Source organism: Mesorhizobium sp. Arg314 (assembly GCF_053714275.1).
Genome location: NZ_JBSKBP010000005.1, coordinates 1 through 113646 on the forward strand (window position 1 = coordinate 1; position 113646 = coordinate 113646).

At 63.3% G+C, this 113646-nt stretch carries 97 protein-coding genes, 1 other RNA gene and 1 pseudogene (1 of these 99 only partly in view); 38 read left to right on the forward strand and 61 right to left on the reverse strand.

Annotated features, from left to right (window positions below; all coding sequences use genetic code 11):
- Positions 1-171 precede the first annotated feature (171 nt).
- The gene (locus ACWGS9_RS06995; protein ID WP_454504547.1) at positions 172-1287 is read left to right on the forward strand and encodes a cystathionine gamma-lyase; all 1116 of its coding nucleotides are present in this window, start codon (positions 172-174) and stop codon (positions 1285-1287) included.
- A gap of 7 nt (positions 1288-1294) precedes the next feature.
- Here the strand turns inward: ACWGS9_RS06995 and ACWGS9_RS07000 are convergent, their stop codons facing one another.
- The 7 genes from ACWGS9_RS07000 to ACWGS9_RS07030 form a co-directional block, all read right to left on the reverse strand.
- On the reverse strand, positions 1295-1588 hold the full coding sequence (locus ACWGS9_RS07000; RefSeq protein ID WP_454504548.1) for a type II toxin-antitoxin system RelE/ParE family toxin: 294 nt from the start codon (positions 1586-1588) through the stop codon (positions 1295-1297).
- Positions 1585-1869, reverse strand: coding sequence for a type II toxin-antitoxin system ParD family antitoxin (locus tag ACWGS9_RS07005; RefSeq protein WP_454504549.1), 285 nt, complete (start codon positions 1867-1869; stop codon positions 1585-1587). The genes ACWGS9_RS07000 and ACWGS9_RS07005 overlap by 4 nt, the downstream gene beginning before the upstream one ends.
- Before the next feature lie 160 nt (positions 1870-2029).
- An RNA gene (gene rnpB, locus ACWGS9_RS07010) (RNase P RNA component class A) lies at positions 2030-2426 on the reverse strand.
- Positions 2427-2586: 160 nt separating this feature from the next.
- Complete coding sequence (locus tag ACWGS9_RS07015; RefSeq protein ID WP_454504550.1) at positions 2587-3294, reverse strand: lytic transglycosylase domain-containing protein; 708 nt, start codon at positions 3292-3294, stop codon at positions 2587-2589.
- A 185-nt stretch (positions 3295-3479) separates the two neighbouring features.
- Entirely contained in the window at positions 3480-4247 is a 768-nt protein-coding gene (locus tag ACWGS9_RS07020) for a peptidoglycan recognition protein family protein (RefSeq protein ID WP_454504551.1), read from the reverse strand.
- Positions 4244-4963 carry a TerB family tellurite resistance protein gene (locus tag ACWGS9_RS07025; RefSeq protein ID WP_454504552.1) on the reverse strand — a complete coding sequence of 240 codons (720 nt, stop codon included), beginning with the start codon at positions 4961-4963 and terminating at the stop codon, positions 4244-4246. The genes ACWGS9_RS07020 and ACWGS9_RS07025 overlap by 4 nt, the downstream gene beginning before the upstream one ends.
- Positions 4964-5096: 133 nt before the next feature.
- A complete protein-coding gene (locus ACWGS9_RS07030; protein WP_320212584.1) occupies positions 5097-5303 on the reverse strand; it encodes a hypothetical protein in 207 nt (68 codons plus the stop codon).
- A gap of 191 nt (positions 5304-5494) precedes the next feature.
- On the opposite strand from ACWGS9_RS07030, the gene ACWGS9_RS07035 reads away from it, so the two are divergent.
- Positions 5495-9112: a hydantoinase B/oxoprolinase family protein gene (locus ACWGS9_RS07035; RefSeq protein ID WP_454504750.1), complete on the forward strand. Its 3618-nt coding sequence runs from the start codon at positions 5495-5497 to the stop codon at positions 9110-9112.
- 62 nt (positions 9113-9174) lie between these two features.
- On the opposite strand, the gene ACWGS9_RS07040 is transcribed toward ACWGS9_RS07035, so the two are convergent.
- The gene (locus ACWGS9_RS07040; protein WP_454504553.1) at positions 9175-10179 is read right to left on the reverse strand and encodes an acyltransferase family protein; all 1005 of its coding nucleotides are present in this window, start codon (positions 10177-10179) and stop codon (positions 9175-9177) included.
- A 399-nt stretch (positions 10180-10578) separates the two neighbouring features.
- Between ACWGS9_RS07040 and ACWGS9_RS07045 the strand changes: the two genes are divergently transcribed.
- From ACWGS9_RS07045 to ACWGS9_RS07060, 4 genes are all read left to right on the forward strand, one after another.
- Positions 10579-11877: a BtaA family protein gene (locus tag ACWGS9_RS07045; protein WP_454504554.1), complete on the forward strand. Its 1299-nt coding sequence runs from the start codon at positions 10579-10581 to the stop codon at positions 11875-11877.
- A complete protein-coding gene (locus tag ACWGS9_RS07050; protein ID WP_454504555.1) occupies positions 11874-12539 on the forward strand; it encodes a class I SAM-dependent methyltransferase in 666 nt (221 codons plus the stop codon). The genes ACWGS9_RS07045 and ACWGS9_RS07050 overlap by 4 nt, the downstream gene beginning before the upstream one ends.
- Before the next feature lie 99 nt (positions 12540-12638).
- Positions 12639-12935 (forward strand): type II toxin-antitoxin system RelE/ParE family toxin, encoded by a 297-nt coding sequence (locus tag ACWGS9_RS07055; protein WP_454504556.1) that lies wholly within the window; start codon positions 12639-12641, stop codon positions 12933-12935.
- 8 nt (positions 12936-12943) lie between these two features.
- Positions 12944-13252 carry a HigA family addiction module antitoxin gene (locus ACWGS9_RS07060; protein WP_320309425.1) on the forward strand — a complete coding sequence of 103 codons (309 nt, stop codon included), beginning with the start codon at positions 12944-12946 and terminating at the stop codon, positions 13250-13252.
- A gap of 27 nt (positions 13253-13279) precedes the next feature.
- Here ACWGS9_RS07060 and ACWGS9_RS07065 read toward each other — a convergent pair whose 3' ends face one another.
- Positions 13280-14662, reverse strand: coding sequence for a serine hydrolase domain-containing protein (locus tag ACWGS9_RS07065; RefSeq protein WP_454504557.1), 1383 nt, complete (start codon positions 14660-14662; stop codon positions 13280-13282).
- Between the two features lie 233 nt (positions 14663-14895).
- Between ACWGS9_RS07065 and ACWGS9_RS07070 the strand changes: the two genes are divergently transcribed.
- Both ACWGS9_RS07070 and ACWGS9_RS07075 read left to right on the forward strand, forming a co-directional pair.
- A complete protein-coding gene (locus tag ACWGS9_RS07070; RefSeq protein WP_454504558.1) occupies positions 14896-15687 on the forward strand; it encodes a glycoside hydrolase family 25 protein in 792 nt (263 codons plus the stop codon).
- Between the two features lie 184 nt (positions 15688-15871).
- Positions 15872-17050, forward strand: a complete 1179-nt coding sequence (locus tag ACWGS9_RS07075; RefSeq protein ID WP_454504559.1) for a lytic murein transglycosylase — start codon at positions 15872-15874, stop codon at positions 17048-17050.
- 166 nt (positions 17051-17216) lie between these two features.
- Here ACWGS9_RS07075 and ACWGS9_RS07080 read toward each other — a convergent pair whose 3' ends face one another.
- Entirely contained in the window at positions 17217-18437 is a 1221-nt protein-coding gene (locus ACWGS9_RS07080; RefSeq protein ID WP_454504560.1) for an alanine racemase, read from the reverse strand.
- Between the two features lie 214 nt (positions 18438-18651).
- Here ACWGS9_RS07080 and ACWGS9_RS07085 point away from each other — a divergent pair, with 214 nt between their 5' ends.
- Complete coding sequence (locus tag ACWGS9_RS07085) at positions 18652-19572, forward strand: DMT family transporter (protein ID WP_454504561.1); 921 nt, start codon at positions 18652-18654, stop codon at positions 19570-19572.
- Between the two features lie 360 nt (positions 19573-19932).
- Here ACWGS9_RS07085 and metF read toward each other — a convergent pair whose 3' ends face one another.
- Both metF and ACWGS9_RS07095 read right to left on the reverse strand, forming a co-directional pair.
- The gene (metF, locus tag ACWGS9_RS07090) at positions 19933-20853 is read right to left on the reverse strand and encodes a methylenetetrahydrofolate reductase [NAD(P)H] (protein WP_454504562.1); all 921 of its coding nucleotides are present in this window, start codon (positions 20851-20853) and stop codon (positions 19933-19935) included.
- The gene (locus ACWGS9_RS07095) at positions 20853-21860 is read right to left on the reverse strand and encodes an ArsR/SmtB family transcription factor (RefSeq protein ID WP_454504563.1); all 1008 of its coding nucleotides are present in this window, start codon (positions 21858-21860) and stop codon (positions 20853-20855) included. The genes metF and ACWGS9_RS07095 overlap by 1 nt, the downstream gene beginning before the upstream one ends.
- Positions 21861-22000: 140 nt before the next feature.
- Here ACWGS9_RS07095 and tsaA point away from each other — a divergent pair, with 140 nt between their 5' ends.
- Both tsaA and ACWGS9_RS07105 read left to right on the forward strand, forming a co-directional pair.
- Positions 22001-22507 (forward strand): tRNA (N6-threonylcarbamoyladenosine(37)-N6)-methyltransferase TrmO, encoded by a 507-nt coding sequence (gene tsaA / locus ACWGS9_RS07100; protein WP_454504564.1) that lies wholly within the window; start codon positions 22001-22003, stop codon positions 22505-22507.
- Positions 22504-22818: a DUF2293 domain-containing protein gene (locus ACWGS9_RS07105; protein WP_454504565.1), complete on the forward strand. Its 315-nt coding sequence runs from the start codon at positions 22504-22506 to the stop codon at positions 22816-22818. Before tsaA ends, ACWGS9_RS07105 begins: the two co-directional genes overlap by 4 nt.
- Before the next feature lie 182 nt (positions 22819-23000).
- Here ACWGS9_RS07105 and ACWGS9_RS07110 read toward each other — a convergent pair whose 3' ends face one another.
- Entirely contained in the window at positions 23001-23627 is a 627-nt protein-coding gene (locus ACWGS9_RS07110) for an MOSC domain-containing protein (RefSeq protein ID WP_454504566.1), read from the reverse strand.
- A gap of 285 nt (positions 23628-23912) precedes the next feature.
- Here ACWGS9_RS07110 and ACWGS9_RS07115 point away from each other — a divergent pair, with 285 nt between their 5' ends.
- The gene (locus ACWGS9_RS07115) at positions 23913-24479 is read left to right on the forward strand and encodes a methyltransferase family protein (RefSeq protein WP_454504567.1); all 567 of its coding nucleotides are present in this window, start codon (positions 23913-23915) and stop codon (positions 24477-24479) included.
- 281 nt (positions 24480-24760) lie between these two features.
- On the opposite strand, the gene ACWGS9_RS07120 is transcribed toward ACWGS9_RS07115, so the two are convergent.
- The 4 genes from ACWGS9_RS07120 to ACWGS9_RS07135 form a co-directional block, all read right to left on the reverse strand.
- Positions 24761-25882, reverse strand: coding sequence for a beta-ketoacyl-ACP synthase III (locus ACWGS9_RS07120; RefSeq protein WP_454504568.1), 1122 nt, complete (start codon positions 25880-25882; stop codon positions 24761-24763).
- A gap of 633 nt (positions 25883-26515) precedes the next feature.
- A complete protein-coding gene (gene tam, locus ACWGS9_RS07125; RefSeq protein ID WP_454504569.1) occupies positions 26516-27283 on the reverse strand; it encodes a trans-aconitate 2-methyltransferase in 768 nt (255 codons plus the stop codon).
- Positions 27284-27324: 41 nt separating this feature from the next.
- Positions 27325-28974 (reverse strand): energy-dependent translational throttle protein EttA, encoded by a 1650-nt coding sequence (gene ettA, locus ACWGS9_RS07130; protein WP_454504570.1) that lies wholly within the window; start codon positions 28972-28974, stop codon positions 27325-27327.
- Between the two features lie 196 nt (positions 28975-29170).
- A complete protein-coding gene (locus tag ACWGS9_RS07135; RefSeq protein ID WP_454504571.1) occupies positions 29171-30181 on the reverse strand; it encodes a ribonuclease T2 family protein in 1011 nt (336 codons plus the stop codon).
- A gap of 242 nt (positions 30182-30423) precedes the next feature.
- On the opposite strand from ACWGS9_RS07135, the gene ACWGS9_RS07140 reads away from it, so the two are divergent.
- From ACWGS9_RS07140 to ACWGS9_RS07150, 3 genes are all read left to right on the forward strand, one after another.
- Positions 30424-31356, forward strand: a complete 933-nt coding sequence (locus ACWGS9_RS07140; RefSeq protein WP_454504572.1) for an alpha/beta fold hydrolase — start codon at positions 30424-30426, stop codon at positions 31354-31356.
- An 81-nt stretch (positions 31357-31437) separates the two neighbouring features.
- Positions 31438-32613, forward strand: coding sequence for a CaiB/BaiF CoA transferase family protein (locus tag ACWGS9_RS07145; protein ID WP_454504573.1), 1176 nt, complete (start codon positions 31438-31440; stop codon positions 32611-32613).
- Positions 32610-34259 carry a thiamine pyrophosphate-binding protein gene (locus ACWGS9_RS07150; protein ID WP_454504574.1) on the forward strand — a complete coding sequence of 550 codons (1650 nt, stop codon included), beginning with the start codon at positions 32610-32612 and terminating at the stop codon, positions 34257-34259. The genes ACWGS9_RS07145 and ACWGS9_RS07150 overlap by 4 nt, the downstream gene beginning before the upstream one ends.
- 152 nt (positions 34260-34411) lie before the next feature.
- Here ACWGS9_RS07150 and ACWGS9_RS07155 read toward each other — a convergent pair whose 3' ends face one another.
- The 6 genes from ACWGS9_RS07155 to ACWGS9_RS07180 form a co-directional block, all read right to left on the reverse strand.
- Positions 34412-34858 carry a CHRD domain-containing protein gene (locus tag ACWGS9_RS07155; RefSeq protein ID WP_454504575.1) on the reverse strand — a complete coding sequence of 149 codons (447 nt, stop codon included), beginning with the start codon at positions 34856-34858 and terminating at the stop codon, positions 34412-34414.
- Between the two features lie 168 nt (positions 34859-35026).
- Positions 35027-35998, reverse strand: coding sequence for an ABC transporter substrate-binding protein (locus ACWGS9_RS07160; RefSeq protein WP_454504576.1), 972 nt, complete (start codon positions 35996-35998; stop codon positions 35027-35029).
- A gap of 39 nt (positions 35999-36037) precedes the next feature.
- The gene (locus ACWGS9_RS07165; protein WP_454504577.1) at positions 36038-37192 is read right to left on the reverse strand and encodes an ABC transporter permease; all 1155 of its coding nucleotides are present in this window, start codon (positions 37190-37192) and stop codon (positions 36038-36040) included.
- A complete protein-coding gene (locus ACWGS9_RS07170; RefSeq protein ID WP_454504578.1) occupies positions 37189-38067 on the reverse strand; it encodes an ABC transporter permease in 879 nt (292 codons plus the stop codon). Before ACWGS9_RS07170 ends, ACWGS9_RS07165 begins: the two co-directional genes overlap by 4 nt.
- Positions 38067-38588, reverse strand: a complete 522-nt coding sequence (locus ACWGS9_RS07175) for an endonuclease domain-containing protein (protein WP_454504579.1) — start codon at positions 38586-38588, stop codon at positions 38067-38069. The genes ACWGS9_RS07170 and ACWGS9_RS07175 overlap by 1 nt, the downstream gene beginning before the upstream one ends.
- Positions 38578-39369 (reverse strand): ABC transporter ATP-binding protein, encoded by a 792-nt coding sequence (locus tag ACWGS9_RS07180; RefSeq protein ID WP_454504580.1) that lies wholly within the window; start codon positions 39367-39369, stop codon positions 38578-38580. The genes ACWGS9_RS07175 and ACWGS9_RS07180 overlap by 11 nt, the downstream gene beginning before the upstream one ends.
- A 119-nt stretch (positions 39370-39488) precedes the next feature.
- On the opposite strand from ACWGS9_RS07180, the gene ACWGS9_RS07185 reads away from it, so the two are divergent.
- Entirely contained in the window at positions 39489-39893 is a 405-nt protein-coding gene (locus ACWGS9_RS07185; protein WP_454504581.1) for a cupin domain-containing protein, read from the forward strand.
- A 26-nt stretch (positions 39894-39919) separates the two neighbouring features.
- Here ACWGS9_RS07185 and ACWGS9_RS07190 read toward each other — a convergent pair whose 3' ends face one another.
- The 5 genes from ACWGS9_RS07190 to aptA all read right to left on the reverse strand — a co-directional run bounded on the left by ACWGS9_RS07190 (position 39920) and on the right by aptA (position 45105).
- A complete protein-coding gene (locus ACWGS9_RS07190; RefSeq protein WP_454504582.1) occupies positions 39920-40261 on the reverse strand; it encodes a hypothetical protein in 342 nt (113 codons plus the stop codon).
- Positions 40262-40299: 38 nt separating this feature from the next.
- The gene (gene hydA, locus ACWGS9_RS07195; RefSeq protein ID WP_454504583.1) at positions 40300-41751 is read right to left on the reverse strand and encodes a dihydropyrimidinase; all 1452 of its coding nucleotides are present in this window, start codon (positions 41749-41751) and stop codon (positions 40300-40302) included.
- A gap of 80 nt (positions 41752-41831) precedes the next feature.
- Positions 41832-42212, reverse strand: a complete 381-nt coding sequence (locus ACWGS9_RS07200) for an endonuclease domain-containing protein (protein WP_454504584.1) — start codon at positions 42210-42212, stop codon at positions 41832-41834.
- 243 nt (positions 42213-42455) lie between these two features.
- Entirely contained in the window at positions 42456-43706 is a 1251-nt protein-coding gene (locus ACWGS9_RS07205; protein ID WP_454504585.1) for a Zn-dependent hydrolase, read from the reverse strand.
- 70 nt (positions 43707-43776) lie between these two features.
- On the reverse strand, positions 43777-45105 hold the full coding sequence (gene aptA, locus ACWGS9_RS07210) for an omega-aminotransferase AptA (protein ID WP_454504586.1): 1329 nt from the start codon (positions 45103-45105) through the stop codon (positions 43777-43779).
- Between the two features lie 227 nt (positions 45106-45332).
- On the opposite strand from aptA, the gene ACWGS9_RS07215 reads away from it, so the two are divergent.
- Positions 45333-45968 carry a TetR family transcriptional regulator C-terminal domain-containing protein gene (locus tag ACWGS9_RS07215; protein ID WP_454504587.1) on the forward strand — a complete coding sequence of 212 codons (636 nt, stop codon included), beginning with the start codon at positions 45333-45335 and terminating at the stop codon, positions 45966-45968.
- A 308-nt stretch (positions 45969-46276) separates the two neighbouring features.
- Here ACWGS9_RS07215 and ACWGS9_RS07220 read toward each other — a convergent pair whose 3' ends face one another.
- Positions 46277-47149, reverse strand: coding sequence for a helix-turn-helix transcriptional regulator (locus tag ACWGS9_RS07220; RefSeq protein WP_454504588.1), 873 nt, complete (start codon positions 47147-47149; stop codon positions 46277-46279).
- Between the two features lie 103 nt (positions 47150-47252).
- Between ACWGS9_RS07220 and ACWGS9_RS07225 the strand changes: the two genes are divergently transcribed.
- Entirely contained in the window at positions 47253-48098 is an 846-nt protein-coding gene (locus ACWGS9_RS07225; RefSeq protein WP_454504589.1) for an SDR family NAD(P)-dependent oxidoreductase, read from the forward strand.
- Positions 48095-48817, forward strand: coding sequence for an SDR family oxidoreductase (locus tag ACWGS9_RS07230; protein WP_454504590.1), 723 nt, complete (start codon positions 48095-48097; stop codon positions 48815-48817). The genes ACWGS9_RS07225 and ACWGS9_RS07230 overlap by 4 nt, the downstream gene beginning before the upstream one ends.
- A gap of 44 nt (positions 48818-48861) precedes the next feature.
- Here ACWGS9_RS07230 and ACWGS9_RS07235 read toward each other — a convergent pair whose 3' ends face one another.
- From ACWGS9_RS07235 to ACWGS9_RS07255, 5 genes are all read right to left on the reverse strand, one after another.
- Entirely contained in the window at positions 48862-49320 is a 459-nt protein-coding gene (locus ACWGS9_RS07235) for a carboxymuconolactone decarboxylase family protein (protein ID WP_454504591.1), read from the reverse strand.
- A 28-nt stretch (positions 49321-49348) separates the two neighbouring features.
- Positions 49349-49867, reverse strand: coding sequence for an RrF2 family transcriptional regulator (locus ACWGS9_RS07240; protein WP_454504592.1), 519 nt, complete (start codon positions 49865-49867; stop codon positions 49349-49351).
- Positions 49868-50395: 528 nt separating this feature from the next.
- Positions 50396-51709 carry an NAD-dependent dihydropyrimidine dehydrogenase subunit PreA gene (preA, locus tag ACWGS9_RS07245; protein ID WP_454504593.1) on the reverse strand — a complete coding sequence of 438 codons (1314 nt, stop codon included), beginning with the start codon at positions 51707-51709 and terminating at the stop codon, positions 50396-50398.
- 2 nt (positions 51710-51711) lie between these two features.
- The gene (locus ACWGS9_RS07250; protein WP_454504594.1) at positions 51712-53076 is read right to left on the reverse strand and encodes an NAD(P)-dependent oxidoreductase; all 1365 of its coding nucleotides are present in this window, start codon (positions 53074-53076) and stop codon (positions 51712-51714) included.
- 114 nt (positions 53077-53190) lie between these two features.
- A complete protein-coding gene (locus ACWGS9_RS07255; protein WP_454504595.1) occupies positions 53191-53919 on the reverse strand; it encodes a gamma-glutamylcyclotransferase in 729 nt (242 codons plus the stop codon).
- Between the two features lie 178 nt (positions 53920-54097).
- Here ACWGS9_RS07255 and ACWGS9_RS07260 point away from each other — a divergent pair, with 178 nt between their 5' ends.
- Positions 54098-54874, forward strand: coding sequence for a VOC family protein (locus ACWGS9_RS07260; RefSeq protein ID WP_454504596.1), 777 nt, complete (start codon positions 54098-54100; stop codon positions 54872-54874).
- Positions 54875-54958: 84 nt separating this feature from the next.
- Here the strand turns inward: ACWGS9_RS07260 and ACWGS9_RS07265 are convergent, their stop codons facing one another.
- On the reverse strand, positions 54959-55447 hold the full coding sequence (locus ACWGS9_RS07265) for a hypothetical protein (protein WP_454504597.1): 489 nt from the start codon (positions 55445-55447) through the stop codon (positions 54959-54961).
- A gap of 193 nt (positions 55448-55640) precedes the next feature.
- On the opposite strand from ACWGS9_RS07265, the gene ACWGS9_RS07270 reads away from it, so the two are divergent.
- Positions 55641-56039, forward strand: a complete 399-nt coding sequence (locus ACWGS9_RS07270) for a DoxX family protein (protein ID WP_454504598.1) — start codon at positions 55641-55643, stop codon at positions 56037-56039.
- Positions 56040-56056: 17 nt separating this feature from the next.
- Here the strand turns inward: ACWGS9_RS07270 and ACWGS9_RS07275 are convergent, their stop codons facing one another.
- Together ACWGS9_RS07275 and ACWGS9_RS07280 are read right to left on the reverse strand one after the other, a co-directional pair.
- A complete protein-coding gene (locus ACWGS9_RS07275) occupies positions 56057-58483 on the reverse strand; it encodes a GcvT family protein (RefSeq protein WP_454504599.1) in 2427 nt (808 codons plus the stop codon).
- Between the two features lie 253 nt (positions 58484-58736).
- Positions 58737-60275, reverse strand: a complete 1539-nt coding sequence (locus ACWGS9_RS07280; protein ID WP_454504600.1) for a trimethylamine methyltransferase family protein — start codon at positions 60273-60275, stop codon at positions 58737-58739.
- A 212-nt stretch (positions 60276-60487) separates the two neighbouring features.
- Here ACWGS9_RS07280 and ACWGS9_RS07285 point away from each other — a divergent pair, with 212 nt between their 5' ends.
- The gene (locus ACWGS9_RS07285; RefSeq protein ID WP_454504601.1) at positions 60488-61078 is read left to right on the forward strand and encodes a transglycosylase SLT domain-containing protein; all 591 of its coding nucleotides are present in this window, start codon (positions 60488-60490) and stop codon (positions 61076-61078) included.
- A gap of 113 nt (positions 61079-61191) precedes the next feature.
- Here the strand turns inward: ACWGS9_RS07285 and ACWGS9_RS07290 are convergent, their stop codons facing one another.
- From ACWGS9_RS07290 to ACWGS9_RS07315, 6 genes are all read right to left on the reverse strand, one after another.
- Complete coding sequence (locus ACWGS9_RS07290; RefSeq protein WP_454504602.1) at positions 61192-63525, reverse strand: dipeptide ABC transporter ATP-binding protein; 2334 nt, start codon at positions 63523-63525, stop codon at positions 61192-61194.
- Between the two features lie 105 nt (positions 63526-63630).
- A complete protein-coding gene (locus ACWGS9_RS07295) occupies positions 63631-64788 on the reverse strand; it encodes an ABC transporter permease (protein WP_454504603.1) in 1158 nt (385 codons plus the stop codon).
- Positions 64789-64799: 11 nt separating this feature from the next.
- Entirely contained in the window at positions 64800-65834 is a 1035-nt protein-coding gene (locus ACWGS9_RS07300) for an ABC transporter permease (protein ID WP_454504604.1), read from the reverse strand.
- A 221-nt stretch (positions 65835-66055) separates the two neighbouring features.
- Positions 66056-67711: an ABC transporter substrate-binding protein gene (locus ACWGS9_RS07305; RefSeq protein ID WP_454504605.1), complete on the reverse strand. Its 1656-nt coding sequence runs from the start codon at positions 67709-67711 to the stop codon at positions 66056-66058.
- Positions 67712-67987: 276 nt separating this feature from the next.
- The gene (locus ACWGS9_RS07310) at positions 67988-74038 is read right to left on the reverse strand and encodes a translocation/assembly module TamB domain-containing protein (RefSeq protein WP_454504606.1); all 6051 of its coding nucleotides are present in this window, start codon (positions 74036-74038) and stop codon (positions 67988-67990) included.
- Positions 74039-74040: 2 nt separating this feature from the next.
- On the reverse strand, positions 74041-75969 hold the full coding sequence (locus ACWGS9_RS07315) for an autotransporter assembly complex protein TamA (protein WP_454504607.1): 1929 nt from the start codon (positions 75967-75969) through the stop codon (positions 74041-74043).
- Positions 75970-76247: 278 nt separating this feature from the next.
- Between ACWGS9_RS07315 and ACWGS9_RS07320 the strand changes: the two genes are divergently transcribed.
- From ACWGS9_RS07320 to ACWGS9_RS07350, 7 genes are all read left to right on the forward strand, one after another.
- Positions 76248-81728, forward strand: a complete 5481-nt coding sequence (locus ACWGS9_RS07320) for an alpha-2-macroglobulin family protein (RefSeq protein ID WP_454504608.1) — start codon at positions 76248-76250, stop codon at positions 81726-81728.
- 113 nt (positions 81729-81841) lie between these two features.
- Positions 81842-83932: a penicillin-binding protein 1C gene (gene pbpC / locus ACWGS9_RS07325; RefSeq protein WP_454504609.1), complete on the forward strand. Its 2091-nt coding sequence runs from the start codon at positions 81842-81844 to the stop codon at positions 83930-83932.
- A gap of 40 nt (positions 83933-83972) precedes the next feature.
- Complete coding sequence (locus ACWGS9_RS07330) at positions 83973-84713, forward strand: M15 family metallopeptidase (RefSeq protein WP_454504610.1); 741 nt, start codon at positions 83973-83975, stop codon at positions 84711-84713.
- Positions 84714-85015: 302 nt separating this feature from the next.
- A complete protein-coding gene (locus ACWGS9_RS07335) occupies positions 85016-86044 on the forward strand; it encodes a sulfate ABC transporter substrate-binding protein (RefSeq protein ID WP_454504611.1) in 1029 nt (342 codons plus the stop codon).
- A 60-nt stretch (positions 86045-86104) separates the two neighbouring features.
- On the forward strand, positions 86105-86956 hold the full coding sequence (cysT, locus tag ACWGS9_RS07340) for a sulfate ABC transporter permease subunit CysT (protein ID WP_454504612.1): 852 nt from the start codon (positions 86105-86107) through the stop codon (positions 86954-86956).
- Positions 86949-87833 (forward strand): sulfate ABC transporter permease subunit CysW, encoded by an 885-nt coding sequence (cysW, locus tag ACWGS9_RS07345; protein ID WP_320217599.1) that lies wholly within the window; start codon positions 86949-86951, stop codon positions 87831-87833. Before cysT ends, cysW begins: the two co-directional genes overlap by 8 nt.
- Positions 87834-87901: 68 nt before the next feature.
- Positions 87902-88945 carry a sulfate/molybdate ABC transporter ATP-binding protein gene (locus tag ACWGS9_RS07350; protein WP_454504613.1) on the forward strand — a complete coding sequence of 348 codons (1044 nt, stop codon included), beginning with the start codon at positions 87902-87904 and terminating at the stop codon, positions 88943-88945.
- Positions 88946-88957: 12 nt separating this feature from the next.
- Here the strand turns inward: ACWGS9_RS07350 and ACWGS9_RS07355 are convergent, their stop codons facing one another.
- Entirely contained in the window at positions 88958-89356 is a 399-nt protein-coding gene (locus tag ACWGS9_RS07355) for a type II toxin-antitoxin system VapC family toxin (RefSeq protein ID WP_454504614.1), read from the reverse strand.
- On the reverse strand, positions 89356-89625 hold the full coding sequence (locus ACWGS9_RS07360) for an antitoxin (RefSeq protein WP_454504615.1): 270 nt from the start codon (positions 89623-89625) through the stop codon (positions 89356-89358). The genes ACWGS9_RS07355 and ACWGS9_RS07360 overlap by 1 nt, the downstream gene beginning before the upstream one ends.
- A gap of 232 nt (positions 89626-89857) precedes the next feature.
- On the opposite strand from ACWGS9_RS07360, the gene ACWGS9_RS07365 reads away from it, so the two are divergent.
- From ACWGS9_RS07365 to ACWGS9_RS07375, 3 genes are all read left to right on the forward strand, one after another.
- Positions 89858-90844 (forward strand): sulfate ABC transporter substrate-binding protein, encoded by a 987-nt coding sequence (locus tag ACWGS9_RS07365; protein WP_454504616.1) that lies wholly within the window; start codon positions 89858-89860, stop codon positions 90842-90844.
- A 252-nt stretch (positions 90845-91096) separates the two neighbouring features.
- Complete coding sequence (locus tag ACWGS9_RS07370; protein ID WP_027167615.1) at positions 91097-91546, forward strand: RrF2 family transcriptional regulator; 450 nt, start codon at positions 91097-91099, stop codon at positions 91544-91546.
- A gap of 269 nt (positions 91547-91815) precedes the next feature.
- Complete coding sequence (locus ACWGS9_RS07375; protein ID WP_454504617.1) at positions 91816-92961, forward strand: lysophospholipid acyltransferase family protein; 1146 nt, start codon at positions 91816-91818, stop codon at positions 92959-92961.
- Between the two features lie 17 nt (positions 92962-92978).
- On the opposite strand, the gene ACWGS9_RS07380 is transcribed toward ACWGS9_RS07375, so the two are convergent.
- Positions 92979-93482, reverse strand: a complete 504-nt coding sequence (locus ACWGS9_RS07380) for a gluconokinase (protein WP_454504618.1) — start codon at positions 93480-93482, stop codon at positions 92979-92981.
- A gap of 121 nt (positions 93483-93603) precedes the next feature.
- Positions 93604-94836, reverse strand: a complete 1233-nt coding sequence (locus tag ACWGS9_RS07385) for an MFS transporter (RefSeq protein ID WP_454504619.1) — start codon at positions 94834-94836, stop codon at positions 93604-93606.
- Positions 94837-94988: 152 nt separating this feature from the next.
- Between ACWGS9_RS07385 and ACWGS9_RS07390 the strand changes: the two genes are divergently transcribed.
- Positions 94989-95276, forward strand: coding sequence for a DUF3175 domain-containing protein (locus ACWGS9_RS07390; protein ID WP_454504620.1), 288 nt, complete (start codon positions 94989-94991; stop codon positions 95274-95276).
- A 34-nt stretch (positions 95277-95310) separates the two neighbouring features.
- On the opposite strand, the gene ACWGS9_RS07395 is transcribed toward ACWGS9_RS07390, so the two are convergent.
- Both ACWGS9_RS07395 and ACWGS9_RS07400 read right to left on the reverse strand, forming a co-directional pair.
- Entirely contained in the window at positions 95311-96087 is a 777-nt protein-coding gene (locus ACWGS9_RS07395) for a FadR/GntR family transcriptional regulator (RefSeq protein ID WP_320217605.1), read from the reverse strand.
- Between the two features lie 101 nt (positions 96088-96188).
- Positions 96189-97085 (reverse strand): NAD-dependent epimerase/dehydratase family protein, encoded by an 897-nt coding sequence (locus tag ACWGS9_RS07400; RefSeq protein ID WP_454504621.1) that lies wholly within the window; start codon positions 97083-97085, stop codon positions 96189-96191.
- A 146-nt stretch (positions 97086-97231) separates the two neighbouring features.
- On the opposite strand from ACWGS9_RS07400, the pseudogene ACWGS9_RS07405 reads away from it, so the two are divergent.
- Positions 97232-98173 (forward strand): annotated as a pseudogene (locus ACWGS9_RS07405) (NAD(P)-dependent oxidoreductase); the annotation flags it as partial.
- A gap of 205 nt (positions 98174-98378) precedes the next feature.
- Here ACWGS9_RS07405 and ACWGS9_RS07410 read toward each other — a convergent pair.
- Positions 98379-99368 carry a sugar-binding protein gene (locus ACWGS9_RS07410; protein WP_454504622.1) on the reverse strand — a complete coding sequence of 330 codons (990 nt, stop codon included), beginning with the start codon at positions 99366-99368 and terminating at the stop codon, positions 98379-98381.
- Between the two features lie 451 nt (positions 99369-99819).
- Between ACWGS9_RS07410 and ACWGS9_RS07415 the strand changes: the two genes are divergently transcribed.
- The gene (locus ACWGS9_RS07415; protein WP_320217613.1) at positions 99820-100563 is read left to right on the forward strand and encodes an ATP-binding cassette domain-containing protein; all 744 of its coding nucleotides are present in this window, start codon (positions 99820-99822) and stop codon (positions 100561-100563) included.
- Positions 100564-100605: 42 nt separating this feature from the next.
- The gene (locus ACWGS9_RS07420) at positions 100606-101604 is read left to right on the forward strand and encodes an ABC transporter permease (RefSeq protein WP_454504623.1); all 999 of its coding nucleotides are present in this window, start codon (positions 100606-100608) and stop codon (positions 101602-101604) included.
- Positions 101605-101652: 48 nt separating this feature from the next.
- Here ACWGS9_RS07420 and ACWGS9_RS07425 read toward each other — a convergent pair whose 3' ends face one another.
- Positions 101653-102060 carry a carboxymuconolactone decarboxylase family protein gene (locus tag ACWGS9_RS07425; protein ID WP_454504624.1) on the reverse strand — a complete coding sequence of 136 codons (408 nt, stop codon included), beginning with the start codon at positions 102058-102060 and terminating at the stop codon, positions 101653-101655.
- 489 nt (positions 102061-102549) lie between these two features.
- Here ACWGS9_RS07425 and ACWGS9_RS07430 point away from each other — a divergent pair, with 489 nt between their 5' ends.
- Both ACWGS9_RS07430 and ACWGS9_RS07435 read left to right on the forward strand, forming a co-directional pair.
- Complete coding sequence (locus tag ACWGS9_RS07430; RefSeq protein WP_454504625.1) at positions 102550-103551, forward strand: ornithine cyclodeaminase family protein; 1002 nt, start codon at positions 102550-102552, stop codon at positions 103549-103551.
- Positions 103548-105044 (forward strand): HAL/PAL/TAL family ammonia-lyase, encoded by a 1497-nt coding sequence (locus ACWGS9_RS07435; protein WP_454504626.1) that lies wholly within the window; start codon positions 103548-103550, stop codon positions 105042-105044. Before ACWGS9_RS07430 ends, ACWGS9_RS07435 begins: the two co-directional genes overlap by 4 nt.
- 18 nt (positions 105045-105062) lie before the next feature.
- Here the strand turns inward: ACWGS9_RS07435 and ACWGS9_RS07440 are convergent, their stop codons facing one another.
- The 10 genes from ACWGS9_RS07440 to ACWGS9_RS07485 form a co-directional block, all read right to left on the reverse strand.
- Positions 105063-105866, reverse strand: coding sequence for a 3-methyl-2-oxobutanoate hydroxymethyltransferase (locus tag ACWGS9_RS07440; RefSeq protein ID WP_454504627.1), 804 nt, complete (start codon positions 105864-105866; stop codon positions 105063-105065).
- 45 nt (positions 105867-105911) lie between these two features.
- Complete coding sequence (locus ACWGS9_RS07445; protein WP_454504628.1) at positions 105912-106226, reverse strand: MocE family 2Fe-2S type ferredoxin; 315 nt, start codon at positions 106224-106226, stop codon at positions 105912-105914.
- Between the two features lie 28 nt (positions 106227-106254).
- A complete protein-coding gene (locus ACWGS9_RS07450; protein ID WP_454504629.1) occupies positions 106255-107352 on the reverse strand; it encodes a fatty acid desaturase family protein in 1098 nt (365 codons plus the stop codon).
- A gap of 19 nt (positions 107353-107371) precedes the next feature.
- Positions 107372-108286: a sugar phosphate isomerase/epimerase family protein gene (locus ACWGS9_RS07455; protein ID WP_454504630.1), complete on the reverse strand. Its 915-nt coding sequence runs from the start codon at positions 108284-108286 to the stop codon at positions 107372-107374.
- Positions 108287-108336: 50 nt separating this feature from the next.
- The gene (locus ACWGS9_RS07460) at positions 108337-109425 is read right to left on the reverse strand and encodes a Gfo/Idh/MocA family protein (RefSeq protein WP_454504631.1); all 1089 of its coding nucleotides are present in this window, start codon (positions 109423-109425) and stop codon (positions 108337-108339) included.
- 92 nt (positions 109426-109517) lie between these two features.
- Complete coding sequence (locus ACWGS9_RS07465) at positions 109518-110582, reverse strand: ABC transporter ATP-binding protein (RefSeq protein ID WP_454504632.1); 1065 nt, start codon at positions 110580-110582, stop codon at positions 109518-109520.
- Entirely contained in the window at positions 110582-111370 is a 789-nt protein-coding gene (locus tag ACWGS9_RS07470; RefSeq protein ID WP_454504633.1) for an ABC transporter permease, read from the reverse strand. Before ACWGS9_RS07470 ends, ACWGS9_RS07465 begins: the two co-directional genes overlap by 1 nt.
- A complete protein-coding gene (locus tag ACWGS9_RS07475; protein ID WP_454504634.1) occupies positions 111370-112239 on the reverse strand; it encodes an ABC transporter permease in 870 nt (289 codons plus the stop codon). Before ACWGS9_RS07475 ends, ACWGS9_RS07470 begins: the two co-directional genes overlap by 1 nt.
- Positions 112240-112265: 26 nt before the next feature.
- Complete coding sequence (locus ACWGS9_RS07480) at positions 112266-113345, reverse strand: ABC transporter substrate-binding protein (RefSeq protein ID WP_454504635.1); 1080 nt, start codon at positions 113343-113345, stop codon at positions 112266-112268.
- 41 nt (positions 113346-113386) lie between these two features.
- Positions 113387-113646 carry the 3' end of a PfkB family carbohydrate kinase gene (locus ACWGS9_RS07485; RefSeq protein WP_454504636.1) on the reverse strand. The gene runs 715 nt beyond the window's last position, so only the last 260 of its 975 coding nucleotides appear in the window; its start codon lies off the right edge, out of view; its stop codon occupies positions 113387-113389.

Genomic DNA, 113646 nt, shown 5'->3' on the forward strand with positions numbered 1-113646 from the left:
CGAGAATCGAAAAGCGAACAAAACAGAATCAAAGCCACGAGTCGGCCGGACCAAAAACGTTTTTCAGCAGCCTGTTAGAGCCCTCTGGCCCAAAACGACGCAGCTTGCTGCGCACAGCCGGCGCGCATAGCGTCGCTTGACACCTTTCTGGCCACAACGAGGATCGAGCTGATGTCTGACAATGCGAAGTCACGCGCCGCGACACTTGCGCATCTGCGCAGCGCCGATTTCGCCAAGGGCGATCCTATCGCCTTGCCGCTGACCATGGCCTCGATCTTCCACGCGCCGGGCGACGCGACGGGCTTCGATCAATATGGCCGCTTCAGCAACCCGACCTGGCACGCGGTCGAGCACGCGCTTGGCCATCTGGAAGATGCGCAATGCGTTGCCTTCCCGTCGGGAATGGGCGCGATTTCAGCGGCTTTTTTCGCGCTTCTCAAATCGGGCGACCGCATCCTCTTGCCGTCGGACGGCTATCACACGACGCGCTCACTGGCCGAGCGTTTCCTGAAACCGCTCGGCGTCGCTTATGACGTGAGGCCAACCGCAAGCATGCTCGATGGCGGCTTCGCCGGCTATCGGGTGGTTTTCGTCGAAAGTCCGTCGAACCCCCAGCTGGACATCTGCGATATCACCGCCGTCGCCAAGGTCGTCCATGCGCAAGGGGGGACATTGATCGTCGACAACACGACGATGACGCCCTTCGGCCAGCGCCCGCTCGACCTTGGCGCGGACATCGTGGTCTCGGCCGACACCAAGGCGATCAATGGTCATTCGGACGTTCTTTTCGGCCATGTCGCCAGCCGCAACCCGGACATTGTCACCAGGGTGAAGGATTGGCGCGAGACGGCTGGCGGCATCCCCGGCCCGTTCGAGGCCTGGCTCGTGCATCGCGGCCTCGAAACGCTGGAAATGCGCTTCGACCGCATGTGCTCCTCGGCCGAAACGATCGCGCGGCGGCTGAAAAACCATCGCGCCGTCAGCGGCCTGCGCTTTCCCGGGCTCGAGGGCGATGCCTCGCACAATCTGGCGCGTGCCCAGATGGAACGCTTCGGCTTCCTGATTTCCTTCGAGCTCGCCTCCGAAGAACAGGCCGAGGCGTTCATCGACGGCTGTCCGCTTATTGAAGCGGCAACCTCCTTCGGCGGCGTGCACACATCGGCCGAGCGGCGCTCGAAACGCGGCGATGCCGTGCCGCCTGGCTTCGTTCGCCTGGCGATCGGCTGCGAGCCGGTCGAGGAGCTCTGGCAGGCGATCGAGACATCGCTGGACAAAGTCGCCAACTGAGTGGCACCTAGGATCCTAGATCCTCTGCTTCGATCCTGCGCCGGCCGTGTAATACGCGCAGAATTTCGATCGCGTTGTCGCCAATCCGATAAAACGTAAGATACTCCCCGACAACGAGGTGGCGAATGCCCGGCAAGATGTCGTCGCGCGGCGCGCCTGATCCGGGATGAAGGGTCAGCAAATCCCATCGCCGCTGAAGAGTTTCGACAAAACGGATTGCGGCATTTGGATTGTGGTCGGCGATGTAGTCGCCGATAGCTTCGAGGTCGATCAGTGCCTGTGGAAGCAGGCGGTACTTCACTCGCTAGCGCCTTTGGCTTCCGCCATCTTCGCATATTTAGCGCGCAATCGCTCCATCAAAGGAGGCCCCTCCAGCGCCGGCCCGCTGTCGATCCCCTCCTGCACCAGCTCCCGCAACTCCTCAACGGTGTAGCCGAGCAGGTCGCGCCGCTCCTTCCATAGCCTGAGCGCATCGCGGATGACTTCACTGGCCGAGGCGTATTCGCCGGCGGCGACGACATCGTCGACCGCAGCTGCCAGCTCCGGTGAAAGCGTGATGCTGCGTTTATCGACCTGGCCCATGACGCGCGCTCCTTATGCCCCTTCAAGGTACGATTTAATCGCACCGGCTTCAAGAATACGTTTGATCACATCGCGAAGGGTGTCTTGTAGAGCGTCTGAATCAGAACACCCGCACGTCGGCGTAACCCTCTGATTCCGCGCATCTATCGCAAATCAGAAAAATGCCAGCTGGCCTGTAAGCCGGGTTCTGTATGGCCCTCGCCTTGCGGCGAGAACGTGGCGGCCATTCATCTCGGGCGCATGTTGCCATGCGCCTCACGCAACCTACCCGGGCGGTGGGCCGGAAACAGCCCTCGAAGGTTTCCCCTCGCACCGCCCCTATTCGGTTTTGCTCCCGGTGGGGTTTGCCTTGCCGCTTCTGTTGCCAGTCGCGCGGTGGGCTCTTACCCCACCCTTTCACCCTTGCCGCAGCAGATGCAGCGGCGGTTTGCTTTCTGTGGCACTTTCCCTGGGGTCGCCCCCGCCGGCCGTTAGCCGGCACCGTGTCTCCATGGAGCCCGGACTTTCCTCACCCGCAGCCTTTCGGCTCTCGCGGGTGCGGCCGCCCGGCCAGCTGGCAAGCGCGTATAAAGGGATTCCCGCCCGAAAAGGCAAACGAAAAAGCTGATCCATGCCGCCCAAAGCTCTCGGGCTCAGCCGCAGGGTGCACGGCGGCTTCGGGACAACGACATGCATGAGGAAACACGCGTCGCCCAAATCCGCCTCCGTGGATGAGCCTTAGGCCGGTGAGCCCAGCGCCACCATCTGCACCTTCACCTTGCTGCAATAGGCGGCCGAAACCGGGTTCATCCGCGTCGCGCCATGACCCGCATTGTATTTGAGGATCGTGCCGCAGGTGGTGCCGCCACCGAGATCCCGCGCCATGGCGAGGTACTTCATGCCGTATTTGATGTTGGTGTCGGGATCGAACAATCCCTTGGCCGAGCCGGTGTAGCCCATCATGCGGGCCGTGGCCGGCTTGATCTGCATCAGGCCGATCTCGCCGGCGCCGCCGACCAGGGTTGGCCGGTAGTTGCTTTCGATCTTGATGACGGCCTTGGCGAGCGACACCGGCACGCCATAGCTCGCCGCGTAGCGGGCAATGATCGTCGAATACTGGCCGTCGCCGGCAGCGGTGGAAGTCGCCAGGGCGATCTTGCCGGTATGGATAGAGGCTGTCGTGGTGAGATCAATCGTCTTTCTGCCGCGCTTGGCGCGTTTGGCCGTCGATTTCGCGGCCCTGGTCGCGGCAACCTTCTCCACCTTGGCCGGAGCTCTTTTGATCTTTGGCGCCGCCTTGCTGCCTGGGGCCGCCTTGGTCGTCGTGGGGGCGACGGCAAGGCCATTGTCTGCCCGAAGGCTCAAAGGGGCACTGTTTGCCGGATTGAAGGCAAAGCTTATTACTCCGGCAGCAACAGCTGCCGCTACAACGGTCAATTTTTGCATGTAGTCCTGTTCTGTTAAAGCCGCGCGAAGAAATTCACGCAGTTGCGCCAATTCAACGTCGGAGCATCCGGGGGGATAGACGTCCGACGACTTGCGGGAGAGGCATTTGGCGGTGGAATTGGCGGCAATGAAGGCGGCGCAATTCACTTTAAGTGACAGATTGTAATTTAAGGAGTCCAGCGCGATTATTTGGCGGCGGCTACCTTTACGGAAGCTAACAGCCTCTCCAGCGTGCGGGTCGTCGAATTGTCCGCCACGCCATCAACCAACCGCCGCCGGAAATGCCGCTGGAACGCCGCCACCACGATTTCCGTCTGCCGGTCGTAAATACCCGATATCTCGACGCCATAACCATAGAGCGCCAGCATCGACTGCAGCGCCTCGACATCGGAGCCGGTGTCACCAGCCTTCAGCGCAGCGCCCGGTTTTATCGGCGCCGCCGTTACGAGGTGACCGACACCGGCCACGAACAGCGCCTTCCAGGGGAATCTTTCGCCCGGGTCGACCTTGCGGCCCGGAGCCACGTCCGAGTGCGCGAGCACCCTTGCGGAAGGAACGGAATAGCGGTCCACGATACCCGCGCATACGTCGATCACGGCGTCGATCTGCCGTCTTGGGAAGGCCTTGTAGCCCAGCGAATGCCCGGGGTTGACGATCTCGATACCAACCGAACAGGAGTTGATGTCGGTACTCCCAAGCCAGGAGCTCTTGCCGGCATGCCAGGCGCGATCGCTCTCGCGCACCATCTGAATGATGCGGCCGTCCTCATGAACAAGGTAATGCGAGGATACTTCGCTTGCCGGATCGCATAACCACGCCACGGCACCGGCGCCGCTTACCATCCCCGTATAATGCAGCACGATCATGTCGGGCCTCAGTGTCCCGAGGCGCGGACCGAAATTCGGCGACACCCGGACCTCCGCACCTGGCTGGTCGGGCAGAAAACCGCTCATACGTGCCTGAGGCCCCGCTCGATCATCTCATAGGCGGCATTGATCGCCGCGACCCTGGTCGTGGCGATCTTGATGAATTCCTGCGGCAGACCGCGCGCGATCAACCTGTCGGGGTGATTGTCCGAGATCAGCTTGCGATAGCGTTTCCTGATCTCCTCGAACGGCTTGCCGCGCTCGATGCCCAGAACGAGATAGGGATCGGCGGCGCCAAGATTGACGTGCCGCGACAGGATCACCTCGTAATGCGCCTCATCGATTCGGAAAATCTCGGCGATCCGGTGCAGGAACTGCCCTTCCCGCTCATGGATGAGGCCGTCCGCCTTGGCGATATGGAAAAGACCGTCGAGGATATCTTCCAGCATCATGCAGTTGGCATGGCCGGAACCGCAGAGTTGCGCCATGCGCTGGGCGTAGATCTCGAACCCGGCAACGTCCTGCTGAGCGATGTCGTAAAGCCGCGCCACATTGCGTGTCTCGCTTGGCGGCACTTCGAAGATTTCCTGGAAGGCGCGCACTTCGTCCTGGGTGACGATACCGTCGGCTTTAGCCATCTTGGCCGAGAGCGCGATCATCGCCACCGAGAAGGCGACGCGCCGGCGCAGGTCCGGATCGCCCGAAAACACGGTACGCACGGCTTCGACGACGTCCGCGACGCCCGAGGACGCCGACGACGATACACGAGCGATGAAGTCGCCGAGGCGGTCCCAAATCGACATGCCGGCTTCATAGTGCGAACCGGGCGGTCCTATCAAGCCGGGACGATGCCGCAGGTGTGATCGGCGACATCCGGATCGACGCAAAAAAAGAAGGCCGGCAATACCGGCCTTCCTCGATATTATCGGTCGGTTCCTACTTCGCAGGCGCGGCAGGAGCCGGATTTGTTGCCGGAGCCGGTTCGGCGGGCTTCGAAGCGTCAGGCGAAACTGGCTTCATCGGCTGCTCGTTGGCCGGGGGATTGGTGCTCTGGGTGGTGGTCTTGTCGGTACCATTGTCGCTACAAGCCGCGACCCCCAGCAGGGCGAGCGCCGAAACAGACGCCAGAATAATCTTCTTCATGGTATCTCTCCTTGCACAGACGCTCACGTTTCGGTGAGCGGTCGCAGAGGAAATGCATCAACAGGCGCATCGGTTTCGTAACGTTGCGTTTCCATGTGTAACATCAACTTGCGATTGCTGGCGCCGAAATCCCGAACTAACAGAACATACGCTCGAAGACACAATGGGTAAGCAGAATGCCGGCAGCCGAAATGACACAGAAATGGGACTTCTGGATCGACCGCGGAGGCACCTTCACCGACATCATCGGCCGTGATCCGCAAGGCCGGCTGCACCCTCGAAAACTGCTGTCCGAGAATCCCGAGGCCTATGCGGACGCCGCTATCCAGGGCATCCGTGACCTGTTGGGTTTGAAAGCCGGCGCGGTCATTTCCGCCGACGCGATCGGCGACGTCAAAATGGGCACCACCGTTGCCACCAATGCGCTGCTCGAGCGCAAGGGCGATCGTGTGCTCCTGCTCATCAGCAAAGGTTTTCGCGACGCTTTGCGTATCGCTTACCAGGCGCGGCCGGATATCTTCGCCAAGGAGATCATCCTGCCCGAGCAGCTCTATGAGCGGGTGATCGAGGTCAATGAGCGCGTGCGCGCCGATGGCTGCATCGAGCGATTGCTCGACATCGCCGCTTGCCGCCCGGCGATCGAACAGGCCAAGGCCGAGGGCATCGACGCGGTCGCCATCGTCTTCATGCATGCCTGGAAATACCCGGACCACGAAAAGGCCGTGGCAAAGGTCTGCCGCAAGATCGGCTTCAGCCAGATCTCGGTTTCTCACGAGGTCTCGCCGCTGATCAAGCTGGTCGGCCGCGGCGACACCACCGTGGTCGACGCCTATCTGTCGCCGATCCTGTCGCGCTACGTGCAACGGGTGGCCGGCGAACTGGGTGCCGGTCCGCGTCTGATGTTCATGATGTCGTCGGGCGGTCTCACCGCCGCCGACATGTTCCAGGGCAAGGATGCGCTGCTTTCGGGACCAGCGGGCGGGGTCGTCGGCATGGTCGAGACGGCGAAGCTCGCCGGCTTCGACAAGGTCATCGGCTTCGATATGGGCGGCACCTCGACCGACGTCGCCCATTATGACGGCGAATATGAGCGCGCCTTCGACACCGAGGTAGCCGGCGTGCGCATCCGGGCCCCGATGATGCGCATCCACACGGTCGCCGCCGGCGGCGGCTCGATCGTGCATTATGAAGCGGGCCGCTTCCGCGTCGGCCCGGATTCCGCCGGCGCCAATCCCGGCCCCGCCGCTTACCGGCGCGGCGGCCCGCTCGCCGTCACCGATGCCAATGTCATGCTCGGCAAATTGCAGCCCGATTTCTTCCCGGCGATTTTCGGCGCAGGCCAGGACCGGCCGCTCGACGTCGGGGTGGTTCGCGAAAAATTCACGGCACTTGCCGCCGCGATCGGCGATGGCCGGGCGCCCGAGGCCGTCGCCGAGGGTTTCATCACCATCGCCGTCGAGAACATGGCCAACGCCATCAAGAAGATCTCGGTGCAGCGCGGCTACGACGTCACGGAATATCTCTTGAACTGCTTCGGCGGCGCCGGCGGCCAGCATGCCTGCCTGGTTGCCGACGCGCTCGGCATGGAAGCCGTGCTGATCCACCCCTTCTCCGGCCTGCTTTCAGCTTACGGAATCGGCCTCTCGTCGGTCTTCGCTTCGCGCCAGCAGGGTCTGCTGCAGCCGCTTGCCGAGGAATCGCGTGCGGCGCTCGAGGCACTGATCGTGGCCTTGCGCAGCGAGGTTGTCGCCGAGCTTGGCGAGCAGGGCATTGCCGGGGACGCGGTTTCAACGAAGCCTGTTCTGCATATCCGCTATGACGGCACCGATACGGCGCTGCCGGTGAATTTCGAGCATGGTTCGATCTTCCGCGCCAGAAGCGATTTCGAGGCCGCGCATAAGGCACAGTTCGGATTCGTCTATGACGACAAGCCGATCGTCGTGGAGACCGTCGCCGTCGAAGGCATGGAAGCCGCTCGACAGGACAGGGCCGAAGCCTACGCGCCTGCCGGACCGGCGAGGACCGAGGCCAAGTCCTTGGAAAACCGGGGCTTCTACACCGAAGGCCGCTGGCACGAGGCCGGCGTCTACCGCCGCGAAGACCTGCGGCCATCCCACACGGTCGCTGGCCCCGCGCTGATCATCGAACCGAACCAGACCATCGTCGTCGAGCCGGGCTGGCGTGCCGAGATCACCAATCTCAACCACGTCGTGATACGCCGCACGGAAAGAAAGGCCCGTGCCGCCGCGCTTGGCACCGAGGCCGATCCGGTCATGCTGGAAGTCTTCAACAACCTCTTCATGTCGATCGCCGAGCAGATGGGCGTGACGCTGCAGAACACCGCCTATTCGGTCAACATCAAGGAACGGCTCGATTTTTCCTGCGCCGTCTTCGACCGCCACGGCGCGCTGGTCGCCAACGCGCCGCATATGCCGGTGCATCTGGGCTCCATGGACCGTTCGGTCGAAACCATCATCCGCCTGAATTCCGGCGACATCCATCCCGGCGACGTCTTCGCGCTCAATGCCCCCTATAATGGCGGCACGCATTTGCCTGACATCACGGTAGTGACGCCTGTCTTCGACGATGCGCACAGGGAAATCCTGTTCTGGGCGGCCTCGCGCGGCCATCATGCCGATGTCGGAGGCACCGCGCCCGGCTCGATGACGCCTTTGGCCACAACCGTCGACGAGGAAGGCGTGCTGTTCGACAATTTCCGCATCGTCGATCGCGGCCGCTTCCGCGAGAAGGAGTTGGAGACCCTCCTCACCGACCATCCTTATCCCGCGCGCAATCCCACCCAGAACATCGCCGACCTGAAGGCGCAGATCGCCGCCAACGAAAAGGGCGTGGCGGAACTGCGCAAGATGGTCGCGCATTTCGGCCTCGATGTCGTCGAAGCCTATATGGGCCATGTCCAGGACAACGCTGCCGAGAGCGTGCGCCGCGTCATCGAGCGGCTTCCCGACAGCGCGGCTTACGAATACCCCACCGACACCGGCCAGGTGATCAAAGTGAAGATCACCGTCGACCGACAAAAACGCGAGGCGACCGTCGATTTCACCGGCACGTCGCCGGTGATGAAGAACAATTTCAACGCGCCGGAGCCCGTCGCCCGCGCCGCCGTGCTTTATGCCTTCCGCGTCATGGTTGAGGACATGATCCCGATGAATGCCGGGTGTCTGAGGCCTATCAACATCATCATCCCCGATGGTTCGATGCTGAAGCCCGCCTACCCTGCCGCCGTCGTCGCCGGCAATGTCGAGACCTCGCAGCATGTCACAAATGCGCTGTTTGGCGCGATGGGCGCCATGGCCAACGCGCAAGGCACGATGAACAACCTCACCTTCGGCAACAAGAAGTACCAGTATTACGAGACGATCTGCTCCGGCTCGCCGGCCGGCCGGATGAATTCGGGACGCGGCTTCGCCGGCACCTCCGGCGTTCACACCCACATGACCAATTCGCGCCTCACCGACCCGGAGGTGCTGGAACTGCGCTTCCCCGTCGTGCTGGAAGACTTCCACATCCGCGAGGGCTCCGGCGGCAAGGGCAAGTGGAACGCCGGCGACGGAACCAGGCGCACCATCCGTTTTCTAGAAAAAATGGAATGCGCGATCCTGTCCTCCCACCGCAACCGGCCGCCCCAGGGCCTCGACGACGGCGGCGACGGCGAGGCGGGCTCGACCAGGGTCAGGCGCAATGACGGATCGATCGACGTCCTGAAAGCCTGCGACCAGACCACGCTCGATGCCGGCGAGGCCGTCATCGTCACCACGCCGACACCCGGAGCGTTCGGCAAGGCGTAGCTTGACAGCGGGCGGCACGGCCAAGCGACTGGCTTCCGCCTGAGGCCGGCAGCAACGATGGCTTATGCCGAGGCCTTCGCTGACGGGATTGCCCGCTTTACTTCGGCAATCATCGGCTTCTCTATCACTTCGTGAACACGCCACGCCCCTGCCAGCGAAACAACGATGGCGCTTACGATAATCACATTCGGGTCTGCTGGATACATCGCCCATATGATGGCGAGCCCGGAGATCAATATCGGGTGCACGAGGTAGAGCGAGTAGGAGGCTCCGCCGAGGTAGGTCCATACGCCCTGTCGCGCCTGGATGTGCATAGTGCCGTAAACGATAAGGACAGCGGGGATCCCGAGGACGGCTAGACGGTAGAGATTTTGTTCGCCCGTCAGAAAGAGCTCGGTATGGCCGTCTGGAACAACCATAAGCCAGGCCGCGGAAAAAAGAGCTGCAACGCCCAACGGCAACATGGCTAAGCCCCACCGGATCTTGCCGACCCTAACGATCGCCACGCCGGCCATGAATTCCAGAATGATCGGGTTGCCCAAGAACTGGAAGACAGGGCTGACCCGGCGAAGCAGAAACGCACCGACAAAAATGGCCAGAAGAGCATATCGCCATCGCCGATCGAACAGAACTAGCGCGACCGCGGCATAAAAGAGCATCTCGAAACATAGCGTCCACGCCACTCCGAGCGCGGGTGCTGTCATCTGGTCTGTTGCGGGCCACAAGAACATCGTGGCCAGGATATTGCGCCAGCCCATTCCGGGGCCATTGGCCATGATTGGTATCGCCGGAATGCTGCATAGCAGGTAGAGCGGGACAATCCTGAGCAGTCGCGCCCGGATGAACTCGGCGGCCGTTCTGCCAGGTGCTACCGTCGCGATGATCACGCCGGAGATGACGAAGAAGATGTCGACCCCGGCCGATCCGACAAGTGCATACTGGTAGGGAATTACTCCCAGGTAGGGAATTTCTCTGACGTTGCAAATCCGCATCGCGGATTGCACCGCATGTAGAAAAACGACCATCAATGCGGCTATAAACCGCAACGCCTGGAGAGACCAGATCATTTGTGTCTAACGATCGCTGCGATCGTTTCCACGTATTGTCTTCCTCGTTCCCAGTACATCTGCCTGTCCATATCCGGCCAATTCCTGTTCCACTCGGCAGCTTGCCGCTACAGGAAAACTTCTTATTTTCTTTAAACAAGTCAAAGAACAACGGTAAAATTTGATTGCGGCTCCGCTTGGCAAGCAGCAAGCGACGAGGGAATTGGCGGTGGCAAGCTGGAACAAACAGGAGTTCCCAAATATCTCGCCAACACGCCAGACCGGCCATCGGCCGTGAGGGGCTTCCAGCGGGAAGAATGAGCTTAGGCACATTGGCCAAATGAAATTGCGCGGGATGCCAAGCGACAGCGCACCGAACAAAGCGTAGGACTTGCGTCAACAGGCTGTCACCTGCCTGTCATGACGCTGCGCTACCCGCTTGCGCCAACGCAAACGGGGAATCACCTTGCGATGTCGGACGTATCCGGAGAACTCGTTTATCGCCGAGGCAAGGAAGTCGGAAAGGCCGTCTACCAGAACCGCGCATTGTCGAAGGACGGCATTTCCGAGCGGCTTTTCGCTTTCCTGTTCTCCGGCCTCGTCTATCCGCAGATATGGGAAGATCCGGATGTCGACATGGAGGCCATGCAGCTCGGCGCCGGCCACAGGGTCGTCACAATCGCCTCGGGCGGCTGCAACATTCTGGCTTACCTGACCCGCTCGCCGGCCAGGATCGACGCCGTCGATCTCAATGCCGCGCACGTCGCGCTGAACCGCATGAAGCTGGAGGCGGTGCGCCACCTGCCGTCGCAGGGCGACCTGTTCCGCTTCTTCGGCGCCGCCGACACCAGCCACAATTCGGATGCCTATGACCGCTTCATCGCGCCGCATCTCGATCCGGTCAGCCGCCATTACTGGGAGCGCCGCAGCTGGCGCGGCCGCCGTCGTATCTCGGTCTTCGACCGCAACTTCTACCAGACCGGCCTGCTCGGCCTCTTCATCGCCATGGGCCATCGCGTCGGCAAGCTGTTCGGTGTCGACCCGGCCGGCATCATGAAGGCTGAGAACATCGGCGAGCAACGCCGCTTCTTCAACGAGGAGCTGGCGCCGGTCTTCGACAGGAAGCTCTTACGCTGGGCGACCTCACGCAAGGCTTCGCTGTTCGGCCTCGGCATCCCGCCGGCCCAGTACGACTCGCTGATCACCTCCGGCGACGGCTCGATGGCGAGCGTGCTCAAGGCACGGCTGGAAAAGCTCGCCTGCGACTTCCCGCTGAAGAACAATTACTTCGCCTGGCAGGCCTTTGCGCGCCGCTATCCGCAACCTGGCGAGGCCGCGTTGCCTGCCTATCTGGAACAGCGCAACTACAAGACGATCCGCGACAACATCGACCGCGTCGCCATTCACCACGCCAATCTGATCAAATTCCTGGCCGCCAAGGATGCGGGTAGCGTCGACCGTTTCGTCCTGCTCGACGCCCAGGACTGGATGACCGACGATCTGCTCAACGATTTGTGGACCGAGATCACCCGCACCGCCTCGGTCGGCGCCCGCGTCATCTTCCGCACCGCGGCCGAACCCAGCCTGCTGCCCGGCCGCCTCTCCAACTCGCTGCTCGACCAGTGGACCTATGAGAACGAGGCTTCGCGCGAATTCTCCGCCAGGGATCGCTCGGCCATCTATGGCGGCTTCCACCTCTATGTGAAGCGCGCCGCATGAGCACGACCGAGCTGCCGGCCAGCCATGCCGAGCTTATGGACGGCGTCTACCGCTGGCAGCGCCACGTCTACGACCTGACCCGCAAATACTATCTGCTCGGCCGCGATCGGCTGATCGACGGGCTGGACGTGCCGCAAAATGGCACCGTGCTGGAGCTCGGCTGCGGCACCGGCCGCAACATCGCGCTTGCCGCCCGCCGTTACCCGAGCGCCCGCTTCTTCGGCCTCGATATCTCCGCCGAGATGCTGGAGACGGCGAATGCGGCCATCGCTCGCGAAGGTCTCTCCGAAAAGGTCAACCTGTCGCGTGGCGACGCGACCGATTTCGACGCCGAGGCTCTCTTCGGCGTCGAGCGATTCGACCGCGTTTTTGTGTCCTATTCGCTGTCGATGATCCCCGGCTGGGAAAAGACTGTTTCAGCCGCCCTCTCTTCGCTCGCGCCCGGCGGATCGCTGCATGTCGTCGATTTCGGCCAGCAGGAAGGCCTGCCGCGCTGGTTCAGGACTTTGCTGCGCGGCTGGCTGCGGAAGTTTCACGTCACGCCGCGCGCCTCGCTGCGCGACGTTCTTGAATCGGAATCGCAGCGCGCCGGCGCAACCTTCCGGTTCAGAACCCTTTATCGCGGCTATGCCTGGTTGGCCGTGATCAGGATCGCCATCTGATTTTGCCAAGGCCCGCTGCTCTGGTCTGCAGCAAAGGCGACCCACGCATTGCGCTATGCCCCAAGGAGTGGTACACTATCCCCATGTTGGAAGCATGTGATGATCGTCGGCTTTAGAGACGGGTGCCTGCGGGCCTTCTTCGTGGACGATACTCACTGCCGCAACATTCCGTCCGATCTCGAAAGCCGCCTGTTTCGCAAGCTCCAGATGATCGACGACGCTGCTACCGATCAGGATTTGCGCGTACCGCCCAGCAATCACTTCGAGAAGTTGCGCGGCAATCTCGAAGGCTTTCATTCCATCCGCGTCAACAAGCAAAGGCGGCTGGTTTTCCGCTGGGATGGTGGTCGGGGTGAGGCGTCGGACATCTACCTGGACGACCATAGCTATAAGTGAGGTGAGACATGTTGATGACCGCACGCAAGCCCGCAACGGTTGGCGAAATCCTCACGGAAGAGTTCATGCATCCGCTCGGCCTGACGCAAGCCGCTCTGGCCGAGGCGATGGGCGTCCAGCGCAAGCATGTGAACGAATTGTGCAACGACCGCCGCAATGTAACGGCGGCGACCGCGCTCATTTTGGCGCGGGTGTTCGGCAACAGCCCTGATTTCTGGCTCAACGTCCAACGCCGCAGCGATCTTTGGCAAGTCATGAACTCGCCTGACGAGCGCGCGCGTGTCGATCGCGCCAAGCCTTTGCCGACCGCCGCATAGGCAAGCGGCGACTGCCGATCACATGCCTCAGTGCAGCGCCTTCACCAGCGCCCCCACCATCGTCTGCGGCCGGTAGTTGAGCTTGGCCGGGGTCAGCCCAAGCCGCACCACCACCAGCTGCTCCGAGGGAACGATCGCAACCGTCTGGCCGTCATGGCCCTCCATCCAATAGGTGTCCTTGGGCAGGCCGGCGGCAACACCCGCGCCTGGATTTTCCTCGTCGCCCGGCCCCTCGATCCATAGCTGACCCTTGCCGTAGACCTTCGAGGCCGGCGCCGGCTGGCGCATCCAGTCGACAAAACCAGCCGGAAGCACCTGGTTTCCGTTCCAGACGCCGCCCTGCAGCAGGAACTGGCCGAAGCGCGCCCAGTCATGCGCGGTGGCGTAGAGATAGGAGGAGCCGACGAACGTGCCGTGTTCGTCGGTTTCAAGCACCGCGCTGCGCATGCCGAGCGGCTCGAACAACGCCGTACGCGGCAAGGTCAGCGCCTTTGCCTTGTCGCCGACCGCATCCTGCCACAGCCGCGACAGCATCACCGCCGTGCCGCTCGAATAGGAAAATGCCTTGCCGACCTCGCCGGTCAGTGGCTTGGCCTCGGCGAAACCCGCCATGTCGGGCTCGAGATAGAGCATGCGCGTCACATCGGCGACGTCGCCATAGTCCTCGTTGAACTCCAGTCCGCTCGACATCGCCATCATGTCGGCAAGGCTGATGGCGCCGCGCCCGTCGGCCTTCCACCGAGCGAACAGGCCCTTGTTGTCGACAGCCATCTTGCCGTCCTTGACCAGCGTGCCGACGATCGCGGCATTCACCGTCTTGGTCATCGACCAGCCGAGCAGCGGCGTCTTGGCCGAAAAGCCCTCACCGTAGCGCTCCGCGACGACACGGCCGTTCTTCACCACCACGATGGCGCGCATGCCTGAGCCGGCCATCGCTGCGTCTTCGACGATTTTCGCGACCTCGGGATTCTGCGAAGCATCCACCCGTTCGCCGTCGGGCCAGAACGCGTCCGGCTGCGCCGGCGTAGAGGCCGCTGCACGCAGCGACGTCTGCCGCGCCTTACCGGTATCGCCGTCGGGAACCGATGCGCAGCCGACGCCGTCGCGCTCAACCGCGACACTCTTGCCGAAAACCCACAGCAGGCCGGCTGAAACCAGTCCCCGCTCCTTGTCGACGGAGACTTTCATCAACCTGAGCAACGGATGGCCGGGCGCCTGCACGTCGACGGCCAGAACCTCGTTGGCATCGCGACCGGCGATGAAGACGTTCGAGCACACGATCTTGGCCGAATAGCCGGAGCCGACACGGATGAGCTCCGGCGGCGCGAAATAGAGCCAGGCGAACAGCGCGACCACCGCCAATATCACAAGGCCAAGCAGCCATTTGATGAACTTCACGACAGCCCGCATCTTTTCCGCCCTTGGATTCGTCGGCTCGATTTATGTCATCGATTTGCCGCCATTGCTTCCGCAAAATCACTGGTGTCGTCGAGCGCCGTCAATGGATTATCAACCATGTTCGGCGATCAACTGACTCGATCGAACGATCCTGTGGGGCGATCGTCCGAGGGGGGCCGGCGCAAGCCATGGCCATCTGGAAGGAGACCCATCAGCGGCCGGCTGGATCCGGCCCGGGGAACGCCATGCGCCGTCTTGCGGCCATCCTGATGTTGACGCTGCTGGGCGCCTGCTCGACGGTGGACGATATTTCACCCCTGTCGCCGTCCACGCAGGCCGTTGCCGTGCGCGCACCCAAGTTCGAGGACTCCAAGCCGCATGAATGGGACAGCGGCGCACCATGGACCTACGCCATCCATGGCACGGACGTTTCCAAATACCAGACCTCGGTCGACTGGCCGGCGGCCAGGGCAAGCGGCATCTCCTTCGCCTTCATCAAGGCGACGGAAGGCGGCGACCGCTTCGACGACTATTTCAACGAGCATTGGGCGCGCACCAGGGCTGCCGGAATTCCGCGCGCGGCCTATCATTTCTTCTATTTCTGCACGCCGGCGGAAGCCCAGGCGCGCTGGTTCATCGCCAATGTCCCCAGGGACCCGTCGGCAATGCCGCCGGTGCTCGACATGGAATGGAACCCGAAGTCGCCGACCTGCAGGCTGCGCCCCGATCCGGCCACCGTGCGCAGCGAAATGACCGTCTTCCTCCAAATGGTCGAGCGCCATTACGGCAAGAAGCCGATCATCTACACCTCGATCGACTTCTTCGACGACAACCAGCTGGCGACGTTCCGCGGCTATCCCTACTGGCTGCGCTCGGTTGCCGGCCATCCGCGCGAGAAATACGGCAGCCACCCGTTCACCTTCTGGCAGTACACCGGCACCGGCATCGTGCCCGGCATGACCGGCAAATCCGACATCAATGTTTTCAACGGTTCGGAAGCCGCCTGGCGGAAGTGGTTGCGGCAGAACACCCGTTGACATCGGCCTCCGCGCCTGCTTTTCGACACGGCGGGCGGCGAAACATGCAACCGCTGGTAATCTGGAGCAGCGCACTCGTGCGAGTGCCGAACGCAGCTCCTGAACTTTGAAATCCTCGCATGCGCCTGTCCGATTCCGGTCCGGGGTCACGACGGGGTCATGCGCCGGTCTCGAAAGGGAAGCTATGCGATTGCGCGTTGAAATCCTGGCGGCGCTGCTTTTCGGAGCCTTCGCCTTGCCAGCCGCGGCACAGGAATGCGGCGGCGATTTCGAAGCCTGGAAACAGGGTGTCGCAGCCGAAGCCAAGGCGGCCGGCGTCGGCGCTGTCGGCCTCGACGCGTTGGAAGACGCGACCATCGACGAGAAGGTGCTGGCGCGCGACCGCGCCCAGGGCGTGTTCACCCAAACCTTCACCGAATTCTCGAACCGCATGATCTCGGGCTACCGCCTGAAGCAGGGTGCGGCCAATCTGAAGAAATATGCCAACGTCTTCGACCGTGCCGACAAGGAATTCGGTGTCCAGCCGGCCATCATCGCCGCTTTCTGGGGGCTGGAAACCGACTTCGGCGCCGTGCAGGGCGACTTTCATACTCTGAATGCGCTGGTGACGCTTTCGCATGATTGCCGCCGCCCTCAGCTCTTCCGGCAGCAATTGGTGCCGCTTCTGACCCTGATCGACCGCGGTGTGCTGCCGGCCGACGTCAAGGGCGCCTGGGCCGGCGAGATCGGCCAGACGCAGATCCTGCCGACCGATTATCTGGCGCGCGGCGTCGACGGCGACGGCGACGGCAAGGTCGATCTGAGGAACAGCGTGCCGGACGTCATCATGACCACGGCCGGCAAGATCATGTCGCGCGGCTGGAAGCGCGACCAGCCCTGGGTCCAGGAAGTGCGCGTCCCCGACGAGATGCCATGGGACCAGACCGGCCGCACCAACAAATTGCCGTTGTCGCAATGGGCGCAGTGGGGTGTTACCGAACCCACCGGCAACCCGCTCGTCGACAATGGGTTGAAAGCCGGCCTGGCGCTGCCGATGGGCCGCAAGGGCCCCGCCTTCCTGACCTACGACAATTTTGATGTCTATCTGGAATGGAACCAGTCCTTCACCTATGCGCTGACCGCGGCCGTGCTTGCCACGCGCCTTGCCGGCGCGCCGCAATTCGACCCGCGCACGCCCGAGCAGGGCCTCGGCGGCGACCAGATGAAGGCGCTGCAGACCAAGCTCGAAGCCAGGGGCTACGACGTCGGCTCCGTCGACGGCATTCTTGGCACCAACACGCGCGAAGCGATCCGCAAGGAGCAGATGCGGCTTGGCCTTCCCGTGGATGGCTGGCCGACGCCTGAGCTGTTGGCAAAATTATAGGGTCTTTCCCTTCTCCCCTTGTGGGAGAAGGTGGATCGGCGCGTAGCGCCGAGACGGATGAGGGGTGCTCCAGCGGAGTGAGACGTTGGTATTCCCTGGAGCACCCCTCATCCGACCGAGCTTCGCTCGGCCACCTTCTCCCACAACAAGGGGAGAAGGGAAAGACTCAATCCGCCATCGTCTCCAAACTCGCAAACCCTTGCGGGGCGTCGCCTTCGTCGAAGGGCGTCGTCACCTCGACGAAAGTGTCGGGATAAAAGCCGTTGAAGCGCGTCCTCAGCGACAGCGAGTAGGCGCCAATATGGCCGATCTCGATCCAGTCGCCGGTGTCGACCGTTTCCGGCAGCCAGAACGGCCGCGACAGGATGTCGACGGAATCGCAGGTCGCGCCGCAGACCTTGAACGGCATTATGTTTTTCTCGGTACCATTGCGTGTGCGGATCGCGGGATCGGGGATGAAGCGCGCCGGCAGCGTGATCTTGCCGGTCCATGAATCCGAGAGTGACGCCCAGATGCCATCATTGATGTAGAGCCGCTTGCCCTTGCGCAGCAGCACGCGCACAATCAACGACAGGCAGCGCGCCACGATCACGCGCCCGGGTTCGGCCACCAGCGGCATCTGGTCGAACTGATATTCCTTCAGGTCGCCGGCGAGCCGCGACATCAGCTGGCCGAGCGACGGCATCTCAATATGCTTGCGGTTGGGGTCGTGGCCGTATTCGGCGGGGAAGCCGCCGCCGACATCGAGGCCGGCAATATCGAAAGTCAAACGGTTGCGCACCCAGTCGGCCGAGGCCAGCGCCCGCTCATAGGTGTCGGGGTCCTCGATCTGGCTGCCGACATGGAAGCAGAGGCCAACCTTGTAGCCGGTGCGGTTCAGCCGCTCGGCAAGCTCGACGGAATTGGCGGGCCCGGCACCGAATTTCTTCGACAGTTCGTAAGCCGCATGGCCCTTGGTCTGGATGCGCACGAAGACGGTGATGGCGCCCGGGTCGATATCGAGCGCCCGCACAACGCGCGTCAGCTTGGTGATCTCGTCCTCATGGTCGAGCGAGATCACCCGGATACCGTATTTCTCCAGCGCCAGCTTGATGTCCGACTGCGCCTTGACCGGGTGCATGTAAAGCATTTCGGCGTCGGGCGAGACGGCGCGCACGGCCGCGAACTCGCCGGGCGAGGCCACGTCGAAGGTGCCGACGCCCGCTTCCGCCAGTGTCTTCAAAACGATCTGCTCGCCGTTGGTCTTGACCGCGTAAGCGGTCTTGCCGGGAAACATGCCCATGAACTGCAGCGCATCGGCCTTCAGCACCTGCGGGCGGAAACAGTAGACCGGATCGTCCGGGCGTAGCGCCAGTGCCGCCTCACGGGCATTTTCGAATCGCTGCATGGACGAATCCTCGATCTGGAGCGCGCACAATTAATCCTAGCTAGCCGCCAAAGAAAACAGTTCTGTGTCCGGCATTCCCAGACGGCCCGCTGCACGTTTCTTGGGAACGCCAAACCACCAGTCAGGTTTCGGGTGGCCCTTGCCGTCGAACCCGATATCGGTTGTCGAGCTGTTTGACGGGCTGAGGTTGCGAGCAGCCTGGGAGGATGACGATATGACCATTGCGGCTGGCGCCGCGCCGACGCGTGGACCGATGACGCTCAAGGATTGGGCGCAGCTTCTCTTGCTCGGCGCGATCTGGGGCGGTTCGTTCTTCTTTGCCCGCGTCGCCGTTTCCGAAATCCATCCGCTGGCGCTGGTGCTGTTCCGCGTCGCCATCGCCGCGGCAGCGCTTCAGCTTTATCTGGCTGTTCGCGGCCCTTCGTTTCGCCTCGCCCTTCCGCATGCCGGTCTTTTCTTCCTGCTGGCGCTGGCCAACAATGTCATCCCCTTCTCGCTGATCTTCGCCGGCCAGACACAGCTCGGCGCGGGCGTCGCCTCGGTGCTCAACGCGACGACGCCGTTCTGGACGCTGATCCTGGCCAATGCGCTCACCACCGACGAAAAGCTGTCCTGGAACAAGCTGGCCGGCATCGCGCTCGGCGTCGCCGGAACGGCGGTGATGATCGGCCCGGGCCTGCTTGCCGGGCTGGGCGGACCGGCCTGGGCCAAGTTCGCGCTGATCGGCGCCTCGCTGTCCTACGCGGTCGCCCTGATGGTCGCCCGGCACTTCAAGGGGCTGCCGTCGCAGGTCATCGCCACCGGGCAACTGACCGCCTCGACCATCATCATGATACCCATCGTGCTCATTGCCTACGGCCCGGCGGGCCTTTTTTCGGCCTCGCCGCCGGTCTGGGCCGCGGTGCTGGGGCTGGCGCTGCTGTCCACCGCCTTCGCCTATATCCTCTATTTCAACCTCGTTGCCTCGGCCGGCGCCACCAATGCCTCGCTGGTCACATTGATCGTGCCGGTCAGCGCGGTGCTGCTCGGCTTCCTCTTCCTCGGCGAGCGGCTGGCACTGTTCGAGATCGGCGGCATGACGCTGATCGGACTCGGCCTGGTCACCATCGACGGGCGGTTGTTTGGCCGTTGGTAGCGGTGTCATGCCACGGCTCCGCCACAATTTATTCACAACTCTTGAAGCGGCTTTTGCCGAAGAGTTTCAACGGCTAACGGTAAATCGGAAGTCGCAAATCCCACAATCATGTCGCATTGCAGCACGTTTTCCGCTTGCCTGTGACCCAAATGACTCTAGATTCCGGCCGTAGCTCTGAAGAGGAGGCTATGACATGGGACTGACGAGGCCAATCAACGCATTGATGATTTGTGCTGCGTTTGCATTCATCTGCGCCCTTATCATAGGCGTTCTTCCCTGACCCGCCAAAGCCGGGAAGACCAGCACCAGGAATAGTCCAAACAGTTCGACAAGGCCGGGTTCTACCCGGCCTTTTCCGTTTCAGGCCGCGGCCGACCCGGCCGCCGCCTCCGCCTCATGCGAGCGGATGCCGATCATGTGGCAAACGGCAAAGACGAGGTCGGCGCGGTTCATCGTGTAGAAGTGGAAGTCGCCAACGCCGCGCTCGACAAGGTCGAGCACCTGCTCCGCCGCCACGGCCGAGGCCACCAGCGCATGCGTCTGCGGATCGTTTTCGAGCCCCTCGAAGCGTTCGGTCAGCCAGGCCGGCACCAGCGCCCCGCAACGTGACGAGAAATTTGCGACCTGCGTGAAATTATGCACCGGCAGGATGCCGGGCACGATCGGAATATAGATGCCGGCGCGGCGCGCCCGCTCGACATAGCGCTCGTAAAGATCGTTGTCGAAGAAGAACTGGGTGATCGCCCGCGTCGCGCCATTGTCGACCTTGCGCTTCAGCATGTCGATGTCAGTGGCGAAATCCGGGCTTTCCGGATGCTTTTCCGGATAGGCCGAAACCGAGATATCGAAATCGCCGGCGCTCTTCAGCGCCCCGACCAGCTCGGCGCCATTGGCGTAGCCGTCGGGATGCGGACGGTAGCTGGTGCCCACACCGGCCGCTGGATCGCCGCGCAGCGCGACGAAGCGCTTGACGCCCATGTCGGCGAATTCGCGGATGACCGTGTCGACCTGATCGCGGGCGGCATCGACGCAGGTCATGTGCGCCGCCGGTGTCAGCGACGTCTCGTTGAGGATGCGTCCGACGGTGCGCGCCGTGCGCTCGCGGGTCGAGCCGCCGGCGCCATAGGTCACCGAGACGAATTTCGGCTTGAGCGGCTCCAGGCGGGTGACGGTGTCCCAGAGCCTTGCTTCCATCTCGTCGGTCTTCGGCGGGAAGAATTCGAACGAGACCCTGACCTTGTCGCCAATGTCGGGGCGGCGGGAAAAGCGGAACTGGTTCATCAGGCTGTTTCCCTTACTGGCAGAGAATCGTTGGACGGATCGGCGATCAGCAGGCGGCGGTCACGGCCGAGCCAGAGCTTGACGGTGAGCCTTGCCTCGTTGCCGCCGCGCGGCTCGAATTCCTGGCTATCCTCGAGGTCGAGCCCGGCCTCCGCGAACCATTCCGAAATCTGGCGGTCGGAAAAACCCAGCCGCATATGCGCATGCTGATCGCGCAGGAATTCAAGCGTGTGCGGCGCGAAGTCGACGACGATCAGCCTGCCCGACGGGCGCAGCAGCCGCGCCGCTTCGGCGATGGCGCGGGCCGGATCGTCGAGATAGTGCAGCACCTGGTGGATGGTCACGAGATCGAAGGCGTTGCGCTCGACCGGCGGCGAGAAGATGTCGCCCTGGCGCACCTGCGCGTTGGCTATGCCAGCCTTGTCGAGATTGGCGCGCGCAACCGTCAGCATCTCGCGCGACATGTCGATGCCGACGCCGCGCCGGTAGAGCGGCGCGAAGATTTCGAGCAGCCTCCCGGTGCCGGTGCCGAGGTCGAGCATCGACTGGAACGGTCGCTTGCCGACGAGCTTCAGCAGTGCCGCTTCCACCGCGCGATCCGGCACATGCAGCGAGCGGATGTGATCCCAGCTCGCGGCATTCTCGGAGAAATATTCGGCCGCCCGGTCCTGTCGTTTGCGCTTGACCGATGCCAACCTTTCCAGATCGCGCACCACCTGCGGATCGGCCTCGCTTATGCCCGCGACCAGACGCTGCACGAAGTCGCGCGAATTATCCGTATCCGTCAGCCTGAAGAAGGCCCAGGATCCTTCCTGGTAGCGGCCGATCAGCCCGGCATCGAGCAGCAGCTTCAGATGGCGCGAGACGCGCGGCTGCGACTGGCCGAGGATTTCGGTGAGGTCGGAGACGGTCAGATCGCCGCGCGACAGCAGCACCAGGATGCGCAACCGGCTGGATTCGGCCGCCGCCTTCAATGTATCTACCATTGTGTCGAGCGAGATGTGCATGCGTGGGTTCTCGTTGAAAGATATAAAGATATGTTTATGTCGGATTTGAAACCCTGGCAAGCGCTATGTCGCTTCCGGACAAGAAAATGGCGCAGTCGTGATCCGCGCCGGGCAGACGGTTCTTCCACAGGGTGAATGGGATGTTTGAGACGCGCGAAGGTGAAAGGCTGCTTGAGGCCGATCCGGCGAAACTGCGGCCGGACGGCCATATCGTCTTTATCGGTCGCATTGTGTCGCCCTGGAAGCGTCGCGAAGATTGCCCCAAGAACATGCGCGCCGCCCGGGAATCCGGGCGCGCTGCAACCGTTCTGATCGACGAGGTCTATCGCCCGGGACTGCAAAACCTGGAACGCGCCAGCCATATCGTCATCCTGTCCTGGCTCCATCACGCGCCGCGGAATCTGATTGTCCAGAAACCGCGCCATGCGGCTGAACCGAAAGGCGTTTTTTCGCTGCGCTCCCCCGCCCGGCCGAACCCTGTCGGCCTGCATGTGGCCAAACTCGTCGCCATCGACATCGAGGCCGGCCGGATCGAGATCGACGCCGTCGATGCGCTCGACGACACGCCGGTCATCGACATCAAGCCTTACTACGCTTCGGTCGACGCCTTCCCCGAAGCGACTATTGCCGGGCGCGACGAAAAATGAGCGCCCCCACCGGCCGCCGGCGCGCGCTTGCCAAGGCGCTGACAGCGCTCTTGCCGCTCGCTCCTTACGCCGACATGGAAAAGATCCGCGCCGACGCCGGTTCTGTACATATGAAGAGCCTGCCGCCAACGATCGCGGTGTGGCTGGCCACCATCGCCCATGTCCGCCACGTCCATACCGATTACGAAAAGCTGCTCGCCGAAGGCTATGACCGGGACTCGGCGCGTTTCTTCGTCATCGGGCGGACCAACGAGGTGCTCACCCGCTGGCGGGCGACACGGCTGCTTGAGGAAGATGGCGAGGACGAGTGAGGTCGGCACAATCACCGAACGTCTGATGGTGCTCTATCGGCAAGTACAATGATCCGGCCCGGTCGAGCGTGGTGCGCTGTCCGTGACCGCCCGCCAAACAACTCCGGCGGCGCCTCTGGAAAAAAGCCGAAAGCTCAGTCCGAGACGCCAGCCATGCCGCCTCGTGCGGCATGGCCCTCCCCTCAGCGATAAATCCATTGTTCCGGCACGCGCACGGAAATCTCTTCGCCCGCTCTTATGACGCCTGGCTTCTCGACCCAGGCGACAAGGCCGCGCAGCCGTTTCGCCTCCTTTGGGAAGAGCAGCGCGGTGGCGTTGTGATCCCCGGCGCCGACATGCTCGGCGATCGACTGTCCGGCAACGCGGCACGGCTTGTTCTGACCGTCGACCTTGAGCGTCACGCCACCCTTGAAGAACATCAGCGAGCCGGCCGGCAGCATCGAAAGATGCGGCACGCCTTCGATCAGCAGATTGGCGCCAATCCATTCCGGCTTGATCTCCTTGAGGACCATGCGTTCGGCGACGATGGCAAGCTCATCCGCGGCGACAAGCGACAATTGCCTCTCGTCGCGCATCTCGGTGCCGCGCGGATACCACGGCTCTCGCCCGCCGGAACGCCGTGTCGTTCCGCCATGGAAGTCGCCGGCGATGCCGTCGAAGCCAAGATGCAGTTCCTCGACCGCCCTCGTCTCGAAATGATCGAACGGAGCAGCGTAGAGTGCCGCTGCCCTTGCCGTCAGCTTGCGGCCCGGCACGATATCGACCGCCGGTTCCGCTAGGGGAAAAAGCTCAAGGTTCGTTTCCTGCATGCCGCTGGTCTAAAGGCCGTGGAGAATGCGGTCCAGTCGAAAGCGCTGATGATCCGATCATGCCATTTGATGGCGATCACGATCTTCTTACCGCAAATCCCTTTCGCCGGCCGGCGCAAGCCGCAATGCGGCCGCGCCGGCGGCCTAATGCAGCTCGCGCAAAAGTGTGCAGCGGTTTTGCGGCAACGACATGCATAAAAACGAAGATCTAAAGCGCGTCGCTCGAATCCGTTTTCGGCGCGACGCGCTTTAGACGGTCGCGCGCGCAATCGGTAAGGTTCGGACATGCAGGTTGGACACGCAATCGCAGCACTCTGGCTGTTCTGGGTGGTATCGTGGATCCTCGCCGCGTCCTGGGCCGATCCCGCGCAAAAGCGCGCGGATTTCAGGGCGGAGGCCCGCTATCGGGTTCTCTGGCTGGCTGGCACCGTCCTGCTGTTCGTGCCGGCGCACCGCTATGTCGGCCGGCTGCGGCTCTGGATGCCCACGCTCACCGTCGCCTGGATCTGCGTCGCCCTGATCGCGATCGGCATCGCCTTCGCCTGGTGGGCCCGCCTGCATCTCGGCCGGCTATGGTCTGCCACAGTGACCGCCAAGGCTGATCATCGCGTGATAGATACCGGCCCCTACGGGCTGGTCCGCCACCCGATCTACACCGGCCTGCTGCTGTCGATCCTCGCCACCATGGTTGCCAAGGGCACTGTATGGGGCATCGCGGGCGCCGCCCTGCTGCTCGTCGGCGTCGTCGTCAAGGCGAGGTTGGAAGAGAGCTTCCTGCGCGGCGAGCTTGGCCCTGCCTATGACGACTACGCCAGGCGCGTGCCGATGCTGGTGCCCTTCGCTCCGGCTTAAAGGATGTGTTGAAATTCAGGTCAGGCCTAATGCATGTCAGCCACAAGTGTGCAGCGGTTCTGGGACAACGACATGCATCAAAACAAAGACTTAAAGCGCGTCGCCTGAACCCGGTTCAGCGACGCGCTTTAGTCGAAAACATCGGGTTTCGAGAACCGGCCTACGCCGGCCGTAGCCTTAATTAACTGCTACGCCACGAATGAATGGCTTCGGCCGGCGAAGGCCGGAAGCACAGGAACCCGCTGTTTGCAGGCCGGGCTCACCTGAATGTCAGCACATCCTCACAGCATCCTGAGCAGCGCGCCGCCTATCGAATAACCAGCGCCGAAAGCGCAGATCAGGCCGAAATCGCCGGCCTTCATGTCGGCATGGTTCTCCGACAGAGCCACGATGGCGCCGGCGCCAGCCGTGTTGCCGAGCCGCTCCAGCACCATCGGCGCGCGGTCATGGTCGACATCGTGGCCGAAGGAAAGCTTCAGGATCATCGCATTCATGCGCGCATTGGCCTGGTGCAGCCAGAAACGCCGGATCCCCTGCGGCGTCAGCCCATGCTCGGCCAGGAACTCGACGATGAATTTCTGACCGGCGACGGTGACTTCCTTGAACACCTTGTTGCCGACCTGCTTGATGAGATTGCCTTCCAGGTTGATCATGTAGGGATCGTCCTGGGCGGTGCGGGTGTGGTAGCCGAGATTGGTGCGGATGTTGTTCGACATCTGCGTCCATGTGCGCGTGTCGAGCACCTCGAAACGCCCCGGCCGCTTCTCGCCTTGCGCCAGCCCCTCGACGACCATGGCGACCGAAGCGTCGCCGAAGATGAAATGCGTCTGCCGGTCGCGGAAATTGAGATGGCAGGTGATGATTTCGGGCGTCGACACCAGGATGCGCTTGTGCGCCCCTGCCCTGACCAGATTGACGGCGACATGCAGCGCGGCAGCGGCGGAAGAGCAGCCGAGCCCCATGTCGAAGCCGGCGCCCTTGGTGCCGAGCGCCTCTTGCATCTCGATGGCGATCGCCGGATAGGGCCGCTGATGATGCGAGGCCGAGCAGATCACCAAATCGATGTCCGACCCGTCGACCCCGGCATGGTCGAGCGCTTTCCTGGCCGAGGCGATGCCGAACTCCGCCTCCAATGACAGCGCGTCGTCCGGCCGCGCCGGAATGCGCGGCGTCATGCGGGTCGGGTCGAGGATACCTTCGCGCTCGATGACATGGCGGCTCTTGACGCCCGAGGCATGCACGATGAAGTCGCTGTCCGATTTCTGCAGCAGCGTCTCGCCGGTCTTAGCGCGGCGCACGTTCTCGGCGTCGACCCAGCTGTTGAAGCTTGCGACCAGCTCTTCATTGGTGATGACGGGTTCAGGGATTTCGGCGCCGATGCCGCTGACGATAACGCGATGCATGTCCAATCCGTACCGGGCTCGGGAGCGAGCCCGGCGCTACCCATGTCGCATTTGGGCGGTTTATGCCAGCTTAAACTCCACCCTTGCGGCTCACCAGGCACACAGCTTTGTGTTGGTCTGCGGGTTGTTCCAGCAGGCGCCGTCGTCGCGCCTGCATCGCACCAGACCCAGGCGCCGGCCAATGCGACTTCAGGTTCCGTAGTTTAGCTGACGCCAATTTATGCTATAAACGAGTGTGAGGGATTCCCATGAAGCATTCGCAGAGGGGCTTTGCTTCGTTGATATGGCTTGTGCTGATCGTGGATGCCGACGCTCACGATTGGTACACGGGTAAGACTGATCCCGTTCTGCGCTGGAAATGTTGTGGCTATCGAGACTGCCATCCGCTCAATGCCGACGAAGTAAGGCCAGCCGAGGGAGGCGGCTTTTTCGTCAGGCAGCCCGAACCTTACTCCCGCAATGACCCGCCTACAGGAGAGTGGTTTATTCCGAAAGACCGCGTTCAAGCGTCAGAGGACAACGGCTACCATATCTGCGAAACTTTGGTGCCGACCAGGCGTGTCGGCAGACTCACGATGCGGTGGATGTGCTTCTTTGCGCCGATGAGCACGAGTTCTATCGAAAGCTGGGAGCCTAAGCCCGCTTGGCCACGATGAAGATACGCGGGAAGCGCAGCAGCACCTTGCCGTTGGCGGTCTTCGGATAGGCCTTGGCGATCTTTGCCGTGTAGATGTCGAGGAATACCTTCTTCTCATCCGCATCGAGCGGATCGAGGAACGGCTTCAGGCCCGTCGCCTTGACCCATTCGACGATCGCCTCGGCATCGGCCAGCGGATGATTGTAGACGGTGTGCCAGATGTCGAGCCGATCGGCGAGCGGCGACAAAAGATCGTAGTAGAAGGACACCGGCGGCAGCGGCTCGCGCGCGGCGCCCTCGAGCTTGCCTGCAAACGGCACTTCCGCCGCCGTCTCGCGCATCAGCTGGTGCGAGGCTTCGCCGAGATTGTCCGGCATCTGGACCGCCAAGGCGCCCCCCGGCGCCAGAAGTCCCATCAGCCGCTGGAACACCGCCGGGTGTTCCGGCAGCCACTGGAAGACGGCGTTGGCGAAGATGACGTCGACCGGATGCCCGGGCTGCCATTTGGCGGCGTCCGCCAGCTCGAAATTGACATTGGGCAGCCGCGCTCTCGCCTTCTCGATCATGTCGGGCGAGGTGTCGAAACCGCGGACCTCGGCATCCGGCCAGCGCTCGACCAGCAGCTCGGTCGAATTGCCCGGCCCGCAGCCTATGTCGACGACGCGGCGCGGGAAATCGACCGGCACCTGCGCCACGAGATCACGCGCGGGCCGCGTGCGCTCATCCTCGAACTTCAGATATTGGGCGGCGGACCAGTCAGCCATTCCGGAACCTCGCTGTTGTTCCCCGCCCCTTTGGACTGATGTTACCGCGTCAGGCGCTTGTGCGTCATGCGGTGCGGGGCCGCCGCTTCGGCGCCGAGGCGGCGCAGCTTGTCCTTCTCATATTCCTCGAAATTGCCTTCGAACCATTCGACATGCGCGTCGCCCTCGAAGGCGAGCATGTGGGTCGCCATGCGGTCGAGGAACATGCGGTCGTGGCTGATGATGACGGCGCAGCCGGCATAGGCTTCGAGCGCATCTTCGAGCGCGCTCAGCGTTTCGGTGTCGAGGTCGTTGGTCGGTTCGTCGAGCAAAAGCACATTGCCGCCGCCCTTCAGCATCTTGGCCAGATGCACGCGGTTGCGCTGGCCGCCCGAAAGGTTGCCGACCTTCTGCTGCTGGTCGCCGCCACGGAAGTTGAACGACGAGCAATAGGCGCGGCTGTTGACCTCGTGCTTGCCGAGCTTGATGATTTCGGCGCCGCCGGAGATTTCCTCCCACACCGTCTTGCTGGCATCGAGCGCGTCGCGGCTCTGGTCGACATAGCCGAGCTTGACCGTCTCGCCGATACGCACCGAGCCCGCATCCGGCTTCTCCTGGCCGGTGAACGTCTTGAACAGCGTCGTCTTGCCGGCGCCGTTCGGGCCGATGACGCCGACGATGCCGCCCGGCGGCAGCTTGAACGACAGGTTCTCGATCAGAAGCTCGTCGCCAAAACCCTTGTTGAGGCCTTCGACCTCGATGACGACATTGCCGAGGCGCTCGCTCGACGGGATGACGATCTGCGTGTCGGTCGGCTTGCGGTTCTGCGACTGCTCGACCAGTTCCTCATAGGCCTTGATGCGCGCCTTCGACTTGGTCTGGCGCGCCTTCGGCGAGGACTGGATCCACTCGCGTTCGCGCCAGATCGCCTTCTGGCGCGAGTCGTCCTCGCGGCCTTCCTGGATCAGGCGCTTGGCCTTGGCATCGAGATATTTGGTGTAGTTGCCCTCGTAAGGAATGCCGCGGCCGCGATCGAGCTCGAGGATCCAGCCGGTGACATTGTCGAGGAAGTAGCGGTCGTGGGTGATGATCAGCACCGAGCCCGGGTAGTCGCGCAAATGCTTTTCCAGCCATTGCGTGGTCTCGGCGTCGAGATGGTTGGTCGGCTCGTCGAGCAGCAGAAGGTCGGGCTGCTCCAAGAGCAGCCGGCACAGCGCCACGCGCCGACGCTCGCCGCCCGACAGATTGGTCACCTCGGAATCAGGCGGCGGGCACTGCAGCGCGTCCATCGCCATCTCGACCTGCTGCTCGAGGTCCCACAGGTTCAGCCGATCCATCTCGTCCTGGAGCTTGGCCGACTCGTCTGCCGTCTCGTCGGAATAGTTCATCATCAGCTCGTTGTAGCGCTCGATGATGGCGGTCTTCCTCGCGACGCCGTCCATGACGTTTTCACGCACGGTCTTCGTGTTGTCGAGTTGCGGCTCCTGCGCCAGGTAGCCGACGGTCGCGCCCTCGGCCAGCCACGCCTCGCCCTGGAACTCCTTGTCGAGCCCGGCCATGATGCGCAGGATCGTCGACTTACCCGAACCGTTGGGGCCTAGGATGCCGATCTTGGCGTCCGGATAAAAGGATAGGTGAACGTTGTCGAGCACCTTCTTGGTGCCGTAGGCCTTCGACAGGCCGGACATGTGATAGATGAACTGGCGAGCCACGCGCGCTTTCCCTGGAATTGAAGTGTCAAGGTGGATGGGGGTTGCGCGCTATGTAGGCGATGCAGCGCCGAACAGCAATCGCTTTCGGCGCAACGACGGCCAATCCGTGCGCATCCGCCGGTTTGCGCCCCAAAAGTCCGTACACAGCTTTTCGTCGCAGCCTAACCAAAGGACGGCTCGACCAACAACTGCCGCCTTACTGAAAACCGATCGCGTCGACCGTGCCCTTCGGGCAACCGGCCTTGCCGGTCGGCGCCGACGCCATCAAGAGATCGGCGAGCTTGCTGTCAGGGCCGATCGGGCCTGACAGGCCGAGCGTGATCTCGCCGATCAGGCGCCGGCCGCTCGACGGGTCGACCAGGCAGGAGACGCGCACGCGGTCGCCGGCGCCGGCGCCGAAAGCCGTGTTGAAGGCGCCGCGGATCTCATCCGAGGTCAGTTGCTTGCCGATGTTCTTGTTGAAGAGGTCGCGCACCGCGGAGGCGTTCACCGCCCGCATCAGGTTGAGCGCGTCGGAGAAATATTCCTGCTGGCTCTTGCCGTAGCAGGTGCCGTGCTTGATCCATTCGTGCCGCTCGAGCTTGGAGGCGGTGCCCGGCATCACCTGGTCGAGCTCGGCGCGCGTATTGGCATCGAGGTCGACTGGCGGCAGGTCTCCCCAATGCGCCGGGTTGTCATTGGCCTTGTCGCCCGCCGACACCTGGCAATAGAAATTGCCGTTCGGCTGCGGCCACAGCCCATGCAGCGTGAAGTGCGAGGCGTCGAACTCGCTGGGGCTCTGCGCCTTGCATTCGGGCTTGCTTGCCTTGGTCTCGCAGAAAGCCGGCTGCCAGCTCAGCGCAAAGACATATTCCGGTTTTCCGGAGGCTGACTGCGACGGTTTGGTCTGTCCCGAAGGCGCAGGCGTGGTCGCAGCACTGCCGCCGGCGACATGACCGCAGCTGATCTTCACCCAGCGGCGCTCGGGATCGGCGCCCGGCACCTGGATCAGATAATGGGTGGGCTCGTCCTTGTTGCCGGCAAGAAGCTGGTAGCTCTGCCCGGCTGCGGTCGAGATGTTGCCGGGATTCTTGCCGTTCTTGATGGCTTGCGTCGCGGGACAGGCGCTGTCGGCAACGAAAGTGCCGCTCATCTTCACGTCGGCATGCGCCGCGCCGGCGCCGGCCAGAGCCAGCACCATCGAACCCCACAATGCCCAAACCCGCATCCCGCTCTCCCGGCGATCATTGAACCGTATTGGATTCGTCACACTAGAACAGCCGACGTGTCAGAATTGCGATCTTTTTCGCCATGCGAAAAAACAATCCCCAGCTGAGCGCTTCCATCCGCGCATTCGCAAGCTGCCCTGAGCGCCCCTGCGACGCGCTGCCAGCGCGGCGATATCGACAGCGTGCTCATCCACTTGACGCGAGCAAAAACCTCGCCCAACAGTCGCCGAGGGAGCGAGACATGCCATTCGACACGCAGACCAGACTGGCCTCATCAACCGGGGCCGACCTCAACCTCTATGTGAAAGAAGCGGCGGGAAATCCGCGCGCCGTGGTCCAGATCAATCACGGCCTGGCCGAGCATGCGGCGCGCTACGCCCGTTTTGCCGATTTTCTGAGCGGGCGCGGGTTCCACGTCTATGCACATGACCATCGCGGCCATGGCGAGACGAAGGCAGCCGACGCGCCGCTCGGCAAATTCGCGGATAGTAACGGCATCGCCAAGGTGATCGCCGATGTCGGCTCCGTTCACGACCTGATCGCGACCGAACATCCGGGACTGCGGGTGATCGTGTTTGGACATTCGCTTGGCGCGTCGATCGCACTGAACTTCGTGCTTCGCCACTCGCAACGCATTCATGCCGCCGCGATCTGGAACGGCAATTTCTCAGCTGGCCTGCTCGGCCAGCTGGCGCTGGGTATTCTCGGCTGGGAGCGGATGCGGCTGGGCTCCGACGTGCCGTCGCGGCTTCTACCCAAACTCACCTTCCAGGCCTGGGGCAAGGCGGTGCCCAACCACCGGACATTGTTCGATTGGCTGTCGCGCGATCCGGTCGAGGTCGACAAATATGTCGCCGACCCGCTCTGCGGCTGGGATGCCTCGGTCTCGATGTGGCGCGATGTGGTCAACATGGCGCTTCACGGCGGCAAGGATTCCAGCTTTGCCGGCGTGCGGCGCGACCTCTGCGTCAACCTCGTTGGCGGCGAGAAGGACCCGGCGTCGGACTATGGCAAGGCGGTTCATCAGCTGGCAAAGCGCATGCGGGCAATGGGCTTTTCGAATCTGGTTTCAAAGGTTTACGCCGAGACCCGCCATGAAAGCCTGAACGAGATCAACCGCGACACCGTCATGAACGAGTTCGCCGCCTGGACCGATAGCGTGCTGAAACCCTGATCAGGCGTGGCCCAGCGTATGGGTCGTGACATGGCGGGTGCGGGTTGCTAGAGGCTGCGTTTCGTTAGAACACGGTGATCCATGACTGAGCCTCCGCTGAAAGGCATCCGCGTCATCGAACTTGCCCGCATCCTCGCCGGCCCCTGGGCGGGGCAGCTGCTGGCGGATCTCGGCGCCGATGTCATCAAGGTCGAGAGCCCCGATGGCGGCGACGACACCCGCAAATGGGGTCCGCCCTTCGTCATGAGCCATGACGGCGAGAACCTCTCGGCGGCCTACTACCATTCCTGCAATCGCGGCAAGCGCTCGATCGCCATCGACTTCTCAAGGCCGGAAGGCGCCGAGACGCTCCGCAAGCTGGTCGCCACCGCGGACGTGCTGATCGAGAACTTCAAGCTCGGCGGCCTGAAGAAATATGGGCTCGACTATGAGAGCCTGAAGGCGATCAATCCGCGCCTCATCTATTGCTCGATCACCGGCTTCGGCCAGGACGGTCCCTACGCGCCGCGCGCGGGTTACGATTTCATCATCCAGGCCATGGCCGGCATGATGTCGATCACCGGTGAGCCTGGCCGCGAGCCGCAGAAAGCCGGCGTCGCCATCTCGGATCTCTTCACCGGCCTCTATTCGGTGATCGCCATCCAGGCGGCACTTCGCCATGCCGAAAAGACCGGCGAAGGCCAGCACATCGATATGGCGCTTTACGACAGCCAGATCTCCGCGCTCGGCAACCAGAACCTCAACTATCTGGTCTCCGGCAAGTCGCCGGTGCAGATGGGCATTGCGCATATGAACATCGCGCCTTACGAGGTCTTGCCTGTCAGGGATGGCCACATCATCCTTGCGGTCGGCAATGACGGCCAGTTCGGCAAGTTCTGCGCTGCCGTCGGTCTCGACGACTTGCCGTCAAACCCCGACTTTGCCACCAATCCGGCGCGCGTCACCAACCGCGCGAGGCTGCGCGAACGGATTGTCGAGACGCTGGCGGCGCTCGACCGCGATCCGTTGCTGGCGCAGCTGGAAGCCGCAGGCGTGCCGGCAAGCCCGATCAACACGATCGGCCAGATGTTCGACGACCCGCAGACGATCGCGCGCGGCATGCGCCTCGACCTCGACGACGGCCATGGCAATCGCCTGCCTTCCGTGCGCGCGCCGATGGTGATGTCGGGCACGCCGCTCGTCTATGAGCGCCCCTCGCCACGTCTTGGCGAGCACACCGACGAAATCCTTGCCGAACTGGAGAGAGCAGCAAAATGAAGACCGGTGGACAACTGATCGTCGAGGCGCTCGAAGCGAACGGCACCGACCGCATCTTCTGCGTGCCGGGCGAATCCTATCTCGCGGTGCTCGACGCGCTGCATGATTCAGCGATCCGCACCATCGTCTGCCGCCAGGAAGGCGGTGCCGCGATGATGGCCGACTGCCAGGGACGGCTGACCGGCAAGCCCGGCATCTGCTTCGTCACGCGGGGCCCCGGCGCCACCAACGCCTCGGCCGGCGTTCATATCGCCATGCAGGATTCGGTGCCGATGATCCTGTTCATCGGCCAGGTCGCCAGCCACGCCAGGGAGCGCGAGGCTTTTCAGGAGGTCGACTACAAGCGCTTCTTTGGCGACATCGCCAAATGGGTGGTCGAGATCGACGATGCGGCGCGCATTCCGGAATTCGTCACCCGCGCCTTCGCGGTGGCGACATCCGGTCGGCCAGGCCCCGTAGTCATCTCGCTGCCGGAAGATATGCTGACCAGCGAGGTCGAGGCTCCGCAAGCGCTGCCGCACACGCCGGTCGAGACGTATCCCGGCGAAGCCGAGCTCGACGCGCTGGAGATGCTGCTTACCGGCGCGAAGCGACCGTTCGTCATCCTCGGCGGCACACGCTGGGATGAAGCGGCGGTGGCGCGGATGCGCTCGATCGCCGAAACATGGTCGCTGCCCGTCGGCTGCTCCTTCCGCCGTCAGATGCTGTTCGATCATCTGCATCCGAATTATGCCGGCGATGTCGGGATCGGCATCAACCCGAAGCTGGCGGCGGCGATCAAGCAGGCCGACGTCGTGCTGCTGATCGGTGGGCGCTTGGGCGAGATGCCGTCTTCCGACTACACGCTGCTGAAAAGCCCCTACCCCGACCAGGCGCTGGTGCATGTCCATGCCGATGCCGGCGAGCTTGGCCGCGTCTACCGGCCGACGCTGGCGATCAACGCCTCTCCCGCCGCCTTCGTCGAGGCTTTCGCCAGGCGCAAGCCCGCGGCCAAGCCTTCATGGGCGGCTGAGACGGAAAAGGCGCATGCCGCCTACCTCGAATGGTCCACGCCGCCGCAGACCGGTCCGGGCGCTGTCCAGATGGGCCCGATCTTGGACTATCTGGGAAAGGTTCTGCCGCAAGACGCGATCCTCACCAACGGCGCCGGCAATTACGCCACCTGGGTGCATCGCTTCTATCGCTCCCGCCGCTTCGGCACGCAAGCGGCGCCCACCTCCGGCTCGATGGGTTACGGCACGCCCGCGGCGGTTGCCGCCAAGGCGCTGTTCCCCGACCGCGAGGTCATCGCCTTTGCCGGCGATGGCTGCTTCCTGATGAACGGCCAGGAGTTCGCGACGGCTATCCAGTATGACCTGCCGATCGTCGTGATCGTCGTCAACAACGGCATCTATGGCACCATCCGAATGCATCAGGAGCGGGAATATCCGAGCCGTGTCGTCGCTACCGACCTCAAGAACCCGGATTTCGCCGCGCTTGCCCGCGCCTATGGCGGCCACGGCGAGACAGTGGAGAAGACCGCCGACTTCGCGCCGGCCTTCGAACGCGCGCGCGCCAGCGGCAAGCCGGCGATCGTCGAGATCAAGCTCGATCCCGAGGCGATCACGCCAACCCGCACGCTCACCCAGATTCGTGACAGGTCGTGACTCGGCAAGCAACGAGGCGCTTCCAGCCTCGTTCCTGCTTAGAGCAATTCCAGGAAAAGTGTGAGCGGTTTTCCGTCCGGAATTGCGTCAAAACAAAGAGATAGAGCGGTTCGCCGTTTCTGTGAAACGGTGAAACGCTCTAGAACCCGCCGCTACATCGCTCCGCCGGACTTCTCGATCTGCCCGCGGATCTCGCCGTCCTTGTTAGCGGCGGTGTGGACGTTGACGTAGTACTTCCCGGCTTCCAGGTCGGCCGCCTGCGCATCGGTCAGCGTCGCCGATCCCTTGATCGGGCTCTTCAGCTTCTTGAACGGGATGACCGGATCGGCATTTGCGCCCATATCCGCCGGGCCATGGATGTGGGCAGCCACGGCCGGCCCGCTGAGACCGGAATATTTCACATTCCAGCTGAGCTTCTTGCTGGTGGTGTCGAAGGTGAGCGTGGCGGTTCCCTTGCCCTTGGTGGTGACAGGCGGATTCTGCTGGCCGCCGTCGAGCGTCGCCTTGAACTTCATCGTCTCGGCCATGGCCGGTGATGCGACGAGGAAGGCGGTCGAAACGGCTAAAGCCGAGAGCATCGGCAAGGATAGGATGCGCATGAAGAACCTCCGTTGGTTGCAGCATCCCTCACGGCTCCCCGGCGCGCGGATGCGTCACCGAAACGGTTGGGCGGCGCTTTGTATCCCGGCACACGCATATTTTACTGCAGTGAAACGAAAAAGGGGCGGTCGCCCGCCCCTTTCAATATCAGCCGTCGAGGCTCGGCCTTATTTGATCGCCTTGTCGGTGATCGCGGTGGTGTAAGCACCGCTCGCCTCCTTGCTGATGATCTTCTGGTCGAGCAGAGCCTTGGCGGTGCGCTCGTACGCGGCCGGGATCAGCTTGCCGTCGGCATTGTCGACCAGCTTGGCCACTTCCTTCATCATGAACTTCTGATGGTTTTCGTCCTGGCCGCCGGCGTCCACGACGATCCCGGCCGCCTCGTCGGTGTTCTCGGTGGCGTATTTCCAGCCCTTCATCGAGGCGCGCACGAAGCGCACCATCTTGTCCTCGAAGGCCGGATCCTTGAGCTTGTCCTCAAGCGTGTAGAGCCCGTCCTCCAAAAGGTCGTTGCCCATGGCCGAGTAGTTGAACACGACAAGGTCTTCCGGCTTGTAGCCGGCATCCAGAACCTGACCGTATTCGTTGTAGGTCATGACCGAGATGCAGTCGGCCTGCTTCTGTATCAGCGGCTGCACGTCGAAGCTCTGCTTGAGCACGGTGACGCCGTCCGGGCCGCCATCGGTCTTGAGACCGATCTTGTTCATCCAGGCGTAGAACGGATATTCGTTGCCGAAGAACCAGACGCCGAGCGTATGGCCCTTGAAGTCGGCTTCCGTCTTGATCGGGCCAGCCTTGGGGCAAACCATTTCCATGCCCGCCTTCTTGAACGGCTGGGCGATGTTGACGAGCATCACGCCCTTGTCGCGGGCCGCGAGCGCCCCGCCCATCCAGTCGACGATGACGTCGGCGCCGCCGCCGGCGATCACCTGCTCGGGCGCGATGTCCGGGCCGCCCGGCTTGATGTCGACGTCGAGGCCTTCGGCATCATAGAAGCCTTTGGCCTTTGCGACATAGTAGCCGGCGAACTGGGCCTGCGTGACCCATTTCAATTGCAATGTCACCTTGTCGGCGGCCATCGCCTGGAAGGCAGCCAGCGACATGGCGCCGGCCAGAGCAGAAATCAGCAGTCTTTTCATGTTATTACCCTCTGAAGTTAACACCCAAACCCACCGCCCCTATCCACCTCGGACAGAGGGATGCCAAAACGTGACGGCTCTCTCGATAAGAGCGACCACGCCATAAAAGACCGAACCCGCCAGTGCTGCAACTGCGATTTCGGCCCACACCATGTCGATGTTCATCCGCCCGACTTCCGTGGAAATGCGGAATCCCATACCGACCACCGGCGTACCGAAGAACTCGGCGACGATGGCGCCGATCAGCGCCAGCGTCGAGTTGATCTTCAGCGCATTGAAGATGAACGGCATTGCCGCCGGCAGCCTGAGTTTCAGCAAGGTCGGCCAATAATCCGATGCATAAGTGCGCATCAGGTCGCGCTCCATATGCCCGGATGCAGCCAGACCGGCGACCGTGTTCACCAGCATCGGGAAGAAGGTCATGATGATGACGACCGCGGCCTTGGACGGCCAGTCGAAGCCGAACCACATGACCATGATGGGTGCTACGCCGATGATCGGCAGTGCCGAAACCATATTGCCGATCGGCAGCAGACCGCGCCGCAGGAACGGCACGCGGTCGGCGAGGATGGCGACGACGAAGCCGGCGAGATTGCCGACGATGTAGCCGATCAGCACCGCCTTGAAGATCGTCTGCCGCACATCCGACCCCAGGATCGGCAGCGAGTTGGCAATGCGCGCGCCGATGGCGCTGGGCGGCGGCAAAAGGATGAAGGGGATGCCCGCACCGCGCGTCACCGCTTCCCATATGATCAGGATCCAGGCGCCGAAGATTGCCGGGATGATCAGGCGCAGCGCCGCCTTCGCCCCAGCCTGCGCGGGGCGTAGCGACGAGAGCAAGGCGACGCAGCGCCAGGCAAGCAACCAGGCCGCGGCGAGCACCAGGAAATATGGCGCCAGCGCCGTGCCTTCGAAACCGGCTATGCCCTTGATCAAGAGCCAGGCTGCGGCATGGGCGCCCACGAACAGCAGGACGGCTTCAACGATCGGCGTGAGCTTCACCATCGAGATCACGGCTGCGATCAACAGCAATCCGATGATCAGGCCTTTTGCTCCCATATAGGGATAGGCAATGGTCGCAGTGGGCTCGGCCAAAGTCGCGGCTTCTGGTTTCGACATCGCACCCAGCCCGAAGGCTACCAGGCAAAGAAGGACGGCAAGAACCGCCTGCCAGGAGGGCTTTAACCAGTTCATGCCGGCCTCCCGCCCATGGCGCGATCGACAAGGCGTCCGGCAATGCCGACCACCATCACCAGCAGTGCCGCGACGATCGAGCCTGCAACCAGGGCCGACCAGATATCGATCGTCTGGCTGTAATAGGCGCCCGCGAGTAGCTTGGCGCCGATGCCGGCGACCGCGCCCGTCGGCAATTCACCCACGATGGCACCGACCAGGCTTGCCGCCACCGCCACCTTCATCGACGTGAACAGGAACGGCACCGAGGCCGGCACCCTGAGCTTCCAGAAAGTCTGCGAGGCACTGGCGTTATAGGTGTGCATCAGGTCGAGATGCATGAGTTCGGGCGACCGCAGGCCTTTCACCATGCCGACGGCGACCGGGAAGAACGACAGATAGGTCGATATCAGTGCCTTGGGGATCAGGCCGGTGATGCCGACAGCCGCCAGCACCACGATGATCATCGGCGCCACCGCCAGGATCGGAATGGTCTGCGAGGCGATGATCCACGGCATCAGGCTGCGCTCGAGCGTCGTCACATGCACGATGCCGACCGCAATGACGATGCCGAGCCCGGTGCCGAAGGCAAAGCCGAGCAGCGTCGAGGACAGCGTCACCCAGGCGTTGTAGACCAGGCTGCGGTTCGACGTGACGCCGCGCAGAAAGGTGTTTTCGAAGAAATTCAACGCCACCTGGTGCGGCGCCGGCAGCGTCGGCTTCGGCTGCGACAGCGTCTTGCCGATGAACTCGGCTGCGCCGGGGGTCTCATTGGCTCTGGCGTCGAGGTCGCGCTGGAACGGCGCGTTGAGGATAACGGCGAAGACGTACCAGAGCACGACCACGCCGGCGAGGATGCTGGTTACGGGGATGAGCTTGGAGCGGAAGGTATCCATCAGCGGCGCCCTTCTCCTCTCCCCACCGGGGAGAGGGTGGCCGGAGCGAAGCGAAGGCCGGGTGAGGGGGAGTGTATCTGCCCCTCGAGCACTGCCAGAATCGTATCCAAATCCGCCCGCCGCTCGGCCAGTACCTCTTGATTCCAGAACCGAAGAACAGAGTAGCCATGACCATTCAACCAGGCAGTTCTCGCCGCGTCAGTTGAAGAATCCGCGTGCTGGCTGCCGTCGATTTCTACGATCAACGCTTTTTCACGACAGACAAAATCTGCAAAGAAAGGCCCCAGCGGCACTTGCCTCACGAACTTATAGCCATTTAGGTGGCGCCCTCTCAATTCACCCCAAAGCCTGTATTCAGCTTCCGTCTCGCCAACCCGGAGTTCCCGGGCTCGGGCCGTTGCCCCGACCTTTCTTTTGGTCGGTTCCGTAGACGCTCCCTCACCCGACCTCCGCTTCGCTCCGGCCACCCTCTCCCCGTGGGGGAGAGGAGGAAACTCGTCCTCCCGCCCCTCAATCATCATAGCTATGCCCAGCCCTCAGCCCATCCCGCACGCGCGCTGCGATCGCCAGGAATTCCGGCGTCTCGCGGATGTCGAGCGGCCGCTCCTTGGGCAGCGTCGATTCAATGATGTCGGTGACGCGGCCGGGCCTCGGCGACATCACGATGATGCGCGTCGATAGATATACCGCCTCCGGAATGGAGTGGGTGACGAAGCAGATCGTCTTGTTGGTCCGTGCCCACAACTCCAGCAATTGTTCGTTCAAATGGTCGCGCACGATCTCGTCGAGCGCGCCGAACGGCTCGTCCATCAAAAGCAGGTCCGCATCGAAGGCGAGCGCGCGCGCGATCGATGCGCGCTGCTGCATGCCGCCGGAAAGCTGCCAGGGATATTTCTTCTCGAAGCCGGAGAGATTGACGAGTTCGAGCGTGCGCTTGATGCGCTCCGCCTGCTCCGCCGTGGACAGGCCCATGATCTCCAGCGGCAGCGCGACATTGCGCTCGATCGTTCGCCACGGGAACAAGGCCGCCGCCTGGAAGACATAGCCATAGGCGCGCTTCTCGCGCGCCTGCTCCGGTGTCATGCCGTTGACGGAGATCGCGCCCGAGGTCGGCTTTTCCAGATCGGCGATCACCCGCAGCAAAGTGGTCTTGCCGCAGCCGGACGGGCCGATGAAGGAAACGAATTCGCCCTTGCCGATGGTCAGATCGACATTGGAGAGCGCCTGCACCGGACCGTCATTGGTCTGGAAGGTGAGGCCAAGCTTGCTTGCCGAAACAACGGCTGGCGGCTGTTCGGTCATTGGCTGCAGCCTGCCCTTCGCAGCCGCTGCCGCGATGTCCGCAATCCGGTTGATTTTATGATAGCGTTGCTTTCCACTCGTCCTGTCCCACCCGATCGACGCCGCCCGGAGCCTTGCCGATGTCGCCTAAACCCACGTGTCGTCTTGTTCGCCCTGAAAGCACCTATGAAGGCAAGCAGGGGCTGAGCTATTTCGCGGGCATCGCCGCCGAAACCGTCGGCTCCTCCGGCATCTGCATGCATCTTCTCACCATGCCGCCCGGCGCCCGCGCCAAGGCGCATATGCATGAAAGCCACGAGACGGCCATCTACGTGCTCTCGGGCGAAGTCCACACCTGGTATGGCGACCGGCTCGAGCATCACATCGTCGTCAAGGCCGGCGACCTCTTCTACATTCCGGCCGGCGTGCCGCATTTGCCCGCCAACCTGAGCGGCGCGCCGTCCTCGGCGGTCATCGCCCGCACCGATCCCAACGAGCAGGAAAGCGTCGTCCTGCTGCCGGAACTGGATGGCCTCGTCGCCTGAGATCGTCGAACGAGGGTGGCTGGCCGTCATCGGCACCGGGACACTTCCCCGTAGACAGTACCGTCCTCGTCGGCAATCACCAGCTTCTTCGCGTTCTTTGCGCTGCGCTTGAGGGTGAACTTGGTCGGCGACTGCCCCTCTTCGCCTTCCGCCTCGCATTTTGCCGTCACCACGAGCGATCCGTCGGCCTGCGTTTGGCTGTCGCTGAAGGTGCAGGCGCTGGCCGCAGTGATCAATTCCTTGTCGGTCAAAAGCACCATCTTGTCGGCGGCCACCTCCTGGCCGTTCCGGTTGATGCAGCCATATTTGTCGCCGTAAGGCTTGCTGAGGTCTATGCCCGCGGCGGGGGCCTGGCCGGCGGCCAGCATTGCAGCCGCCGCGATCGCAAGATGAAGAACCCGCATGTTCAGACCCCCGTCGCCGGAATGCCTGTCCGCTCGACCTTGCGCGGGGCGGAAATCTCCTTCCAGGTCGACAGCGCCCGATTGACCGCGGCGTTCGGCTCGCGAGCGACGAACTCGCCATGACCGATCTTGGCCTTGACGTCCGCCTCCTGGATCGAAAGCTCGCCGCGCGAGAAGACGAAGCGCGGCAGGCCGGTCACCTCAACGCCTTCGAAGACGTTGTAGTCGATCACCGACTGCTGCTTCTTGGCCGAGATCGTCTTCTTGCGCTTCGGATCCCAGACCACGATGTCGGCGTCGGCGCCTTCGACGATGGCGCCCTTCTTCGGGTACATGTTGAGGATCTTGGCGATGTTGGTCGAGGTCACGGCGACAAACTCGTTCATCGTCAACCGGCCGGTGTTGACGCCTCTCGTCCACAGAACCGGCAAGCGGTCCTCGAGCCCGCCCGTGCCGTTCGGGATCTTGGTGAAGTCGCCGACACCGTTGCGCTTTTGGCTGGTGGTGAAGGAGCAGTGGTCGGTGGCCACCACCTGCAGCGAGCCGGCCTGCAGACCCGCCCACAGCGAATCCTGGTGCCACTTGCTGCGGAAGGGCGGGCTCATCACGCGGCGCGCCGCATGGTCCCAGTCTTTGTTGAAATATTCGGTCTCGTCGAGCGTCAGGTGCTGGATCAGCGGCTCGCCGAACACCCGCATGCCCTTCTGGCGGGCGCGGCGGATCGCTTCATGGCTCTGCTCGCAGGAGACATGCACGACATAGAGCGGCACGCCGGCCATGTCGGCGATCATGATGGCGCGATTTGTGGCCTCGCCTTCCACTTCCGGCGGACGCGAATAGGCGTGGCCTTCAGGGCCGTTGTTGCCGGCGGCGAGCAGCTTTTGCGAAAGTGCGGCGACCACGTCGCCATTCTCGGCATGGACCAGCGGCAGCGCGCCGAGATCGGCGCAGCGCTGGAACGACGAATACATCTCGTCGTCGTCGACCATCAGCGCGCCTTTGTAGGCCATGAAATGCTTGAACGAGGTGATGCCCCGGTCGACGACGCTTGCCATCTCGTCGAACACCTGCTTGCCCCACCAGGTGATGGCCATGTGGAAGGAATAGTCGCAGGCCGCCTTCGAGGTCTTGTTGTCCCACATTTGCAGCGCTTCGAGCAGCGACTGCTGCGGCGCCGGCAGGCAGAAATCGACCACCATCGTCGTGCCGCCGGAAAGTGCGGCGCGCGTGCCGGATTCGAAATCGTCGGCCGAATAAGTGCCCATGAACGGCATTTCGAGATGCGTGTGCGGATCGATGCCGCCCGGCATGACATAGCAGCCGGTGGCGTCGAACTCATGATCGCCATGCAGGTTCGAACCGATGGCCACGATCTTGCCGTGCTGCATCAGCACGTCGGCCTTCCACGTGCGGTCGGCGGTGACAATGGTGCCGTTTCGGATGACTTTGGTCATATCTGTTCCCTTTTTCTTGCTGCGCTTCTTAGTGAGCGTCTCGGCAGAATTTAGATCGATCGCAAGCCCGTATAGGACCCCTACATGACTCCGACTTCTCTCAATATCTCCTCGATGCAGCCATCGAAAGAATTTGCAAGGTCTCCGGTCGTCAACCGCAGCACACGATAGCCCTGTCGGCCAAGCCATGCATCGCGCTTCCGATCCTTCTCCATTTGTTCTGGCGTGAAATGATGCTCTCCGTCGACCTCGATGACGAGATTTTTCTCATGCAGAACGAAGTCCACGATGTAAGGCCCGATCGGCGCCTGCTTTCTCGCATGCAGACCATAGAGCCGACGGAATTCCTTCAACTCAGACCAGAGCTTGCGCTCGCCATCCGTCATGTTCCGCCGCAACGTCCTGGCACGTTTGATGGCGGCGGGTTCAATAGCGGTCGGCGCCAAGACGACTACCCCCACTGCTCAATCTCCCCCCGAGTGCAGAGAAATCGCATATGAATTTTTTGCGAAGAGGGACCCCCACCCTAACCCTCCCCACAAGGGGGAGGGAATGCTGCCGCGCACTCCGGCTTGCGACCTTGGCCTTCGAAACGTTGGTAATTTGCCGCAAGTTGGCGCTGACTGGAGTTCCCTCCCCCTTGTGGGGAGGGTTAGGGTGGGGGTCCCTCTTCGCAAGAATCCATCTGGCCGGACCCAAACCTCTCACTCCACAATCCCCGCCGTCTCCACCACCGCATGGAACAGCACGTCGGCGCCCGCCGCCGCCCATTCCCTGGTTATCTCTTCGGCCTCGTTGTGGCTGAGCCCGTCGACGCAGGGGCACATCACCATCGCGGTCGGCGCAACGCGGTTGATCCAGCAGGCGTCGTGGCCGGCGCCCGAGACGATGTTGCGGTGGGAATAGCCCAGTCGCTCGGCGGCGTCGCGGATCGCCTTGACGCAGTTCTTGTCGAAGGTGACCGGATCGAAATGCCCGACCTGTTCGACCTCATATTTGATGTCGAGCGCGTCGCAGATCGTGTCGATCCCTTCGCGGATGCGACCGTCCATGGCGTCGAGCACGTCCTTTTCCGGCGAGCGGATGTCGATGGTGAAGACCGTGCGCCCGGCGATGATGTTGCGCGAGTTCGGATAGGCCTGCATGTGGCCGACAGCCCCGACGGCGTCCGGCTGGTAATCCATGGCGATCTCATGCACCAACTCGATCACCCGTGCCATGCCGAGCCCGGCATTGCGGCGCTTCGGCATCGGCGTCGAGCCGGTATGCGCCTCCTTGCCGGTCAGCGTCACCTGCAGCCATTTCAGGCCCTGGCCATGGGTGACGACGCCGATGTCGATGCCTTCGTCCTCGAGGATCGGTCCCTGCTCGATATGCAACTCGAAGAAGGCGTGGATCTTGCGGTCGCCGACCTTTTCCGTGCCCTTCCAGCCGATACGCTCGAGCTCCTCGCCGAACTTTTTGCCGTCCTTGTCGACATGCTGGTAGACGTCGGACTGGTCGAGCACGCCGGCAAAGACGCCGGAGGCCATCATCGCCGGCGCGAAGCGCGCGCCTTCCTCGTTCGTCCAGTTGGTGACGACGATCGGGTGCTTGGTCTTGATGCCGAGATCGTTGAGCGAGCGCACGACTTCGAGCCCGCCCAGCACGCCGAGCACGCCGTCATACTTGCCGCCGGTCGGCTGCGTGTCGAGATGGCTGCCGACATAGACGGGCGGCAGGCTGGGATCGCTGCCTTCGCGGCGGGCAAACATCGTGCCCATCTCGTCGAGGCCCATTTCGAGCCCAGCCGCCTCGCACCAGCGCTTGAACACAAGGCGCCCTTCGCCGTCCTCGTCGGTCACGGTCTGGCGATTGTTGCCGCCGGCAATGCCCGGGCCGATCTTCGCCATCTCCATGATGGAATCCCACAAACGGTCTGAATTGATTCGCAGATTCTCGCCGGGTGCGGCCATTCAAAGTCCTTCCATTTCATGTTCTGGGCGGCTGGCGGTTCCCATCGCCACCTGCCCAGATAAAGCAAGTTTAGTCGATCGATCTCAGCACTTCACGAACATGGTCGATCAGCTCGTTGATCTGGCCCTTGGTGATGATCAGCGGCGGCGACAGCGCGATGATGTCGCCGGTGGTGCGGATCAGCGCGCCGCGCTCGAACGCTTTCACGAAAGCCGAGAAGGCCCGCTTGGTCGGACTGCCGGCGATCGGCGCCAGCTCGATCGCGCCGATCAGGCCGATGTTGCGGATGTCGATCACGTGCGGCTCGCCCTTCAGCGAGTGCAGCGCGTCTTCCCAGTAAGGCGCCAACTCCTCGCCGCGCGTCAGCAGGCCCTCTTCCTTGTAGGTGTCGAGCGTGCCCAATGCCGCGGCGCAGGCAATCGGATTGCCCGAATAGGTGTAGCCGTGGAAGAACTCGATCATGTGCTCGGGGCCCGTCATGAAGGCGTCATGGATTTCCTTCTTCACGAACACCGCGCCCATCGGGATGACGCCGTTGGAGACGCCCTTTGCAGTCGTCATGATATCCGGCGTGACGCCGAAATAGTCCGCCGCGAACGGCGCGCCGAGGCGGCCGAAACCGGTGATCACTTCATCGAAAATCAACAATATGCCGTGCTTGGTGCAGATTTCTCGAAGCTTCTGCAGATAGCCTTTCGGCGGCAGGATGACGCCGGTGGAGCCGGCAACCGGCTCGACGATGACGGCGGCGATGGTCGAGGCGTCATGCAGCGTGACAAGGCGCTCCAGCTCGTTGGCCAGTTCGGCGCCATGCTCCGGCACGCCCTTCGAGAAGGCGTTCTTCTCCGGCAAATGCGTGTGCGGCAGATGGTCGACGCCGCCCAGCAGCGTGCCGAACATCTTGCGGTTGCTGACGATGCCGCCGACCGAGATGCCGCCGAAATTGACGCCGTGATAGCCGCGCTCGCGGCCGATAAGCCGCGTGCGCGAGCCCTCGCCCTTCACGCGGTGATAGGCGATCGCCATCTTCAGCGCGGTGTCGACCGATTCCGAACCGGAATTGGTGAAGAAGACATGGTCCATGCCCCTGGGCGCGATGTCGACCAGGCGGTTCGCCAGCTCGAACACGATCGGGTGGCCCATCTGGAAGGCCGGCGCGTAGTCGAGCTCGGCGGCCTGGTTCTGGATCGCCTCGGTGATCTTCGGCCGGCAGTGGCCGGCGTTCACGCACCACAGGCCCGCAGTGCCGTCGAGCACCTTGCGACCGTCGCTGGTCGTGTAGTGCATGTCCTTGGCGGACACGAACATGCGCGGCGCCTGCTTGAACTGCCGGTTTGCCGTGAACGGCATCCAGAATGCGCTGAGATCGTTCGGCGTGACTTTCAGCCGGTTGGACATGACCAAGACTTCCCCTTGTAACCTGTTTCGGTGCGTCCAACGCTTGGTCTTTGCCGCGCTTTCATGCTACGCAAATTTTTGACCGATTGGACAAACGTTAGCACCGCCCTGTCGGCGGTCAAGGGATTACTAGCGGAAATGCGGCTCCTGAAGTGCGTTCCACAGGCTGGGGAAAAACTGGTCCAGAGAATTGGTCCAGATGACCGTCAATGCAGGGAGCCGCAACGGTGACGACGAGCACGGAAGCCCCTCGCCGGACCCGCATCCAGCAGGAAAAGCGGGAGCTCATCCTGGAGGCAGCACTCGAAGTGTTCTCCACCAATGGCTTCCGCGGGTCGACCATCGACCAGATCGCCGAAGCCGCCGGCATGTCGAAGCCGAACCTTCTCTATTACTTCCGCCGCAAGGAGGACATTCACGAGACGTTGATGCAGCGCCTTCTCGACACATGGCTGGCGCCGCTGCGCGAACTCGACGATATCGGTGATCCCCTGACCGAACTCAGGAGCTACATCAGGCGCAAGCTGGAAATGGCCCGCGATTTTCCGCGCGAGAGCCGGCTGTTCGCCAATGAGATCCTGCAGGGCGCGCCGCGCATCAAGCCGATGCTGGAGGGAGAACTGAAGACCCTGGTCGACGAGAAGGCCGCTGTCATCAAGGCCTGGATGCGTACCGGGAAGATCGCTCGCACCGATCCCTGGCACCTGATCTTCTCGATCTGGGCGACGACGCAGCACTATGCCGATTTCGACGTTCAGGTGCGCGCCGTGCTCGGCACCGACCGCGGCGGCGACGGCCGCTTCGAGGACGCGGCCCGGTTTCTCGAGCAACTGTTCCTCGATGGACTGAAGCCGAAGGGTTAGCGTCGACAAGATGGCTTAGCAGGTGGACCGTATGTGGGGCCAACTTGTCCGCCGTCTGGTTGTTGCCGACCTTGGAGACTGGCCGAGGCGCCCATTCCATCGTCATCCACGGGCGGAGCAAGGAGCGTAGCGACGCAGCGCAGACCCGAGGATCCATTCCGTGCCTTCGAAACGCCGCTACCGTCCAGAATTCTGCACCGCTGCACCCCACGGCAAAGGTAACGGAATGGATCCTCGGGTCTCCGCGTCCGCTTCGCTCCCGCTCCGCCCGTGGATGACGAAGTTGAGGGGCACGCTACCAACTAACCCTACGCGCTACGCTTCTGAACGGGCTGGCTATCCAGCAGTTTCCGCAGCTTCACAATCGAGTTCTGCTCGGCAAGCGGTGTGTAGACGATCAGCCTCATATCCGAGCCGTCATCGATCGACAGGCTCATATGCTCGAACGTCATCGCGCCGGCGATCGGATGCCGCAGATGCTTCAACCCGGAAAGCCGGTGCACCACATCCCGCTGCGGCCACCACTCGCGAAACTCGGGACTTGAGCGCATCATGAGGTCGATCAGCCGTTCGAAATCCGGATCGCCGGTATATTTCGCGCTCTCGGCGCGGAACGCGGCAAGGGTTGCGCGTGCCAGTTGCTCCCAATCCACCAAAAGGTGCCGCCGGTGCGGATCGGTGAACACGCCGTGGATGATGTTGCGGGCGTCGCCCTCCAACTGGCCGTAATCGCCGAAAATGGCGACGGCCGCCTCGTTCCATGCCAGCACGTCCCAGCGCGGGCCAACGACATAAGCGGGCTGCAGGACCAGGCTCTGCAACATGTGCAGCAAGGGTCCCTCGACCTTTCCCGCAACGATGCGCCGCCGCTCCGGCTGCTGGCGGCCGGCGAGCGTGAACAGGTGCCGCTGCTCGGCGCCGTCGAGCCGCAGCGCCTGGCAGAGCGCCGACAGCACCTCGACCGAAGGCCGCACGTCCCTGCCCTGCTCCAGCCACGTGTACCAGGTCGTGCCGACGCCGGCGATCATCGCCACTTCCTCGCGCCTCAGCCCGGGCGTGCGCCGCCGCTGCCCGGCCGCGATGCCGGTATCGGAAGGTGAAAGCCGCTCGCGGCGGGAACGCAGGAAGGCGCCGAGCTCGCGCCGGCGGTGATCTTCGGGGGAATGGGTGTTTGCATCCATCCGGGTATTATAGCAGTACCGATACCAGGATAAAGTTTGAACTGTTTGGGGCGCGCGCCGTGTCCCATCTTTCCGTCCAGAGCAGCGCAAGGAGGCTCTGGACATGGAACTCAAGGACAAAACAATTCTCATCACCGGTTCGACCGACGGCGTCGGCCGCGTGGTCGCCGAAAGGCTCGGCACCGGCGGAGCGCGCGTGCTGGTGCATGGCCGCGACGAAGGCCGCGGCAAGGCGACAGTTACCGCCATAGAGGCCAAGGGCGGCAAGGCGGAATTTCTCCTCGCCGACCTCGCTTCGCTTGCCGAGGTGCGCCGCCTCGCCGAAGCCGTGCGCGCAAGGACCGACCGGCTCGACATCTTGATCAACAATGCCGGCGTCGGCACCGGCGGCCAGGGCGCGAAGCGGCAGGCCAGCGCCGACGGCTATGAGCTGCGCTTTGCCGTCAACTATCTCGCAGGCTTCCTGCTGACCTCGGAACTCTTGCCGCTGCTCAAGGCAAGCGCACCGGCGCGCATCGTCAACGTCGCTTCGGCCGGCCAGCAGGCCATCGATTTCGACGATGTCATGCTGACCCGAGGCTATAGCGGCGTGCGCGCCTACTGCCAGAGCAAGCTGGCGCAGATCCTGTTCACCATCGATCTGGCGGAGCAGCTCGACGGCACCGGCATCACCGTCAATGCCCTGCACCCGGCAAGCTACATGGACACGACCATGGTCCGGCAGGCGGGCGTCACCCCGTGGAACTCGGTCGAGACCGGCGCCGACGCCATCCTCAACCTGGCAACGTCGCCGGCGCTCGAACGGCGCAGCGGCCTCTATTTCGACGGCCAGGGGGGATCGCGCGCCGACGCCCAGGCCTATGACGAGAAAGCCCGCCGCCAGTTGCGCGCGCTCAGCCTCCAATTGACCGGACAATCTTCTGCGACATCCAGGGAAAAGAGCTCATGAGCGAGAACATCGAACACTGCGTCATCATCGGCGGCTCATCCGGCATCGGCCTTGCCACGGCCAAACGGCTGGTCGGTCCCACAATGAAAGTCACGATCACCGGCCGCAATGAGGAGAAGCTGAAGAGCGCCTGGGCGAGCCTTGGCGGCACCGCTGACAAGGCCGCCTTCGACGCCACCAAGCCGGACGAGGTCCGCCGGTTCTTCGAGCGCCTCGGACCGTTCGATCACCTGGTTCTTGCCGCCAGCGGCGGCAAGGGGCTGGGGCCGTTCGCGACGCTCGACCTCGCCGACATCGGCAGCGGCGTCGACGAAAAGATCCGGCCGCAATTGTCCTGTCTGCAGGCGGCCCTGCCGACCTTGAACAGAGCCGGATCGGTGACTTTCATCTCGGCCGTGTCGGCGCAGATTGCAGCGCCCGGCATCGCCGGCATCGGCGCCATCAACGGCATGCTTTTGACCGTCGCGCCGATCCTGGCAGTCGAGCTGAAGCCGCTGCGGGTCAACGTCGTGGCGCCGGGCGTCATCGACACCCCCTGGTGGGATTTCTTGCCGCACGATCAGCGGCAAGCGGTGTTCGCCGAATATGCCGGCAAGACGCCGGTCGGCCGCATCGGCCGCGCCGAGGACGTCGCCGACGCAATCGCCTTCCTGGTCTCCAACGGCTTCATGACCGGCCAGGTGCTCACTTGCGACGGCGGCCTGCGCTACGCCGCGTGAACAATTAGGCGCGCGGTTCTTTCATCCGCGCGCAGCTCGTCCGATCACGCAGCCTTGGCGGCCGGCACCGGATGAATGGCCTGGAACGGAACGCACAGCCGGTTCCAGGTGTTGATCATGCCGAGCGCGACCGAGAGCTTGACCAGCTCGTCTTCCGAGAAGTGTTCGAGCGTGCGGGCGTAGAGTTCGTCCGACACGCCATTGTCGGCGATCAGCGTCACGGCCTCCGTCCAGGCGAAGGCGGCCCGTTCGCGCTCGGAAAACAGCGGCGATTCCTTCCAGGCGGCGACGAGGTAGAGCCGGGTTTCGGTCTCGCCGTCGCGCCTCGCCTCGCGGCTGTGCATCTCGACACAGAACGAGCAGCCATTGATCTGCGACGCCCTGAGCTTGATAAGGTGCAGCAGGCTCACTTCCAGTCCGCATTCGTCGACGGCCTTGTTGAGCGCCGACACCGCCTTCATGATCGCGGGCGCCTTGGCGAAAAATTGCAATCTCGGTTTCATCGTCTTTCCTTCAGGGTTTTGAGTGAGTCTAGATCTGCTTGGTTGAAGCGAATTTCTGCGGCCGCTGGTGGCGCTCGACGAAGGCGCAGCTTGCCGCAATCGAGCGGGGATCGCCCTCCGCGGCGTAGTCCGCCACGATGTCGGACACCTTCACTTCGGCAAGTGCGGCCCGGTAGGCACGCTCGGCCTTCAGCATCGCGGCGTTGATGCCGCAGGGTTTGACATAGGCCGAAGCATCGATCTTGACCGGACCGTTGCGGCGGATTTCGCCGCAGCGGAACGCCGGTTCGCGCCCCTCGACGGCCAGCACGATATCGAGCAGCGTGATACGCTCGGCCGGTCGCGCCAACCGATAGCCGCCCGCCGGCCCCGGCACCGATTCCAGGATGCGCGCCGCCGTCAGCTGGTTGAGATGTTTCAGCAGATAGCTTGGCGACAGCCCGAAGCACTCCGCGAGCGCAGCACCTGGCATGGTGCTGTTGCCGTCGACGCTGGCCAGCGTCGCCGCGCAGTGGATGGCCGCCTCAACGCCCTCGCCCAGCTTCATCGTGCCGATCTCCAATTCATGGATATCTCTTATCGTGGATATTTTTTATCTGCAATAGGGGAATCTGGATTTCGTGCAATCGCAGTCGTGATATCGGTTGTGCCAAAGGCCGTGCGGAAAGCTAAAGCTAATGCATGTCGCCCAGAAGTGTGCAGCGGTTCTGGACAACGACATGCATCAAAACAAAGGCTTAAAGCGCGTCGCCTGAATCCGGTTCAGCGCGACGCGCTTTAAGGACTTCGCTGCGCATTCCCTCGAAGGTTGGCGCTGCCCCTCATTGCCCTGCCGGGCATTTCTCCCCGTATAGTGACGGGGAGAAATGAGCCTTCATCGACGATTTCGCCAATTGTCAGCGTTGCAAAAAGGGCGCCAACGGCGCCTCACCTAGCCTTCTCCCCGTTCACGAGGAGAAGGTGCCCGAAGGGCGGATGAGGGGCGGCGCGGATCTCTGAAATCCAGGCGCCGCGCGTCACACAAAATCGCCCCATGCGAAGGCGCGGAGCGATTAGGCTAACCTTGGACGAACCCCTATTCCGCCGCCACCTTGGCCATCGGATTGTTCGGGTGCGTCGTCCAGTTGGCGTAGATCGGCGACACCGGCTTGCCGGTGCGCTGGTCCATCGCTCCGGCCGCCAGCGGCTCCATGGTGATGCAGCCCTCGACCGGGCAGACATTGACGCAGAGATTGCAGCCGACGCATTCGGCCTCTATCACCTCGAAATGCCTGGCACCGTCGACCATGTTGGTGATCGCCTGGTGCGAGGTGTCCTCGCAGGCGATGTGGCAGCGGCCGCATTTGATGCAGGCATCCTGGTCGATATGCGCCTTGGCGACATAGTTGAGGTTGAGATACTGCCAGTCGGTGACGTTGGGCGTGGCGCGGCCGATGACGTCGGAGAGCGAGGCGTGCCCCTTCTCGTCCATCCAGTTCTCCAGACCGGCGATCATCTCCTGCACGATCTTGAAGCCGTAGGTCATCGCCGCCGTGCAGACCTGCACATTGCCGGCGCCGAGCGCCATGAATTCGGCCGCATCCCGCCAGGTGGTGATGCCGCCGATGCCCGAGATCGGCAATTCATGCGTTTCCGGATCGCGCGCGATCTCGGCCACCATGTTCATGGCGATCGGCTTCACCGCCGGGCCGCAATAGCCGCCATGCGAACCCTTGCCGTCGATGGTCGGCTGTGGCGCGAAACTGTCGAGGTCGACGCCGGTGATCGAGTTGATCGTGTTGATCAGCGACACCGCGTCCGTACCGCCGGCCAGTGCCGCGCGCGCGGGCTTGCGCACATCGGTGATGTTGGGTGTCAGCTTGGTGATGACCGGCATGCGGGTATTCTGCTTGCACCAGCGCACCACCATTTCGATGTATTCGGGCACCTGACCGACGGCCGCGCCCATGCCGCGTTCCGACATGCCATGCGGGCAGCCGAAATTGAGCTCTATGCCGTCGGCTTCCGTGTCCTCGACCACCGGCAGGATCGCCTTCCAGGCATCCTCGACGCAAGGAACCATCAGCGAGACGACGATGGCGCGGTCCGGCCAGTCCTTCTTGACCTGCTTGATCTCGCGCAAATTGACCTGCAGGTCGCGGTCGGTGATGAGCTCGATGTTGTTCAAGCCGAGCAGCCGGCGATCGGCGCCCCAGATCGCGCCATAGCGCGGCCCATTGACGTTGACGACCGGTGGGCCCTCTTCGCCCAGCGTCTTCCACACCACGCCGCCCCAGCCGGCCTTGAAGGCGCGCTCCACATTGTAGGCCTTGTCGGTCGGCGGCGCCGAGGCCAGCCAGAATGGATTGGGCGACTTGATGCCGACGAAAGTGTTGCGGATGTCTGCCATGCTCATGCCCTCCCGTTAGAGGTCAGCGCCCGATGGATGCTCTCGGCGGCGTCACGCCCTTGCGCCACCGCCGAGACCGTCAAATCGTCACCGCCGAAGATGCAGTCGCCGCCGGCCCAGACCTTGGCCAGTGAAGTGCGGCCTTCTGCATCGACCTTGATGCGGCCGCCTTCGAGCTCGATCTGTTCGCCGCTGCCGTTGAGATGAGCCGGCACGAAGCTCTGGCCGATCGCCTTGAACACCTGATCGGCATTGAGCCGCAGCGTTTCGCCGGTGCCGGCGAGCTTGTCGCCGGTGATCGCGGTGTATTCGAGCTCGATCGCCGAGACCTTGCCGTTCTCGGTTATCACGCGCTTCGGCTGCAGCCAGTGGCGGATGGTGACGCCGTTGGCGGCGGCCAGATCCTGCTCGAAGCCGGAGGCGTTCATATGTTCCTGGCCGCGGCGGTAGCAGATCGTCACTTCCTCCGCGCCGAGCAGCTTCGACTGCACCGCGGCGTCGACCGCCGTCATGCCGCCGCCGATCACGACGACGCGCCGGCCGACCGGCAGGCTGGAAAGGTCGCTCGCCTGGCGCAGGTCGGCGATGAATTCGACTGCATTGGCGACACCGTCCGCGTCCTCGCCGTCGGCGCGCAGCGCGTTGATGCCGCCGAGGCCAAGGCCAAGGAACACCGCGTCGTAGTTGCGCATCAAATCGGAGAGCTGGAAGTCGCGGCCGAGCGCCTTGCCGTTCTGGATGTCGATGCCGCCGATCGCGGTGACATAGTCGACTTCGGCCTGGGCGAAGTCGTCGACGCTCTTATAGGCGGCGATGCCATATTCGTTGAGGCCGCCGGCCTTCGGCCGCGCCTCCAGGATCGTCACGTCATGGCCATGGCGGGCAAGGCGATGCGCCGCCGCCAGCCCCGAAGGCCCGGCGCCGACCACCGCGACCGTCTTTCCGGTCGGCTCGGAGCGCTTGTAGAACTGCTTGTCCTCGCGCATCGCGACATCGGTGGCGTAGCGCTGCAGCCGGCCGATCTGCACCGGCTTGCCTTCTGCCACCTCGCGCACGCAGACTTCTTCGCACAGCGTCTCGGTCGGGCAGACGCGGGCGCACATGCCGCCGAGGATGTTCTGGTCGAAGATCGTCTTGGCCGAGCCCAGCGGATTGCCGGTCGCGATCTGCCGGATGAACAGCGGGATGTCGATCGACGTCGGGCATGCGTTCATGCACGGCGCGTCGTAGCAGAAATAGCAGCGGTCGGCCTCGACCAGCGCCTCATGATGATCGAGCGGCGGGTGCAGGTCGGAAAAATTGTCGGCATATTGCTCGGAAGACAGCCGGCCGCCGGCAATGCCTTCGATGAAATGACCAGTCGCCATTCCAGTTCCCCTTGTTGTCGTTTTGGGGAAGGCTAGCACGTTTTATTTTTTTATCAATTGGTCAATTTTCGGCCAAGCCACTGTATTGCCTGCATAAAAACATGATAACCATACTCATGTTATAGAAACTTCCATCACCGACGGCTCGCCGTTGATCCTGTTGCGATGGATCAACCCGATCTCGCCCGCGACCAGTTCCTGCAGGCGCCACAGATTGCGGTCATGGATGCCGAATGTCTCGAGGTGGCTGACGGTGTTGTAGAGGTATTCGGCGCCGGAGCCGACATGGCCGCAGGCGCGCGCCAGCACCCATGCCACCTGCTCCAGCGGCTGCCTGAGCGACGTGCCCTTGCCGGTCACGCCCACCCAGAAGCCCAGCGCCCGCAACCGGCCTTGTCTCGTGCGCACCGGAACCCATCGCACCGAACTGACGCTTTCATGGTCATCTATCTCGCGTCGCAACAGTCGTTCGATCTGTGCGGGCTTTTCGCCATCCGGCAGGCGGTAGATGACGCCGTCGCAGCGCCCGCCGCGTTCCAGCGCCATCATCAGCCCCGGCTGCGCGGCGCTGCCTCTCCAGCGGACCATGTCGAGACAGAAGGAGCGATGCCAGCCATAGGCCGAAGCACGCTGCTGTTCGACCGATTCGAAGGCCGGCTTCCATATCAGCGAGCCATAGGCGAATACCCAGAGCGGACCCTCGTCGGCTTCATCGGCGAGACGCGAGGCGAGCGTGCTGAAATCGTCGTCGCTCAGCTGCGTCCACTCCCCGCTCGGACCGGGATCGATTTCCTCGCGATGGCAGAGCGCGACAAGCTCTGGCGTGAGCGACATTCGACGCATGGAAACGCAAGCCCCTCTTTGAGGGCAGCAAAGTCGAAAATCTCGGGACACGCAAGATCGTAGGACAGAGTGCCTTGCCATCCTCGAATTCTGGCCCAGATGTCGGATTTCTGTCGCCAGGATCGTCCTAGGATGGATCGAACCACGATCGCTGCCTGAACCGGTGAGGAGACCGACCATGCCGAATGCCCCAAAACCCTTCTTCTGGTACGAACTGATGACCACCGACCTCGACGCCGCCGAGGCCTTTTATACCGCCGTTGTCGGCTGGAGGGCCGAGCCCTTCGACAAGGCGCCCGGCATGCCCCGCTACATCGTGATGAATTCCAGCGTGCGTGGTGTCGGCGGACTGATGACGATGCCGGAAGAACCCGCCAAGATGGGCATGCCGCCCGCCTGGGTGGGCTACATCTACACCAAGGATGTCGATGCCTCGACGAAGGCGTTGCAGGAGGCAGGCGGCGCCGTCCACCGCGCACCGGACGACATCCCGGGAGTCGGCCGCTTCGCCGTCGTCGCCGATCCGCAGGGCGCAACCTTCATGTTCCTGCAACCCAACCAGCCCGATCAGCCGCCGGTGCCGGCGACCGCGCTAGGCCATGTCGGCTGGCATGAGCTCTACACGTCGGACTGGAAAGCCGCCTTCGATTTCTATTCCAGCCAGTTCGGCTGGGAGAGCGCCGGCGAGTTCGATATGGGCGAGATGGGGACTTACAAGACCTTCGGCGCCGGCCCCGAATCCGGCGGCGGCATCATGAACAAGCCGCCGCAGATCCCGGTTCCCGTATGGCAGTTCTATTTCAACGTCGACGCCATCGACGCCGCCGCCAAGCGCGTCACCGACACGGGCGGCAAGGTTCTGATGGGACCGATGGAGGTGCCGAGCGCCCAGTGGATTATCCAGTGTCAGGATCCGCAAGGCGCGCATTTCGCTTTGCTCGCGCCGGTGCGGTAGCAACTGCCGATCTCCCCCTTGTTGGGGAGATGTCCGGCAGGACTGAGGGGGGCGCTGTCCCGCCCGACCTCGCCCGCTTGTGCGTCACTCCGGCGCCAGCACCGCCAGTTTCAGATCGGCCTTCTTCGCGCCGCTGAGCTGCACGGTGGCGGGACCGGCGGTCAGCTTGAAGCGCACGCTCTTGCGGATACCGGGGCAGGTCCTCACGCCGCTGAAAGCCGCTGATTTTACGGCCTGCCCGTCCTGCACCACATCGATCCAGGCCTCGTCGGACAGGCTGAACTGGAGCTCGCCTTCAGGCGGCACGGTCACGCTCGCCGTTGCGCCGAACGTGCCGGCTGCCGGTGCATGTTCCGGCGGCACTTCAAAGCTGATCGTGTCGACCGCCGCGAGCGAGAAATCCACCGCTTGCCCGACTGTCAGGGCGGCCCCGGACTGCGCGGCGGGCGCCGCCGGAAACAGGGCCTGCTCGCGTGCAACCGGCCATTTGAAGGCATCGCAGCCGGCGTCGCCGGCCATGGCGAAGCTCGTGCCTGCGAGGATTGCGAAGAGGCTGATGGCGACTTTTTTCATAGAAACGGAACTCGCATGGTTTGGTGTACCCACATCAATACAACCATGAGGATACAAATGCAACCATTGCGAGAAAAATATGAGAGTTGAAACCATTTCCACACACCGATTGTTGATGGCAAGCCATGGCAAGCGAGTGGTCGATTGCCGGGCGATATTTGTGGCCGGTCCTGGGGTTGAATTGGAGTTTTGGATGAAGCTATTCGAAAGCCTTGCCCAGTACGGACCGCAAGCACTGGGTGTGCTGCGCATCATGACCGCGTTGCAGTTCATCGAGCACGGCACCCAAAAGCTGTTCAATTTTCCTCCCGGCACCCATGTCGAGGCCATGACCGGACTCGCGCTGTCGTCCGGCATTCTCGAGTTCGCCGGCGGCGTCCTGCTGGCAGTGGGGCTCTTCACGCGCCCGGTGGCGTTCCTGCTCTGCGGCGAGATGGCGATCGCGTACTTCATGGCGCATGCGCCGCGCGACTTCTTCCCCGTCAACAATGGCGGCGACTCGGCGATCTCGTTCTGCTTCATCTTCCTCTATCTGATCTTCGCCGGACCCGGCGCCTTTGCGCTGGACAATCGCAACAACGCCAAGGCCTGATCAGGGCGAGCCCGGTTTCAGGCGCGCATCCGTTCGAAATTGGCGTCGAACAGCGGCACCGCCTGGACGCGCGCCGCATGGCGCTTGCCGAGGATCTCGATCTCGAAACCGTCCGGCTTGTCGGCGATTTCCTTCGGCACATAGCCCATGGCGACCGACTTCTTCGAATTATGCGCATAGCCGCCGGACGTGACCCAGCCACGCACGACGCCGTCATGCCAGATCGCCTCGTCGCCGATCACATCGGCATCGGTGGCGTCGACGATGAAGCTGCGCAGCCGAAGCTTGCCGCCCTGCTTGCGCTCGGCAAGTGCTGCTTCCTTGCCGATGAAATCGGCGTCCTTGCCATAGGCGACGAAACGGTCGAGCCCGGCCTCGACCGGCCCGTAGATCGGCCGGTATTCGCGCGCCCACGAACCGTAGTTCTTTTCCAGCCTCAGCGCGTTGAGCGCGCGCGAGCCGAACAGGCCGATGCCGAATTCCTCGCCCGCTGTGACCAGCGCCTGGTAAGCGGCGCGCTGATATTCCGGCGCCACCCAGATCTCGTAGCCGAGATCGCCGGTATAGCTGACGCGGCCGACGAGGCACGGCGCCATGCCGATATCCATTCGCGCAACCGCCATGAAGGGGAATGCCGCGTTGGAAACGTCAGCGCGGGTGACCTTGGCCAGAACCTCCCTCGCCTTCGGCCCGGCAATCGCAAGGCCGGTGAGCTTCTGTCCCAGCGCTTCCACGCGCACCGAACCGTCCTTCGGCAGATGCGCCTCGAACCAGCGCATATGATACTGCTCGGCGATGCCGGAGCCGGCGATGAACCACTCTTTGTCGTCGATATTGGCGAGCGTGAAATCGCCGATCAGTCTGCCGTCGTCCTTCAGCATCGGCGTCAGCGTCATGCGGCCACGTCTGGGCAGCTTGCAGGCAAGCATGCGGTCGAGCCAGGCAGCCGCACCCTCGCCCGTCACCCTGTACTTGGCGAAGTTCGAAATCTCCGACAGGCCGACGCCGTTGCGCACCGCCGCGACTTCCTTGCCGACATGGTCGAAATCGCTCGAACGCCGCCACGAGAACTCGTCCTTGACGTCATCCGGCGCGTACCAGAGCGGCACCTCGAGCCCATAAGAGACACCCCATTGCGCACCTTTGGCGGCAAGCGTGTCATAGACCGGCGTCGTCTTGAGCTGACGCCCTGCCGGCAGTTCCTCATTCGGGAAGCGGATCGAGAAACGTCGTGAATAATTCTCGCGCACCTTGGCGTTGGTGTAGGCCATCGTCGCCCAGTCGCCGTAGCGCGCCACATCCATCGCCCAGATGTCGGCGCCCGGGTCGCCCTCGATCATCCAGTTGGAGAGCGCCAGCCCGACGCCGCCGCCTTGGCTGAACCCCGCCATGACGCCGCAGGCGACCCAAAAGCCGGGCAGGCCGCGCACGGGACCGACCAGCGGATTGCCGTCCGGCGCGAAGGTGAAGGGGCCGTTGATGATCTGCTTGATGCCGGTCTTCTGGAAAGCCGGGAAATGGCGGAAGCCGACCTCAAGCGACGGCGCGATGCGGTCGATATCCGGCTCCAGCAGCTCGTGGCCGAAATTCCACGGTGTCTGGAACTCGGACCAGACTTTGTTCGCCTTCTCGTAAGTGCCCATCAGCATGCCGCCGCGCTCCTGGCGCAGATAGAGCTCGCCGTCGAAGTCGACCGCATGGATGATCTCGGTGCCGGTCTTGGCGTTCCAGTCGGCGACCTCCGGCATGTCCTCGGTAATCAAGTACATGTGCTCCATGGCGAGCACCGGCAGTTCCAGCCCGACCATGCGGCCGACCTCGCGTGCCCACAGGCCGCCGGCATTCACGACATGCTCCGTCACCACCTCGCCCTTGTTGGTGATCACACGCCACAACCCGTCGGGCCGGCGCACGATGTCCTCGACCTTGGTGAAGCGCTCGACTTCCGCACCCAGCTTGCGTGCGGCCTTGGCATAGGCGTGCGTCACGCCCGACGGATCGAGATGGCCGTCCTCCTTGTTGCGCACCGCGCCGACGAACTGGCTGGGATCGATGAGCGGCATCAATTCCGCCGCTTCCTTCGCCGAGATCACTTCGAGGTCGATGCCGAGATAGCGGCCCTTCGACACCACGCCGCGCAGCCAGTCGAGCCGCGCCTCGGTCGCCGCCAGAAGCACGCCGCCCGTGAGGTGCACGCCGGTCGCCTGTCCCGACAACTCCTCGATCTCCTTGTAGAGCGAGATGGTGTATTTCTGCAGCTTGGCGACGTTGGGGTCGCCATTGATGGTGTGCATGCCGCCCGCCGCATGCCAGGTCGAGCCCGACGTCAGCTCGTCGCGCTCCAGAAGCACGACATCGGTCCAGCCATGGCGCGCAAGATGGAACAGCACCGAGCATCCGACGACACCGCCGCCGATAACCACGACCTTTGCATGTGACTTCATGGGCTTTTTCTCGTTGGTTCAGTGAGTTGGATCGGTGAGATGAATCGGGACGGGAAGCGCCAGGCCACCCCCCTCCGGCCTGCCGGCCATCTCCCCCTCGAGGGTCCCTCAAGGGGGGAGATCAGCAGCATCGCTGCCGCAGCATACTTTTCAACCTCGGCGATTGGCGAAGCAAGATGTGACAGCCGATCTCCCCCCTTGAGGGGGAGATGTCCGGCAGGACAGAGGGGGGTGCCTCGCGCCGACGCTAAAGTCACGGCTCGCCCTGCCCGATCGCTTCCTTGCGGCGTGCCATATAGGCTTCGAGCGCTTCGCGTATTGCGGGATCCATGGCCGGCTGGACATACTCCTCCAGCGCTTTCTTCCAGAGCCGCGTCGCGCGCGCCGTCGTGTCGAGCGCGCCGGCCTCCTGCCAGGCCTCGTAATTCTGCCAGTTGGAGAGCATGGGCTGGTAGAAGGCCGTGGCGTAGCGCTCCAGCGTGTGCGGCTCGCCGAAGAAATGGCCGCCGGTCGGCACTGCGCCCAATGCCTCCACCGCCAGCTCGCCCTGGTCGACGACGATCGGCCGCAGGAATTCCATCATGTGCTGGATCATCTCGACGTCGATGATGAGCTTTTCGAACGATGCCGTCAGCCCGCCTTCCTGCCAGCCGGCGGCGTGATAGACGAGATTGCCGTGGCCAAGCACCGCGCCCCACAACGCCATCAACGTCTCATAGGCGCCCTGCGCGTCGGCGGCATTGGAGGCTGAGCCCGGCGTCGTGCGGTATGGCAAATTGTAGCGCCGCGCCAACTGCCCCGAGGCGATGTTGGCCTTCGTGTTTTCCGGCGTGCCGAAGGCCGGCGCACCTGACTTCATGTCGACATTGGAGGTAAACGCGCCATACATCACCGGCGCGCCGGGACGCACCAGCTGCGTCAGCACGATGCCGAACAGCGCTTCGGCATTCTGCTGCGCCAGCGCGCCGGCAAGCGTCACCGGGCTCATCGCACCCATCAGCGTGAACGGCGTCACCGCCACCGACTGACCGTACTCGGCCATGGTCATCAGCCCCTCCGCCATCATCTCGTCGAAGCGGCGCGGCGAGTTGACCGAAATGATCGTGGTGATGCCGGGATCATCGCGCATCTTATCCAGCGTCAGTCCGCGCGCGATCGCCATCATCTCGATGCCGTCGAGCGCCCTGCCTCTTCCGATCGCCGAAACGTGGAAACATTTGTCGGTCAGCGTCAGGTTGGCGAAATAGGTGTCCATATGCCTTGTGTTCGCCGGCAGTTCGATCGGCGCGCAGACCTGGTTGCCCAGCATGTGGATGCAATTGAAATGCTGCGCCAGCCGGACAAGGTCCCGATAGTCGGGCATGTTGCCGGCTCGGCGGCCGCGTTCCATGTCATGCACATTGGGCGGCCCCGCCACCAGCGTGAAGTTGATCGTGCTGCCGCCAAGATGGACGGCTTGTGCCGGATTGCGTGGGGTAAGCGTGTAGCGGCTGCGCGTCGACTTCAGCGCTTCCTCGACCATGCCGCGATCGACGCGCACATTCATCATGGCGTGATCGACCTTGGCGCCGGCACGCTCGAACAGCGACAGCGCCCGCGGGCTCATCACCTCGATACCGAAATTCTCCAGGACATGCATCGAGGCCTGGTGGATGGCCTCGATCTGGTCGGCCGACAGCAGCGCCATCGGCGGATAGGGATTCTCCACCCGCCGCCGCGGCAGTTGCGGAATGGCGGCCGGCCCCCGGTTGCTGGTGCGTTCGGCGCCGCGCTTGCGTCTTGGTTCGCTCATGCGCGTATCAGAGCGCCCGCATCACAGGCGGGCTGTCAGAAATTCGCCGTTTGCCGGCGTGATTTTAGCCAAGGCGGCATTTTTTCAAGGTCAAAGAAAAGAATAGCGACATAGGCAGTCGTAATATCGATACTCGATTTTTCACGCCTTCCGCTCCCGCGTTAAGGAACCGCGCAAGACTCCTTTTATGATTTCGGCCTATTCGTCTTTCAATGCGTAGGTCGAGTTTTAGTAAAATTGTCGCTGTCTCCGTGCTGCTGGCGCTTTCGGCCTGCGCGACGGCGCCCAGCCACATCAACAATGTCTGCGCCGTCTTCGACCAGAATGACGGCTGGTTCGACAACTGGCAGTCTGCCGCCGAGCGCACCGAGCAGAAATACGGCATTCCCGTTCCGGTGCTGATGGCCACGGTGCGCAAGGAGTCCGGCTTCAAGAGCAATGCCCGACCGCCGCGCACCAAGCTGCTCGGCTTCATCCCGTGGACACATGTCTCGAGCGCCACCGGCTACTCGCAGGCGCTCGACGGCACCTGGTCGCAATATCAAAGCGAGACCGGCAACTGGACGGCGCGCCGCACGCGTTTTGCCGACGCCATCGATTTCGTCGGCTGGTACCACTCCAAGACCGCCGATACGTTCGGAGTCGCGCGCAACGACACCTACAATCTCTACCTGGCCTATTATCTTGGCTGGACAGCCTATGGCCGCGACAATCGCGGCGACGGCGGCGTTCAAAGCTACGCGCGCGCCACCGACCAGATGGCCCGCGATTACGCCGCGCAGATGCGGCAGTGCGGAAGCTGACACCCTGCCGGGCTAGAGCAATTCCACGAAAAGTGTGAGCGGTTTTCCGTCAGGAATTGCGTCAAAACAAAGAGATAGAGCGGTTCGCCGTTTCCGTGAAACGGTGAAACGCTCTAATGCCGCCTCGTCGTGTCCTTCGGCTTTGAAGCACCGGTTTCCGAAGTCTCGTCGCGGACCTCGTGGCGACGGACTCGCAAGACGGCGTCCGCGTCCTCGACAGCCTTTCCGGTCGCATCGGCTTCCGAACTGGCATTTTTGCCACCCGGACGCTGCGGCGGCGTACCGGTAAAGCCCGGTCCCGAGCCGTGCGGAGCATCGTCCGGCACGCCTTCGTGCGCGGCATGTTCCTTGTCGAACTTGATGACCGGCTCCATCTTGGCCAGCACATCGTCCGAGAGCCAGCACAGGCTCATATGGCCGTCGCCGAGATTCTTCACCGGTGGCACTTTCGTCTCGCACAGATTGTCCGGCACCAGCTTCTTGTAGCCGCAGCGCGTCTGGAACGGGCAGCCGGTCGGCGGGTTCATCGCCGAGGGGATGTCGCCTTCGAGCACGATATGCTTCTTGACCACACTGGTGTCGGCGATCGGGATCGCCGACAGCAGCGCCTCGGTATAGGGGTGGTAGGGCGGCGAGAAGATCTGGTCGGTCGTCCCCTGCTCGACGATGTAGCCGAGATACATCACGACGACGCGGTCGGCGATGTAGCGCACCACAGACAGATCGTGGCTGATGAACAGCATCGTCGTCTTGTTCTTGCGCTGGATGTCCATCAACAGCTCGGTCACCGCCGCCTGCACCGAGACGTCGAGTGCCGAGACCGGCTCGTCGGCCACCACCACCTTGGCATCGCCGGCGAAGGCGCGCGCCACGCCGATGCGCTGCTTCTGACCGCCCGAAAGCTGGCGCGGCTTGCGGGTTTCGAAGGCCCGCGGCAGCTTCACCAGGTCGAGCAGCTCCAGCATCCGCTTGCGCCGCTCGGCGACATTCTTGCCGACTTTGAACTTTTCCAGCGTACGGATGATCTGCGAGCCTACCGTATGGCTGGGATTCAGCGTGTCGAACGGGTTCTGGAACACCATCTGGATCGACGACACCGTATCGACGCCGCGTTTCTCGATGCCTGTCGACTGGATTTCCTTGTTGGCCAGGCTCACTGTGCCGGAGCTGGCGGTCTCCAGACCAAGCAGCACCTTGGCCAGGGTCGACTTTCCGCAACCGGACTCGCCGACGATCGCCACCGTCTCGGATTCGCGCGCGGTGAACGAGATCGTCTCGTTGGCCTTGACGACGCGGCCCTCGCTGGACCCGAACACTTCGCTGCCGCCGACCTTGTAGTATTTCTTGAGGTCCTGGATTTTCAGGACCGGCGCGCCGGGCTCGACCTTTTCATTGACCTTCTTGGCGCCGGGCGGCAGCGCCTCCCAGTCGATCTCGTTGAAGCGCACGCAGCGCGAGAAGTGCCCCTCATGGCCGTCGACCGGAACCATCGGGATTTCGGCGGCGTTGCAGACGCCTTCCACGAAATGGTGGCAGCGCGGCCCGAAATTGCAGCCCTTCGGCCGCTCATGCGGCAGCGGCAACTGGCCGGGGATGGAGATCAGCGGCCGCGAGTTCTTGTCGGCGCCGGGCAGCGGGATCGAGCGGAACAGCCCTTGCGTGTAGGGATGGCGCATGCGGTCGAACACGTCCTTGATCTTGCCGGTCTCGACCGCCTCGCCGGAATACATCACCGTGATCTTGTCGCAGGTCTCAAGGATGAGGCCAAGATTGTGCGACACGAAGATCATCGAGGTGCCGAACTTCTCGCCCAGCCCCTTGACCAGTTCCACGATGCCGGCCTCGACGGTGACGTCGAGCGCGGTGGTCGGCTCGTCGAGCAGAAGCAGCGCCGGCTTGGACAGCAGCGCCATGGCGATGACGATGCGCTGCTGCTGGCCGCCGGAAAGCTGATGCGGATAGGAGCGCATCATGCGCTCGGGATCGGGCAGCTTCACGGCCCGCACCATCTCCAGCGCGCGGCTATGCGCCTCTTCCTTCGACACCTTGTCGTGGATCAGCGGCACTTCCATCAACTGCTGGCCGATCTTCATCGCCGGATTGAGGCTCGCCATCGGCTCCTGGTAGATCATGGCGATCTTGTTGCCGCGGATGGCGCGCAACTCCTCCTCGGAGAGTTCGCCCATGTCCCTGCCCTGGAACTTGATGCGCCCGCCAACGATCTTCCCGATGTTGGAGAGGTCGCGCATGATGCCGAGCGACACGGTCGACTTGCCGCAGCCGGACTCGCCGACGATGCCCATCGCCTCGCCGGGCATGACCGTGCAGGAAAAGTCCATCACGGCCGGAATCTCGCCCTTGCGGGTGAAGAAGGAGATCGAGAGGTTCTCGATCTCGATGATCGGCCCATTGGTCGGCTTGGCTGGATCTCGAACTGCCTCGTTCATGGGTCGCTCCAATCCTTGGTCTTTGGTTTGAGCATGATCATGTCCGAAAACCGGGTTCCACTTTTCGGGATCATGCTCCGGCAAGTAGGGCCTTCGACCCCGCCATCAATCCTTCATCGACTGTTCACGCAGCGAATCCGCCAACAGGTTCAGCCCCAGCACGAACGACATCAGCGCGATCGTCGGCGGCAGCGCCGGGTGGATGAAGGAACGCAGCAGGCGGCTGGCATCCTTGATCGCAGTGCCCCAGTCGGGGCTTTCCGGAGCCAGGCCCAGGCCGAAATAGCCGAGCGTTCCGAGCAGGATCGTCGTGTAACCGATGCGCAGGCAGGCATCGACGATCAGCGGACCGCGCGCATTGGGCAGGATCTCCCACAGCATGATGTACCAGGGCGATTCACCGCGCGTCTGCGCCGCCGCCACATAGTCGCGCGTCTTGATGTCCATGGTTAGCCCGCGCACGATGCGGAACACGCCGGGGCTGGAAGCGAACACCACCGCCACAAAGATGTTGAGCTGGTTGGGGTCGATGTGGACGATCTTGAGCGGATCTTTGTCGAAGACCAAGCCGGTATAGATCCAGCCGCCGACGACCAGCGTGATGCCGAGCAGGATATAGAGGCGGTCCGGCCGGTTCTTGAAGCGCGTCCAGAACAGCACGCTGAAGAAGACGATCGGGAACAGGAAGAACAATCCGGCCATGGCATAGGGAATCGGCGTGTCCATGATTCCCGGTGTCACCAGCAGGTAGAACAGGAGGATGACCGGGAAGGCCAGCACCAGATTGGCCAGGAACGACAGCAGCGTGTCGATCTTGCCGCCATAGTAGCCGGCCGGGAGGCCGAGCGTGATGCCGACCATCAGCGCGAAACCGGTGGCGGCCGGCGCGATGATCAGCACGATCTGGCTGCCATAGACCATACGCGAGAACACGTCGCGGGCGAGCTTGTCGCCGCCGAAATAGTAGACCAGCTTCGAGACCGGTTCGACAGCGCCGGGCAGCGCGTCCTTCATCACCGAAACCTGAGCCAGCGGGTCGAAGGGCGAGATGGTGGAAGCGAAAATCGCCGTGAACAGCCAGAACAGGCAGATGAAGACCCCGGCAACGCCGACGCCGCTGTCGAAGAGCTGGCCGTAGAGGCCAAGCCGCTTCTTGTAGGTAAAGCTGGCGCCCATCACCAGGATGAGCCCGGCCCATACCGGCCAGAAGCGCCAGAGCACGCCAATAACGATGTCGAAGGCGTTGATATATTCGGTTTGCATCGGCTTGCCCCCTACTGAACCCTGATACGCGGATTGAGAAACGCGTAGCCGACATCCGAGATGAGCTGGGTGATCAGCACGATGAACACCGAGACCAGCGAGCAGCCGAGCAGAAGATCGATGTCGTTGTTGCCGGCGGCTTCGACCAGCGTGTAGCCAAAACCCTGGTAGCGGAACATCACCTCGACGATGACGACGCCGGTGAGCAGCCACGGGAACTGCAGCATGATGACGGTGAATGGCGCAATCAGCGCATTGCGCAACGCATGCTTGACGACCACCCCGCCGAAGGAGAGGCCCTTGAGGCGCGCGGTACGGATATATTGCTGCGTCATCACCTCGACCATCGAGGCGCGCGTCATGCGCGCGATGTAGCCGATGCCGTAGATGGCCAGCGTCATCACCGGCAGCGTGAAATTGTAGAAGGTGATGCCCTGGCTTGCCGAGGCCGCGGAGCCGTTCAGCCAGCCGAGCCATGAGGCGAAGATGACGGTGAAGATGACGCCCGACACGTATTCAGGCGTCGCCGTCGAGGCGATAGACGCGACTGACAGCGTGCGGTCGGTGCGCGAGCCCTCGCGCATGCCGGCAAGTATCCCGACCAGCAGCGAGATCGGCACCATGACCAGTAGGACGCAGAGCATCAAGATGCCGGTGGCGCTCAACGCTGGAAAGAGCTTCGACGCGACAGTGGTCTTGAACTTGGTCGAGCAGCCGAAATCGCCTTGCAGGATGCCCGAGAAGGTTGGCACGAGCGGGTCATTGCAGAAGGAAAAGCGCTGCGCCGGCTTGCCGGTCGTGGGGTCCGTCACCGGCTGCTTGGGCAAGATGCCCAGCCATTGACCGTACCGGACAAAGAAATTCTGCCGATAACCGTGTCCGGCCAGCCAATTTTCCAGCTGCTCGGCGGAGGTATGCATTTCGGTCTGGCTGATGGCCAGCTTCTTCAGATTCGGGTCGAGATTGATCAGGAAGAAAACGATCATCGTCAGGCACAGCATCGTCAATGCCATGGTGCCGAGACGCCTGATAACGAAAGAAAGCATGGCGGTCCCCTGCCGATCTGGTTGGGGTTGAAGCCTGCTCGAGACAATCCAGCCGCAGCGGCAAGCTGGCTGTCAAACAAGCCCTCGAATGCGATCGACTCTGTTTTATTGCATGACCGTCTCCGAAGAGTCCGCAACTTTTTTGCTGCGCCGACCTCCGGTTTTGGAACCATGCAAGAACGAGGGAAAGGGGCGAGCCGCCCCTTTCCCTGATTGCCAGATCAGGCCTGGTCGAGCCAGATCTTGCCGTAGTCGCGCTCGAAGGTCGGGTGCATCTTGTAGTTCTTAACGGCGGCAACCGAGTGGCTGTAGAGCTTGCGCCAATAAGGCTGGATGATGATGCCTGAATCCTGCAGGATCTGCTCGATGTCCTTCATCATGTCCTTGCGCTTGGTGGCGTCGGAGACCGAGAGCGCCGCGTTGAGCTTGGCGTCCCAGTCAGGGTTCGACCATGCACATTCGTTCCAAGCCTCGCCGGTGCGGTAGGCCAGAGCCAGAACCTGGACGCCGAGCGGCCGCATGTTCCAGTTGGTCATCGACAGCGGATACTTCAGCCAGTCGTTCCAGAACGTCGAGCCCGGCAGCACGGTGCGCTTCACCTTTATGCCGGCGTCGCGAAGCTGGGCGGCGATGGCGTCGCCGGTGTTCTTGTGCCAGTCCTCGTCGACCGTGATCAGCTCGTGTTCGAAGTCGGCCTGACCGGCCTCTGCCATCAACGCTTTCGCCTTGGCCGGATCGCGAGCGACTTTCGGCAGCTCGTGATATTCCGGATGGATCTGGCAGACATGGTGGTTTTCGGCCACCGAACCGGCATTGCCGTAGCCGAGTTGGAGGACGACATTGTTGTCGACGCCGAGCTGCAGTGCCTTGCGCACCTTCTCGTTGTCATAAGGCTTGTTTTTGACGTTGGTGCGGCAAACGATGGTCGAGGCGGTCACGACTTCCGACTTGACCAGCTTCATGCCGTCGAGGATCGACACATAGTCGGCCGAGGTTTCGAAATTGGTGTGGACTTCACCGGATTCGAATGCACTGACCATGGCCGCCGGATCGGTGCCATAGTCGATGAACTCGATGCCGTCGAGGTAGACGTCGCCGTCCCACCACTTGTTGTCGGCTCGGCGCTTGTAGACGACCTTTTGGCCGACGTCGTAGGAGACGAGCTCGAACGGGCCGGTGCCGATCGGGCAGGCTTTGAAATCGCCACCCTTTTCATCGAAGGTCTTGTGAACGACGAGGGCGACATAGTCGCAAATGCCGGGAATGATCGAGATGTCGGGCTTGGTCAGCGACAGCTTGACGGTCATGTCGTCGACCTTGGTCACCGCGCCTTCACGCAGCTTGCCGGTCTTGTCGTCGAACAGCGTGCCGAGACGACCGGGCATTGAATTGCCCTCGGCGGCCTTCTCGCCCCAGCGGTTGAAGTTGTGCACCACGTCGTCGGCGGTGAATGCGTCGCCATTGTGCCAGGTCACGCCCTTGCGCACATGCAGCACATATTCGGTGGCATCGTCGTTCACGTCCCAACTCTCGAGCAGATAGGGGCGGAACGTGTATTCGGTGGTGTACTTGACCAGCGGCTCGAGCGCCTGGCGCTCGGCATTGGCGATTTCCGACCAGTCGGACTTGCGCGGATCCTTCGGATCCTTGACCCACTGCGCGACCTTCAGGATGCCACCCTTCTTGGGGGCATCTTCGGCTCGCGCCTCGGTCGGCACTGCAAGGCCGAGCATGCCGTAGGCCATCGCCGTCGAGGCGCCGAAAACGCTGGCCAAGGCCAGGAATTCACGACGGTCCACCTTGCCCGACTTGGCCTCTTCGGCCATTTTGAGGATGTGATCGGGAACGCGATCACCATTGCTTTTATAGATTGCCATGACTTACTCCCATTGTTGGCTTTCCGCCTTGTAACATTCCGCATCCAGACCGCGTTGTCAAAAGGCGATGTGGAGTGGGAACATGTTAGGGAATGTGCATCTTTGAGTGCAACCCGGTTCGCGTGATAGCGACAGTCTTGGCGCAAATTTGTTAGCGCGCCACGGATTTCCAAAAAAATCGTGGCGGGCGATTAAATCAATACATTTTATAAGGATAAGGGGCCTGTGTCCGGGGCGAGCAGCCCATTCGACAGGCCTGGGAAGGACCGCGCAGCCTCAATATTCGCGCTCGTAAAACACGCCGCCCTTTGCTTCGCCGGCGTCGTTGGCCTCGCCGCGCAGCTTGACGCCACGCCCGACATTGAGGTCGATCGTTGCCTTGCCTGAGCCCGGCTTGTCGCCCTTCTGTATGGTCACATAGGTGCGGTCGTTGAGATATTTGCCGGCCGAAACCGCCGTGCCGCCCTTCTCGTCCGTCGTCACGTCGAGATCGTCGACGCCGATGGCGCTTTGCAGGCTCTCAAGCAGCGAGGTCGAACCGCCGACGCCTGCCAGCTGCGCGGCCGCGCTCGCAAGTTGCGCAATCTGCAGCGGCGACAGTTTGGACATGGATTGACCGAAGATGAGCTGTGCCAGCACCTCGTCCTGGGGCAGCGCCGGCACGGAGGAGAAGGTAAACTTCGGATTGGTCGCCTCGCCCGACACGACGATCGCCACCGTGGCGCTGCTGGTCGTCGTGGTCGCAGTCATGTTGAGGTAGGGCACCAGCGAACCCTGGAACCCGATAGTGCCCTCGGTGAAGGTCAGCCGCTTGGCAAGGATGGTCAGCCGTCCGCGCTGCAGCGTGAAAGTGCCGACCGCCTGCGGCGCCGAGGCCGGCCCCGTCAACTTCAGCGAGCCGCCGAGTTCGGCATCGACGCCCCTGCCCTGGATGAATATCTGGTTCGGCGCGTTGACCGTCACATCCAGGGCAAGGCCGCTGCCGCTGTTGCCGCCGCCGGATGTCGGCGGGCGCAGCGCCTTATCCTGCGCCCGCACCGCGCTGGGCGCGTTCTTGTGCTTGACGTCCAAAGCCGAGAGCGAGGCCGGCAGCTTGTCCGGGACGGTGATGACCGTCCTCGCCAGATTGATCGTGCCGGCAACCACCGGCGCCGAAACCAGCGGTCCCTTGATGGTCAGGTCGCCGCCGAGATTGGCGGTTACGACCCGGCCGTCGGTATAGCGGCCATCGGTGAGCTTGATCGAGAGATCGGCAGGGAAGCCTTGCGCCGGATTGATGCCGACCGTGCCGCTCGCCGACAGGCTTCCGCGCGTCGACAGCGTTCCGGTCAGGCGGTTTATCCTGGCGACGCCGCCGCCGATCGAAACGTCTGCGGCGATGTCGTTGACCGCCAGGCCGGAACGCGCGTCGACCAGGCGCGCGCCGGTGGTGTTGACCGTTCCGCCGATCACCGGCGACGACGCCGGACCGCGCACCTGCACGTTGACATTGGCCGTTCCGGTCAGTCCAAGCCCCTGCGCGGCGAGTTTCGAGGCAAGGAAGGAGAATGGCACCTTGCCGTTGAAGTCGAGCACCAGCGCCGGCGTGCCCGCCGTCGTCACCGAGCCGCCGCCCTTGAGGCCGAGGCCGGCGCCGTCGCTGATGTTGGCGTCGAAACCAAGCTTGTTGCCGGCAAAGGTTCCCGACGAGGATACGTTCATGCCGCCCAGCCCGGCGCCGCGCGTCTGCGAGGTCTGCACGCCGGAGGCATCGATGTTGAAGGCAACCGACGGGCTTGCCGGCGCTCCTGTCACCTTGACCGTGCCCGAGATCGAACCCGCCGCGTCGAGACCCGGCGAAAAACTGTTGGCGAGCGAGATCGGCACCCTGGCCAGATTGGCGTTGATGTCGAGCGCCTGCGCGACCTTGCCCGTCACCGTCGCCGTGCCGCCGCCAAGGTTGAGCACCAGGCGGTCGAGCGTTGTCACGCCGTTGGCGATGGTCACGGTCGAGGCCTGTGCGATCGCAGCCTTGATGCCCTGCACCGTCGCCTGGCCCGACGCGAGCTCGATGGTCGTCGTGCCGTTGGCGACCTTCACCCGGCCGGCCGCCTTCGCCGGGATGTTCTTGACGGTGGCGCCGCCTGAAAAGCCGGTCCAGTCGCCGTCGCGCTTGAGATCGACATCGATACCGGTGATGGCGGTGCCGCCCGAAGTGACGCTCTCGGCGCGCACCGTGCCGGCGATGACCGGTGCTGCCATGTAGTTCGCGATCTGCGCGTCGATGGCCACATTCCTGGCCGAGAGATCGCCGCGCTTGATTGCCGAGGTGTTCGCCTTGATCGCGACATTCGGCCCGTTGGCCGCCTTGGTAAAGGCGATCGTGCCGCGCACATTGCCCTCGGCCTTTTCCAGCGCCAGCGCGGCGAGCGGCCCTATATCGGGCAGGTCGAGCGTAACGGTGCCGACCGGCACCAAGGCATCGTCGAGGGCGAGATCGCCGGAAATCTTGTTCGGGCCGAGCGACAGCAAAAGCCCGTTGATCGCGCGGCTGCCATCGGTCGTGGCGAGCACCGCGCTGCCTTGCAGGTTCTGGCCGGCGACATTGCCGGTGAGCTCGACATTGGCCGCCGGATTGGCGGCATCGGCCTTGCCGCTGGCCGTAAGCTTCAGCCCGGTGATCTCGCGCGCCGCCACCGAAAGCCGGTCGCTGCTCACCGTCATCGACAGATCTGGCGCGGTGACCGGGCCTTGCGCATTCAGGGCAAAGGCGATGGCGCCCTTGGAGTCCTTCGAGAGCCCTGAAACGTCGCTCAACGCACCTCGGATCCCGGCGGCCAGCTTGCTGTCGGCAAGGCTCGCCTGCCCGTCGGCGCTGAGCGCGCCCGAATTCAGCTTCAGGCCGTCGACATTGACGTTGCCATTGGCATCGCGCTTCAGCGCGGCGCTCAACTGCGCTGTCTCGCCAAGCATGCCGCGCATCGCCGCCGGCAAGGCGGAAGAGGCAACATCGGCCTTCAGATTGAGGTCGACCGCACCGTCACCCAGCGATATCCGGCCCACGACCTGGCTGTTGAGCGCATCGCTCTTCAGGGAGCCGCTGTTGACGGCAACGGAATCGGTCGTCAGGCGGCCATTGACCTTGGCCGTGACCTTGCCGGCGATCAGCGGCGCGATCATGGGATTGTCGAGGCCGACCCTGTCCACCGACACCGTGCCGGAAACCGGACCTGCCCGCCCCTTTAGGTCGAAGGCATCCGAATGCAGCATCAGTGTCAGTCCGTCCACCTTCGCCTGGCTGGCGGCGATGGAGGGCAGGATTGCGGACACGTCGAGCCGCGCTTGCGTGCTTTCGCCCGCCATCTTTGCCGACAAGGACTGGACCGCGATCTTGACCGGGCTCTCGGCGCTGCCGACCGTCAAAGGCAGGCTGGGTCCGGATGACGTAAGGTCGAGGGAGAAATCGCTGGCGCCGTTAGGGTTTAGGGTACCGGCGGCCTTGCCTGAAATCCCTTCGCCCGAAAGCGTGGCGTGGTCCAGGGCCACGCCGCCCGCCAGCGTATAGCTGCCGGCAGCATCCAGATCCAGCGGCCCGAGCCCCGCCTGGCGGGTCTGGCTGGTTTCGGCGCCCGCCACCTTCGCATTGAACTGCACGTCGGGGCTGGACGACGGACCCGTGACATGTGCCGTGCCCTCCACCGTTCCGACCCCGTCAAGGCCTGGCACGAAATCATTGGCGAGCGCGACCGGCAGGTTGGCAAGGTTGGCCGTCAGGTCGAGGGTCTGACCGGCGCTGCCGGAAACGGTCGCCGAGCCGCCGCCGAGATTGAGCGCGAGCTTCTCGATTGTGGTGACGCCATTGGCGATAGAGACGCTGGAAGGCTCGGCGATCGCCGCCTTGATGCCGCGCACGGTCGCCTCGCCGGAAGCGATTTCCACGCTTGTCGTGCCGTTGGCGATCTTCACCCGTCCGGTAGCCGTGGCCGGAATGCCCGACGCCGTGGCGCCGCCGGTAAAATTGGTCCAGTCGCCGTCGCGCTTCAAATCGATGCCGATGCTGCTGATGACCGTGCTGCCGGAGGTCACGCTGTCGGCCTTGATCGAGCCCGAGATCGCCGGCCCCTTCAGGTAATTGGCGATCAGCGCGTTGACGGTGATGGCCTTTGCCGCCAGCTCGCCACGCGCGATCGCTGTGCTGGCCGCATTGATGGTGACGGTCGGCGCCTCGCCTTCCTTGGCGAAAGCGATCGTGCCATTGATATCGCCGGTCGCAGTCTGATTTGCGAGTGCCGCAAGCGGTCCGATGTCGGGCACGGCCAGCGTCAGCGTGCCGAGCGGCAGGAATTTGTCGTCGAGCGAGAGATCGCCCGAAACCTTGTTGTCGCCGAGCGCCAGGCTGAGACCCTTGATCGAGCGCTTGCCGTCCGCCGTGATCAGCGAAGCCCCGATATCGAGCGCTTGCCCCTCGGCACTGCCGGTCAGCGAGATTTCGGCCGACGGATTGGCGATGTCGGCCCTGCCCTTGGCCGAAAGTTTGATGTCCTTCACCGTGCGGCCGGCCGCCGTCAGACTGGCGCTGTCGGCCGAGACCGAGAAATCCGGCGCCCAGCGCGGACCGCTAGCCGTCAGCGCGAAGTTCACTCCGCCGGCAAGCGGTGTACCGGCGAGCGACGACAGCGACGAGACATCGCCCAGCGTGCCTTTCACATCCGCCTGGATGTCCGAGCCTTGCGCGCTGGCCGTGCCGCTGGCGCTGAGCGAACCGGAGGTGAGTTCCAGCGAATTGGCGGCGAACGCCCCTTGCGGATCACGCGTGGCGGTGGCCGAAAACTTCACCCGCTCGCCAAGCAGCGAGCTGATTTGCGGTGGCAGCGCCTTGGAGACGGCGTCGGCATTCATCTTCAGCGTCATCGACAGATCGGCGAGCGACACGCTTGCCGTCAGCGCGGCATTGAGCGCATCGCTGCGCAAAGTACCTTTCTCGATGGTCACCGTCTCGCGGCTGATCGTGCCGGAGAGATCGGCGGCGAGTTTGCCGGTCACCATCGGCGCCAGCGTGGCGACGTCGGTCTTCAGGCCGGCGGCCCCGAGCTTGATGCTGACCGGGCCGCTGCGGTTCTCGATATCGAAGCCGTCGGAATGTATCTCGCCTGTAATATTGTTGAGCTGCGTGCCGCCGACGGCCACCGAGGTGAGGGAGGTACCGATATCGACCATCGGCGCCTTGCCGTCGCCGAAGGCGCGCACCGTCGCCTTTTCGACCGCAACCAGGATGGGAACAGCGCTGTTGCCGACATCGACGGTGACCGGCTTGTCCTTGGCGGAGAGCTCGATGGCCAGGTCGCTGGCACCCTTCGGGTCGAATTTGCCGGTTGCTGTGCCGTGTACCGCGTCGCTCTCTATAGTGGCGCGCTCGATATCGACCCCGCCAGACGTGGTCGCCGTTCCGGCGAGGTCGAAGCTCGTCTTGCCGGCAAACATCGACTTTATCTTCTCCGGCAGGAAACCTTCGAACTGGCCGTCGCCCTTGGCCTCGATGCGGTGGCCCTTGTCGGTGAGTTGGTGCCGGCTGGTCAGCTGGCTGATGATCCGGCCGTCGACCATCAAGGTGCCGACGCCGCTCCAGTTGGCGAGCGGCCCGCTGCCGGAAACGACGATGTTGACGGGCGGCGCATCCGGCAGCTTAAGCAGGTTGGCGATGATGCCGCCGGCCGGCTCCGACGCCTTGAGATCGAGGTCTAGCTTGTTGTCGGCCGGCGCAAAATGGATCTTTGCGTCGACATTGCCCTGCTTGCCGTCATGGCGGGTGACGTTGAGCACGCTCTCGATCGCCAGCGGCGACGGATCGGCCTTGAGCGAGCCCTTGGCGGCAAGTTCGGCAATGCCGCTGCCGGCAAGCTCCTGTCCGAGCGCGATCTCGGGCAGGTCGATCTCCCTGACGTCGATCGACACCGGCAGGCTCGTCGAGCCACCCTGCGCCGGCTGCCGGCCTGGCTGCGGCAGCCGCGCCAGTTCGATGCGCTCGGCGGCAAAGCGGTCGGCATTGAAATTCCAGGAGAGCAGCGCCGTCGGCGACCAGTCGAGCGCCACCTTGCGCGCCACCATCCACGGGCCGGCGCGGTCTTCCAGCACCACATGATCGAGCCTGAGCGCGCCGGACCAGATGCCCTCGATGCCGCGGACCGTCACCTTGCGGTCCTCGTTCGAAGCCATCTTCGAAATCAGGCTGGCGAGGTTCTGGCGGCCGCCTTCGGTGCCGGTCAAGACGGCGAGCGCGCCGATCGCCACCACCAGCAGCAGAAGCAGCGTGTAGAGGCAGATGCGGAGGATGCGCCAGGCTGTCTTCATCGTCAGAACGCCTGACCGATGCCGGCATAGATGCCGAAACGCGGATCGCCCGGATCGCGGTTGAGCGGCACGGCCGCGTCGATGCGCAGCGGCCCGAACGGCGTGATGTAGCGCAGGCCGACGCCGGCGCCGACCTTCACATTCGAGAAATCGGGGAAGGATCTGGTCGAGACCGTGCCGGCATCGATGAACGGCACGATGCCGATCGTGTCGGTGACGCCGATGCGCATCTCTACCGAGGTTTCGAAGAAGGAAAGACCGCCGATCGGCTGGCCGTTGATGTCCTTCGGGCCGATGCCCTGATAGGAATAGCCGCGCACCGAGCCGCCGCCGCCGGAATAGAAGCGCCGGTCGGCCGGCACGTTCTGCAGGCCGGTGCCGACGATCGAACCGAGCGTTGCGCGCTCGGCGAGCACGAACCTGCTTGCCGTATCCAGCGACTGGTAGGTATAGCCCTCGCCCTTCAGCTTCAGGAAGGCCGCGCCGTTCAGTATGTCGTAGCTCGGCTCTGCATAGGCGAGGAAGCGGAACCCTCTGGTCGGGTTGAGCTTGTTGTCGCGGCTGTCATAGACATATTGCAGCGGCACGCTGGCGATCAGATAGGTATGCTTGCCGAAGGCGTCGGTGATCTTGGAATAATCGAGGTCGAATTCGGCCGAGACCCGCTGCTTCTTGTCGAGGTCGTAGGAAACGCCGACGTCGCCCTTGACCGAGAAATGGTCATAGGCATCGGGGTGTTCGAACACCGTCTTGATGCCGGTGAAGAATTTCGACGTCGGCCCGAGCACGCCCGGCTTCTCGAACATGACGCCAGCATTGTAGTTGAGCGCGGAAATGCTGTTGCTGCCGATGCCGCTGATGGACCCGTCGATACGCAGTTTCTCGGCCTGGCCGAACAGGTTGCGGTGTCCCCAATAGCCTTCGAGCCCCAGGCCTTCCGTGTTCGAAAACGTGCCGCCGATGCCGAAATAGCGCGGCTTGCGCTCGCTGACCTGGACGTCGATCGGGATGTTGCCGTTGGCGTCGAGCCTGTCGCCTTCCTTGATGGTCACGCTGTTGAAGACTTCGAGCCCGAGCAACCGGTCGCGCGCATCGTCGATTTCCTGCGGCGAATATTGCTGGCCCCGCTTCAGCCCGGTCATGTATTGGGTGAAGTCGCGATCGACCTTTTCGGTGCCCTCGACCGTCGTGTCGCCATAGCCGGCGACCGGGCCGGCCGCCACCGTCAGCGTGACGTCCAGCGTCGAGCTGGCGTGCTCGGCGACGATCTCGCGGTCTGTAACCTTGGCAAGCGGCCTGCCCTCGTCCTTCAGCGCCCGCACGATCAGAGCTTCGGCCTTGAGCACCGCACCCGAGCCGGCATCGCCGCCGGCGATCAGCCCGAAGTCGGCGCTTGCCAACCCGGCCGCATCGCCCTTCAGCCGGATGTTGCCCAGCGTGAATTTCGCTCCGGCTGCGACGCTCACGACCACAGGAATAGGCTGAGGACCCTTGAACTCGGCATCCGGCGGCAACTCGTCGATCGACTTGCCATCGATCGTAACAGTCACCACGCCTTCGTAGCGGGCATCGGCATAAAGCGCGGCGACGAGTTGTTCGCGGTCGCCGCGCGCTTTGGCCATCAGGCCGAGCGATCCGGACACCGGATGATCCTCATCATTTTTCAGCGCCGAGGCGTTTTCAAGCTTCTTGACCAGATCCTTGTCGGCATCCGGGGCATCGATGGTCACGGAATAGCGCAGCGGATCGACGATATCGGCATCCTCGTCCTTGGACGAGCCCCAAAGCTTGATGCCGAAAATCTCGAAAGCCGCAGCCTGCCGTACCTCGCCCGCCAGCGTGGTCGAGCAGACGAGCGCGAAAAGCAGGGCGCGCGGAAGCCCGCGCCCTGGCGCGTACCCTCCTGACATCTGCTTTTCATGTGCCTGCATTTAATACAACCTAATCGACAAAACTAAAATTGGAATGAAGTTCCGAAACGTTCGTAAAGGGGCCACAATCCAATTGTCTGAAATAGACCGGGCTTGGAATTCACACCTTTTGCATTTTCGCAAGAAAGTGTGATCCGTCTCACAGAGGTTCTGTCGAAATACCGGCCTTTGGCCGGCATGGAAACCGTTCGCGGGTGATAAACCTGCGGCGCTCCGGCGTTGACAAGCCTGTCTGAAGCTTGATCATGCCTGGACGCTGGCAATGTCTGGAGGGTGATGTGGCAATGCGCGCGGCTCGTGGTCTCTCTTTCCTTCTCCTTATCTTTTTCGCCTTGAGCGGGGTGGCACTTGCGGCCGAAGCCAGGCGAATCGCAACCACCGACAATGCCGACTATTTCGGTTTCGATCTCCGGTCGGAGCAAAATGTCAGCCTGGACCAGTGCAAGACCACCTGCCTCGGCGATACCGCCTGCCGTGCCTTCACCTACAACACCAAGGCCAAATGGTGTTTTCTCAAATCCGACTATAATCAGCTCAAATCCTTCACCGGCGCAGTCGCCGGCAAGGTCGCGAATGTCGATGGCGACGCCGATATCGGCGCCCCGCCGGCGCTGGCCTTCTTCCCGAACTGGATGGCCGATCAGGCCCAGCAGTTCCGCAACAAGCTGACCGATCCGGCCTATGACAAGCCGACGGAAGGGCTTTCCGCCCTGCAGGCCGCCGCCGAGCAGGCAGCACTGACCGGCGACCATCGCCTTGCAATGCAGAAATACCAGGCCGCGGTGTCGGTGCTGCCCGATGACGGCGCGCTGTGGCTGGCGCTGGCGCGCGAGACGCTTGCCGTGCAGCCGGCGTCAAACACCACCGAACCTTCGACTTTCCCGACGAACATCACGTCAGCGGCCTTCAACGCCTACAGGCTGGTGCGCACCGCAAAGACCCGCGCCGAGGCGCTGGCGCTGCTTGGTGCCGGTCTCGACAAGCGCGACCTGTTCCGCCCATCGCTGCAGGCCTATGAAGCGAGCCTGGCGCTGGTGAACTCGCCGGCCGTCCAGGCCGATTACGCCGACCTCAAGGCGCGCAAGGGGTTCCGCGTCATCGAGCACACCGTCGATGCCGATTCCTCTTCGCCGCGCATCTGCGCCCAGTTTTCCGAGGAACTGGTCAAGACCGGGGTCGATTATTCGCAGTTCGTGACGGTCGACAACGCCGCGCCCAAGGCCGTCGAGGCCAAGGACAAACAGATCTGCGTCGAGGGTCTGGAGCACGGCCAGCATTATGACGTGACATTCCGCGTCGGCCTGCCGGCGGCGATCGGCGAGACGATCGCGGCCCCCGTCGTGCTGTCGATCTACGTCCAGGACCGCGCCCCCTCCGCCCGTTTCACCGGCGACAGCTTCGTGCTGCCGGCCGGCGCGCGCCGCGGCATTCCGGTCGTCACCGTCAACATGAACGCCGCCAAGATGACGCTTTACCGCATCGGCGATCGTTCGCTGGCGCAGCTTCTGTCCGGCTATCAGTTCCTGCGTCAGCTCGACGGCTACGACATTTCCACCATTTCCAACCAGATGGGCGCGCCCGTCTGGTCCGGCACGCTCGAAATCGCCAATGATCTCAACAAGGAAGTGACCACTTCATTCCCGGTGGATCAGGCGATCCCGCAGCGCAAGCCCGGCGTCTATGTGCTGACCGCGCAGCCGGTCGACAACAAGGGCGACGACTATGGTTCGCGCGCCACGCAGTGGTTCGTCGTCTCCGACATCGGCCTTTCCACCTATACCGGCCAGGACGGCCTCAACGTCTTTGCCCGTTCACTGGGCTCGGCCAAGTCGATTTCGGGCGCCGAATTGACGCTGCTTGCCAAGAACAACGAAATCCTCGGCACGGCGACCACCGACGCCGAGGGCCACGCCGTCTTCAATCCCGGCCTGACCCGCGGCGAAAACGGCATGGTGCCGGCCGTGCTGATGGCCAAGCAGGGCGACAGCGACTTCGTCTTCCTCGACATGGGCAAGGCCGGCTTCGATCTGTCGGATCGTGGCGTTGAGGGACGTGCCTCGCCAGGCGCGCTCGACGTCTATGCCTGGACCGAGCGCGGCATCTACCGCGCCGGCGAGGACGTGCATGTCGCCGCCCTTGCCCGCGACGGCGCCGCCAAGGCGGTCGAGAACCTGCCGCTCACCTTCATCTTCACCCGTCCCGACGGCGTCGAGAACCGCCGCATCATCAGCAATGGTGGGTCCGCCGGCGGCCATGCCGTCGACCTGCCGCTCGAGGCCAATGCCATGCGCGGCACCTGGACGGTGTCGATCTATACCGATCCCAAGCAGGCGGCCGTCGCCAGCCAGAAGTTCCTGGTCGAAGATTTTGTGCCGGATCGCATCGAATTCGATCTGACCGCCGACAAGAAGGAGGTCGCCCAGGGCGAGACCGCCAACGCCACCGTCGATGGCCGCTTCCTCTACGGCGCGCCGGCCGCGGGCCTTGCGCTCGAAGGCGAGATAACGTTGTCGACCACAAGCAGCTGGGACAGCTTCAAGGATTTCACCTTCGGTCTGGCCGACGAGCAGTCGAGCGAGCCGACCGTGACGCCTTTCACCAACCTTCCCGTGGTCGGCGATGACGGCAAGGCGACCTTCCCGGTCGCCATCGACCAGTTGCCGTCGACCACCAAGCTGGTCAATGCCAAGGTCACCGTGCGCATGCGCGAGGCCGGCGGCCGCGCCGTCGAGCGCTCGCTCGACATCGGCGTTCGCCCGCAACATGATGTCATCGGCATTCGCCCGGATTTCGAGGGCGATGAGGTGCCGCAAGGCGGAACCGCCAAACTCAGCATCATCGCCGTCGACCCGAACGGCAAGCGCGAAGACCTGAAGGGCGCCCAGTGGTCGCTGGTCAAGGTCGAGCGCAATTATCAGTGGTACCATTCCAACAATTCCTGGAACTATGAAGCGGTGAGCCTCACCAAGGCCGTTGCCAACGGCGCGGTCGACCTGAAGGCTGATGGCGAGGCGACCGTATCGCTGCCCGTCGACTGGGGCCGCTATCGGCTAGAGGTCGAGACCGCCGATCCGGATGGTCCGGCGACCAGCTATGAGTTCGATGCCGGCTGGTATGTCGCCTCCACGACCACCGAGACGCCCGACGGGCTGGAGATCGCGCTCGACAAGAATACCTACGCCGCCGGCGAAGTCGCCAAGCTGAAGGTCTCGCCGCATTTTGCCGGCGAACTTCTGGTCACCATCGGCGCCGAAAAGCTGTTGAAGACGGTCACCGCTTCGGTGCCGGCCGGCGGCAGCACCGTCGACATCCCCGTCGGCGACGACTGGGGCGCCGGCGCCTATGTCACGGCGACCTTGTTCCGACCCGGCGACGCGCAGGAATCGCGCATGCCGGCCCGCGCCATCGGCGTCAAATGGCTGGCGGTCGATCCGGGTTCGAAGAAGCTGGCGGTCACGTTGACGCCGCCGGAAAAGACCTTGCCGCGCCAGCAATTGTCGATCCCGATCGCCGTCAATGGCGCTCAAGCCGGTAGCAACGCCTATGTGATGGTGGCTGCCGTCGATGTCGGCATCCTCAACCTCACCAATTACAAGGCGCCCGATCCGGCGGACTGGTTCTTCGGCCAGCGCATGCTGGGGCTGGAGATCCGCGACCTCTATGGCCGCCTGATCGACGGCTCGCTCGGCACCACCGGCAAGATAAGGACCGGCGGCGACGGCGCCAACATGCAGGCGCAAGGCAGCCCGCCGACCGAAAAGCTGGTCGCCTTCTTCTCCGGCCCGGTCGAGCTCGACGCCAACGGCAAGGCGCGGGTCGACTTCGACATCCCGCAATTCAACGGCACCGTGCGCGTCATGGCGGTCGCCTGGACCAAGGATGCCGTCGGCCATGCTCAGACCGACGTCATCGTGCGCGATCCGGTGGTGATCACCGCCGGCCTGCCGCGCTTCCTGGCGCCGGGCGATGCGGCGACCATGCGCCTCGACATCGCCGATACCGATGGCCCGGCCGGCGACTATGCCCTCTCGGTCACCACGACCGGCGATCTTTCGACCGGCGACAAGCCCCTGCCCGAAAAGCTGACGCTCGCCCAGGGCAAGCGGCAGTCGCTCACCTTTCCGCTTGTCGCGAAGACCGCCGGCGACGCCTCGGTCACCGTCAAGCTCGCGCATGACGACGGCGCCGAAGTCGAGCAGACGCTCTATCTTCCGGTGCGGCCGGCGCAGCTTCCGGTCACCAACCGCATGGTGGTCGACCTGAAGCCCCATGGCGGTTCATTGCGCGTCGACAAGGAGTTGCTCGCCGCAAGCGTGCTCGATGGCGCTTCGGTCAGCGTCGGCGTTTCGCAGTCATCCGCGCTCGACGTGCCGTCGCTTTTGATGTCGCTCGACCGCTACCCCTATGGCTGCGCCGAGCAGACCACCAGCCGCGCCATGCCTCTGCTCTATGTCAACGACATGGCCAAGAGCATCGGGATGGAGAGCGACCCCGACCTGCATGGCCGCATCCAGGACGCAATCTACAAGGTACTGTCCTATCAGTCGTCAAGTGGCAGCTTCGGCCTCTGGGGTCCGGGCTCCGGCGATCTATGGCTCGATGCTTATGTCAGCGAGTTCCTGACCCGGGCGCGCGAGCAGAAATACGATGTCCCGGCGCTTGCCATGAACCAGGCGCTGAACAACCTGCAGAACTCGCTTGGTTATGACCAGGACGTCCAGGATCGCGGCAGCGAAATCGCCTATGCGCTCTATGTGCTCGCCCGCAACAAGAAAGCCTCGATCGGCGATCTGCGCTACTATGCCGACACGAAGCTCGAAGCCTTCTCCAGCCCGATGGCGGTCGCGCAATTGGCTGCGAGCCTCGCGCTCTATGGCGACGCGCAGCGCTCGGAAGCCACGTTCCAGACGGCGCTGCGGCTGGCGCAGTCAGAAACCGACTATGACTACTACCGCTCGGACTACGGCTCGCGGCTGCGTGATGGCGCGGCGATGCTGGCGCTCGCGGCGGAATCGAAGCCGGTGCCCAGCATCATGCCGCAGTTGATCAAGCTGGTGGGAGTGGCACGCGCCGATGCCCGCTGGACGAGCACGCAGGACGAATCCTGGATGCTGCTTGCCGCGAAGGCGCTGAGGGAGGGCAATGATTCCATCATGCTTTCGGTCAACGGCGCGCCGCATTCGGGCGGCTACTCCAACCAGGTCGCCGGCAGCGACCTCGTCGACAGCCCGCTTACCATCGCTAACACCGGCGCGACGCCGTTGCAGGCCGTGGTGACCGCGGTGGCCGCGCCGGTCGAGCCGCTGCCGGCCGGCGGCGACGGTTTCACCATCTCGCGCACCTATTACAAGCTCGACGGCACCGAGGCCAACGTCACCGAGGCCAGGCAGAACGAGCGTTACGTGGTGGTGCTCAAGGTCTATGAGCGGAACAAATGGCCGTCGCGGCTCCTGATCACCGATCTGTTGCCGGCTGGCTTCGAGATCGACAATCCGGGCCTGGTTTCCAGCGCGCAATTGTCGAACTTCTCCTGGCTGGCGCAGACCGACGCCGCGCATCTGGAGTTCCGCAACGACCGCTTCGTCGCCGCCTTCAACCCGAATGAAGGCGACGGCGACCGCAATATCATGCTGGCCTATGTCGTGCGCGCCGTGACGCCGGGCACCTACGCGCATCCGGCGGCGACGGTGGAGGACATGTACCGGCCGCAATACTCAGCCCGCACCGCCACCGGGGTGATGGAGGTGAAAGCGGAGTAGCGATGAAGAGGTCGCGCGTATCTCCCCTCTCCCCGTTGCTAGATGGGAAGAAGGTGCCGGTCCACCCTCCGCAGCTGCTGCGGAGGACGGGCAGGCGGATGAGGGGCGGCACCATGCTCTCCAAAAGATTTCTCAGGCGCACCGCGATCGCAGGCATCTCGCTTGCCTGCGTTGCGGGCGCGTCTTTGGCCGCGCTATGGGAGCTCGACCGCGCCTTCCCGCCGCCGCTGCCGGCAAAGCTGACGGTCTCGACGGAGGTCCAGGACCGCGACGGCCAGCTGCTGCGCGCCTTCGCCACGCCGGACGGCTACTGGCGGCTCGAAACCCGCCTCGACCAGGTCGACAGGCAATTCGTCGACATGCTGGTCGCCTATGAGGACAAGCGCTTCTGGGATCACCGGGGTGTTGACGTTCTGGCGCTTTGCCGCGCCGCCGGCCAGTTCGCCACCAGCGGCCATATCGTGTCCGGCGGCTCGACCTTGTCGATGCAGCTTGCCCGGCTGATCGAGCCGCGCGACAGCCGCAGCCTCGGCTCCAAGATCAAGCAGATGCTGCGCGCCATCCAGATCGAACGGCGACTGTCCAAGCGCGAAATCCTCGAACGCTATCTGACGCTGGCGCCCTATGGCGGCAATCTCGAAGGCGTTCGTGCCGCATCGCTCGCTTATTTCGGCAAGGAGCCGAAGCGGCTCACGGTCTCGGAAGCCGCACTCCTTGTCGCGCTGCCGCAATTGCCGGAAAAGCGTCGGCCAGACCGCAACCTGGACATCGCCCATGGCGCACGCAATCGCGTGCTTGCCCGCATGGTCTCGGCCGGCCTGCTCGGCGAACGCGAAGCCGCGCGCGCCGCGCTGGACGATGTTTCCGGCCTGCGCCGCAAGCTGCCGGCGCTGGCCGCGCACGCTTCCTATGCCATGCTGCCCAAAGCCGTGCCCAGCAAGCCGCTGCAACTCACCATCCGCAAAAGCGTGCAGCAGGGGCTGGAACAGGTCGCAAGGGATGCCGCCAGGAAGCTCGGACCAAAACTTTCCATCGCCATGATCATGGCCGACGCGCGCACCGGCGATATCCTCGGCGAGGTCGGCTCCGCCAATTTCTTCGACGCCAGCCGTTCCGGCTGGATCGACATGACCAAGGTGGTGCGCTCCCCCGGCTCGACGCTGAAACCCTTCATCTACGGACTGGCCTTCGAGCAGGGGCTGGTGGCGCAGGAGATGATCATCGAGGACAGCCCGGCCGATTTCGGCGGCTATCGTCCAAAAAATTTCGACATGGGTTACCAGGGCGACGTCAGCATCCGCCAGGCGCTGCAATTGTCGCTCAATGTGCCGGCGATCCGGGTGCTCGATGCGGTCGGTCCGGCACGGCTGACGGCGCGGTTTCGCCAAGCCGGCGTCAACCCGATCCTGCCGGTCAACGAGGCGCCGGGCCTGGCAATCGGGCTTGGCGGCGTCGGCGTGACCTTGCGCGATCTGGTGCAGCTCTATACCGGGCTGGCCAATGGCGGGAAGATGCATACGCTGCATGACGGCACCGAGCCGGCCAGTGCCGAGCGCACCACCGCCACCATCCTCGACGACCAGGCAGCCTGGCAGATCGACGACATCCTGTCCGGCGTGAAGCCGCCGCAAGGCGCCATGCAGCGCGGCATCGCCTACAAGACCGGCACTTCTTACGGCTATCGCGATGCCTGGTCGGTCGGCTTCGACGGCCGCTACGTTCTGGGCGTATGGGTCGGCCGCGCCGACGCCAGCCCTGTCCCTGGTCTGTCGGGCTATGTATCGGCAGCTCCGATCCTGTTCGAGGGCTTTGTCCGTTCCGGCCTTGCCAGCGTGCCGCTGCCCAGCCGGCCGCCGGGCGTCTTCAACCCCAAGCGCGAGGAATTGCCGGTGACGCTCGCCCGCTTCGGCGCCGGCTCAGACGGGCTGGTGCAGGCGACCGCCATCGAGCCGGCGCCGACCATCATCTTCCCGCCCAATGGCGCCCGCGTCGACCTTGGCACCAATTCGGCCGATGCCACGCCGCTGGTGCTGAAACTGCAGGGCGGCCGGGCGCCGTTCCGCTGGCTCGCCAACGGCAAGGCGCTCGCCGGCATCGACCGCCGCCGCACCGCGACCTGGCAGCCCGACGGCACCGGCTATTCGACGCTGACCGTGATCGACGCCGCCGGGCGCGCGGCCAGCGTGAAGGTATTCGTCGAATAAGATGCGGCAAGCGATTCAGGGGATTGCGGATCTTCGCCTGATGTATGGCGCGAGGCACCCCTCGCGCCGGCCTTGGTGGGTAGCATTACTCGCAACCCTGGCTTTCCTGGTCGCCCTCCCAGCCCGCGCCGATCCCCTGCCCGCCGGCTTCGTCAGGCTCGCCGATATCGATCCGGCCATCCGCCAGGATATCCGCTATGCCGGCCTCGGGAACTTCCTGCACCGCAAGGCCGATGGCTATGACGCGCCGGTCTGCATCCTGACCGCGCAGGCGGCGAAGGCGCTGTCCAGCGTGCAGAAAGCGATGACCGCCAAAGGCCTGACGCTGGTGGTCTTCGACTGCTACCGCCCTGCCCGCGCGGTTGCCGACATGGGCAGATGGACGAGAGAAGGTGGCCCGCCGGATCCGCAATGGTACCCGACGGTCGAGCGCGGCGATCTTATCGCCAAGGGCTATATCGGCGAGTTGTCCAGCCATTCGCGCGGCTCGACGGTCGACCTCGCCATTGCGGCGGCCAGCAAGAAAAGCCCGGCTCATCCGGCCTGTGGCGCGCCCGACGGCGGCACGCTCGATTTCGGCACCGGTTTCGACTGTTTCGATCCGATGAGCGAGACGGCGCACACCCCTCTTCCCACCGAAGCGGCAGCGAACCGCAAGATGCTGCTTGCCGCCATGCGTGCCGCGGGCTTCCGCAACTATGCGCGCGAATGGTGGCACTTCACCCTGGCAAAAGAGCCTTATCCAAAACAGCGCTTCGATTTTCCGGTCACCGCCAATTAGAGCAATTCCAGGAAAAGTGCGTAGCGGTTTTCCGTTCGGAATTGCGTTAAAACTAAGAGTAGAGCGGTTCGGCGTTTCTATCAAAAGCTGAGCCGCTCTATGCGCCCCGGACTTGTCCTGACCCCGACCGCTTCTAATTAGGCCGGGGATGAACCGCCACGCGGCCACCGACTGAGGAAACTATTTCCTCAATCAGCCCAAGCTCGGCGAAAAATTGCTTCGAGGAGGTGAAAAAGGCAACATTCAATGCATCTATATTCCACAAACTCGGTAGAGTTCGCAGCAGTTCAACGGAGGCGGGAATGACCAAACCTCATTTCAAGAAACTGCTCGGCGCGCTGGTCGCCACATCTGTCCAGTTCGGCACGCTCGGTTTCGCGTTTGCCGATACGACCATCCTAAACGTGTCCTATGACCCGACACGTGAACTCTATAAGGCCTATGACGCGGCCTTCGCCGCGCACTGGAAAGCCGAGACCGGCGAGACGGTCACCATCCAGCAGTCGCATGGTGGCTCAGGCGCTCAGGCTCGCGCGGTTATCGACGGCCTCGACGCCGACGTGGTGACGCTGGCGCTCGAAGGCGACATCAACGCCATCGTCTCCAAGTCGAAGAAGATCAATCCCGATTGGCGCACGAAATTCGAAAACAATTCAGCACCTTACACCTCGACCATCATCTTCCTGGTGCGCAAGGGCAATCCCAAGGGCATTCACGACTGGAGCGATCTGGTGAAGGACGGCGTGCAGGTGATCACGCCGAATCCGAAAACCTCCGGCGGCGCGCGCTGGAACTATCTCGCCGCCTGGGCCTATGCCAACGCCCATGACGGCAATGATGAGGCCAAGACCAAGGAATTCGTCGGCAAGCTCTATGCCAACGCCCCGGTGCTCGACAGCGGCGCCCGAGGCTCGACCGTCACCTTCGCGCAGAAGGGACTGGGCGATGTTCTCATCGCATGGGAAAACGACGCCTATCTGGCGCTCGACGAATTCGGTGCCGACAATTTCGACATCGTCTACCCGCCGATCTCGATACTGGCCGAGCCGCCGGTGGCTGTCGTCGACGCCAATGTCGACGCCAAGGGCACGCGCAAGGTGGCTGAAGCCTATCTTTCCTGGCTCTATTCGAAGGAAGGCCAGACCATCATCGCCAAGAACCATTATCGCCCGGCTAAGCCCGAACTGGTCCCGGCCGAGGACCTCGCCAAGCTGCCGCAGATCAAGCTGGTCACCATCGACGACCCGCAATTCGGCGGCTGGAAGAAGGCACAGCCTTACCATTTCGGCGATGGTGGTATATTCGACCAGATCTACAAGCCGGCCCAGTGAAGGCCGCCTCAAAATGCCGACTGCAATCTGGTTGAGTAAGAAGGGACGATCCAGAACAGCATGACCACAGCACCCGCCCAGGCGGGGTGGCGGTTCAGACAGCCGAGTGTCATTCCGGGTTTCGGACTGACGCTCGGCTTCTCGCTTGCCTACCTCACGCTCATCATCCTCATCCCGCTCTCTGGGCTCATCTGGCGCTCGGCTGCGCTTGGCTGGACCGATTTCTGGGCTTTAGCCACCGACCGACGCACTCTCGGGGCTCTCCAGATCAGCTTTGGCACGGCCTTCATCGCCGCCGTGGTCAACGTCGTGTTCGGCTCACTCGTCGCCTGGGTGCTGGTCCGCTACCGTTTCCCCGGCCGCCGTGTCGTCGATGCCATGGTCGACTTGCCTTTCGCGCTGCCCACTGCGGTCGCCGGCATCGCGCTCACCACCCTTTACGCCCCGAACGGCTGGATCGGGCATCTTCTGGCGCCGCTCGGCATCAAGGTCGCCTATACGCCGCTCGGCATTGTCGTGGCGCTGGTCTTCATCGGCCTGCCCTTCGTCGTGCGCACGGTCCAGCCGATCATGGAAGAGATCGACAAGGAAGTCGAGGAAGCCGCCGCCACGCTCGGCGCCAGCCGTTTCCAGATCATCACCCGCGTTCTCCTGCCCGGTCTGTCGCCCGCCATCATCACCGGCTTCTCGCTCGCCTTCGCGCGCGGGGTAGGCGAATATGGCTCGGTCATCTTCATCGCCGGCAATCTGCCCTACAAATCCGAGATCGCGCCGCTTTTGATCGTCATCCGGCTGGAGGAGTACAACTATCCCGCCGCAACCGCGATTGCCGCGATCATGCTGGCGCTGTCCTTCGCGATGCTGCTGGTCATCAACCTCGTGCAGACATGGAGCCGCAAGCGCTATGGCTGACCCCGAGATCAAATCCTATGAACCGCTGCACGAGAGCCGGTCGGCCGCGGTCACCGAAAGCCGCCCCGTCCGCATCACGCTGACGATCGCCACGCTGGTTTTTCTCGGCGTCTTCCTGCTGTTGCCGCTGATCATCGTGTTCAAGGAGGGTTTCGCCAAGGGCGTCGGCGCTTATCTGGCGTCGCTAAGCGATGCCGACACGCGCTCGGCGATCCGCCTGACGCTGCTGGTGGCGGCGATCTCTGTGCCGCTCAATCTCGTCTTCGGCCTTTCCGCCGCATGGGCCATCGCCAAGTTCGAGTTCAAGGGCAAGGCGTTCCTGACCACGCTGATCGACCTGCCCTTCTCGGTCTCTCCGGTCATCTCGGGCCTGGTCTATGTGCTGCTCTTCGGCGCGCAGGGGTTGCTGGGTGCATGGCTGAAGGCGCATGGCATCCAGATCCTGTTCGCGGTGCCCGGCATCGTTCTGGCAACCGTCTTCGTCACTTTCCCCTTCGTCGCGCGCGAGCTCATCCCGCTGATGCAGGAACAGGGCAATGGCGACGAGGAGGCAGCGCTCTCGCTTGGCGCCAGTGGCTGGCAGGCCTTCTGGTATGTGACGCTGCCCAACGTCAAATGGGGGCTGCTTTACGGCGTGCTTCTGTGCAACGCACGCGCCATGGGCGAGTTCGGCGCGGTGTCCGTGGTTTCGGGCCATATTCGCGGCCTCACCAACACCATGCCGCTGCATGTCGAAATCCTCTACAATGAGTACAACGCCGTCGGCGCCTTTGCGGTCGCTTCGCTGCTTGCCGGCCTGGCGCTGGTGACTCTGGTCTTGAAAACACTTCTTGAGATGCGCTACGGCGCCGAGATCGCCGCGACGCGCGGACACTGAGGAATAGCTGTCGCCCAAAGCCTGGCGGTTTTGGGACAACGACTGCGTCAAAGAACTGAGGGATTTGCATGGAAGTTCGCGTCGTCAACGTGCGCAAGGAGTTTGAGCTGTTTCCGGCGCTCCATGACGTATCGCTCGACATCAAATCAGGCGAGCTCATCGCGCTGCTTGGGCCGTCCGGTTCCGGCAAGACGACGCTGCTTCGCCTGATCGCCGGCCTTGAGCGGCCGACCAAGGGCGCGATCTTCTTCGGCGACGAGGACGCTTCGCAGAGGTCGATTCAGGAGCGCAATGTCGGCTTCGTGTTCCAGCACTACGCGCTGTTCCGCCACATGACGGTGGCCGACAATATCGGCTTCGGCCTGAAGGTCCGGCATGGCGCGGCGCGGCCGTCAGCACAGGAAATCCGCCGCCGGGCGACGGAACTGCTCGACCTCGTCCAGCTTTCAGGTCTCGAAAAGCGTTATCCGGCGCAGCTCTCCGGCGGCCAGCGCCAGCGCGTGGCGCTCGCCCGCGCCATGGCGATCGAGCCCAAGGTGCTCTTGCTCGATGAGCCGTTCGGCGCACTCGACGCGCAGGTGCGCCGCGAGCTGCGCCGCTGGCTGCGCGAGATCCATGACCGCACCGGCCACACAACCGTCTTCGTCACGCATGACCAGGAAGAGGCGCTGGAGCTCGCCGACCGGGTCGTGGTTATGAGCCAGGGCCGCATCGAACAGGTCGGCTCGGCCGACGAGATTTACGACACGCCGAACTCACCCTTCGTCTACTCCTTCATCGGTGAATCGAGCTCGCTGCCGGTCAGGGTCGACAACGGCGAGATCTGGCTCGCCGACCGGCCGATCGGCTTGCCGGCGCCGAACGCTGCCTCCGGCGAGGCACTGCTCTATTTCCGTCCGCACGATGTCGAGCTGCTCGACGGCTGCAGCGGCTGCATCGCCGGCACGGTTGCCGCGAGCCGCCGCGTCGCCGGCACCAGACGGGTCGAGCTCGAGGTCGGCGGCGAGCGCCAGCGCGTCGAGATCGAGCTGCCTATCGACCATCCCGCGGCACAGAAGAGCCGCGTGGCCTTCAGGCCTGGGCGCTGGAAGCTTTTTCCAGTGGCTGAATAGGCACGTCGATCGCTACTCCAGCCAGTTCTCGACCTTCAGCTTCCTGATGCGGGTGAACTCGGCCGTGTTGGCCGTCACCAGCGTGGCGCCTGACGCGCAAGCGTGGGCAGCGATGAAGAGGTCGTTGTGGCCGATGGGCTGGCCCATGCCTTCCAGCTCGGCGCGGAGTGCGCCGTACTCGGCATCCACCGGCACATCGAGCGGCAGGACGGGAATCTCGGCCAGGAGTTCCTCGACCTTCTTGAGCAACTTGGCCGATCCCTTCCTGGCGCAGCCATACCGCAGTTCCGAAGCGACGACGATGCTGGTGCATACGGCAGCATCCCCCTCGCGCGCCATCGCGACAGCGGCCTTGCCGGCAGGGTTCCGGATCATGTCGCTTATAATGTTGGTGTCGAGCATGAACCGCATCAAAAAATGTCCTCGGATTTGACGGGACTATCGCTGATCTCGGGGAAGTCATCTTCAGAACCTAGCAGGGGTTCTTTCGCCCACTGGGCGAGCAGCGCAGTAAGACCCGATTTACGAACCGGCTCGATCACAAGGCGGTCGCCTTCGCGGCTGATCAGGACCTTGTCGCCGGGGAGTTCGAACTCGACGGGAATCCGCACCGCCTGGCTGCGGTTGTTGCGGAACAGTCTTGCTTCCTTCGGAGGCGTCGTTGGGTGGTGTCGGGCCATGGCAGCATTCCTTGTATATGCCAAATGTATATGCCAAGAGGTCGAAAAGCAATCTTTTTGCTTCTGACCTGGGCTCGGGCAAGACCCTGCTGGAAAGAAATCCTAACAACTGGCCGTTCCGGCGACGTCTTTTCTCGCCGCGACGCTTTCGAGCCGGGGCGCGTATCTCGTCGCGCATCAAGGCCACGGCTATTGTCCGCCGACTAGCATATTTTCATCGGAGCCTGTTTTCATGAAGGGTCTATTGCTCGGCATCGCGGCTGTTGCCGGTCTCGTCCTCGCATCCTCCCAAGCCTGGTCGGCCGACAAGCTTTTGAATGCATCCTATGACGTCGGCCGCGAGCTGTTCGTCGACATCAACAGAGCCTTCATCGCCGGGCATCCCGGCGTCGCCATCGATCAGTCGCATGCCGGCACTTCGGCGCAGGCGCGCGCCATCGCGGAAGGCCTTGGCGCCGACGTCGTCACCTTCAACCAGGTCACCGACGTCGACTTCCTGGTCAACAAGGGTCTCGTCTCGGCCGACTGGCAGAGGGATTTTCCGGACAACGCCTCGCCCTTCTATTCCCTGCCATCCTTCCTGGTGCGCGCCGGCAACCCTAAGCACATCAAGGACTGGAACGACCTGGTGCGCGACGACGTGCAGGTGATCTTCCCGAACCCGAAGACATCGGGCAATGCGCGCTACACCTATCTCGCCGCCACCGCCTATGCCAAGGAGGCCTTCAAGGGCGACGACGTCAAGGTGAAGGAGTTCATCACCAAGCTCTTCAACAACGTGCCGATCTTCGACACCGGCGGCCGCGCCGCCACCACCACTTTCGTCCAGCGGGAGATCGGCGACGTGCTGATCACATTCGAGTCCGAGACGCGCGGGATCCGCAAGGAATATGGCGACGACAAATTCGAGCAGGTCACGCCTTCGGTCAGCCTGCTGGCCGAGTTCCCGGTGGCGATCGTCGACAAGGTTGCTGACGAGCACGGCAGCCGCGATCTCGCCAAGTCCTATCTCGACTTCCTCTACACGCCCGACGGCCAGGACATTGCCGCCGAGAACGGCCTGCGGGTTCGCGACGCGACGGTCGCTGCCAAGCACAAGGCCGACTTCCCGGACGTCCGCCTGCTGACGGTGGAAAAGGTGTTCGGCGGTTGGGACAAGGTTCAGAAAGAGCATTTCGCCGCCGGCGGGCTGCTCGATCAGGCCTATGGCAGCCGCTGAAAAAGGCTCCACAATCAGCAAGAGCAAGGAGGCCGGCTTTGCCGGCTTTCTTCATGTAAGCAGGGCTGCATGAGTTCGCGGGGGAAATCCCACCCCCAACGTGAAAACGTTACGAAGAATCAACGCGTTTGTGCCTAAGCTGCACCGGCAAATTGTTGGGCCAGAAGGCGTTCCGCGGTCAGACTGTCATGATTTGCACACAAACAACCGCCAGATGCAGGGCGCATTGGGGTTTGATGAACTGAATCGGGCATGCTGACCAAAAAAGGCAAATACGGCCTCAAGGCCCTCGTGCATCTTTCCAGCCTGCCGGCTGGCCAGCTTGCATTCGTCAACGACATCGCGGTCGCCAACAACATCCCGAAGAAATTCCTGGATGCGATCCTGGGCGAGCTGCGCAATGCCGGTTTCGTCCAGAGCCGTAAGGGCAAGGAAGGCGGTTATCGCCTCGCCCGGCCCGCTTCGGAGATCAAGATCGGCCATGTCGTGCGCGTGCTCGATGGCCCGCTGGCGCCGATCCCTTGCGCCAGCCGCACGCAGTACCAGCGTTGCGAGGACTGCGACGAGGCCACCTGCCAGGTCCGCCACATGATGCTGGAAGTCCGCCAGGCGATCGCCGAGGTGCTCGACAATCGCAGCCTCGCCGCCATGCGCGACGCCGACAACGATGATTTCCCGGCAGAGCTCACTTCGCAGATCTAATGCATGTCGCCCAGAAGTGTGCAGCGGTTCTGGGACAACGACATCCATCAAAACAAAGACTTTAAAAGCGCGTCGCCTGAATCCGGTTCAGCGCGACGCGCGTTAAAAGCAGGAAAAGCGTGCAGCGGCTGGGCTCGGCGACTTCGCCGTAGCCTTCCGTCCGCGATTGCGTCAGACGAGAAGTCGCCTTGCCCCGACTTGTCGCCCTCGGTTGCCAGTCCGCTGTGGACGCAGTAAAGCGGCTGGATCATGAAACAGGGCTCTGACGCATGAGGCTGCCTTGGCTTGGCAATTCCCGCAAGGCCAGCCGGCAACCATCGTCGAGCGACATCTATCAAACCGAGATCATTGCCGACGTACCGGTGCCGGAGCGCGATGAGTCCGTCCGTTTCTTCAGCCGCAAGGTTGTCCGCCCCGGCAAATTGCGTGGCTTCTCCAATCGGGACCTGCGCGAGAGCCTGCTGTTCTGTTTCTATTTCGGCGTCGCGGCGATGCTGCCGGTCTCCTGGTGGGGACCCATCTGCGGCTGGGTGTCCAGGCTCAGGCGCAGGCGCCACTTTCGCAAGGAGTTCGCCCGCTACGACGTCGCGGTCAAGGCCGTGCTCGGCGATGCCGTCGACACGCGAAGCATGTTCGAGGCCCAACTTGCCGCCGTTCACCGCCGACGGCTCATGCCCGCGGCGCATCTCGTCGCCGGCTGGCGCTGGTCGCCGGCGATCCGGCTGGAAGGCCTCGAAGGTCTGCGACAAGCCGTTCGCAACGGGCGCGGCGCCATCGTATGGTGCGACCAGTTCACGGCGCAGACGATCATGGGCAAGCGCGCGCTGCATGAGGCCGGTGTCGATGCCCATCAGGTGAGTGCGCAGTTCCACGGCTTCTCGCCGAGCAAGTTCGGCTTGCGCGTGATCAACCCGCCGCTGGTCAATGTCGAGAACCGCTTCCTGAAAAGCCGGATCGTCTTTGAGCGCACCGACGCCTATCAGGTCACCACGCGCATCCAGAAGACCTTGAAAGCAAACGGTGTGGTGCTGATGACCAACACCATCTACGCCGGCTCCGCCTTCACCGAAGCCGCCATGGGCGAACGTGGCTGGACCCACCTCGCCTCGGCGCCGGCAAACTTCGCGGCGCGCGCCGGCGCGGGATTGTTTCATATGGCGACGATCGAGACGGTCCCGTTTCGCCAGTACCGCGCGATCGTCAGCGAGCTGAGCGCGGGCCCGCAAGCCCCCGCGTCGCCGGCAAAGGACACGACGGCGAAGAACCTCGCCGTTCAGGCTAGCTATATCCTGTCGAAGCGCGACCAAATGCTGGAAACGCTCAAACTCTGTCCGGAGCAGATGATGGCCTGGTCGAGCGCCGTGCGGCTGACCGAGCGGCCGGCCGAAGCCTCGATCGGTAGCGACGGCGCCTGAGTCGCCAGGAACTGATCCTAGCCGAGGATATCTTTCACGATCCCGGCAACACTTCGCGTTCCGTCGACCGTCACCGCTCGTTCGTCAGCGGCAGGCTCTTCCAGCGTGGCGAACTGGCTGTCGACCAGACTTGCCGGCATGAAATGGCCCTTGCGACTAGCGACCCGCCGCCAGGCCGTTTCGCGATCGATCTTCAGATAAAGGAAGACGATGCCGGGGCAGAAGCGGCTTAGCCTGGCGCGGTAGCCGCGCTTCAGCGCCGAGCACGCCGCCACCGCTTTCCGCCCGCCGGCAACGGAGGTTGCGATACGCTCGCCTATGGCGTCGAGCCAGCCCTCGCGCAGCGCGTCCGTCAGCGGCTCGCCACGCGCCATGCGCCCCACGTTCTCCGGCGGGTGCAGCCGGTCCCCTTCGATAAAGTCGGCGCCCAAGGCTTTGGCGAGCGCCTCGCCGACAGCCGTCTTGCCACAACCGGCAACACCCATCACGACGATGGCCGGCGCCGTCCGAAGATCGCTCATGCGAAGCTCCAGGATCGGCATCCGTGTCATCGCGCCACCAAGCCAGCTTTTGCCGAGTTGGGTCGCGCATGCGTCCACCATTGTCAAGCAACCCGATTTCGGCGCCAGGTCGATCGATCCGTCAGGCAATCGCTGCGGCGCGGCGGTTGGCTTTCCACATCAACAGCGCGATGGCTGCGAGGTTGACGAGGTTCCAGCCAATTCCGTTCAGGAAGGCAGCGGCGTAAGAACCGGTGAGGTCATAGATCCAGCCCGACATCCAGCCGCCGACCGCCATGCCGAAGATCGTCGCCATCAGGACGATGCCGACGCGCTGGCCGGCCTCCTTTGCCGGCATATAGTCGCGCACGATGATCGCATAGCAGGGCACGATGCCGCCTTGCGACAGGCCGAATACCAGCGAGACGACATAGAGCGAGGCAAGCCCGTCGAAGGGGATGTAGAAGAACAGCGACAGGCACTGCAGCGCCGAGCCGATCAGCAGCGTCTTCACCGCGCCGATGCGGTCAGCGAGGAAGCCGGAGCCGATCCGGCTGATGACACCGGCCGCCAACATGATCGACAGCATGTCGGCGCCATGCGCGACGCCGTAGCCTAGGTCCATGCAGTAGGCGACGATATGCACCTGCGGCATCGACATCGCCATGCAGCAGCCGAAGCCGGCAATCACCAGCAGAATCTGCAACTGCGAGGGCGATAGCGAGATTGGCTGCACCGGCCGGCCGCGAAGCGCGCCGGAAATCCCCTCATGCGGCGCGCGCCGTCGCAACAGCAGGACCAGCGGCACCATGGTGCCGAGGCAGATGACCCCGATCACCGCATAGGTGAAGCGCCAGCCATGGCCTTGCATCACATAAGGCATGATCGTCGGCCAGACCGCCCCGGCAATGTAATTGCCTGACGCCGCCACCGTCACCGCGACGCCACGGCGGCGATTGAACCAGTGCGAGACGTCGGCGATCAGCGGACCGAAGATCGCCGAACAGCCGACACCGATCAGCAAGCCTTGAGCAAGCGTGACGCCCTGGATCGAATTGGCGAGCGACGCCAATAGAAACCCTGCGCCAAGCGCCAAGGAAGCGGCGAGTGCCGGTATCCAGTATCCAAAGCGATCGATGGCGCGTCCGATCAGCGCGTTGCCGGCGGCAAAGCCCACCATGGTCGCGGTATAGGGCATCGAGGCGGCGGCGCGATCAACGCCGAATTCGGCCTGCACTGCGGGCAGGACCACGACCACCGCCCAGGTGCCGACACCGCCGATCGTCGCCAGCAGCAAGGAAATGCCAAGCCGCGTCCACGCATAGAAGCTGTCGGTGCCGGCGCTGTTTGCCGCGTTTGCTGGGACTGTCGTCACGGCGTTTCCTGTCCGCGATTTCTTCGAGATCGGAGCGCGCACTATCGGCCCATTTCCCGAGCCGAGCAGCGCCACGACGCACTATTCCGTGGCTCCAGAACCGGGAACCCACCTCGCCTCATGGAGTTCTTGCCTGAAGGAAGGAGTTCGCCATGACCGCCAAGAAGAAATGGTCGGCCGACGTGACCGAGCACAGCGATGCGATGGATCTTGAGGATCACGTCTTCGAATCCGCCGACGCCAAGAAGATAGCCGCGTCGCTGAAGCGCTCGGCCGAGCACAGCGACCGCAGCAAGGCGGAGCCGTTCCAATCCGCCATGTCGATGTTGAATTTCTACATCAACCGCGCCGGCAAGAACCTGCCCGACGAGCGCAAGAAAGTGCTGGAAAAAGCGAAGGACGAGCTGCGCGTCGCCTTCGGCCGGGAGAAGCAGGACTAGAAAGCAGCAAGCCTTGCACGAATACCGGCAGGCCTCAGCGCGACTGGATCACTTCGTCCGTATTCGCCAACAGTTTGCGCACTGCATTACGCGCCGCATCCGGCCTTTTCAGGCGGATATTCCTCTCGATCGCCTCATGCAGCTTCTGGGCATGATGCAGATCGTCCCGTTCGCGCGTCGTGTAGGTGAAGAGGTGGTCGAAGGCGGATTCGATCAGCACGCCCAGCGGCACCAGCAGGTCGTTGCCCGAAGCCCTCAGGATGGCAAGGTGGAAGCGCGTGTCGGCGCGGGTCCGCTCCTGCAGATTGGTGGCCTCGCCCATCTCTCGGCAGGCCTGGCTGATCTCGGCCATCTGCTCGTCGGTGCGCCGCATCGCCGCGAAGGCTGTCGCCTCCGGCTCGATGATATGGCGGAATTCCTGGACCGTCCTCAGGAAAACCTCGCGATCCGGCGACGTCGCGTACCAGGACAGCACGTCGCGGTCGAGAAGGTTCCAGCGTTCCTTAGGCTCGACCCAGCTGCCGATCTTCGGCCGCGACGCCAGAAGGCTCTTTGCCATCAGCATCTTGATCGCCTCGCGCACCGCGGAGCGGCTGACGTCGAAGGTCTCAGACCATTTCGCTTCGTTGGGCAGGATGGTGCCCGGCGGATAATCGCCACGCACGATCCGAAGGCCGATTTCGCTGGCCAGCGAAGTGTGCACGCTGGCGCCTGGGATGCGTGGCGCATTGGCCCGCCGAACGCCGGCCTGACGCTCCGCGGCTGCCGTTTTAGTCGGCCTTTTTTCGTTGTTCGGCTTCGCGTCCCGCATGGTTCCAGAAAATCCCGTTTTCAGAAGCTGTCAAGCACGGCAGGCCCGCTTTGCCGCAACGCGCGAAGATGTGCACAGATCAACCGGCATTTGGCGCCGCCTCACGCCGTTTTGACGTATCTGCGCCAGCTGTGCTGCGGCCGGAAGCCGAGCACGTCGCGCGCCTTGCGGTTCGAAAGCAGCGTCTCATATTCGCCAAGCTCGGCCTTGACCGGCACGCCCGGATAAAACCGGTTCAAAAGCTCCGCCGTCGGCAGGTCAGATGAGGTATCGTCATTGGCCGCGTTGAACACCTGATAGCCCAAGCCATCCTTCTCGATGGCGCGCAAGGTGATCTGGCCGAGATCGCGCGCATCGATGTAGCTCCAGGCGATGCGCTTGCGGAAACCGGGGTCGGCGAACCATTTCGGGAACAGCGAATATTCATGCGGCTCGATGACGTTGCCGATGCGCAGCGCATAAATGTCGAAGCCGCTGCGCAGCGCGAAGGCGCGCGCGGTCTTCTCGTTGACGATCTTCGACAGCGCGTAAGAGTCCATCGGGTCGACGTCATAGTCCTCGTCGAGCGGAAAATGCGTGGGATTGCGCGGCTCGTTGGCAAAGACCAGGCCGTAGGTCGTCTCCGAGGAGGCGATGATGACCTTGCGGATACCGAGCTTCACTGCCGCCTCGATCACATTGTAGGTGCCCATCGCGTTGATGCGGAACACCTCGTTGTCGGGCGTGATCATGACGCGCGGGATCGCCGCGAAATGCACCACGGCGTCGACCGGCTGCGCCCTGAGCGACGGGTCGAACTCGTGCAGGCCCATATAGCTCGACAGCGCGTTGAACACCTGGCCGCTGTCGGTGATGTCGGTGACCAGGGTGCGCACCTTCGGATTGTCGAGCGGCTTGGCGTCGATGTTGAGCACCTGGCAGCCATGTTCGACCAGATACTGAACGACATGCCGGCCTGCCTTGCCGCTGCCGCCGGTGAACATGATGCGCTTCGTCATTTTGCCCTCCACAATGCTCGGGAATTATGTGTATTGTCAGACAATATGGTATTCCGCATTCGGCCGCCACCGCGAACCGCTAAAACCTTCTCGACAATCGCCCGCGGCGCGGGCGACCATCACCACGAAAGACAGGGAAGAAAGACGACATGAGCACCACCGCTGCCCGCGAAAACATCGGTTTCATCGGCCTCGGCCTGATGGGGCACGGCATCGCCAAGAACATCGTCGACAAGGGTTATCCGCTGACCTTCCTCGGCCGCAAGAACCGCAAGCCGGCGCAGGACTTGGCCAGCCGCGGCGCCAAGGAAGTGGCCGCGTCCAAGGACGTGGCGGCGGCCTCCGACATCGTCTTCATCTGTGTCACCGGCTCGCGCGAGGTGGAAGCGATCATCCGCGGCCCCGGCGGGCTGAAGGAGGGTCTCAGGAAGGGCTCGGTCGTCGTCGACTGCTCGACCTCCGATCCGGTCTCGACCGTGGCCTTGGCGGCCGAGCTCGAGGCGCTCGGCGTCGACTACGTCGATGCACCGCTCAGCCGCACGCCGAAGGAGGCCTGGGAAGGCACGCTCGACGCCATGGTCGGCGCGCCGGACGCGGTGTTCGCCAGGCTGAAGCCGGTGATCGAGACCTGGGCCGGCCGCATCGTCCATATCGGCGACACCGGCGACGGCCACCGCATGAAATTGCTCAACAACTTCATCTCGCTTGGCTATGCCGCGATCTATTCGGAGGCTCTCGCCCTGGCCGAGAAGGTCGGTATCTCGCCGCCGCGCTTCGACAGCGTCATCCGCAACGGCCGCATGGATTGCGGCTTCTACCAGACCTTCATGCGCTGGACGCTGGAGGGCGACCGCGACGCGCATAGGTTCACCATCGCCAATGCCTTCAAGGACCTGACCTATCTGGAATCGATGGCGGGCGCGGCCGGCATCGCCAACCCGCTCGGCAACGCGACCAAGAATTCCTTTGCGACCGCTTTCGCCACCGGCCCCACAGAACAGTATGTGCCGATGCTCGCCACCCATATCGGCAAGCTCAACGGCGTAGACCTGATGCCTTCGAAGGACGGCGTTAAGCAGAAGATTTAATGCATGTCGCCCAGAAGTGTGCAGCGGTTCTAGGACAACGACATGCATCAAAACAAAGACTTAAAGCGCGTCGCCTGAATCCGGTTCAGCGCGACGCGCTTTAGGCGGGAGGCGCCCTGCCCTGTTCAATCGCGGGAACCGGCGCCGGAAGAAATCAGGAGCGCCTCGCGGCGCCCCTTTTGACACTTCCGGACACAGCCGGCGCCTACTTCTGGATGCAGGTGTCGGCCGTTTCCTTGGTGCATTCGTCGAGGCCGGTGAAGACCGGATCGTTGACCTTCTTGTTGCCGATGAGGTCGAGCATCACTGAGGGCGCCTTGTAGCCCATTTCGAACGGCCGCTGGCCGACCAGCGCGGTCACCAGGCCTTCCTTGGCGATCGCCACCTCGTCGCCGATCGTGTCGGCGGCGCCGATGACGAACTCGTTCTTGGCGATCTTGCCGGCCATCGGCTTGAACAGGTCGCGATAGGGCTGCGGGGCGCCGAACAGCGGCCAGCCGCCCATAATGCCGAAGGCGTCGAGCTTCGGATTGGCAGCGAGGATGTCGGTCATCGCCTGCACGCCCTTGGCACCGTCGTCATTGGTGAACACCGGGCAACCTGCGACTTCGGTCCAGCCGCCCTCGCCGGCAAGCGCCGCGAGGCCTTCCTTGCCCGTCAGCGCGTCGCGCATGCCTTGCGCGCGGCGCAGGATGTTGTCGGCGGCCGGATTGCCCTCGATGGTGCAGATCGTGCCGCCATTCGGCTTGGCCTTCTTGATGTATTCGCCGATCTTCTTGCCCATCAGGTAATTGTCGGTGCCGAGATAGGTTTTGCGAAGGGCGGCGTCTTCCTTGGTCAAGTCTGCGTCGACCGTCATGATCGGGATCGACGGATTGGCGCTCTTGATCGTCTGCGCGATCAGCGGCGCGTTCGACGGCGAGATCGCCATCGCTACCGTGTCGGGCTTGCTCAGCATGTCCTGCACGATCTGGGCCTCGCCGGCTTCGTCCGAGGTCGACGCCGGGCCGGTGTAGAAGCACTCATATTCCGAGCTGGCGTTTTCCTTGTTCCATTTCTCGCAGCCCTGATGGATGGCTTCGAAGAACGGATTGTCGAGACCTTTCACGACGATGACGAGCTGTTTCTTGGCCAAAGCCGGCCCGGCGCCCAACGCCATGGCGGCGACGGCGGCAAGCAAAAGTGTTTTCCTCATATCAGTCCTCCCTTGAAACAGACGGACACCGCGTGCCCGCCATACCGATCAGCCCGGATGCACAAGAACTGGACGAGCATCCCACGATGTTCGCGTCCTGGGCCGAGCTGATAAGCATTTGCCGATCCGCTTGCCCGAATACTGGCGCAGCCGGATCCTTGATCATCAAACCTTTTGCCCGCCTCCGCCGGATAGACGGTCGAGGAGCAAATTCTTCCTCCGAGGCTTAGCTAATATCGGCTTTTCGCTGACGTCAATTCCTATTTGTCCTACAAAACCGATTTTTCGTCGAGACTCGAAATTAATCGTCTGACAATTGATTGACGCCTCTGTCCGCTTTTGCCTAAATGCATGGATCACGCTCGTCCGGGAGGAAATGGACGAGCGGGACGCAAGCGGCGCCGGCCAGGTCGGCGACGGCCGCGGCGATAGATGGGGAGGCTTAAGGCTGGTGTCGGTTCTCGAACTCGCCAACATCTCGAAGCATTTCGGCGCCATCCAGGCGGTCAACGACGTCTCGCTTTCGCTGGAGGCTGGCGAAGTCGTCGGTCTGATGGGCGACAACGGCGCCGGCAAGTCGACGCTGGTGAAGATGATTGCCGGCAATTTCCACCCGAGCCACGGCACCATGCGGTTGGACGGCAAGGAGCTTGTCCTGCACAAGCCGGCGGATGCGCGCCAGCATGGCATCGAGATCGTCCACCAGGACCTTGCGCTCTGCAACAACCTGACGGCGGCGGCAAACGTCTATCTCGGCCGCGAGCTGCGCCGCGGCCTCGGCCCGTTCCGCATCCTCGACTATGGCGCGATGTACAAGCGCGCTGGCCAGCTCTTCGCCGAGCTGAAATCCGAGACCCGGCCTCGTGACCTCGTCAAGCAGATGTCGGGAGGCCAGCGCCAGGCGGTGGCGATTGCCCGCACCATGCTGTCGCAGGCCAAGATCGTGCTGATGGACGAGCCGACCGCGGCGATCTCGGTCAGACAGGTCGCCGAAGTGCTCAACCTCATCCGCCATCTCCGGGACCAGGGCATTGCCGTGGTGCTGATCAGCCACCGCATGCCCGACGTGTTCGACGTCGCCGACCGCGTCATCGTCATGCGCCGCGGCCGCAAGGTAGCCGACAAGAAGATCGCCTCGAGCTCGCCCGAGGAAGTCACCGGGCTGATCACCGGCGCCATTGAACAGGTTGCTTGATCGCGCGGAATTCCGCGCCGCACCTCTCAGGAAAGGTCGATAATGGCAGTCACTCTTGACCAGACGATCGCGCAGAAGCAGCACACCTTCCTGTCGCGGCTCTTTGCCAACCAGACCTTCTGGGTGGTGATCGCGGTCATCCTCGCCTGCCTGTTCCTGTCCTTCGCCACCGATTCCTTCGCCACGTCGAAGAACATCTTCAACATCACCCGCAACGTCACATTCGTGGCCATCGTCGCGCTCGGCATGACCTTCGTCATCATCACCGGCGGTATCGATCTGTCGGTCGGTTCGGTGCTTTGCCTGTGCTCCATGGTGCTCGCCGTGACCATGCATGCCGGCTATTCGATCGAAATCGGCATCCTGGCCACGATCGTCACCGCGCTCGCCATCGGCGCCTTCAACGGCGTGCTCATCGCCTATCTGGGCTTTCCGCCCTTCGTGGTGACGCTTGGCATGCTCTCGGTCGCCCGCAGCCTCGCCATGGTCGCCTCGAACAACACCGTGGTCTTCCAGTTCGGACCGGATCACCAGAAGCTTCTGGCGCTGGGCGGCGGCGCCTGGCTGTTCGGCATCGCCAATCCGGTGCTCTACATGATCGTCCTGGCGCTGATCACCGGCTTCATCCTGCGCTGGACCAGGTTCGGCAGGCACATCTTCGCCATCGGCGGCAATGAGCACGCCGCGACGCTGACCGGCGTTCCGGTCAAGCAGATCAAGGTCGCCGTCTACATGATCTCGGCGCTTTCAGCGGGGCTTGCCGGCATCATCCAGACCGGCTGGCTCGGCGCCGTCACCACCAATCTCGGCACCGGCATGGAGCTGCAGGTCATCGCCGCGACCGTCATCGGCGGCGCCAATCTCGCTGGCGGCGTCGGCACGGCGCTCGGCGCCATCGTCGGCGCCGCACTCATCGAGGTCATCCGCAACAGCCTTGGCCTGCTTGGCATCAACGCCTTCTGGCAGGGCACCTTCATCGGCGGCGCGATCATCCTGGCGGTGCTGTTCGACCGCGTCCGCAACTTCCGCCGCAGTGATTAGCTTTCCCTTCTCCCCTTGTGCCCCTTGCGGGAGAAGGGAAGCCGCTCCTCACCTCACCTCGAACTGCGGATCGACCGGAATCTGCATTGCCGTCACCAGATGGTTGGTCTGCCCGGCCAGTCCGATGATCGACACCAGCTCGCTATGCTGCGCGTCGGTCATGCCCTTGGCGCGGGCGGCGGCGGTGTGCGAATGGATGCAGTAGGAGCAGCCATTGGCTGTGGAGACGGCGATATAGATCATTTCCTTGGTCAGCGGATCGATGGCGCTGTCGGCGATCATCACCGCCTTCAGCTGTTCCCACACACGCTTCAGCGAGACCGGATCATTGGCCAGCCCGCGCCAGAAATTGTTGACGAAGTCGGATTTGCGCGTCGCGCGGATATCGTCGAACACGGCCTTCACCGCCGGGATCTTTTCGACCTCGGCATCGGTCAGAAGTTTCGTAGTGGCCATGGCGTTTTCCTTTCCGTGAATTGATGGTGCCGCTCGTTGAATCAAGTGTTGCGCATAGACGGCTAACCTGTTTGTCCGATTCAGTTTTAGCTCGAAACAACACACAGGATCCTCGGGTCTGCGCGCGTCGCTTCGCTCCTTGCTCCGCCCGTGGATGACGAAGGGACGGACGATTCGGCCAATTGTCGAAGTGCAGCCAACACCCTAGTGCACTGCCGCATACAGCCAAGGGCGAGACCGTCGGAGGTTCCGGTGTTGAGCAATTGCAGGTACCAGGCGACCGACATCGCCATGATCGCCACGGCCGACAGGTCGATGCCGCGGATGATGGCAAAGACGGCGTCAATCATCCGTCGAGCGATCGGAGCTTCGGCTGCGCTTAGGCTGCGGACCGCGGCAGGCCCGGTCCAGTCCAGAGCTTATCCAACAAACTTCCGTGCCGGCCGATCGCCTGTTATGGATGAGCGTGGGGGTGGCCGAGGAAAATGCATGAAGCCCATCTATATCGACTACCTGAATGCGCTCGACATCGAAGCGCTGGCCATGAGCGATGCAGAGATCATCGGCGCCGTCGAAGCCGGGCTCGTCGCGCAAGGTAACGGCATGACGGTGATCGAGCCGCGCGTCCATCTTGAACCCGACCCCTCCTTCAACGGCCATTTCAACGTGCTGCGCGGCTATGTGGCGCCGCTCGACGCCGCCGGCGTCAAGATCGTCGGCGACTATGTCGACAACTACAAGCACGACCTGCCGTCCGAATTCGGCATCCTCAATCTTTTCGATCCGCGCACCGGCACGCCGCGCGCCATCCTCGACGCCACCGTCATCACCGACATGCGCACCGGCGCCGTCACCGCCATCGGTGCCAAGCACCTGGCGAAGAAGACGTCGAAAGTGCTCGGCCATATCGGCGCGCGCGGCACCGCCTACTGGAATGTACGGCTGCTCGACCACCTCTTCGACTTCGACGAGATCCGCGTCCATTCGCGCCGGCCGGAAAGCCGCCACGGCTTTGCCGCGAAACTTTCGGCCGATCTCGGCAAGACAGTCACCGCCGTCGCCGACTGGAGAAGCTGCGTCGACGGCGCCGATATCGTCGTCGAGGCCTCTCGCCTCAACGAGCCGCAGCCTCTGCTCAAGACCGAATGGATCAAGCCCGGCGCGCTGGTGGTGCCCTATGGCACGATGAGCGCGGTGGAACTTTCGCTCACCGACATCATGTCCAAGATCGTCGTCGACGACTGGGGCCAGTGCAAAGGCGGCAAGTTCGGCTCGCTGCGCGCCCATGTCGAAACCGGGCGCCTGAGCGAGGCGACGCTCCATGCCGAGCTCGGCCAGATCGCCGCCGGCCTGAAAGCCGGACGCGAAAGCAACGGCGAGACGATCCTGTTCTGGCATCGCGGCCTCTCGCTTTCCGATATCGCGCTTGGCAAGGCCATGCTCGCCAAGGCGGGCGAAGATGGCATCGGCCAGAGGCTGCGCTTCGCATGAGCCCGCTCGTTCTCACCGGCGCGGGCGTCAGCATCGAGGATGTGGTTGCCGCCGCGCGCAACGCCTGCAAGGTCGAGGTCACACCTTCCGTCATCGAAAAGCTCGCCAAGGCACGCCAGGTCCTCGATGCCGCCGCGGCCGGCGGCCAGCAGATCTACGGGCTGAACACCGGGCTGGGCGCCAATCTCGTCACCGCGGTCGAAGGCGACGCGAGCGCCTTCCAGCGCCAATTGATCGAAGGCCGCAGCGCCGCCGTCGGCGAGGCCCTGCCGGTGCCGACGGTGCGGGCGGCGATGTTTGCCCGCATTGCGATGCTCGCCTCCGGCGGTTCGGGTCTGTCGCCACGCGTGTTTACGGCGCTGGTCGAGGCGCTCAATGCCGGCGTGCATCCGGTGATGCCGTCGCTTGGCTCGATCGGCGCCGGCGATCTTCTGCTGATGACGGCGATAGCGCGCGTGCTGATCGGCGAAGGCGAAGCGGAATACCAGGGCCGTCGCATGCCTGCCGCCAAGGCGCTGATGATGGCGCGCCTCGCGCCGGTCAACCTCTCGCCCAAGGACGGCCTGTCGCTGATCAACGCCTCCGCAGTTTCTACCGGCTCCGCAGCGTTGGCGCTGGCCGATGCGCTCTCGGCGCTCGAACAGCAGCAGCAGGCCGGCGCGCTGACGATGGAAGGCATCGGCGCCAACCGCACGATCCTCGATCCGCGCCAGCATCTGGCGCGCCCGGGCGCATGCCAACAGCTTGCGGCGAAGGCGCTGCGCGACCTCCTGGCGCGCGATGAAGCGCCGGCGCCGACCACCATCCAGGATCCGCTGTCGATCCGTTGCATGCCGTCGATCAACGGCGCGCTGATCCAGGCGATCGACCATGCGCGGCTTGCCGCCGAGATCGAGCTGAACGCCGCCGCCGACAATCCGCTGGTGCTTGCAGAGGATTCGCTGGTCATGTCGACCGGCAATTTCCACACCGCATCGCTGTCGCTCGCCTTCGAAACGCTTGGCCTGGCAATCGCGCAATGCGCAGCAGCATCAGCCGCGCGTGTCATCCAACTCACCGGCTCAGGCCGCAATGGCCTGCCGAAATACCTGTCGCCGATCGGTGGCGCCTCGGCGGGCTTCGTCCCGCTGCAGAAAACGGCAACGGCGATCCTGGCCGCGATTCGTCACAAGGCCAATCCGGTGATGCTCGATTTCCTGCCTGTGTCCGAAGGCGTCGAGGATCACGCCGCACAGACGCCTCTCGCCGTCGCCAAATGCGCGGAGATGATCGTGCTATGGCGCCGGCTGATCGCGTTCGAGCTGATGGCGGCGGCGCAGGCCGTCGATTTGCGCGAGGGGGCCACGCTCGCGCCGGCGACCGGCGCAGTTCACACGGCCGTGCGCGCGCATGTGGCGACGCTCAAGGAAGACAGGCCGCTCGGCACTGACGCCGAAGCGCTTTATGCCGCCCTTGCCGGCGGAGCATGGCAAGGTTCGCCGGCTGCAGGCTGAAGCTTTCGGACTTTTGGTTCAGGACTTTGCGTCCACCTTCTTCATGAAGAGGGTGAGCTGATCCGGATCCATGTGCACGATATGCCTGTCTTCCGGATAGGCGCCGCTGTTGACGTCGTCGACATATTCGGAAAATGCCGCGATGCGCTCTTGCTGCAGCCGGTCATATTCGGCGGCGAAATTGCGGTAGACCTTCGAATGGCGCGGCATGTGACCGCGATTGGTGCCGAGAATATCCTCGGCGAACAGATATTGCGCGTCGCAGCCCGTGCCAGCGCCCATCGACAACATGATCAGCGGGGTGCGCTCGGAGATCGCCCTCGCCACTTCCACAGGAACCACCTCGATCTCGGCGCCGATGGCTCCGGCGGTCTCCAACTGCTTGACCGCCTCGAACACCTGCATGGCGGTGTCCGCGGTCTTGCCGACGGCCTTGAAACCGCCTGTCCAGGTGGCGCGCGAGGGGATCAACCCGACATGGCCGATGACGGGAATGGCATCGTCGGCCATGCGCTTGATCGTGGCATAGCCGGCGCTGCAATAGACGGCGTCGGCACCGGCCTTGTAGAGGCGGAACGACCAGCGGACGAAATCGTCGGCCGTGCCGATCTCGAAGAAGTTGTCGCCGGGCATGGTGAAGAGGCTGGGCGCCGCGTCGCGATATTGCGGACTGAGCACCAGTTCCGGCGGCACCGAGACGATGTCGATGCCGGCCCGCTCGGCGGCCTCGGCTTCTTCCAGCGTCAGCACGCGCAGCATGGTCAATTGCCGCTTGCCCTTCATGGCACGCAGATCGGCAACGGTCGGTCTCTTTCGGCTCATCGAACTTTGTTCCTTCGTTGTGTGGTAAGCGGCCGTTCCAGCCAATCAGCCGATATCGATCATCACCTTACCGGCCTCGACCTTGACCGGGTAGGTCTTGAGGTTGACGCAGACCGGCGCGCCCTTGGCCTGGCCGGTCCTGTAGTTGAAGCGCCCATTGTGCTTGGGGCATTCGATGATGTCGTCCATCACCAGCCCGTCGGCGAGATGAGCCTTTTCATGCGTGCAAAAACCGTCGGTCGCGAAGAACTCGTCGTCCGGCGAGCGGTAGATCGCGAAGCTGCGGCCGCCATGGTCGAAGCGGATCACATCCTCCTCATCCACGTCGCCCACCGCGCATGCTTCGACCCACTCCGCCATCGTCTTTCTCCGGATTGCTGTGCCACGCCTATTCGGCGGCCGCGTCCGTTATGTCGAGATCGTGGAACTCGCCGCGATAGGGCTTGGCCGTCGGCGGCAATTCGCGCCTGAGATAGTAGTCCTCGTATTTCAGCTGCCTGAGCAGCACCGGCCACACCTCGCGATAGGCGTGCCACATCGACGGGTTCGGCACCGGCAAATCGTGCTTGATCAAGTCATGCAGTTTCGGCAACGCGTGATAGGGCACCATCGGAAACATGTGATGCTCCACATGGTAGTTCATGTTCCAGTAGATGAACCGGCTGACCGGGTTCATATAGACGGTGCGCGTGTTGAGCCGGTGGTCGATGACGTTGTCGGCCAGCCCGATATGCTGCAGCAAGCCGGTCGTCACCATGTGCCAGGTGCCGTAGAGGCGCGGCAGGCCGATCAACACCAGAGGTATCCATGACCCAAGCGCGATCGCGACAGCGATCGTCGCGGCATACACGACCAGGTGCCAGCGCGCCGCGACAACCGCCCTCCTTTGCTCCATCTCCGGGATGTAGCTCTTCTCGTCGTCCGACAATTTGCCGAAGGCCTGGCGCACCAGCGCCGGCAGCGAATGGCGGAAATCGAGAATGCCGGTGAAGGCCAGCGCCGCCTTGATGAGATCGGGCGGTCGCATCACCGCGATTTCGGCGTCGCGGCCGACGATAATGGTGTCGGTGTGATGGCGCGCATGGCTCCAGCGCCACTGCACGGGATTGCGCATCAGCATGAACGAGGCGATGTGATAGACGACATCGTTCATCCAGCGCGTGCGGAAGGCGGTGCCGTGGCCGCATTCGTGCCAGCGCGAGTCGCTCGACGAGCCATAGAGCACGCCATAGACGAACAGGAACGGCACGATCCACCAACTGCCCCAGAACCAGACGATGCCGGCCGCGGAGCCCAGGATCGCGGCGATCCAGATGATGGTATCGCGGATCGCCGGCCCGTCGGAGCGCTGCATCAACTCTTTCATGGTCTTGCGCGCTACGTCCGTGTGATACCACTCGGCCGAGGCGAGCCCGGTCTCGACCGCCCGGCGCGTGCTTTCGCCGACAAGGCTGTAGTCGCGCTTCGTTCCGGCGGTTGTCGCCATCAATCACCTCCCCGGGGCGTCAGAGCCCGTTGGCGCGGAATTTTCTGTCGAGGAATTTCTTGGCGCGCGGCACGTCGTCTTCGGACAGATGCTCGATGATCACCGGGATGTTCGGATGCTTCTCGCTGAGCCGCTTCAGATAGAGATCGTAGTTGAGCGCGCCGAGCCCCGGGCCCGGCAGCTCGATTTCCCCGACGCCGCGGAACGTCAGCCCTTCATGCGCGTCCACGTCGCCGATGTCGGCATGCTTCTCGGCCTTGTCTGAGCCCGAGCGCTTCACGTCCTTGGCATGCGCTATTCTGATCTTGTCGGTGAGCGTGTCGAACACCTGGTTCAGCACTTGCTCCATGCGGTCGATATTGTGCGCCTCGAAGTAGTTGGTCGGATCCATCAGAAGGCCGAGGCCGGGATGGTCGACCTGGGCGAACATCCTCACCGTCTCCTCGACCGAACCGACGACGTTGTTGACATAGGTCTCGAGCAAGAACACCGCGCCGTGGTCGTACGCCGTCTGTGCGAGGTCGGAGATCACCTTGCGGCACTCCGCGAAGCCTTCCTCAGTCTTGTTCTTCGGATGATGCATCCAGTCGGATTCGGTGTTGTAGGTTCCGGTTTCCGAGATCACATAGGGCGAGCCGAATTCGCGCGCGTTGCGGATGATCTCCTTGAGATAGGCAAGCCGCTTTTCGCGCTCAACCTTGTCGGGGTGGATGATGTTCGTGTAGCCGGACACGCAGCAGATCGGCAGGTTGTGGTCTCGGAACGTGTCGCGCACCTTCCTTGCCTTGTCCCTGGTGATCTGACCGGCCGAGAGATCGATATCCTTGAAATGCAGGTCGAGCTGCACCGTGTTGAACCCGAGCGCGCGGATACGCCTGGCGACGTCCTCGAGCTCGTAGGGGAAATAGCCTGTGAAGATACCTGCCTGCATCATGAGGTGAAGTCCTCCCGGTAAGCGATTCTGTTGTCTTGCCTTCGACCGCCTCAGTCGATGCGGATTTCGGACAGCTTGACTGTGCGGCCTTCGGCCATCGACCGGTAGCCGGCCTCGACCAGCGCCATCGTCTTGACGTTGTCGGCAACGGAGAGCGCCGGCGGCGTACCGGCCTTCAGTGCATGCTGAAGCTGTTCCATCACGCCGATGAAGGCGTGGGGGAACCACATCGTCTCCCAGCTTGGACTAACCCATTCACCGCCCGTCGTCTCGGCCGAGGCATAGGTCAGCGTCGAGGCGACGCCCTTCGGCCAGCCGATCGTGCCCTTGGCGACGCCCATGGTGCCATCGACGCGCCAGGCGATGTGCTGGTCGTCCTGGTAGCCTTCCTGGCGCGGACCGGACCAGACGTCCTCCAGCGACACCGCAAACACGCCGGAGGGGAAGCGGAGTGTCGACACTGTGATGCCGTCGGAATGCTCGAACCTGGTGCGCGGGTCCTTGCGCGCAAGCGTGGTGATGTCGTCCGGATCGCCGAACAGGAAGCGCAGCACGTCGAGATGGTGCACGCTCATATTGGCGAGCGTCAGCCGGTCGTAACCGGCAAGGAAGGTCTGCCAGTGCGGGATCGCATGCATGTCGATCTCGGCAAACACGATCTCGCCCAGCGCGCCGCTGTCCATGATCTGCTTCAAGACGCGCATCGACTGGTCATAGCGCATGTTCTGGTTGACCGAGAGCATCTTGCCGGAAGCCGCCGCCTCGTCGCGCAGCTTGACCGCTTCCTCGACCGAAAGCGCCAGCGGCTTCTGCGCCAGAATCGCCTTGATATTCGGCTGCTTCAATGCGTGACGGATCAGCGCCGGCTGCTGGTCCGGTGGGAAAGCGAGGTCGACGATCTCGACGCGGCTGTCCTCTATCAGTTGCTCAGGCGTATCGTGTACGGTCGGAATGCTCCAGCGATCCGCGACCTTCTGCGCGTTTGACTTGGTGCGCGAAGCGATCGCCACCACCGGAAAGCCGGCTTCATGATAGGCGGCCAGATGGCATTCGGCCATGATCATGCCGGCGCCGATGCAGCCGATCCGGTAGTCCTTGACCCGGACTTTCACGTCCGGCTCGAAACCCATGCTTGCCATCCATTCCTCCGTCGAGGACTGGATATAACGCGATGGTCCGGGCTTCAGCCAAGTCCCGCGCCATCATTTCCCATCAGTGCCGGCGGTCGGGCCTATGCTGCGATCAGCACCGTGCTGTCCGGCGACCACCTGAGCACCACCGGCTCGCCTTCGGCCAACCGTCCGGCGCCGGTGTTCTGGACGATCACTTTCAGCGTCTGGCCTTCCCGGTCGACAAAGTAAGTGCTGTTGTTGCCGGCGAAGATGCGTTTTGAGACCCGCCCTTGGAGCGTGTTGGCGTCGGCTTGATCCGGTTTTGCCAGACCGGTCGAGATTTGAATCCGCTCGGGCCGAACCGCGCAGCTCGCCTTGGCGCCGGCCGGCACCGATGCGCCTGTCGAAGCCTCGATCGTCGTGCCGTCAGGCAGCTTGATCCCGGAGCCGGTCGCATCGCCGCGAAAGATGTTGGCGTCGCCGAGGAAGGTCGCGGCGAACTCACTTTGCGGCCTGTCGTAGATCTCTTCCGGCGGACCTTCCTGCACCAGTGTGCCGTCGCGCAGGATGCCTATGCGGTCGCTCATCGTCAGCGCCTCTTCCTGGTCGTGGGTGACGAAGATGGTGGTGATGCCGATCTCGCGCTGGATGCGCTTCAGCTCGATCTGCATGTCGACGCGCAGCGCCTTGTCGAGCGCGCCGAGCGGCTCGTCCAGCAAAAGCACGCGCGGCTTGGTGACGATGGCGCGCGCCAGCGCCACGCGCTGGCGCTGGCCGCCGGAGAGCTGATGCGGCCGGCGGCCGCCGAGCTTTCCGAGCTGTACGAGGTCGAGCGCGCGTTGCACTTCCGCTGCGATCGTCGCCTTCGCCTCGCCGCGCACCGAAAGCCCGAAGGCGACATTGTCGGCGACGCTCATATTTGGAAACAGCGCATAGTTCTGGAACACCATGCCGATGCAGCGCTTCTCGACAGGCACCCGCTCGACACTTTCGCCGCCGATGGCGATGCGGCCGGAGTCCGGAAAATCGAAGCCGGCGATCTGCCTGAGCAGCGTGGTCTTGCCGCTGCCCGATGGGCCGAGCAGCGCATAGAAGCCACCATCGGCAAAATCGATCGAGACGTCGTCCAGCGCCTTGTGGGCGCCGAAGCTGCGGGAGACGTTCGCTACCTGGACGCCGGCCATTATTTCTCTCCGCCGAATTTGAAGAAGCGTGCCGTCAGCAGCATGAGCGCCATGGAAACGACAATGATGATCGTCGAAACCGCGTTGATCTCGGGCGTGAAGCCCTTGCGGATCGCGGCATAGATTTCGACCGGCAGCGTCGTCTGGCCGGGTGTCGACAGGAAATACGAAACCACGAACTGATCGAACGACACGGCGAAGGCGAACAGCCCGCCGGCGATCACACCAGGCATGATCCAAGGCAGCGTGACGCGCATGGTCACTTGCCACTGGTTGGCGCCGAGCGAGCGCGCCGCTTCTTCCAGCTCAGGCGCGAAGGTCTGCAGCCGTGCCGAGACAACGACGATCACATAAGGCAGCGCCAGCGCCACATGGCCGAGCAGGATGGCGATGAGCCCGCGGCCGATGCCGACGCCGAAGAAGAAGATCAGCATCGCCGTGCCGGTGATCAGCCACGGAATGGCGATCGGCGGGAAGAGCAGCGCCTGCAGGAATTTCTTGCCGCGAAACTCGTAGCGGTAGAGCGCCAGCGAGGCCATCGCGCCCAGCGTCGTTGAGATGATCGTGGTGATGACGGCGATCTCGATGCTGTTCCATGTCGCCGCGATCAGCTGGTCGTTGTGCCAGAGCGAAGCATACCAGTCCGTCGTCCACTCGAACGGCAATTGGTAGAAGGGCGATGTGTTGAACGACATCAGCGCCATGATGATGATCGGCAGATAGAGGAAGGCGAGCAAAAGCACGATGTAGAAGCGCCCGAGCCATTCGAGGATGCGCGTCGTCGCCATCAGCCTGCCCTCCGCAAAACTGGAGCGGCCAGTGCCAGGATGATCAGCACGACCGCGAGCAGGATGAAGGAGAGTGCCGCGCCCAGCGGCCAGTTGAAGACGGCGACGAACTGGTCCTCGATGACTGTGCCGTAGAAGGTACCGGTGCGGCCGCCGAGGATGCGCGGCTCCATGAAGGAGCCGACCACCGGCACGAAGATCAGCGCTGAACCCGCGATCAGGCCCGGCATCGACAGCGGGATGATCACCCGCCACAACACCTGCCGCCGCGAGGCGCCGAGCGACCGGCCGGCCTCGATCAGCGAGTCGTCGATGGCCTGCAGCGTCAGATAGCAGGTGAGCACCATGTAGGGCACGTAGGAGTGCACCAGGCCGATGATGACGGCGGGATAGGAGTACATCAGATCGATGTTGATCTTGAACGGCAGCACCGCGTTGAGCGTCGTATCGAGGATGCCGCCCTCGCGCAGCACCATCGCCCACGAGAAGATGCGCACCAGCCCGTTCGACCAGAACGGCAGGATGACGAGCAGGAAGATCGCCTCGCGGCTGCGCCCCTTCAGCACCTTGGCCAGCACATAGGCTGCCGGATAGCCGATGACGACGCACCACAGCGTAACCTCGAGCCCGAGACGCAGTGATGCGAGCAGCAGTTTCGAATAGAGGCTTTGCGAAAAGAAGGCCGCGTAATTGCCGAGCGTGAACGACCACTCCTTCCCGGCCAGCGGCAGGTCGGTCATGAACGAGAAGAACACCATGGCCGACAGCGGCAGGAAGATCGCCACCGTCAACCACAGATAGGCGGGAAGGAGAAGCGGCAGGGCGGGCCTCAATTCGCGGCGCGAACCGATCGCAAGCTGGTCAGCCATTTTGCCTCTCCTCCCAAAGACGCCTCTTACTTCACGTTGACCTTCAGCTCCTGCCACAGCGCCAGATACTTCTCGCGCTGCTCGTCGGTGATCGGCGCCTGGAACTGGATGCGCTTGGCGACCTCCGGATCACCCATCACCTTGCGGTTGAAGGCATCCTCAGGCAGGGCGTCGACCGCCTTGGTGTTGGCCGAGACCGGCGCGCCGACCTTGGTGACCCATTCGACGTAGAATTTCGGGTCGATCATGTAGTTGATGAAGGCCTCGGCGCCGGCGACGTTCTTCGAGCCGACGGGGATCGAGAAGGCGTCGAGCCAGGCGACCGAGCCTTCTTGCGGGATGACCAGCGAGACCGGCAGCTTGAAATGTGTCTTGGCGCGGTCGGCCGAGCCGCTCCAATAGGTGCCGATGTCGATCTGGTTGGAGGCGACCATCTGGTTCCAGTCGTTCTCCGAGCTCCAGAACGTCTTGATCTGCGGCATCAGCGAGGTGAGCTTCGCCTTGACCGCTTCCATATCCTTGATGTCGTTGATGTTCTGTCCCGACGCGAGAGCGCCGAACTGCACCGCCTCGACCGCGTCGTCGCGGATGATGACGCGGCCCTTATGCGCCGGGTCCCACATCTCGGTGATGCTCGTCGGCGGCTTGTCGAAGGATTTTTCGTTGATGGCCAAAGCGGTCAAGCCCCAGACCCACGGCACGCCATAGACCTTGCCGTCATGATTGAGCATCGGCGAGCCGGCCTTGTCCTTGGCGATGTCGGCATAGTTGGAAAGTTTTGAGACATCGATCGGCTGGATCAGCTTGCCGGCCATCGCCTGGTCGTTGAAGGCGGCATTGATCATGACGACGTCGTAGAGGCCCGGATTGGTCCGGATCTTGGTCAGCATCTCCTGTTCGGAGTTGAAGAAGTCGTTGACCACCTTGAAGCCGGTCGCCTTCTCGAAATTGGCGACCGCCCACGGCTCGTCGGCGCCATAGCCTTTCCAGTTGAGCACATGCACTTCCTCGGCTGCTTGTGCTGCCAAAGGGAATGCGCAAACCGTGAATGCGGAGACGAAGACGGCGGTCGCCGTCAGGAAAGCGGTCAGTCTGGGCATGCGCATGTTTGTTTTCCTCTCATTGTTTTGCCCGGTTGATGGGCTCGTTAAGTTGCAGTCGCTTCCTCTCGGCCATGCGCGGTCGTTGCTGGGCCGTGCTGGTTCAGGAATTCCTCGATTTCTTCATGGGTGGGCGCCGAGGAGCCTCCATGACGGGTGACGGAAAGGGCCGCCGCGGCATTGGCGTAGCGGGCCGCCTCACAGGGCGGCGTGCTCCGCGACAATGCGCTGACGAAGGCGCCGATATGCGTGTCGCCGGCGCCATTGGTATCGACGGCCTCCACCTTGAAGCCGGGCACCGCGCGGG

What these genes read in the sequence shown, in the direction of transcription:
- ACWGS9_RS07350 (WP_454504613.1), top strand. Translation starts at nt 87,902, where the DNA reads ATGGAAGTTCGCGTCGTCAACGTGCGCAAGGAGTTTGAGCTGTTTCCG.
- ACWGS9_RS07165 (WP_454504577.1), bottom strand. Translation starts at nt 37,192, where the DNA reads ATGAACTGGTTAAAGCCCTCCTGGCAGGCGGTTCTTGCCGTCCTTCTT.
- metF (WP_454504562.1), bottom strand. Translation starts at nt 20,853, where the DNA reads ATGAACCAGTTCCGCTTTTCCCGCCGCCCCGACATTGGCGACAAGGTC.
- ACWGS9_RS07480 (WP_454504635.1), bottom strand. Translation starts at nt 113,345, where the DNA reads ATGCGCATGCCCAGACTGACCGCTTTCCTGACGGCGACCGCCGTCTTC.
- ACWGS9_RS07455 (WP_454504630.1), bottom strand. Translation starts at nt 108,286, where the DNA reads ATGATGCAGGCAGGTATCTTCACAGGCTATTTCCCCTACGAGCTCGAG.
- ACWGS9_RS07280 (WP_454504600.1), bottom strand. Translation starts at nt 60,275, where the DNA reads ATGAGCGAACCAAGACGCAAGCGCGGCGCCGAACGCACCAGCAACCGG.
- ACWGS9_RS07295 (WP_454504603.1), bottom strand. Translation starts at nt 64,788, where the DNA reads ATGCAAACCGAATATATCAACGCCTTCGACATCGTTATTGGCGTGCTC.
- ACWGS9_RS07285 (WP_454504601.1), top strand. Translation starts at nt 60,488, where the DNA reads ATGCGTAGGTCGAGTTTTAGTAAAATTGTCGCTGTCTCCGTGCTGCTG.
- ACWGS9_RS07240 (WP_454504592.1), bottom strand. Translation starts at nt 49,867, where the DNA reads ATGAAGCTGGGCGAGGGCGTTGAGGCGGCCATCCACTGCGCGGCGACG.
- ACWGS9_RS07115 (WP_454504567.1), top strand. Translation starts at nt 23,913, where the DNA reads ATGCAGGTTGGACACGCAATCGCAGCACTCTGGCTGTTCTGGGTGGTA.
- ACWGS9_RS07015 (WP_454504550.1), bottom strand. Translation starts at nt 3,294, where the DNA reads ATGCAAAAATTGACCGTTGTAGCGGCAGCTGTTGCTGCCGGAGTAATA.
- ACWGS9_RS07045 (WP_454504554.1), top strand. Translation starts at nt 10,579, where the DNA reads ATGACGCTGCGCTACCCGCTTGCGCCAACGCAAACGGGGAATCACCTT.
- ACWGS9_RS07395 (WP_320217605.1), bottom strand. Translation starts at nt 96,087, where the DNA reads ATGCGGGACGCGAAGCCGAACAACGAAAAAAGGCCGACTAAAACGGCA.
- ACWGS9_RS07060 (WP_320309425.1), top strand. Translation starts at nt 12,944, where the DNA reads ATGTTGATGACCGCACGCAAGCCCGCAACGGTTGGCGAAATCCTCACG.
- ACWGS9_RS07265 (WP_454504597.1), bottom strand. Translation starts at nt 55,447, where the DNA reads ATGAAAAAAGTCGCCATCAGCCTCTTCGCAATCCTCGCAGGCACGAGC.
- ACWGS9_RS07175 (WP_454504579.1), bottom strand. Translation starts at nt 38,588, where the DNA reads ATGATGATTGAGGGGCGGGAGGACGAGTTTCCTCCTCTCCCCCACGGG.
- ACWGS9_RS07185 (WP_454504581.1), top strand. Translation starts at nt 39,489, where the DNA reads ATGTCGCCTAAACCCACGTGTCGTCTTGTTCGCCCTGAAAGCACCTAT.
- ACWGS9_RS07050 (WP_454504555.1), top strand. Translation starts at nt 11,874, where the DNA reads ATGAGCACGACCGAGCTGCCGGCCAGCCATGCCGAGCTTATGGACGGC.
- ACWGS9_RS07460 (WP_454504631.1), bottom strand. Translation starts at nt 109,425, where the DNA reads ATGGCAAGCATGGGTTTCGAGCCGGACGTGAAAGTCCGGGTCAAGGAC.
- ACWGS9_RS07230 (WP_454504590.1), top strand. Translation starts at nt 48,095, where the DNA reads ATGAGCGAGAACATCGAACACTGCGTCATCATCGGCGGCTCATCCGGC.
- ACWGS9_RS07410 (WP_454504622.1), bottom strand. Translation starts at nt 99,368, where the DNA reads ATGAGGAAAACACTTTTGCTTGCCGCCGTCGCCGCCATGGCGTTGGGC.
- ACWGS9_RS07085 (WP_454504561.1), top strand. Translation starts at nt 18,652, where the DNA reads ATGACCATTGCGGCTGGCGCCGCGCCGACGCGTGGACCGATGACGCTC.
- ACWGS9_RS07120 (WP_454504568.1), bottom strand. Translation starts at nt 25,882, where the DNA reads ATGCATCGCGTTATCGTCAGCGGCATCGGCGCCGAAATCCCTGAACCC.
- ACWGS9_RS07430 (WP_454504625.1), top strand. Translation starts at nt 102,550, where the DNA reads ATGAAGCCCATCTATATCGACTACCTGAATGCGCTCGACATCGAAGCG.
- ACWGS9_RS07220 (WP_454504588.1), bottom strand. Translation starts at nt 47,149, where the DNA reads ATGGATGCAAACACCCATTCCCCCGAAGATCACCGCCGGCGCGAGCTC.
- ACWGS9_RS07260 (WP_454504596.1), top strand. Translation starts at nt 54,098, where the DNA reads ATGCCGAATGCCCCAAAACCCTTCTTCTGGTACGAACTGATGACCACC.
- cysW (WP_320217599.1), top strand. Translation starts at nt 86,949, where the DNA reads ATGGCTGACCCCGAGATCAAATCCTATGAACCGCTGCACGAGAGCCGG.
- ACWGS9_RS07005 (WP_454504549.1), bottom strand. Translation starts at nt 1,869, where the DNA reads ATGGGCCAGGTCGATAAACGCAGCATCACGCTTTCACCGGAGCTGGCA.
- ACWGS9_RS07030 (WP_320212584.1), bottom strand. Translation starts at nt 5,303, where the DNA reads ATGAAGAAGATTATTCTGGCGTCTGTTTCGGCGCTCGCCCTGCTGGGG.
- ACWGS9_RS07075 (WP_454504559.1), top strand. Translation starts at nt 15,872, where the DNA reads ATGCGATTGCGCGTTGAAATCCTGGCGGCGCTGCTTTTCGGAGCCTTC.
- ACWGS9_RS07275 (WP_454504599.1), bottom strand. Translation starts at nt 58,483, where the DNA reads ATGAAGTCACATGCAAAGGTCGTGGTTATCGGCGGCGGTGTCGTCGGA.
- hydA (WP_454504583.1), bottom strand. Translation starts at nt 41,751, where the DNA reads ATGACCAAAGTCATCCGAAACGGCACCATTGTCACCGCCGACCGCACG.
- ACWGS9_RS07300 (WP_454504604.1), bottom strand. Translation starts at nt 65,834, where the DNA reads ATGCTTTCTTTCGTTATCAGGCGTCTCGGCACCATGGCATTGACGATG.
- ACWGS9_RS07380 (WP_454504618.1), bottom strand. Translation starts at nt 93,482, where the DNA reads ATGAGCGATCTTCGGACGGCGCCGGCCATCGTCGTGATGGGTGTTGCC.
- ACWGS9_RS07105 (WP_454504565.1), top strand. Translation starts at nt 22,504, where the DNA reads ATGAGCGCCCCCACCGGCCGCCGGCGCGCGCTTGCCAAGGCGCTGACA.
- ACWGS9_RS07065 (WP_454504557.1), bottom strand. Translation starts at nt 14,662, where the DNA reads ATGCGGGCTGTCGTGAAGTTCATCAAATGGCTGCTTGGCCTTGTGATA.
- ACWGS9_RS07160 (WP_454504576.1), bottom strand. Translation starts at nt 35,998, where the DNA reads ATGAAAAGACTGCTGATTTCTGCTCTGGCCGGCGCCATGTCGCTGGCT.
- ACWGS9_RS07235 (WP_454504591.1), bottom strand. Translation starts at nt 49,320, where the DNA reads ATGAAACCGAGATTGCAATTTTTCGCCAAGGCGCCCGCGATCATGAAG.
- ACWGS9_RS07360 (WP_454504615.1), bottom strand. Translation starts at nt 89,625, where the DNA reads ATGGCCCGACACCACCCAACGACGCCTCCGAAGGAAGCAAGACTGTTC.
- ACWGS9_RS07305 (WP_454504605.1), bottom strand. Translation starts at nt 67,711, where the DNA reads ATGGCAATCTATAAAAGCAATGGTGATCGCGTTCCCGATCACATCCTC.
- ACWGS9_RS06995 (WP_454504547.1), top strand. Translation starts at nt 172, where the DNA reads ATGTCTGACAATGCGAAGTCACGCGCCGCGACACTTGCGCATCTGCGC.
- cysT (WP_454504612.1), top strand. Translation starts at nt 86,105, where the DNA reads ATGACCACAGCACCCGCCCAGGCGGGGTGGCGGTTCAGACAGCCGAGT.
- ACWGS9_RS07400 (WP_454504621.1), bottom strand. Translation starts at nt 97,085, where the DNA reads ATGACGAAGCGCATCATGTTCACCGGCGGCAGCGGCAAGGCAGGCCGG.
- ACWGS9_RS07225 (WP_454504589.1), top strand. Translation starts at nt 47,253, where the DNA reads ATGGAACTCAAGGACAAAACAATTCTCATCACCGGTTCGACCGACGGC.
- ACWGS9_RS07025 (WP_454504552.1), bottom strand. Translation starts at nt 4,963, where the DNA reads ATGTCGATTTGGGACCGCCTCGGCGACTTCATCGCTCGTGTATCGTCG.
- aptA (WP_454504586.1), bottom strand. Translation starts at nt 45,105, where the DNA reads ATGTCCAACCGGCTGAAAGTCACGCCGAACGATCTCAGCGCATTCTGG.
- ACWGS9_RS07375 (WP_454504617.1), top strand. Translation starts at nt 91,816, where the DNA reads ATGAGGCTGCCTTGGCTTGGCAATTCCCGCAAGGCCAGCCGGCAACCA.
- ACWGS9_RS07145 (WP_454504573.1), top strand. Translation starts at nt 31,438, where the DNA reads ATGACTGAGCCTCCGCTGAAAGGCATCCGCGTCATCGAACTTGCCCGC.
- ACWGS9_RS07135 (WP_454504571.1), bottom strand. Translation starts at nt 30,181, where the DNA reads ATGCGGGTTTGGGCATTGTGGGGTTCGATGGTGCTGGCTCTGGCCGGC.
- ACWGS9_RS07035 (WP_454504750.1), top strand. Translation starts at nt 5,495, where the DNA reads ATGACACAGAAATGGGACTTCTGGATCGACCGCGGAGGCACCTTCACC.
- ACWGS9_RS07335 (WP_454504611.1), top strand. Translation starts at nt 85,016, where the DNA reads ATGACCAAACCTCATTTCAAGAAACTGCTCGGCGCGCTGGTCGCCACA.
- ACWGS9_RS07040 (WP_454504553.1), bottom strand. Translation starts at nt 10,179, where the DNA reads ATGATCTGGTCTCTCCAGGCGTTGCGGTTTATAGCCGCATTGATGGTC.
- ACWGS9_RS07020 (WP_454504551.1), bottom strand. Translation starts at nt 4,247, where the DNA reads ATGAGCGGTTTTCTGCCCGACCAGCCAGGTGCGGAGGTCCGGGTGTCG.
- ACWGS9_RS07365 (WP_454504616.1), top strand. Translation starts at nt 89,858, where the DNA reads ATGAAGGGTCTATTGCTCGGCATCGCGGCTGTTGCCGGTCTCGTCCTC.
- ACWGS9_RS07250 (WP_454504594.1), bottom strand. Translation starts at nt 53,076, where the DNA reads ATGGCGACTGGTCATTTCATCGAAGGCATTGCCGGCGGCCGGCTGTCT.
- ACWGS9_RS07440 (WP_454504627.1), bottom strand. Translation starts at nt 105,866, where the DNA reads ATGAGCCGAAAGAGACCGACCGTTGCCGATCTGCGTGCCATGAAGGGC.
- ACWGS9_RS07140 (WP_454504572.1), top strand. Translation starts at nt 30,424, where the DNA reads ATGCCATTCGACACGCAGACCAGACTGGCCTCATCAACCGGGGCCGAC.
- ACWGS9_RS07180 (WP_454504580.1), bottom strand. Translation starts at nt 39,369, where the DNA reads ATGACCGAACAGCCGCCAGCCGTTGTTTCGGCAAGCAAGCTTGGCCTC.
- ACWGS9_RS07070 (WP_454504558.1), top strand. Translation starts at nt 14,896, where the DNA reads ATGCGCCGTCTTGCGGCCATCCTGATGTTGACGCTGCTGGGCGCCTGC.
- tsaA (WP_454504564.1), top strand. Translation starts at nt 22,001, where the DNA reads ATGTTTGAGACGCGCGAAGGTGAAAGGCTGCTTGAGGCCGATCCGGCG.
- ACWGS9_RS07425 (WP_454504624.1), bottom strand. Translation starts at nt 102,060, where the DNA reads ATGGCCACTACGAAACTTCTGACCGATGCCGAGGTCGAAAAGATCCCG.
- ACWGS9_RS07255 (WP_454504595.1), bottom strand. Translation starts at nt 53,919, where the DNA reads ATGCGTCGAATGTCGCTCACGCCAGAGCTTGTCGCGCTCTGCCATCGC.
- ACWGS9_RS07315 (WP_454504607.1), bottom strand. Translation starts at nt 75,969, where the DNA reads ATGCAGGCACATGAAAAGCAGATGTCAGGAGGGTACGCGCCAGGGCGC.
- ACWGS9_RS07150 (WP_454504574.1), top strand. Translation starts at nt 32,610, where the DNA reads ATGAAGACCGGTGGACAACTGATCGTCGAGGCGCTCGAAGCGAACGGC.
- ACWGS9_RS07435 (WP_454504626.1), top strand. Translation starts at nt 103,548, where the DNA reads ATGAGCCCGCTCGTTCTCACCGGCGCGGGCGTCAGCATCGAGGATGTG.
- ACWGS9_RS07170 (WP_454504578.1), bottom strand. Translation starts at nt 38,067, where the DNA reads ATGGATACCTTCCGCTCCAAGCTCATCCCCGTAACCAGCATCCTCGCC.
- ACWGS9_RS07475 (WP_454504634.1), bottom strand. Translation starts at nt 112,239, where the DNA reads ATGGCTGACCAGCTTGCGATCGGTTCGCGCCGCGAATTGAGGCCCGCC.
- ACWGS9_RS07110 (WP_454504566.1), bottom strand. Translation starts at nt 23,627, where the DNA reads ATGCAGGAAACGAACCTTGAGCTTTTTCCCCTAGCGGAACCGGCGGTC.
- ACWGS9_RS07055 (WP_454504556.1), top strand. Translation starts at nt 12,639, where the DNA reads ATGATCGTCGGCTTTAGAGACGGGTGCCTGCGGGCCTTCTTCGTGGAC.
- ACWGS9_RS07445 (WP_454504628.1), bottom strand. Translation starts at nt 106,226, where the DNA reads ATGGCGGAGTGGGTCGAAGCATGCGCGGTGGGCGACGTGGATGAGGAG.
- preA (WP_454504593.1), bottom strand. Translation starts at nt 51,709, where the DNA reads ATGGCAGACATCCGCAACACTTTCGTCGGCATCAAGTCGCCCAATCCA.
- ACWGS9_RS07205 (WP_454504585.1), bottom strand. Translation starts at nt 43,706, where the DNA reads ATGGCCGCACCCGGCGAGAATCTGCGAATCAATTCAGACCGTTTGTGG.
- ACWGS9_RS07080 (WP_454504560.1), bottom strand. Translation starts at nt 18,437, where the DNA reads ATGCAGCGATTCGAAAATGCCCGTGAGGCGGCACTGGCGCTACGCCCG.
- ACWGS9_RS07310 (WP_454504606.1), bottom strand. Translation starts at nt 74,038, where the DNA reads ATGAAGACAGCCTGGCGCATCCTCCGCATCTGCCTCTACACGCTGCTT.
- ACWGS9_RS07330 (WP_454504610.1), top strand. Translation starts at nt 83,973, where the DNA reads ATGTATGGCGCGAGGCACCCCTCGCGCCGGCCTTGGTGGGTAGCATTA.
- ACWGS9_RS07390 (WP_454504620.1), top strand. Translation starts at nt 94,989, where the DNA reads ATGACCGCCAAGAAGAAATGGTCGGCCGACGTGACCGAGCACAGCGAT.
- ACWGS9_RS07355 (WP_454504614.1), bottom strand. Translation starts at nt 89,356, where the DNA reads ATGCGGTTCATGCTCGACACCAACATTATAAGCGACATGATCCGGAAC.
- ACWGS9_RS07370 (WP_027167615.1), top strand. Translation starts at nt 91,097, where the DNA reads ATGCTGACCAAAAAAGGCAAATACGGCCTCAAGGCCCTCGTGCATCTT.
- ACWGS9_RS07190 (WP_454504582.1), bottom strand. Translation starts at nt 40,261, where the DNA reads ATGCTGGCCGCCGGCCAGGCCCCCGCCGCGGGCATAGACCTCAGCAAG.
- pbpC (WP_454504609.1), top strand. Translation starts at nt 81,842, where the DNA reads ATGCTCTCCAAAAGATTTCTCAGGCGCACCGCGATCGCAGGCATCTCG.
- ACWGS9_RS07450 (WP_454504629.1), bottom strand. Translation starts at nt 107,352, where the DNA reads ATGGCGACAACCGCCGGAACGAAGCGCGACTACAGCCTTGTCGGCGAA.
- ACWGS9_RS07155 (WP_454504575.1), bottom strand. Translation starts at nt 34,858, where the DNA reads ATGCGCATCCTATCCTTGCCGATGCTCTCGGCTTTAGCCGTTTCGACC.
- ACWGS9_RS07290 (WP_454504602.1), bottom strand. Translation starts at nt 63,525, where the DNA reads ATGAACGAGGCAGTTCGAGATCCAGCCAAGCCGACCAATGGGCCGATC.
- tam (WP_454504569.1), bottom strand. Translation starts at nt 27,283, where the DNA reads ATGGCTGACTGGTCCGCCGCCCAATATCTGAAGTTCGAGGATGAGCGC.
- ACWGS9_RS07465 (WP_454504632.1), bottom strand. Translation starts at nt 110,582, where the DNA reads ATGGCCGGCGTCCAGGTAGCGAACGTCTCCCGCAGCTTCGGCGCCCAC.
- ACWGS9_RS07095 (WP_454504563.1), bottom strand. Translation starts at nt 21,860, where the DNA reads ATGCACATCTCGCTCGACACAATGGTAGATACATTGAAGGCGGCGGCC.
- ACWGS9_RS07270 (WP_454504598.1), top strand. Translation starts at nt 55,641, where the DNA reads ATGAAGCTATTCGAAAGCCTTGCCCAGTACGGACCGCAAGCACTGGGT.
- ACWGS9_RS07470 (WP_454504633.1), bottom strand. Translation starts at nt 111,370, where the DNA reads ATGGCGACGACGCGCATCCTCGAATGGCTCGGGCGCTTCTACATCGTG.
- ACWGS9_RS07420 (WP_454504623.1), top strand. Translation starts at nt 100,606, where the DNA reads ATGGCAGTCACTCTTGACCAGACGATCGCGCAGAAGCAGCACACCTTC.